This is a genomic window from Methanohalophilus mahii DSM 5219 (genome assembly GCF_000025865.1).
Taxonomy (GTDB): Archaea; Halobacteriota; Methanosarcinia; order Methanosarcinales; family Methanosarcinaceae; genus Methanohalophilus; species Methanohalophilus mahii.
The window spans coordinates 1,899,195-2,012,424 of record NC_014002.1; the positions used below are offsets into that span (position 1 = coordinate 1,899,195).

Genomic DNA, 113,230 nt, shown 5'->3' on the forward strand with positions numbered 1-113,230 from the left:
ACCACGCATTGAGGATTTTTGTCGCAGGGATGGGTTGCAGTGGTGTCCAGTATGGTATGGCACTTGATAATGAAACCAAAGAAGATGATGTTACTGTCACCGACAAGGAAATAAAAATCGTGATGGCAAATGACATCAATGAAGAACTTTCCGAAGCCACAGTCGACTTCATAGAAACCCCTCAAGGCAATGGATTTGTCATCGACAATCCCAGTGAGATGAGTGGGTGCGGTTCATGCGGCGGCAGTTGCCACTAAGTTATATATAACTGCAAGTAATAGGACATCATCCTTTAAAGGAGATATGATATATGATTCCAGGAATGGGCGGCAAGGGTATGAACCCAAAAAAGATGAAACAGATGATGAAACAGATGGGAATTAGTGTAGATGAAATTTCCGATGTGGAGCAGGTAATCATCCGTACCCCTGACAAAGATATTGTATTTAATGACGCAAACGTAAGCATCATGAATGCACAGGGAGTCGACACATATCAGGTCGTCGGCACTCCTGAGGAAGTAGCAAGGGAAGTTGAAATCCCCGAGGATGATGTCAGGCTTGTCACCGAACAGACAGGTGTGTCTGAAGAAAAAGCAAAAGAAGCTCTCAAAAATGCCAACGGCGACCTTGCCGAAGCGATTATGCAACTGTCTTCCTGAAAAAGGAGGGCAGCATTCCTATTTTAAGATTTTTCAAGCTCTTTTTCCTTAAGGATCATATGATACTCCCCTATGGAGTATTGAGAATAAAAAGCTCTTTTTACAACTTCACTCAGGGAAGGATGTATATCCATCGAATGTACGAGCGGATGAGTCTGGGGACCATCCACATACATCAAAGGAATTACCTGATGTATAAGTACCGACGACTGGGGCCCTATAATGTGGATTCCAAGGATTTGTTGAGAATTGTCTTCAATAATCACTTTCACGAAATAATCATGCAGATCCATGGCAAGGCCTTTACCTGTATTTTCAAATTCCTCAAAACCAATCGAAATACTTTCTTCACCGAAAGCTTCGATTGCTTCTGCTTCACTTAACCCCGCACCTGCTATCTCGGGCCAGGAAAATACAGCATGAGGTGCGGCATGATAATTCACCTTTATGTCCTGTCTGAGAATAGCATTCTGGAATACAACAGTCGATTCATAGTTTCCGACATGTTTGAAAAGCTGCTGTCCATTACAGTCCCCGAAAGCCCAGACATTCTTGCAGGTTGTTTCAAGCTTTTCATTAACCCTTATCCAGCCTTTTTCATCGGTAACAATATCCCCTTTCTCAGGATGGAGAATATCGGAATTGGAGGCCCTGCCTGTAGCCAGCAGGATTTGTTCAGCTTCAATGCTGATCTCATCGCCTTCATTATTTATCGCAGTAACCTTTTTCATTCCATTATTTTGTCCTACACTGACAACCCTGTAGCCAGTATGGATATCTAAATATTGTTCCATCTTCCTTCTTGCAAGAATGGATATTTCGGGCTCTTCCTGCTGCAGAACCCGCGGACCACTGCCAATAACAGTGACCCTGCAGCCCATGGCAGAAAAGAAATGTCCGTATTCAGCTGCTATGTAGCCAGCTCCCACGATTACAAGACTTTCAGGGAGAGATTCCATATTCAACACTTCATCACTTGTAAGGTATGTAACACTATCCAGCCCATCAATAGGAGGGACGAAGGGCTTTGAACCTGTGCAGAGAAAAATCATTGGGGCTTTGAGAGTTTCAGCCCCTACCTTCAGGGTATACGGTGCAATAAATTGGGCAACACCATGATAATAATCCAGTACATCATCGGATTCCAGGCCTTCACGTATCATAGCAATGTCTGAGTGAATGGCATTTCTCATCCTGTCCATTATAGATTTGAAATCAATATCTTCAATTTTTGCAGAGATACCAAACTTCTGTGCTGACTTTATTTCACGTACAAGTTCAGCCGGATACAAAAGCATCTTTGAAGGAATGCACCCCCTTGTTAAACATATACCACCTGGTTCATCTTTATCCACAACAGCAATTTTCATTTCCGGATTTTGCTGGAGGATGGACCCTACATAATTCATACCCGAGCCAGTACCTACGATAATCAAGTCATATTCTATCATATTATACCCCATCCAGAGATTATATCCAATAACAATTATAGATAATGGTTAAAGTTACATGATAAAACCTACTGGATAAGCAACAGATCCCGCTGCATTACTGTAAGGAGCCTGGCTCCGGGATCCAATGCATTTTACAGTGAGTTTTTCAAAGAAGCGATATCGATATAAAGATGTATATCAGCGAAATATTTAGCGATAAAAATACAGAAAATGTTGCAAACAACGAGTTGCCAATCCCTGCCAGAGCCATATAATTTCTGATGGTTCCAAATTTAAATGGCATGTGATCAGTCCAATATGCTGTTTATTTTTGTCCTGACAAGTATCTTTAGTTCTTTGAGATTGTTCAGTTTATTCATTTCCTCAGTAGATATAAAGAGCTCAAGGTCATTTTCCGTTTCGATATACCCACATGGGAAGGATGCTTCGATATTTCCATAGTTTTCAACAAATTCATCCCTGTGAAGGAACCGGACCGGAATGCCTAGCTGTTCGATAAAAACCTTCCATTCATCTTTCATACCGGTGCTGCCATAGGTGATTGCACACAATTTACAGCCATAACTTGCAGGTGAAACTATTTTATGGACATAATCTTTCATCTCATTCAATAAGCCACTATCTGCGTTATAAACAAAAACAATTGATGATATCTTCACGAAACTACCCCCGCCGTAGTAGAAAGATAGGTCTATATCCAATATATCCCATTTATACCTTTTATCCATTCAACTTTGGCTTGGCATAAAATTTGAGACATAATATCGATTTCTCTAACAGATTAATAATTGCAGGACAGATATTAAAAAAGTGTGTATTGAGAAAAGGTAAGTATCAATAAGTTGAGTCAGCAGCGATGTATAGTTCCCAAAGGCTCTCGCACTTTAGTACCGTATACAACGCTGGCAGGCTTATCTTCTGTGTTCGGGATGGGTACAGGAGTTACCCTGCCGCTATGGCCGCTGTACTCAACTTATATGAGATGGAATTGATGAAAGCCAAGGCCCGGATTCGAACCGGGATGGAATCGCTCTGCAGGCGATTGCGTAGCCGCTCCGCCACCTTGGCACATGGGTCATGTGCGAAGCGTGATTCTATGACGCAACCGTCATAAACTTTGCGTTTCATCGGACCGTGTATTTTGTTATGATTACATACCTGATTTCGCCTGGAATAAGCAATTGGAAGCGGCACGGATTATTAGTAACCGCGGACTTAACACCTCGTTTCCTTAGTGCTTACATCCCGATCCTATTAAACCGGTCTTTTACCGGTATCCTTACAGTGGTCTCTTTTCAGGTTGGATTTCGAGCTTAGATGCTTTCAGCTCTTATTCTTTGGCGCGTAGCTGCTCGGCACTGCCTTGTCAGACAACCGATCGACCAGAGACGCCGTTGCCCTGTTCCTCTCGTACTAAGAGCAACTTACCTTCAGACCACATACACCTCTAGTAGATAGTAACCGACCTGTCTCACGACGGTCTAAACCCAGCTCACGATCTCCTTTAATAGGCGAACAACCTCACCCTTGGCCGCTGCTGCACGGCCAGGATGGAAAGAACCGACATCGAGGTAGCAAGCTGCCGGGTCGATATGTGCTCTTGCCGGCAACGACACAATTATCCCCGGGGTAACTTTTCTGTCAGCTTTAGCCCGCATCAAGCAGGACATAAAGGTTCGCTAGAACCGACTTTCGTCTCGCGATCCATTGCTATGCTAAATCGCGTCAGGCTGACTTATGCTCTTGCACTCTTCAGCAGGTTTCCGACCCACTTGAGTCAACCATTGCGCGCCCTTGATATCTTTTCAAGGGCGTCCCGCCCCAGGCAAACTGCCCACCTATCGGGGTCCTCCTTTTCGGAGTTAGGGTCGCGACTTCAGAAGGGTAGTGTCCCATTGTTGGCTCCACCCATGCTGGCGCACGGGCTTCGATGCCTCCTACCTACACTGTACATCCGAAATCACAACCCAACGACAGGCTGCAGTAAAGCTCCACGGGGTCTTCACTTCCCCCTAGAGGTCTCTAGACTTTGCACTAGAATGTAAGCTTCACCGGATTCTGGCTAGGGACAGTAGAGCTCTCATTGATCCATTCATGCGAGTCGCCAATTAAGCGACAAGGTACTACGCTACCTTAAGAGGGTCATAGTTACCCCCGCCGTTTACGGGCCCTTCTTTCCGTTGGACCGAAGTTTCAGGTACCCGCACTGGGCAGGATTCAGAGATCGTACTAGCCCTTTCGGGTTTGCGATCTCCTATGTTGGTATTAGACAGTTAGAGCTCCCTGGTCACTGCGACCTGCCATCTTCATGGCAGGCACTCCTTCTCCCGAAGTTACGGAGCCAATTTGCCGAATTCCCTTAGCCAGATTAATTCCGACACGCCTTAGCCTTTTCAGCTAGGGGCACCAGTGTCAGATCTTGGTACGGTCGTTTAGCTTCCTTTTCACGGGTCCCGGGGTGCAGTTGACTTTCGCAATAACATATTCGCCCGCTTCTCGCCATTACGGCTCTCCACGGGTTTCGATGCTTAGACAGCGCGACAACGCTGCTCAACCTGCCCTGAGACGTTGGTTTTAATGCTAAACGGTACAGGAATATTAACCTGTTTCCCTTTTGGCGTACTCGAATTACGGTACGTCTTAGGACCGACTAACCCTCGGCTGACGATCATTGCCGAGGAAACCTGGCCCCTTCGGCGGTCAGGATTCTCACCTGACTATGCTGCTACTATTACCAGGATTTTCGTTTCCGTACGGTCCACAGGACTTCACAACCCTGCTTCTGCCCGAACGCAACGCCTTCCTACAAGATTACCTTTCGGTACTCCGTGGTATCGGTGGTCGACTTGAGCCCCGTCCATTTTCGGGGCCCCAGACCTCGACTGGTGGGCTGTTACGCACTCTTTAAAGGGTAGCTGCTTCTAAGCTAACCTTCCAGCTGTTTAGGGCCTGGGACACCCTTTATCTTTAACACTTAGTCGACACTTAGGGACCTTAACCACGGGCTGGGTTCTCTCCCTTACGGACTACAAGCTTACCCCAGTAGCCCGGACTCCAACTTTCTTAGACGACGGTAGTTTTGGAGTTTGACAGGGGAGCGAGGGATTTCTCCCCCGGGATCCCCAATCAGTGCTCTACACCACCGACTATCTCCGGTTAGGTCATGCTACGACATGTTTTGGAAGGAACCAGCTGATGCCGGGTTTGATTAGCCTTTCACTCCAAGACGCAGGTCACACGAACGATTTGCAGGTCAGTACCGCTTGCGGTCCTCCACGTAGCTTTCGCCACGCTTCAACCTGCCCACGCCTAGATCACCCGGCTTCGGGTCGTATTCCAATGACTCCACGCACTTGTATACGCCGCATCTTGCCCGAAGGCTGCATGCTTGTTGCTTTCGCTTCGGCTCCCCTCTCGGTTAGCCTTCGCCATTGAAATACACTCCCTGGCCCGTTCTTCAAAACGTAAGATATGACATCGGCAACGAAACTCGTACACCAGCCTCGCGACTGTTTCCTTCATTTCGCAGATCCTTTCATGCCATATCGTTCCATAACCAACAGGTTTCAGGCACTTTGAACCTCCCTTTTTGGGGTACTTTTCAGTTTTCGGTCACCCTACTAGTTCACTATCGGTCTCAAGAGATATTTAGTTTTGGAAGTTGATGCCTCCCGGGTTCCCGCGCGATATCCAACGCACGGTACTCTGGAACAATTCCAGATCCGTTCACTTAGTCCTACGTGACTATCACACTCTATGGTTTGACGTTCCAGTCAAATTCGGGGTCAGTGAGAAAGGATCCTTGGAAAAGTCCTACCACACCACATTTCCCTTCTGTTTCCAGAGGGATTCGGTTTGAACTGTGCCGTGTTCACTCGCCGTTACTAGCGGCATCTCTTCGATTTCTTTTCCGGTTCCTACTAAGATGTTTCAATTCGGAACGTTCCCGATCATTACTGATCGACCATTTAAGGTCAAGAGGTCTCATTAGGAGATCCTCGGTTCATAGGCTTCATGCGCCTAGCCGAGGCATATCGCAGCTTGACACGTCCTTCATCGGTCCTTGAGCCGAGCCATTCACCTGCTGGCATAAATGCCATTATCCGTTTGCTTACTCCAGTAAGCGTCAGGTATGCAACTTATACACGATCTCATCGTGCTCTCCTTGGTCAGAAAGAGCACATCCATCCTTCCCGGGCAAAATTACTTGCCTGGTGCATTAAATATGGACTTGCTGGGATTCGAACCCAGGGCCTCTGCCTTGCAAAGGCAGCGATCTTCCAACTGATCTACAAGCCCTTGGTTTCCCAACGTTGTTGGATTATATGATATAATATAATTGCAATGACAGTTTTTCGGTTTCTGATCGAAAGTTTTTTTGCTTAGGAGGTGATCCAGCCGCAGATTCCCCTACGGCTACCTTGTTACGACTTAACCCCCCTTGCGAAATTTAGGTTCGAACGCAGCACTAAGTCCGCGCCCTCACCCATACCTCACTCGGGTGGTTTGACGGGCGGTGTGTGCAAGGAGCAGGGACGTATTCACCGCGCTATATTGAAACGCGATTACTACGGATTCCAGCTTCATGAGGGCGGGTTTCAGCCCTCAATTCGAACTACGGCTGGGTTTATGAGATTACCGTCACTTTTCAGTGTAGGAGCCCATTGTCCCAACCATTGTAGCCCGCGTGTAGCCCGGGAGATTCGGGGCATACTGACCTACCGTAGCCCGCACCTTCCTCCGATTTAGCATCGGCGGTCCCCACAGAGTACCCATCATCCCGAAGGATATGCTGGCAACAGTGGGCACGGGTCTCGCTCGTTGCCTGACTTAACAGGATGCTTCACAGTACGAACTGACGACGGCCATGCACCTCCTCTCAGCGATTCAGGTAAAGTCTTTAGCTTGACCTACATATTGCTGTCGCCCCCGGTGAGTTGTCCGGCGTTGAGTCCAATTAAACCGCAGGCTCCACCCGTTGTAGTGCTCCCCCGCCAATTCCTTTAAGTTTCAGCCTTGCGGCCGTACTTCCCAGGTGGCTCGCTTCACGGCTTCCCTGCGGCACCTGAAACGGTCGCACCATTCCAGACACCTAGCGAGCATCGTTTACGGCTGGGACTACCCGGGTATCTAATCCGGTTCGTGCCCCCAGCTTTCGTCCCTCACCGTCGGACCCGTTCTGGTAAGACGCCTTCGCCACTGGTGGTCCCACAGGGATTACAAGATTTCACTCCTACCCCTGTAGTACCTCTTACCTCTCCCGGTCCCAAGTCTAACAGTATCCCCCGGAAGCCTAACAGTTGAGCTGTCAGATTTCCCGGAAGACTGATTAAACCGGCTACGGACCCTTTAGACCCAATAATAGTGATTACCACTCGGGCCGCCGGTGTTACCGCGGCGGCTGGCACCGGTCTTGCCCGGCCCTTGCTATCACATGCTATTTACACATGTGGACAGCCAGCATTGTATGCTGGCACTCGGTGTCCCCTTATCGCGGTTTCCCGCAGTGTAAAGGTTTCGCGCCTGCTGCGCCCCGTAGGGCCTGGATTAATGTCTCAGAATCCATCTCCGGGCTCTTGCTCTCACAACCCGTACCCGTCGTTGGCTAGTAGGTACTCTAGACCCACTACAACCTGATAGGCCGCAGACCCATCCTTAGGCGACGGATCTTTAAATCACAAAGCATTCCAGCATATGTGATCTATTCAGAATTATCCCCAGTTTCCCGGGGTTATGCTGAACCCAAGGGCAGATTGTCCACGTGTTACTGAGCAGTCCGCTATGTTCACGAAGAACATTTAACTAGCATGGCTTAGTCGAACACCGATAGCAGTAACCTCTGGCAGGATCAACCAGAATTATGTTAAATTTCTAGCACACCTTTGAAGGTTAAAGGAAATTGTTGGCAGGGTACCTGTTAAACAACATGGATGCTGATTAAAGGCCCTGCACAGTGAATTCTTAATAACTAACGATCAGAATTCACCGAACTGCCATTGCGTGTGTCAGACAGAATTGTTATCTCCTGTCTCCATTTGATTAATGTGAAGGTGATTATGTTTCCACGCGCGTTATGCGCGGGAACTCATGGATATTGCTTTTGGTATATAAACCTTGTTATCCGACAGAGCCGGAACAACTCACACGATAAACCAGCATGGGTTTATGCATGAAACAGGTCATCGAAAGCAGCCTAAAGATACCACCATAATATATATAGATTTCGTGACAAGGCATCTCACATGGATTCCCGAAATCCAAACATAAATGACACGCAAATATAAATACTAGAAAAGCAAAGTAATTTGCGGGAATTATCATGTATGCGAAGAATCAACTGAGGGATCGCTTTTTACAGCGCTGAATCGATTAGAAATAAAGAAATAACCATTTTTGATACTACTCTTCGCGATGGGGAACAAACCCCTGGTGTATCCCTGACCACAAAACAAAAGCTCAATATTGCAACTCAGCTTGACAAACTTGGAGTGGATACGATTGAAGCAGGTTTTCCAATTGCATCCGAAGGAGACAAGGAATCGGTTAAATCCATAGCCGAGGCAGGCCTTACTTCAGAGATCTGTGGTCTTGCCCGGGTGCTTACAAAAGATATCGACGCCTGTATAGATGCGGGAGTGGACATGGTACACACCTTCGTCTCCACATCGGACATCCAGAGGGAACATACCATACGCAAAAGTCGTGAAGAAGTACAACAAATGGCCACCCAGGCCGTGGGATACGTAAAAGACCACGGACTGAGATGTATGTTTTCTGCCATGGATGCCACACGAACCGATCTCGATTATCTGGTAGCAATCTACAGGGCAGCAGAAGAAGCCGGTTGTGATATCATCAATGTACCGGATACCGTGGGTGTTATGTCCCCGTCGGGCATGTACAATATGATAAGTGATCTTCGCCAGCAGATCAGTATACCCATAGATACACACTGTCACAACGACTTCGGGCTTGCTGTGTCAAACAGCCTGATGGCAATCGAAGCGGGCGCCAACCAGGCACAGGTGACGATTAATGGACTTGGTGAAAGAGCCGGCAATGCAGATCTGGCAGAAACGGTCATGAGTCTCAAATCCATATACGGTGCCAGCCTGAATATCAATACAGAATATATAGTTGAAACCGCCCGAATGGTTGAACGTTATACAGCTGTTCCTATTACAGCCCATCGTCCGGTAGTTGGCGAGAATGCGTTTGCGCATGAATCGGGAATCCATACCCACGGCGTCCTCGAGAATTCTGACACATTCGAACCGGGCATAATGACCCCGGAGATGGTAGGACACACGCGCCGTATCGTGCTAGGCAAACATGCCGGCAAACATGCAGTACGCAGATCCCTTGAAACTGCCAATCTTAACCCAAATGATGAACAACTCAATCACATCATAGAAAAGGTCAAAACAATAGCAGACAAGGGCAAGCGTCTTACAGATGCTGACCTGTACGCGATCGCCTGTGCAGTGATGCACAAACCAATGGGCAAGCCCGCAATCGACCTCAAAGAGCTGTCTGTAATGACGGGAAATGTCACAACACCTACAGCCGTTGTGAAAGCACTGGTTAACGATGAAGAAAAGATTCTTTCAAACATCGGAATCGGTCCCGTTGATGCAGCACTCAAGGCGGTAACCGGTATAATCGGGGAACACGCCACCATAAGCATCCACGACTTCCGCATTGAAGCAATAACCGGAGGTTCAGATGCCGTTGCAGAAGTGATAGTAGGCGTACAGGATGAAAACGGACGGATCGTATCCGCACGTTCTGCAAGTGCAGATATTGTATATGCATCCGTCGAAGCACTCGTAACCGCTATTAACATGCTCCTCCAGAAATGAGGGCCATGTTGTGAAGATAACTTTTATGTTATCTTCCTCATATTTTAGAACTGATGTGGATGTACCAGCCAGACCCCACATAAACTATTTTTTTAGAAATTAACAAAAAACTAGGAAATAAATATGCTTTAATCTATATTTGAAATCAGGATTGATAGATTTACAAGTTCTTACTTTCTAAAAAGAATGAAAAATAAGTAATTCAATAATTAATAGATTATTGAATGGAAATTGCCTGTTTCTTTGATAATAAATCGAGCCAAAATATTCCGGCTGATTATTTCAAATATGGTACTTAAACATTTAACGCAGCTCCTATTTGTTTAAGTGGCATCACATACGGAATATCAAAAAGTGTATGTACATGAGCTTCCACTCCATATACATTTGCGATATTATCAATTGTCATAACCGATGAAGGGTCACCAGCAGCTACAATCTTCCCGTCCTTTAACATCAATATTCTATCTGAATATTTGGAAGCAAGATTTAGATCATGGACTACCATCAAAGCTGTAACGTTCCTTTTTTTGACAAGCTTTTTCACATTTTCCATTACATCCAGCTGATGCCAGATATCAAGATCGCTGGTTGGTTCATCAAGCAGAATTACACCTGTATCCTGTGCCAGTGCCCGGGCTATCAATATTTTTTGCTGTTGACCTCCGCTTAGCTCATCAAAGTTGCGTAAAGCCAGATCCTCCAGACCCATTTCTTCAAGGACCTGCCATACTTTTTCTGTATCATTTTTACTATTAAACCACCCAAGATGAGGACGCCTGCCCATTAGTACAGTTTCAAAAACTGTGGTCGGAAATACTCTCTTTGAATTCTGGGGCACATAAGCAAGGTTTCGGGCAACTTCCATACGTTCCATCTTCTGAAGGTTGCATTCATCAAGATGAATGTCCCCGCTGTTTGGAACAAGGATCTTATTCATACACTTAAGTAATGTCGATTTACCCGCTCCATTGGGCCCCACGATACTTACAAAACTTGAACTGTCAAAATCTACTGAAACATTTTCCAGTATTTTTGTACTGGAATAACTAAAACAGATATCCTTTACGTTTATGTTTACCATATTACCAGAACTCTTTCCTTTTTCTTTTAAGTATTAGATACATGAAGAACGGTACTCCCAGTAAGGAAGTCATTATGCCCGTCGGTATCATAGTCGGCCTCAATATATTCATCCCTGTAGCATCCGCTGATATGAGTACAAGAGCCCCCACTAAACCAGAAGCCGGGAATAGATATTTGTGATCCGATCCTATTACCATCCGTGCCATATGGGGAGCAACCAGGCCTATGAAGGCAATGGTTCCTGTAAAACAAACAATGGTTGCAATCAGTAAGCTGGCAACAAGCATACTGAACATCCGAACCCTATTTGCTTCAATTCCCAGACTCTTTGCATTTTCATCTCCTATTGCCATAATATTGAGATCATTTGCCTTCATGTAAAGCAAAGGCGTACATATTACAAAAACAACAAGCAGAAGTAAAAAATTGTTCCAGGAAAAGGCAGAAAGGTCTCCCATCCCCCAGCTTACCATAACCCTAAGTTGTTCATCCGTAGCAAAATATCTGAACAAGTCGCTAAGGGAACCGAATAGATAATTTATTGCAATTCCTGCAAGAATAAGAGTTTCAGATGTCGCTCCTTTAAAACTTGCCAGAGCAATTATAAAAAGAGCGCAAAGCATGGCGAAAAGAAAGGCATTGCCCACGAGCAGATAGGGGCCACCTATTACTCCTACACCTACTACTGCAGCAACCGCCACTCCAAAGTTTGCCCCAGCGGAAATACCCAGTGTAAATGGACTTGCAAGTGGATTTTTCAGAACAGCCTGCATCACACATCCGCATATTCCCAATCCAAAACCGGCCATTATGCCTGCAACAATGCGGGGCAGACGTATATTCCATACCACCTGTGAAGGTAGTCCTTCAGTTGCAAAATTACCCGGAAATAAGCTGGACAAAAGAATTTTATAAACATCGGGCACAGAAATATCAAGAGGACCGATAGTTACTATAAACGCTCCAATCAAACCCAGCAGGATTATCATAATTGCCATAAAAAGCATTTTTCTGCCAATATAATGCTGATAATCTGCACGTGATTGTGATTCTGGTTTATTTTGTGGATTTTCTTTTGCATCCACTCTGGTATCATCTGATCCTTTTTTAAACGGATTTTTCATATTGTTCACCAGTACAATAAAAGGGCATACAAACAACCAGGAGGATGAATTGTATTGTATACCCAAAAACAAATCATTTTGTCACAGCTTGTTCAATACACTTCTTTCAGGAAAGGCTGGTATTCAGCAAACTCTGTGAAAAGACCATCAATACCGAGAATCTGTTCATATATCTCGTTGCCTTCATTTTCCATGTCGATATGACTGAACTTCTCTGGATGCAATCGTTTTGCCATATACATCATATTCAACAGACTTCTATCCAGAGGCCTGCCTCTGCAATATGGATAGATGCAATCATAGACCTGCTCATTCTCCACAGCTGGAATTTCACCAAGTTCTGGCGTCTCCATTACAAAATCAGATCCGCTGGGCTCGCCTAAAGCCGAAGTAGAAGACCAGGCAACAAAAATAACATCCGGCTCCCAGGCAATAATCTGCTCTGGTGGCACATTGATTTTGTCACCTGTGCAATCTTTTGCAACATTGATTCCACCGGCAATGGTCAGTGGCTCATAAACAGCCTCCGTACGTGTGAAATCCCTGCCTTCAACAGAGTCATAGAAACCTTTTTTTGCACCCCTGGGTGCGAAATAGACGATTGGTTTTTCATTTTCATCCATCTCTGAAGTTACAGAGTCGATCATATCAACCTTTGAGCGGACAAAATTCTCCAGCTCATCAGCTCGCTCTTGTTTATCCAGTACTTCACCCATCAACTGGATATGGTCATAAGTTTCTTCAAATGTAAACCCTGTACCTGCATCCACACAGGGGGAACCCACTTTTTCTTCAATTGTATCACCTCTATTGTACCAGGGCGCGTCAAAAATCACGTCGGGTTGGAGAAGGGCCATTGTCTCATAATCAATTTCCCTGCGGGTATTTGTTTCAGGGAAATCATCAAGCTGTCCGCCTCCATATATCTGTAGGGATTTCCATGCATCTGTGGCAACCTTTTCACCGTTTGAATCCCGCGGAAGGATACATCCATCTCGTGTACATTCATCGGTTGCAACCATTTTATCAAGCTCACCAAGGGCAATTACAATTCTGGAATTATCAGGATTGGTTGTAATAATCCGTTCCACAGGCCTGTGGAAAGTAACCTGCCTGTCATGTGTATCAGTAACTGTTTTCGGTTTACCTTCCCAGAAAGTCAATATATATGAAGCATCCCCGACATCATCGAGAGTATAGGAACTCTCTTCAAGCATGTAGTCACAAACTGCATCTGAAACTTCCTTTTCTGTAAGTAAACCATCACCATTATCACATGGTAGAGCTGTAGCTGCAGAAGCTGTAGGTATTATTGATATGATTAAAGCAAGCAGTAATATTCCAATACACAATGTAAATTTAGGTTTCATTCCTGATCACCTCCTGAATTACGTTTTCCAAAAACAAATAAACCAGCAACAAGTGACATTAAAGTAAGAAAAGTGCCAAAACCGGGTGTTTGTGAAGCGGTACTTTCAGTACCAGATGAAGGACCTGAACTTTGCGTGTTTGCCGCTGCATAGGGATCTGTGACCGGAGTCCATCGTTCCTTTCCTTCATTAAGTTCCTGAGTCTGGAACAACATGTCAACCCAGTATCCTTCAAACCCGTCTGAATCCCCTTCAGATGATATTACATTATAGACGATTTCATTTTCATCAATTACATTGAAGGCGATTTTTCCAGCACCCCTGTCAACTTTAAAGTATTCAGCGTCTGAAATATCCTCGTCGTTATTCGGGAATGTAAAACCCGGTGGTATAGTTTCCACAACACCTGCTACGAAAGGTTTTTCTCCCGTAATATCCAGCTTGATTTCAGTTAGCTCTCCGGCTGAAATCGTTTCAGGAACATGACGTTCAACATCCGTTACTTCACCGTCTGCAGCAAGGCAGACAGGTGATGATAATAAACCAATAGCTAGTAACAGAATTGCACATATCGTGATCTTTTTAATATTCATTTAAATACACCTCATAAATACACTTTATCTGGATTTTTGTTCTTCTGTTTGCAACTGCCACCAGAGTTTTACCCTCGTAGTGTGCCCACTTTCCACAAGACGGTCGCCCTGCTTTTCGAGTACTTCTTCCAGATAATTCCTGATTATCTCTTCCTGCTGTTGATTCTCAATTGTGTAGCGGGATTTGAAGAAATCAACCGCTTCATCCATTGAAGAAAAGGAATTGTCATACTCAAGGGAAAACACATGCATATCCGGGTATATTCCCATGTTGTAGAGCACATTGTAGAGAACATCGCATCTCGGGGAAGGTATGTATTCCCCACCATAAAGCAGAGGCCAGAGTTTACGGGAATGAGAATCCCAGGGAGTCTCACCTGCAAACCAGTAAAGACATACATACTTTGAAGATGCGGCCTGCATTTTCTCGATTGCCTCCCTTATATCCGGCATCCCCAATGAAAAAGAAGCAATAACAATATCATGAGGACCTTTCAGGTCATTATTAACGTCCAGGTCTTCCCAGCGTTTTTTGACACAGGAGATATTATCCAAACCGTACTGATCGATATTCTCCTGCAAAATTTCCAGCATCCCTTTGCCCGGCTCAACTGCAGTCACATGGGATACCCTCTCTGCAAGAGGAATTGCCAGACTTCCAGGACCTGCACCTATATCCAGAACACTGTAATCCGGGTCAAGAGGTAATTCATTCAGGGTCTTATCCACACGTGCTTTATTATTCCGGGACCTTTCCCAGAAATGTTCGGCATTTTCTCTGCTGTCCCATAGATTTGCACAATCACCACGTCTATTATGGTCATTCTTCTGGTTGGCCTGCATCATTTCGTTCCAAATATCATTCCAATCTAAATTATTCAATGGCAAAGCGAGACCTCCATTCAGTTAATCCTTCTTCTCAAAATGAAAAGAGATGCCACAAGACCTGAAATTGCTGTAATGGAAACAAAACCTGGAACAGCTGCATGGGTTTTTTTACTCTCTAGATCCGTCTGCTTTTCTTTACTTTCTTCAGAGGCGTCTGCAAAAGGTGTATCCATGTCATTATCAGTGCCTTGCGAAGGCTTTGAAGATGAGGATGAAGGTGACTGTTCAACAGTAGTCACGTTCTCCTCTGACACATCTTCATTGTCAGTATTATCCACATTTTCAGATTGTGTACTTGCATCTTCAGCGGTTTCGAAAACTACATTCATTGCAGGGTAGAAAAGATAGCCACCGTCTGATCCCTTGCCAGATTTGGATGTCCGGATGTACCAATCATCGGTAAAATATGCCTTCTCATTCATTTCAAGAGTTATTTCTTCATGATTGGACATATTGATCCAGTTTTCTGAAATTTCCCTGCATTTTAGCAACCCAACCTTGTCTCCTTCTTCAATCGTTGAGACGTTGTCTTTGTCTATCAACCACGTATATTTGAATATAGCAAAACATTCTGAGGAGCAGCGGAAGGTTTCATCTATATAGGTAACAAAATAAACAGCATCTTCAAGATCGGCAAAATCGTCTTTTACAACGAAAGACCTATCATCATCTGTGCCATCGAGTTTAATGACAGTAGAATCAAGTTCCTTTCCATCTTTGTAAAGAAGAACAAATGCTTTGTCCCCTTCAACATCCAGCTGGAACAATTCCAAACTGTAACCTTTTCCCAGGTCCCAGACTTCACCTTCTTTGAGTTTCTTTTCCGAGCCTCCACCCTGCTCTGTGACAAGAGAGGCCATTTTGCTGGCTTTATCGTCGACAGCGACATATTTATTCCCGAACCAGGGAATCACAGAATATGTGCTTACCTCAGTAGCATCTGTTTTAGCGCTGAGCTTGAACTTCTTGCTGTAGGTATGACTACTGTAGAGGAGTTCTTTTTTGTCGATTACATTATTGGTTGGTGCTGCACCTATACCCGGATTTGTACCATCCGAATCTTGGTAGTACAAAATCTCAGTATTGGAACCAGCTTCATTTAAGCCGAAGTAGAGAGCACTCCAGTTGGTACCATCCCAGGCGATGGAAGATACATTTCCACTATCCAGAATGTTGCCACCTATCTCCACAGATTCAGCCGAAGATATAGTGACAAAACATGTCAGAGATAAACATAAAATGAATACTATGCTTATTTTTTTTATTATTTCCAGTTGCATCATTCAATTCTCCCAAGGTTATATTTCAACAATATTATAACTTAATTAATGCTACTATTTGATTATTTATTCTTTTTTTATGCTACTAATGAATCAAAAAATAATACAAAAAGAGACATATTTATAATTTTGTATTAACGCTGCTAACTGCTATAGATTATTAGATAGATTATAGAAATGAGCTTGGAAGAAAAAGAAATGTTAATTTACAGCTTTAACCCTTTATATTTTGTTTTTTTGCTAACTAGATCTGGATATATTGAGATTATCAAATTAAGCCACAAATCATCAGATACTAATATTTGATATTCTCATATGACACTGCGGGCATCTCATCAAAATATAGTTATAGATGGCATACCAAAAATGAAGGGTATGTTACCTTATTTTATTGATTCACACTGCCATCTTGATTTTTCCAAGTTCAACAAGGATCGTGAAGAGGTCATCCTCCGTGCAAAAGAGGCCGGGGCCTGTGAAATGATCAACTCGGGTATTGATCTGAAAACCAACTTTTCAACCCTTGAACTGGCCAAAACCCATGACTGCATCCACCCAACAATAGGGTTAAGCCCCATGCTCGCCACCAATCCCGATGAAGGCAGGGTACTGGAAGTCCTATCCCAGCTTGATGAGTATGCCCCCGGGGCTATCGGCATTGGAGAAGCAGGGATGGACTATTATCACTGCACCGATGAAACTTTACGTAAAAAACAGAGAGAAATATTTAAACAGGTCATCACGATTGCAGAGAGCCATACAAAAACGCTGGTTATACATGGCAGGGATGCCGAGGATGAAGCACTTGAAATGGCAGGGCATCTGGACAGGGTGATCTTTCATTGTTATGGAGGATCACTTGAAACAATGAAAAAAATAACTGATGCCGGCCACTACATATCCATACCTACCCTGGTCTGCTTCTCCAGCCATCACAAAGAGATCGCTGCCACAGTACCTGAAGAATTCATGTTGATAGAAACAGACAGCCCCTACCTTTCCCCCCGTAAAGGACGCAATGAACCCGCATACCTGACCGATTCAATAAACACAATCGCAGAAATAAAGGACATTGAACCTGCCGAAGTGGCAGAAATTACACGGAAAAACACCTATACCGCATTCAAAATCTAAAGGGATCTACATGAAAGTTATACAATGCAATGCAACCACCAATGATGCAAACTCCTACCTTATAAATGACAGCATCCTCATCGATACCGGACTGAATGGAGAAAGACTTGCCCGGGAAATTGAAAGTCATATAGACCTCAATAAACTGGAACTGATAATCCTGACCCACTGCCACTATGACCATACAGCAGCTGTGCCCCTGCTTGTGGAACTCAGTGGTGCAAAGGTCGGCATCCACCGGGCAGATGAGACCATGCTTGCAGATGATACGGGTAGCGTATCAACATTCTTTGGGCAGAAAGCACCTGCCATCGAGCCGGATATTCTCTATGAAGACGGAGATATGATCAAATTAGACGAAATCCAAGCCCTTCAGGTAATCCACACACCCGGCCATACTCCGGGAGGCATATGCCTCTACGAACCTTTTTCCAAAAGCCTGTTCTCGGGGGACACAGTCTTTTCATCCGGCGGATTTGGACGCACGGATTTTGAAGGCGGCTCAGCCAGACAGCTCACAGAATCCATAGAAAAACTGGCAGAAATAGATGTAGAAACCCTCTATCCCGGCCATGGCCCGGTGGTAAAAAGTGATGCCAACCGCCAGATACAGCTTTCAATGCGTGCATCCCGAACCATATGGTGATCCAGAACAATGAAACACGATAAAAAAACATCAAACCCCCTCCCCATGTCAAAAAAAGAAATGCAGCAGAGAGGGTGGGATACCCTTGACATTATCATAGTGACAGGCGATGCATACGTTGATCATCCATCCTTCGGGGCTGCCCTGATAGGCCGCCTGCTTGAAGCCAGAGGGTTTAGAGTAGGGATAATAGCCCAGCCGGCCCACGATAAACCGGAAGAATTTAAGGAACTTGGAAAACCGGAACTTTTCTTTGCCGCAACCGCCGGCAACATGGACTCAATGGTATCCAACTATACACCATCCCTCAAGCCACGTAAACGTGATATGTATTCTCCTGGAGGCACCCCCGGTATGCGACCTGACAGGGCGACCATTGTATATTCCAATCGTATACATCAGGCATACCCGGATACCCCGATTGTAATCGCAGGTGTGGAAGCTTCCCTGCGCAGACTGGCACAATATGATTTCCAGTCAGGAAAGGTAAGGAAATCAATTCTTGCAGATGCCCCGGCAGACCTCCTGATATATGGGATGGGTGAAACCCAGACAGAAGAAATCGCACGCAGATTACAGGCAGGAGAAGACATCAAACAAATAAAGGACCTTCCCGGTACCGTCTGGAAAACCCCCGTGAAGACCTGGAAAGAAGAACTTAAAGGCATGGATTATATCGAACTGGAATCCTACGCAACGGTTTCAGAAGAAAAGGAAGCCTTTGCCAGAAATTACAAAACCCTCTGGCAGCAGCAAAACCCGGGAAGAGGAAAAATACTTGTCCAGCCCCACCCCAAAACTATCATTGTCCAGAATCCGCCGGCAAAACCTCTTGAAACCCAAAATCTGGATGAGGTTTATGAATTACCTTACACCAGACAAAAACACCCTTCTTACAAAGAGGACATCCCTGCTATTGAGCCGGTGCGCTTCTCCCTCACTACCCACAGGGGTTGCTTTGGCGCCTGCTCTTTCTGCGCCATCGCCCATCATCAGGGCCGCATGGTTAATTCCAGGAGTATTGAATCACTCTTAAGAGAGGCAAAAACCCTCACCAAAATGAAAGATTTCAAGGGAAATATCAATGGAGTGGGCGGGCCCACCGCGAATATGTATTCAATGGAATGCCCACAATGGAAAAGCAAGGGGGTATGCACCGACAAGTTTTGCCTCTATCCTGAAGTCTGCCCGTCAATGAATACTGACCACAGCAAAAACATGGAGCTACTAAACCGTCTGGAACAAATTCCAGGTGTGAAGAAAGTTTTCATAACCTACGGTGTGCGCTACGATCTTGCCCTGACCCAACCTGAGTATCTGGAAATGATATGTAGAAAACATATCAGTGGAAGACTTGCAGTGGCACCGGAGCATTATTCAAAAAAGGTCACCGACAGTATGAGAAAACCCGGCAGGGATGTTTTTGAAAAGTTTGTGGAAATGTATTCAGCAATCAACAAGAAACTGGGCAAAGAGCAATACCTCCAGACATATCTCATGTCCGGCCATCCGGGTTGCGGACTTAAAGAGATGATCGAAACTGCCGAATACATACGTGATAATAAACTGTATAGTGAGCAGGTCCAGGATTTCACACCAACCCCCATGACAGCATCCACCTGCATGTATCATACCGGAATTGACCCTTTCACTGGTAAAAATATAGAAGTTGCCACTTCCCGAAGGGACAAGAAGATCCAGCGCACGATCCTCCATTACAGAGACAAACGAAATCGCAAATATATTCTTGAAGCTTTAAAAAAGGCAGACCGGATGGATCTTGTGGGTAACAGCTGGAAATGCCTGATTTCCGGTAAAAACGGCATGTGGGAATCCAAGAAAAAATGAACATTTTCAAAGAGATTTTATATAACTATATGTATATATGCTATGTATATATATGTACTCTGAAGGAGATAATTCATGCTTCAAAAGAAGCAATTAGAAATACTGATGGTAGATGGCAGGCCCGAAGATACCGATATTATTGAGAAGATGTTTCAGGCAGAATATACCATAACAAAGGCAAATTCGGGAATTGACAGCTTAAAGATAATGGAAAAAACAACTCCTGACGTGATATTGCTGGATATTAACCTCAATGATATCAGTGGCCATGAAATCTGCAGGATCATCAAGCAACGTCAGGATACACGTGCCATTCCCCTGATCATCATATCAGGCATAAACGACAGGGAAGAAAAAATCAGGGCCTTCAATAATGGTGCGGATGATTTTGTCCTGAAACCGGTTGATGAGTTCATACTCAAAAGCCGTATTGAAACCCTGCTAAAAGTAAAAAGGTTGCAGGAGCAGATCCGCCAGGAAAGGGATCTGGCACTCAAGTACATAGATACGGCAGGTTCCATAATGATAATCCTGGACCGGCATATGAATATCAAACTTGCAAACCAAAAAACTGCAAAGGTGCTGGGATATGAGGGCTCCGTACTCGTGGGTAAAAACTGGATTGACAGTTTTGTTCCTGCAGAGGAAAAAATAAAGGTCAAGAAGCAATTCAAAAGACTAATCGAAGATGAAAGGGGCATACCCGAATACCTGGAAAATCATATTATAAACCGCAAAGGAGAAAAGAGGTTAATTCGCTGGCGCCAGACCGTTTTGAGGAATGATGAGGGAGAAGTTGGAGAAATAGTGGTTGCCGGTGAAGATGTTACAGCCCAGAAAGAAACTGAAGAGCAACTCAAAAAGGCCCATGAAGAACTAAAAACTATTGATCAGGTCAAAAAAGAATTCATTGCCAATACCAGTCATGAACTTCGCACTCCCATGATATCCCTCAAAGGCTTCAGCGACCTTCTCAACAAAGAAAGGCTCGGAGAACTTGGCCCAGAACAGAAAAAAGCCATGGAATCAATATCCCGCAATTCAATATTTCTTCACAGACTCATTGAATCATTGTTTTATGCAAATGATACAACCAGAAAGAACATACGCTATTCCTTTAGCTCCCTAGATATAAACAAATTTTTAAAAGAAATACTACAGGACATTTCCATTCAAATCAGGGAAAAAAGAATCACTACAGATACCTGTTTTGATGACAAAAATTATGAAATTTCTGGTAGCTATAATTACCTCAGACGAGTATTCCTCCACTTGCTGGATAATGCCATCAGGTTTTGCCCGGCAGATTCCACAATATCCATCAAAACCCTGAAAAGGTGCGAAAATATCGATATATATATCGAATATGTGCCTGAATTGCCAGACACAATCGAAGACAACAAATCCCCTCTTGAAAGCGTGGATAGAGCAGGCATACGTATGTGTCAGGAAATCATTGAAACACACAAAGGGGGGATGAAAATAACAGAAACCGAAAGCCTCACGCAAATTTTCGTGAAACTCCCCACACTTCAAAATTAACACATGGCCTTTTCAAGTAGCTCAATAATATCTATGAGCTCACGGTCTTCTGCAGCCATCTCAAGATTTGAGCGGCACAGGGGACAGGAAGTTACGAGTAATTCGGCCTTTTCTGGAACCTCATCCATTCTTTTGGAAGCGAGGGACTGGGAAAGGTCTGAGAAACTTCTCCTCACACCACCTCCGCCACCACAGCAGCGTGCATTTTCATGGTGCGTGTCCATTTCCTCAAGATTGCAGATACGCCTGATAACATTGCGTGGTGCTTCGTATATACCATGTGCCCTGCCTATATGACAGGGGTCGTGATAGGATACGGAAATATCAAGTTTTCGGATATCAAGTTCATCGAGTTTTTTCTCTAAAAATTCGGATACATGAAGTACCTCAAACTCATCGGGATAATCCTTTTTCAGGGTAGTGTAGCAACCAGCACATCCCGTGATTATGGTTTTTGCCCCGCTTTTTTTTATCTGCTCCAGGTTGTGCCCGATCAATTCGGAGGCATCAGAGCCTGTGCGAAGCAGAGGAGACCCGCAGCATACCTCATCCTCCAAAACACCCACACCTAATTTCTTGAGGATGTCAAAAGTTTTGCGTGCAACTTCCGGATACCTGTATGCAGTCATACAACCTGCAAAATAAACATATTCGCATTTATCAGGCAGTTCTTCTTTCTGCGCCGGTTCAAGCCAGTGCAGGCGTTGCCGGGATTCGCGCAGGGGATTGCCCCATTCAACAGTGTCATTTTTGAGTTTTTCCTGGGCCTTGCTGGCTCCGACCTTGCGCACAACAGCTGCACGTGCATTTTCAACTACATCCGGCGGTGTTGCCCCCGAAGGACACATTTGCTCACATATACCGCAGGTTGTACAGGTATCCAGGGAAAAACGGAAACTGTCATCAATATCCGAATCATCATCGATTTGCTGGGCGATGAGCATTCGGCCCCGTGCATTGGTGGATTCCCAGCCATATTCATTGAAAACGGGACAATAAGCCCTGCAGGTTCCACAGTGCACACATTTCAGGATAGACCTGCGATGTTCATCATTCATTTATCCACCCCCAATTTGCCGGGATTGAGGATTCCTTTGGGATCAAGGGCTTTCTTGATGAGGGACATTACCGGCAGGGACGTAGGATGCTCAAGTTCCATGTAGTTTGCGCGTGCACCACCAATACCGTGTTCTGCGGAGACCGTCCCCCCTAGTTCTATTGCCTTGCGGTAGATAAGGTCAGCAGCCCTGTGGAGCTTTTCCCATTCTTCCTCACTGAGCATATCTATACTCATACCGGTATGCAGATTGCCATCTCCTATATGGCCATATATCATAATCGGAATTCCTACTTCATCGGATATCCTGTGTACATTCTTGATCATTTCGGGTATCTCTTTTATCGGTACACCTATATCTTCCCCTACGTACACCCGATTGCGCAGGGGGTCCAGCCGACTGATTGCCGCTCCCACGATACGCCGGGCAGCCCAAATGCGGTCACTCTCTTCCTCGTCCCGTGCCGCACGTATGTCATCTGCAATCCCTTCACATACCTTTTTCACCATTTCTGAAGCCTCGGAGACTTCCCCCTGAGAACCGTCCACTTCAACCATAAGAATAGCACCTGCATCAGGGATATCAAGACTCGGATCATAGGATTTCAGGGTACGGATCGTGGTACTGTCCAGTATTTCACAGGCTGATGGAATTGTACCCGAGGAAAGGATACGCACAACTGCAGCCCCCGCTTTTTCCGCACTATCAAAGGAGAGAAGGATTACCAGTCTGGTGCGGGGCAGGGGATGAATTCTCAAAACCGCCTCGGTAATTATACCCAAAGTTCCTTCAGAACCTACCATCAGGGATGTCAGGTCATAACCTGAAGCCATTTTTAGTGTTCTTGAACCGGTCCTGATGATGCTGCCATCCGCCAGAACTACTTCAAGGTCCAGCACATAACGTTTTGTAGTCCCATATTTCACGGAACGCATTCCGCTGCCATTGTTTGCTATAAGGCCCGCCAGAGTACACATAGCAGTACTTCCCGGGTCGGGAGGGAAGAAAAACCCGTGGGGTTTCAGGGTTTCGTTTAGCCTGGAATGCACAACCCCGGGACCGATGGTTACCTGCAGATTATCAATGTCTATATCGAGAATCTCATCCATACCGCTCATGTCCAGCACAATTCCACCACATACCGGGACTGCGCCACCTGCAAGCCCACTGGCAGCACCCCGGGCCACCACAGGCATTTCTATTTCAGAAGCAAGTTTTACTAGCTTGCTCACCTGTTCTGAATTATGTGGACGTACCACATATTCAGGACGACCCTTTACCTGGGATGCATCCGAAGAATAGCAACAGATGTCTGAGGCCGAATTACTTACGTTTTTATCGCCGACTATCTCCTTCAGCCTGTTAAGAAGCATATACGTTCAACCTGTAATGTATTGATCAATATTATGTGATTGAGTAGAAAACGTTTACATCTATATAGTTCTATTCTATGCCATGACCAGATACTTTGAAGTCCACCAGCGAGACGGGGCTGCAAGAAAGGGAAGCCTCTATCTCAACAAAACGATCCCTACACCAACGGTAATTGACACTTCTTCCCTCAAACCAGAGGCTGAAGGAGATATAATATATCCAGGCAATCAGTGGCATTTCGGGAATGGAAAAACGGCAACACAAGCCACCCTGGGATTAAGGGATCGTGTGGGGAAAGATAAACTCATAATTATGCCTTCCTGCACATATTCACCCATGATAACAGGGGAAGTAACCTGTGAAAAGATAGATGTGCCAGCTGAGGAGGGACCCACTGGAATAGCTTATTCTGAAAGAGACCCGGAAACTACACGGGACCTCTATGTGGCAGACGGCATCGGCTGTCATGAAGGCAACCCTCGCAGGCTGCTGACAGCCCTCATCGATATAAGGAAGAACATTGCACCGGACTCGGCCCTGTATGCACCGAATATCGCCTTGCCTGAAAATGTTGCCATGCTGATTTACCTGGGAGTGGACATCCTGGATACGACAAGGGCAACTATCGCGGCCTTTGAAGATAAATATATGACACCGGTCGGTTTCATCCATCTGGACAGACTAACAGAATTGCCCTGCTGCTGTGCCCATTGCAGCGGCATGAGTGCAAAAGAAGTAAAGGATATGGATAAAAAGCAACGCGCCCGCCTAATTGAAAAACATAATATCGCCACCCTTGAGACAGAAGTAGCCCTTGTCAGGCAACGGATACGCAGTGCCTCTCTCAGGGAATACGTGGAAGGAAGATGCCGTCATGACCCCGCCCTTGTGGCAATGCTGCGTTTGAGTGATGCAGAATACGATTTCCTCGAAGAGAGAACAGCCCTATTCAAACCCGCAGCCCTGCTTGCAACAACCTCTGAATCCCTGACAAGGCCGGAAGTTGTACGCTTTGCCCGACGAGTACAGCAGCGATACACACCACCAGAAAAAGATGTCCTGCTACTTTTACCCTGTTCGGCCCGCAAACCTTACTCTATTTCCATGACCCATTCCAGATTCCGCAAGGCACTTGGCAAAAACCTCAAACTTGTGCAGGAAGTCATAATTACCTCACCTCTGGGAATAGTACCCCGGGAACTGGAAGTCACATACCCTGCCGCACATTATGACACCACAGTAACCGGTTATTGGGATGCAGAGGAACACAGATGGGTAGAGGAATGTCTGGAGGACTTCCTTCTAAAACATCCTTACAAACATATTGTAGCACATGTGGAAGACGAATATCGCAGTATATGTGAGAACGTATCCAATAAACTCGGATTGGACATAACTTACACATCCGACGGAAATGTGACCTCCTCAACCTCCCTGCACAAACTGGAAGATACGATGAAAGAATTGTGTGACGGGCTCAGCTACAGAGGAGATTACAGACGGGACATGCTAAAAGCCATTGCAGATTACCAGTTTGGTGCAGGTTCCGGTGAGACCCTGCTACCCTCTGATTCAAAAATTAAAGCCCCTTTCCCTCGCTACCAGGCATTCCTGAATAAGGAACAACTAATAACCCTCATTCCCGAAAATGGTACAATAGCCCTGACAATTGAAGGAGCTAAAAGAATCATTGAAACAGGAAATTATGTTGTAAATATCGATAATTTCGTGCCACGGGGTTCAATACTGGCTCCGGGGGTCATAGATGCAGATGAGCGGATTCGCCCCAATGACGAAGTATTCATATGCGGAGATAAAGCATTCTGTGTCGGACGTGCTGCAATGAGCGGCCCCGAGATGATACATTCAAACCGGGGCATTGCCGTGGATGTGAGGCACGTCAAAAAATTGTAAAGGCCCGGGAGGGGAACATTGCTGTTTAGAAGATTCGAAGGAAGGGACTTTGCCGAGGTGCTACAGATTGAAATGGAGGCATTCGAAGACCATGATCCCTACACCTACATGAATTTCTATGAAATGAATCCGGAAGGTTTTATTGTTGCTGAAAGCGGAAAAACCATTACAGGTTTTGTAATGGGATACCGCAGCAGTGAACAGGAAGGGAGGATATTTTCCCTTGCTGTTAAAAAAGAATTCCAGAGAAAGGGAATCGGTCAGGCATTATTAAAGGTAATACAGAGACATTTCCGCAACCGGAATGTAAAATATGTGCGCCTAGAAGTACGTGCCAGCAATAAAAGCGCCCAGCGTCTTTATAATCGCATGGGATTTATTGACTGCTGGTATGAACCTGGTTATTACATAGATGGAGAATCCGGAATAATTATGAAGAAATATCTATATCCCGCAGGTTTGCATGAAGATTTAATGGCAGATGATTGGTCTGCCATATCTTAATTTTCATTCAGTTACTATGTGAAACCCCATTTCCTGATCTCTCGGCAAACTCCTGCATCCTGATAGAGGTCCTGCTTACACTGGAGATCTCATCTTCTGAAATGATGGATGCCAGGTGATTACCGAGGATAAAGATTGCATGCTTATGTTCTGCTTTGCTTCGATGGATGTGAACCGGACTTATGGAGAGGGAATTATAATCCTCAAAATCATGTTCTACACCCTGGTCTTCCAGATACCTTTTGATTTGGGCCATCAAAGTATGCAACTGGATCAGTTCATCTTTGTGCATTGTAACAACCTGTATTATATCAATTTAAAGCAGCATAGACTCAGAAATAGAATCTAAATGAGTTAGATAAAACCATTCCCTACGGAAAAGGACTGCTTTGTTATATTATATATTATTTTCTATTTAATTACAACTAATAATGATTAACAATACCGGATCCAAAGATATTGTATCCGGCTTCGTAAAGGAAAGCGTCTAAAAATATTACTTAAATGGTTTTAAAAGAATGCTTTTCCTAAAAGCATTGCCACAAGTGCAGTAAATGGTATAAAAAGGTTGTCATGGCGGGAAATAGAACATTCCGTGATCATACCGGCCACACTACCAACAACAGCCAGCATTCCAACAAAATAAAATCCTACTATAGAAGATAGGATTATTCCGCCGGTAGTGCCCTCCACTGTCTTGCATGAGCCAGGCAGCTTCAATCTCCCCAGATGACCAATCAGCGGAGCTACTCCATCACCCAGAGCCAGAACTACCATGGAAGCATAACATATGCCTTCGTCTACAAAATAACTCAGACCCAGAAGTATAAAGAAAGAGAGGATGTAAAACAGAGGGTCCAGTGCGAACACTTCCTTCTCCCTGCTCCTCCATAAAAGACCATACACATACCTTTTATTTTCAGCCGGTTTGATAGCTTCCATAATGAGAAAAATAAGTGTTGCACTCGCAAGTGCCAGTGCAGCATATTCCCTTCCATAAATATCCGCAACAAAAGGAACCGCCACTCCCGACATATGCACTATTTTACGTAAAGGAAGCGCCTTATTGCCACACAATGAATGATTGTTGAAAGCTGCCATAGTCGGGAATCGGCAGGTAAGTGGATATATTTTGCTATTGGAAATGCGATATAACCATAAAGGATGTTACAAATTGTTATTTCAGATGAAATATGGGACAAATATACCGTTCAAGGATGAGATTATTATATGATTATCTAGTATTATTAGCACAATTCTGGATACAAGATGCCATCTCATCCAGTGATTTGATTTGCCGGTGATAGAATGGAAGGAAAAGTATGGAAATTCGGAGATGACGTGGATACTGACGCGGTTATCCCGGGAAGATTTCTGGTCCTAAACACCCCTGAAGAGCTTGCAGCGCATGCATTCGAAGGAGTAAGACCGGATTTTGCAGAAAGTGTAAAGGAAAATGACATAATCGTTGCTGGAAGCAATTTTGGCTGCGGATCATCCAGAGAACATGCACCCCTGGCATTAAAAGGGACAAAGATTGGATGCGTTATTGCAAAATCCTTTGCAAGAATCTTTTTCAGGAACGCAATCAACATCGGTGTACCATTACTGGAATGTGCTGATACCGACAGCATAGATGAGAATGATAAACTTAAAGTGGATATTTCCACCGGTGTAATCGAGAACCTGTCCAAAGGAGAAAAATATCAGGCAACCCCTCTCCCTGATTTTGTAAGGGAGATTGTAAACGCCGGTGGACTGATAGAATACACACGAAAGATAATCGATTAACCTGATAATACGGAGATAATTAACAATGACCCAATATAAAGTACCTGTAATTCCCGGAGATGGTATCGGCCCGGAAATCGTAGCAGAGGGAATGAAAGTTATAGATGCCGCAGGAGAGAAATTCGGATTCGATGTGGACTGGATTGAGTATCCGCACGGTGCTGACCATTACCTTGAAACCGGGGAGCTGATAAGCGAGGACACACTCAAGGAACTCTCCAACTATTCAGCCATATACCTGGGTTCTATAGGAGACCCCAGGGTTGCCCCGGGTGTACTCGAGAAAGGCATCCTGCTTGCTGCACGTTTTTATTTTGACCAGTACGTTAACCTGCGTCCAATAAAACTTCTCGAGGGAGTATGGACTCCTTTAAAGGATAAAACCCCGAAAGATATTGATTTTACAGTGGTAAGGGAAAACACTGAAGATTTCTATATAGGAATCGGTGGAAGATCCAAGAAGGGTACCAGCAAGGAAATGCTTGAGGTCTCACGTTCCCTGTACTCCGCAAAATTTGACCTTGACATCGAAACCGACAGTGAGGAGATTGCCTACCAGATAGGAATGATCTCCAAGGAGGGTACCAGAAGGGTTATCGAGTATGCCTTTGATCTTGCAGAAAAGCGTGACAAGCATGTGGCTTCAGTGGATAAGGCAAATGTGCTCTCCGATATATATGGATTCTGGAGAGAAGAATTCGAAGACGTGGCTGCCACCCACCCCGATGTAGAAACAGATTTCAACTATGTTGATGCTATTACCATGTGGTTTGTCAAAAATCCAGACTGGTTTGATGTAGTTGTAACCCCCAACATGTTCGGGGACATAATCACCGATCTGGGCGCAATGATACAGGGAGGACTGGGACTTGCACCCGGCGGAAACATCAATCCCGAAGGAACCAGTATGTTCGAACCAATCCACGGTTCTGCACCCAAGTACAAGGGACAGAACAAGGTCAACCCTATCGCCACAATATGGGCCGGTTCCATGCTGATAGACCAGCTCGGAGAAACCGAAGCTGGTGCAAGTATTGTTTCTGCCATTGAACAGAACATAATAGAAAACAATGTCAAAACCTATGATATGGGAGGCAGCTCTAAAACCTCCGATGTGGGAGATGATATTGCCAGAATAATACTTGAAGAATAAGTGAAATTAAAGGGAGGTTTGCTAATGGGGTAATGCATACCTCCCTTATTCAGGCACCTGACCAACAGGTGCAGAACGTAAGTTCACAAATGAGAAGGGTACACATATGCATAACACTAAATCTGTTTGTCCGGAATGCAAGAAAATCATTGAAGCTACCGTATTTGAAAATAATGGCAGAGTATTGATGGGAAAAGAATGTCCAGAGCATGGGAAATTCGAAGAAGTCTACTGGTCGGATGCCAACCTGTATCGAAAATTCCAGAAATACCAACATGAAGGAACCGGAGTTTCAAACCCGCTGACTTCAGGTGATGCGGGTTGCCCATTGAGTTGCGGACTTTGCCCGTCCCATAAAACAACAACCCTTCTTGCAAACATCGATGTTACAAACCGCTGTAACCTCAATTGTCCCATCTGTTTTGCCAATGCAAAAACCCGGGGCTTCATTTATGAACCCAGTTTCCAGCAGATAGAAGATATGCTAAAGATCCTGAGAGAAGAAAAACCAACCCCCTGTGCGGCAATACAATTCTCAGGAGGAGAACCAACTGTCCGAGATGACCTGCCCGCCATGATCCAGAAGGCAAAAGAACTGGGGTTTGTCCAGATCCAGATTGCTACAAACGGTGTCAGAATTGCAAAAGATATTGCATTTGCCCGAAAACTGAAAAATGCGGGATTGCATACAATATATCTCTCCTTTGATGGGGTCAAGGAAGAAACTTACCAAAAGATACGTAATTTCAATGCCCTGCCCATAAAAAAAAAGGCAATCGATAATTGCCGTGAAGCAGGTATTCAAAGTATCGTTCTCGTACCCACCCTCGTCAAAGGGGAAAACGACGATCAACTTGCCGAAATCATTCGGTTTGCCACCGATAAGCTGGACGTGGTGAAAGGAATCAACTTCCAGCCTGTGGCGTTCACCGGCAGAATTGACAGGCAAAGCAGGGAAAAACAGAGATTTACCATCCCTGACCTGATAAAAGGACTTGCAGATCAAACTTACGGGGAAGTGCCCGAAAAGGCCTGGTACCCAATACCCTTTGTGGTGCCCATCTCGCGTTTTATAGAAGGGATACAGGGAAAATACCTCCCCGAATTCACAGTCCATCCGCACTGTGGAGCCGCAACATACCTTTTTGTGGAGAAAGACAGAATCATACCGATTACGGATTTCCTTGATGTTGAAGGATTCATCGAATTGCTTGATAATGCCACAAAAGACCTCAACGGTACAAAAACCAGGAATCTGATCAACCTCGCCAGGGTAGTTCGGGAAATTCCAAAACTGGTAGATCAGGAAAAGGCCCCTAAATCAATCAATGTTACAAAAATGCTGATTAACATAATAAAAGAAGGTGAAAAGGAAGTTGCCAGCCAATTTCACCGGAAATCGCTTTTTGTTGGAGCAATGCATTTCCAGGATCTCTATAATTTTGACCTGGAAAGAGTTTGCCGCTGTGGCATCCATTATGCCACACCAGATGGAAGGATAATTCCTTTCTGTAGTTACAATACATTCCACAGGGATGAGGTGGAAGGACAATTCCTGAAACCCTACAATTTAAATGCAAAATGAAAACAGATTATCTCACAGGGTTTTCATTGTTCCATAATCCATTATCGTTGAAACGGGCCTTGTAGTTACATCAATACCGTATTCTTCAACAACAGCCAGGGCATTTACTCCTGCAGAAACAACAATTCCCGACAGACCAACATCTACAGGTGCTCCCAGCACATTACCCGATTCGTTATCCATCGCAAGCAACCCGCCTATATCAGATTCATGCAATTGCTGGAAAAGAAGGCTGGCATCTCCAACAGCAGATTGCGGAATACTACGCATATTAGCCAGTATGGTACCGGAACCCGACTGGAGCAAACCTGTTACCGATGTGGATTGGCGCATCAAAAAAATCTTAATTGGGTCTATAGATGTACCCCTGTACGAAATCAGGTCTTTAAATACCACGGGTTCATTGTTTTCCACAGAAAGAATACCCCCGAAGTTCGGTTTTACCGGAATTCCATGCCGCAGGAGAATTCCATCAAAAGTAATACTGCAAACTGTCGCAATCCCCACTTTTCCCGCTGGAACAAATATATCCTCCGAATCTTCTTCAAAAACTCCCACTCTGGGACTTATTGAGTAATCAACTGCACCTCGCATCAAGCCGGCAGTTTTTTCAAAATCATCCTTGTCCACATAGGATACGTTTACAATCACATTCCCTTGCTTTTTTACCGGATCATAATCTGTGCGATAGATCAGGTCCTCAATTCTTGTGATTACAAAATCAAGCCTGTCACCAATGAGGGCCTCTTCCAGTTCATCCTTACCTTTTAACGTGATGGAGCGACCTGTATAGCCGTGTTTTTCGGTAAAGCCACGCTCGTCCAGTATCCTGAGGTGATAGCGTACAGCCCGTTCACCAAGATTGTAACCCCTGTTGCGTAATTCGTCGGCAATGATACGGGCACCTACAGGCCTGTCACTTTCATTGATAATACGCATGATTTCGATAAGTTTTCTTTCGATCTGGGGGTCAGTCATAGGAATCCTCCGTTTTTATGGACATTCTATTTAGCATATTTGCAACATGTAAATTGTGATGTTATAGACTTCCAGTCCTAATAATATATATAATCAGACCCATCCCGAAAATCCCGGCAGCAAGGAAACCAAGCAGACCAAATAACGGAACTCCCCACACCTGGGGTTCCATACCGGTTTGTATAACCAGGGAAGAACCAACTATAATGGCAGAAATGATAAGACTGAAAGCAAGCCGGTTGGAGGCAACACTTATTTCCGCAAGGAGACGGTCGGTGCCTTCATGTTCAAATTTAAGATTCAGGTAGCCTTTTTCGGCAACCTCGAGAATGTGTGAAAGCTGCAAGGGGGCACGACTGAGAAGCCTGCTTACATACCAGAGATTCTTTGAACTGTTTTTGGCCATATTACGCGGAGAAAAGCGTTTTTTCATGAATTTACGTGCATAGGGCTCGGCGACCTCAGTTACATTGAAATTCGGGACCATTTGCATAGCAAACCCACTTACAGTCATTACTCCTTTAAAGAGCAGGGCAACATTCGGAGGTACCTGTATCTGATGCTTACGCAAAAGGGACAGCATTTCAGAGGAGACTTCTGTGGCATCCACCTGATCTAACGTGCGCCCGTAATACTTGAAAAGGAAATGGTCATAATCCGCTTTGAAGGACCTCACATCCAGTTTTTCGTCCGCCACTCCTAGGTCACGCATAACCTCTATGTATTGGGTACTATCCCCGTTTGTTATGGCTATTAGGGCATCTATCAAAAGCCCACGCATATCTTCGGACAGATGACCTGACATCCCGAAATCCAGCAGGGCGATTCTGCCGTCTTCCAGGGCAAATATGTTACCCGAATGGAGATCAGCATGGAAAAAACCATGTTCAAAAACCTGTTTCATGAATGCTTCAGAAACATTTGTGGCAAGTTTTTCCCGATCCAGATTCTCATTTGCCAGCTTTTCAAATTTGTTACATTTTACCCCTTCAATGTATTCCAGGGTCAGGATGCGATCGCTGCTGTAATCATTGTATACCTGGGGAATTACAATAACAGGATCATTTTCAAAGTTGGTCAGGAAGTGTTCGATGTTCCTTGCTTCCTGCGTGTAGTCCATTTCGGAATGAATGGACCTTGATAATTCATCTACAACGGCTACCGGATTGTAGAGTTTTATTTCCTCGATGTGCTCCTGGGCAAACCCGGCAAGACTGTACATGATATCCAGGTCCGCCTCAATGATGCGGCGAATACCCGGCCTCTGTATCTTTACAACCACATCTTCCCCGCTATGGAGGCGTGCTTTATGGACCTGCCCTATAGATGCAGCTGCAATCGGTTTTTCATCAAACGCGGAAAACAGTTCAGGTATATCACTGCCAAGTTCGGTCTTGAGTACTGCTTTTACATCTTCAAAGGGAAAGGGAGGGACATCATTCTGAAGTTTTGTAAATTCCTGTGCGTACTTAAGGGGTATCAGGTCTTCCCGCATGCTGAGTAACTGGCCGAATTTGACATAGGTGGGGCCCAGTTCTTCAAGAACCTTACGTGCCCTTTCCGGACGGGTATCAGTTTCCTGCTCCCTTCCAAACCGACCCTTGACACGACTACGAACAGAACCCTTTGACCAGAGGCCCATTTTATCCACAAAATAACCAAATCCGTTCGATACGAGTACATCTATGATGCGCCCGTATCGCTTGACCATTGAATATCTGTGAGAAATACCCGGTACCATGGTATCAAAAAAGAGATATTAGAGATGAATGGTATCAGGACCACTCATCATTTTTTTCATGCTTGCCTTTTTCTCCAGAGGGTGCATCCTCTCCCAGAGATTTTGCAAGCATTTTTTCAAGCCGGTCTATTTTTTCTTCCAGGTTCTTTACATGTTCCTGGGTTGCAACATCAGATTTATTGACAGCTTCCTTGACCCGGGAAGACATCTTTTCCTCCATCTCTTCCTGCTGCTTCCTCTTGGTTTCAATCAAGTCCGTCACGAACTTTTTACCCTCTTCCCTGTTGATTTCCCCACTCTCAACAAGCTCCTTCACATATTCATTGATCTTCTCTTCGGTCAGGGCATACAAACCCACGGTAAAAAGCCCAAATTTTTTCATATAATATACAGGATCGTACATTTTATTAAACCTCCAGAAGTATATTGTGTTTCACTATATATAAACGAAATGAAAATAGGCAGAAGAAAGAATTAGCACACAAGTTGAAAACTGTATCAGCATAAAAAATCAGATTACTTTGAAAGCAGCCCATCAATGCCCTTTCCAATGTAGGTTACACCGGTCGATTCTATGAAGTTATCACATACATCCCGGGCATTCCCTTCTTCAATCACCGAACCTCCGGATACCAAAGCTGCCCTGTGGGCCACTTCTTTCACAAAATCCATGTGATGGCTGACAAAAACTATGGTAGTGCCAAACCTGCTATTTATTTCCTTGAGTGAATTGGTAACATCCCTCAGAGTAATCGGGTCAAGGTCTCCAAAAGGTTCATCCAGCATGAGTATGTCCGGAGATGTGGCAAGAGATACTGCAATATAAGATCTCACATGTTCTCCACCACTTATCTGTGCAGGTTTTTTTCCAAGTATTTCAGGAGAAAGATTCAGAGCATTAAATACAGGTTCTGCATATTTGGCCACATCAAGGTCCGGCCAGGCGGGGAATAATTCAAGGTAGACCTGTGGTGTCAGGCCCATTTTTGAAAGGGATTGTTCTTTTTCTGCCTCTGCCATATCTGGCAACTGATAAATCGTATCCAGCATCTTTTCAGAAATACCCATCTCCTCTGCTTTTTGACGGGCGTGTTCTACCGCACCCTGTCTTTTTAGCCTGAGTTTAAAGGCGATATGTTGTCCTATTGTAGAATGAGGGGACAACGTAAATTCCTGATGCATTATACTCATTCTGCGGCGCATTTCCATTCTTTGGGGGCTGAAACGGGAAATATCAACCCAGTTATCCTCAAGGGAATAAAGGACCCTTCCACTTTGGGGTTCAAGCAGGCCGGCAAGCATCCGTAACAGGGTTGTCTTGCCACTTCCGGAAGGACCTATCAAACCCAGTATCTCACCCCTGTTAACAGAAAGAGAGATATCCTTCAGGTCCAAAACTTCCCCTACCCTCCAGAGAGAATAACGCTTGGCAATATTTTCTGCCCTGACACAAACCTCTTCTGAAAAAGTACCCAGAGGTTTTTTTTCAGCCATTCCATGAAGGAACTTATCCAGAACTTCGCCGCAACTACCCGATGCCACAATTTTTCCTTCATCAATGTAGAGCATATCATCGGCAAGGTAACTCAATATTTCCGGAAGATGGGATACTACCAGAATAGGAATGTTGAGTTTTTCTTTCAGAAGGAGAATTATGTCCAGTATTTGCTGTTTGGAATCCGGCCCTGCCATTGTGACAGGCTCATCCAGCAGCAGCACAGATGGACGGGATGCAAGCTGGCGGGCAAGAATCAGACGTTGTTTTTCTCCTCCACTCAATGCTCCAGAGAAATGCAGGGCTTTTTCCTTCAAACCGACAATACCCAGATAGGCCATTGCCTCCTCGTACATTTCGTCATAAAGAGGATGATCGTTTTCCGGGAGGGCTTCGTAACCCTGCCTTGCATAATAAAGCCTGCGGATTATATTTTCAACTGCTTTACCGGACCAGAGGCTGAAATTGCGCTGAAGGTGAAGGGCACTATTACACATCAAAAAACGCTGACCGGCTTGTCCCATATCCGAATCTATAGCCGTACCGTCAATCTCAATAGTTCCACTGTCAAAGGTTTCAATTCCACGTAAAATTTCAAGCACGGTAGATTTACCGCTACCGCTTTTGCCTGTAATGCCAAGTATTTTGCCATTCTGTACGGTAAAACTGATATCCTTAAGTACCTGTTTTTTCCCGCAGGGAGAATCGTAAATTTTTGAAATACCTTTTACTTTAAGCATTTCCCCTCCTCTTTAAGGGAAATCCATTTTTAATTTTTGATCGCTGAAACGAATTCAGCAATCTTTGCGCGGACATCGCCAGCATCTTCCACAGCGGTACCTGTCACGATCATATCCGCTCCTGCCTTTGCACAGGCAGCTGCAGCATTATGATCACGGATACCTCCACCTACTATCAAATGTCCTTTATCAATAGCATGTTTCACAGCACCCACCATTTCAACTGGAACCGGTTCATCTGCACCCGAACCTGCCTCGAGATAAATATAGCGCATCCCGAAATATGTTCCTGCAAGAGCATAGGCTGCAGCAAGCTCCGGTTTTGTGCGGGGCAGCAAACGTGCATCCCCTACCCATCCAACCGTACCGCCTGGTTCCACGATCAGATAGGCCATTGGGATCGGTTCAATACCGAACTTGCGTACAAGAGGGGCACCCATCGCCTGGTTGGTAACAATATAGTTGATATCCCTGGAATTAAGCAGGCTCATGAAAAAAATAGCATCGGCGTATGAACTCACGCCTGCAGAATCGCCGGGGAAAAGAATCGTAGGCACATTGATTTGTTCTTTCATCAGCTGAAGGGTCAGGTCAAGAACCTGGCCCACCGCTCCGGTGGAGCCCCCAATCATTATCGCATCAGTGCCTCCCTCAACGGCAGCTTTTGCAATTTCTACCGCTCTTTCAGGTTTTTGGGAGGCGGGGTCTATAAGTGTCAGATGGACACAACCGTCCCTCTTCACGATGTCATTGAGGTATTCTTCCACCTGCATCAGACAGATCAGCCTCTCTTTACTTCCTTGGATTTTACACGGAGATTTTTGTAACCACACTTTCTGCACTTAACAGCCCTTACAGCGTTACGGGCATTGCAATTCATGCAGATCTTCTTGTTAAGTATACGTTCCTCAGCTTCGGGGAATCTTGCCATATTCTCACCTTTGTAATAATTGTAATTAAATTAATAGTATCGGGCTGGCTAGATAGCCCTCAAAACATATAATTGTTTTGGGGCGAATCATCGATAATTCTTATCGATTTCCTCCAGCATCATCTCACGTACTGAGCGGGCATCCGCACGGCCACGTGTTTTCTTCATTACCTGGCCCACAAGGAAGTTCAGGGATTTTTCCTTACCTGCGAAATAATCCTCCAGAGCCTCGGGGTTTTCTTTTAAAACTTCCTCTACGGCCTGGTCGACCACATCTCCTTCTACCTTCAGCAGGCCCTTCTCCTTCACAATGCCCATCGGGCAACCGCCTTCATCAAGGATATTGCGTATGATCTCCACAGCTCCCTTTTCGGTAATCTTACCACCGACTACCAGCTCAATGATCTTTACCATATCTTCAACGGTAAAGGAAGCTATGGTGAGGTCACGGTAATTAAGCTCTCCCTTAAGGACATCGGAAACCCATACAGCTGCTGCGGCAGGGTCTACCTGTGAGGCAACCTCTTCATAGAAATCCGCCACCCTGATGTCAGATGTCAGCGCCTTGGCATGGGTATCCACCATCCTGTAGTCTGAAATGAACCTGCTGCGCCTGGCATCAGGCAGTTCGGGAAGGGTTTCAAGGATACCGTCGACCCAGCTTCCGACCCTCATAGGTACCAGATCGGGTTCGGGGAAATAACGATAATCGTGCTCTTCTTCTTTGGTCCTCATGGAAATAGTGACCCCACGGGCCTCGTCAAAGTGACGTGTTTCCATAACAACCTCTTCTCCCCGGCGTTTGATATTCTTCTGGCGCATGATCTCATAGAGCAAAGCCCGTTCGGCACCTTTGTGGGAAGAGATGTTCTTAACCTCGGTACGGTCACCGCCACCTATGGAAATATTCGCATCCACCCTCATCGAACCTTCCAGGGTACTGTCGAAGACATCCAGATACTCAAGGATGTTACGCAGTTTGTCCAGGAAACGTCTGGCTTCCCGGGGACTGCGCATATCCGGTTCGGAAACTATCTCAATCAAGGCCATACCCGAACGGTTGTAATCAATCAGTGTACCCTTTGACCTGTCAATAGAACCCATATGCATAAGTCTGCCTGGATCTTCTTCCATATGGGCACGCCTGATCCGAACGACATGTTCACCATCCTCACCTTCAATTACCACCCTGCCGTCACTGACAATCGGATAATCATACTGGGTAGTCTGGAAACCTTTTGGAAGATCGGGATAGTAGTAATTCTTACGATGGAACTGGGTTTGTTCCACAATCTCACAGTTTAAGGCCAGTCCGATCCTGATAGCATACTCCACAGCCCTTTTGTTCAGCACCGGTAGACAACCGGGAAGGCCCATACATACCGGACATACATGAGTATTGGGTTCTGAAGTATGATAATCCGTGGAACAACCACATAATAACTTGGTAGCAAGTTTGTTGAGCTGGACATGTATCTCCAGGCCTACCATGACACCATCGGGGTTTTCGTATACCATTTATACCACCTCTCCGGCCAGTTTGGTATGATGATCGGTATTTTTCTCAAAGGCGTTGGCTGCTTTGAGAATAGTAGCTTCATCAAAGTATTTCCCGATTACCTGCAGTCCTACAGGCAGACCTTCGGAAAAGCCACATGGAACTGATATGGAAGGTACCCCTGCAAGATTGATCGGGACAGTGTTGACATCCGAAAGATACAGGGAAAGGGGATCATCCATTTTTTCCCCTATCTTAAAGGCAGGAGTGGGCATTGTGGGTGCCATTAATACATCCACATCCTCAAAGGCTCTTTCAAAATCCTGTTTTACAAGGGTGCGTACCTTGAGGGCCTTTAGATAATATTTGTCGTGATAGCCCGCAGAAAGAGCATAGGTTCCAATCAGGATACGCCTTTTTACCTCTGCACCAAACTTTTCCTGCCGGGTCTTTGAGGCCATCATATGCCAGTTCTCCCCCTCTGAACGAGTGCCATAGCGAGTACCGTCAAAACGGGCAAGGTTGGAGGAGGCTTCACTCATGGCTATGATATAATATGCTGCCAGTGCATAGGGTGTGTTTGGCATGGAAACTTTTGTGTACTCAGCTCCCATGTCCTCGAACTTACCAATGGCATCCCATACCAGTTTCTGTACGTTATCATCGATGCCTTCCCCGAAGTATTCTTCAGGAACTCCGATCTTTAACCCTTCCACATCGTCCTGAAGGGCATCAGTATAGCCGGCATCATGGTTGACACAAGTTGAATCCCGGTTATCATATGTACCAATAACGTCCATCAGGGTTGCGATGTCTTCCACACGGTTTGCCAGAGGTCCGATTTGTTCCAGGGAATTGGCATAGGATACAAGGCCGTATCTGGAGACTGCCCCGTAAGTAGGTTTCAGGCCCACAGTCCCACAGAATGCTGCCGGGCAGCGTACCGAACCACCTGTATCCGAACCCAGTGAAACAGGAACCTGCCCTGCAGCCACAGCAGCGGCACTGCCCCCAGAGGACCCACCGGCCACTCTTTCTGTATCCCAGGGGTTAAGAGTTGGACCATAGGTACTTGTTTCAGTGGAAGTTCCCATACCAAACTCATCCATGTTGGATTTGCCGATTATCACCGCACCTGCCTTTCGCAATCTTTCGATCACATGAGCATCATAGGGTGGCACATAACCATTCAGGATGGCAGAACTGCAGGTTGTGGGTAATCCCCTGGTAGAAATATTATCCTTGATTGCAATGGGCACACCTGCAAGAGGTCCTTCAATGTTCAGAGAGTCAGCTTTTTTAGCCTGGTCAATAGCGTCTTCTGCAACACAGGTGAAGGCGTTAATGTCACTTTTCTCTATTCTATCCAGATAGGAGGCAACAACTTCCTCGGCTGATGAGGAACCTATCTTGTTTCTTATAACAGATAAACCATCCAGCATTTTTGGCCCTCAGATGATCTTTGGAGTTTTAATGTAACCTTCCTGTACCTCTTCAGCATTTGCAAGAACATCATTCTGCTTCAGGGAACCTGTTGGCTTATCTTCCCTGAATACATTAATGACATCGGCAACGTGGTATGTAGGTTTGACATCCGAGGTATCCACCTCATCCAGCTGTCCAAAATAATCCAGCACAGTGCTTAGTTCCGATGCAAATTCAAAAGCATCCTCCTCATCGATATTGACCCTTGCAAGCCAACCGATGTGTTCTACCTGTTCCTTTGTAATCATAATATGGAGCCTCTGTAAGCGTTATATAGCGTATGTGTTACACAAAAGGTAATGCTATTAATATGTTCTTATCAGGTCTTTTTACTCCTGCGATTTACACTATACATCTGTACCTTCTTCATCCTGGCAAGATTGAGCACCCTATCCATCTCATAATCCTCCAGCGGACGGGCTTCCAGGAAACCATTTTCCACAGCTTCATTGAATATCTCATAACCAATACTGGATCTGGCAAGAACCGTGGTATAACCATCCGGCGTACCAACACCTCCAAAGCTTATATCGGAATTTTCTGCCGCCATGTCGGTACAGAACTTACATGAGGAAGACCTGTATTCATCAAATTCGGACAGAGAAAACCTGCTTATCTGACCTGCCTGTTCAAACTCGAACTTACCCTTACGGATCTTCATTGCCTCAATATCCGCAAGTCTCATACCATGGTTTTCAACAAATTCCCTGATGCCTTCGTACGAAAATGTATCCATACAGAATAGTCCCAGACGCAACACATTGGCTCTCATGAACAGATGCAAAAAACCATAGGGACTGCGCTGCATTTTGTGGACTGCATCTATATTACAACTGGGACCCACAAAAGCTATACTTCGCATACCTTGCTGAATGGCCTGCATCAATTGTTCCATTGTCATGCTGTGAGAATACATGCTACCAGAGGACTCAAGCACCTGTGCACGGTCCTCAGCAATAATTGCAACTGGTTTCCATGGTTGGTCCTTTGACTGGGTGGTTACTACCGCACAATCAATCAGACCTTCCTCCAGTCCATAAGCCAGCAATGCCGTAACAACACCTCCATCCTGCCCCTCATGCCGGTCAAGCAGGCTTTTGGCACTGTATGCAAACCTGAGTTTGCCTACAAGTTCCTCTTCTGTAGTCATAGTACGGGGGCACTGGTTATAACACACACCACAGGACGTACATGGGCCTACAATCTTGGGACGTTTATCTTCTATTGCTATGGATTCACAGGATGCAGCACATGCTCCACAAAGGGTACATATACCCGGCTTGATAACATCTTTGTTAAGTTTGCCAAAAGAAACACGTTTTTTTTCGTCAAGACTACGTTTGAGACGTATTACACTTTTCTTCATCTCATTAAATGTTTTCAGGCATTCACTTGAACAAAAATAATAAGTCTGACCATCATATTCCTTCTGGAAAGAAGTATCTTCCTCGATCTCTTTTTTACAAATCGGATCCTGCTTCATTATATCCACCGCAAAACTGTCTACAATAGAATTTGTATGCACTATTAATAAACTGATGGCAGAAAACTATAATTAATCTTATCTCCCATCATGAATACATGGATGCCCAGACCAAAGCCGAATTACTGGCAGCAGGAAGAGTGGCAATCGATGAAAAACTACTCGGACAAAACATTGTTTCAAGTGCAGGACCTGGTGCAGGGAAAGTAGGTTTCTTTTTTAATTCCGGAGGGCTCCGGGTAAAGCTTGGAGCAGATACAAAATCCCCTTTAAAAGCGATTGAAAAGGATGGAAAAATCTGTATCTACAAAGATGAGAAACTCCTTGCCTGCGGCCAAATTGAAGAAGAACTGCTCCACTGTCCCGAGCAGGCGTATATCAATATTACCGAGACCTGTATCTTTGACTGTAAATTCTGCCCGGTCCCAAAACTCAATGGCAGGGTCAAATCAGTGGAAAAAGTGCTGGACATGATAGAAAAAGCACATGATACAGGAAAGATGAAAGCCATATCCATCACTGCCGGGGTTGATGAGACAGTTGAAAAGGAAGTTGAAAGAGCTGTTGAGGTTGTCAGGAAGTGCAAAAGGTACCATGTACCCATAGGCGTTTCGGTATATCCCACAATCAATTCCAACAAACTGCTAAAAGAGGCCGGCGCAGATGAGATAAAATATAATGTCGAGACCATGGATCGCCGGCTTTACAGCGAGCTGTGTGGCGAACAGGACCTTGATTTTATACTGGACTCCCTTTCCGAAGCTGTCCGGATGTTTGGCAAGAACAGGGTTTGTTCCAATTTCATAATAGGCCTGGGAGAAAATGATGAGACTGTAATGCAGGGAATACAGGAACTTGTACAAAGAGGTGTGGTTCCTATCCTTAGACCTGCGGCAAGCCATCCCCTGAGAAAGGGAGAGGTTAATATCGAGAGACCTTCAAAGGAACGTATCCTCCAACTCACCCGTTTCCTGAGAGAAGAACTGGATCAGGCCGGACTTGATACAAGGCTTTTCAGAACAATGTGCCTGCCGTGCACAGGTTGTGACCTGGGTCCCCATAGGGACCTGGGATGAAGCCCCAGTTGACAAAAATTCGTGCATTTTGATAAAAGATGCCGCTGTGTCAAAATAAAGGAAAGTATTTATTGCAAAAGGATTCCAAGGGTGACTATGAGTCTGTTAGAAAAACTCTATAACATCAATGTGGGCTATATCATAATAGCAGGGATTGTCCTGACTGCTCTGCTCTTTAGATTCCTCCTCCAGTATGCCGAAGAAGGGAATCTGGTACTTGTTATATTGCTTGGTCTTGCTATTGCTTTTGTGGCCACATTGATTACAAGGGTCATCAAGAACCAGCGCTATTTGAAGCAACTTGAATAACATTCATTTTTTACCCAGGCCTTTCAGGATTGCCTCTTTCCAGTCTGAGGCGTTTTCCACATCATATATGTGCCTGATAATACTTTCCTTTGATTCAAGGATTGCAAGTTTATCCCTGTGTAAAATGCCCTGTTTCTCGATCTCTGCCCCTGCAATATCCTTCAACCTGATAGTTTCAATGTTGCCTTTATCCATCATGAGGAATCTGCGGTTGGTAAGTACCAAAAAACCCTTTTTTTCCTTTTCAAATTTCAGGAGGGTTTCACCCCTCAGAAAAGAAGGACGAAACAATTCAAGATTCTCTGCAAAACTTTTCGGCTCCCTGATCGAAAGGGCCAGTACCTCAGGATGTTTCTCATCGATTACTATATAAAGCGAGTTTGTAGCCTGTTTCAAACCTATAATAGAACTTGCATCTATTCTCCTGATAAGTTCTTTTTTCTTTGAGAAAAGGGTGGCAGTTATTTTTTCAAAATAGATATGTTTCTTTGTGAGTACCAGCCATATCCTGTCCCCTTCAATTGTTGCGCTATGTCTTCCAAACACTTCCTCCCCGGTTTCAAGCACGTCAACACCCCACCTCTTCCGGTGGAAACTCTCTCCTTCATCGGGACAATAATGATTAAGCATCTCAGTAAGCAGTGGGCCTTCTATCAGTTTGAGGTTGTGTTTTGCCCCTTCCTTTCTTCCTTCACCGGTAAAACTGGAAGTGGTAACAATAATTACTCCATCCACATCTTCCCTGTAGGACAGGCTGCCATATTCACGTACCTCCTTGACTCCGACAGGGCCTGAATAACGTTTGGCCTGGACAAGCCATCGGTGGGAAAGACCAAAATTGTCAATAGATATTTCGATATCTACGCCCCCGTCCCTGCTCTGTTGTGTAGAGCGGGTATTATAGCCCATTTTCTCAAAAAGATGAGCTGCCAGCCTTTCGAAATCATAAGGGTCAAGACTGAGCAGTTGATTAATTTCCCACATCAAATCATTCATCCACGGTATAGGACAGGCCGCATTCCGGACAGGAATACGTTACTGTTGTGGCAGCGTTTTTATTTTTATTCTCTATTCTATCCATCCAAGTGCCACAGGTTACACATTTCTGATCGAATATTGTGCGGTTGCTTGATTTTTCACCATCTGCTTTTGTAATGTAGACCCCTCCAGGACAGGCAATTGTTGGTTGTGCACTATTTGTGAATAACCATACAAACCTTTAAATGTATGCAATACATAGCTAATTGGTAATTGATCAGAATCACAGATATAGCTTATGAAATATCTAAATAATGCGAGGGGAAGCATGGACGAACTCGAAGAAATAAGGAAGAGGAGAATGGAAGAGATAAGGACAGATCTCGAAAAGGCCAACTGGCCTGCAGAAGCCATGATAATATCAGATGCCGATTTTGAAGACTTTGTAAGCCGCTATCCACTTGTTGTAGTGGATTGCTGGGCAGAATGGTGTGGCCCGTGCAAAAGGGTCGGACCAATAATAGATTCCCTTGCCGGGCAGATGCAAGGAGACGTTGTTTTTGGCAAACTTGATACGGACCAGAACCAGCTTACTGCGAGAAAATTCCAGATCACCGCAATCCCAACCCTTCTTGTGTTCAAAAATGGGCAACTTGCAGACCGAATGGTGGGCGCATTGCCAAAAGCAAACATACAGGAAAAACTTAAAGCATTCCTCTAAGGGGACGGATTTTATGTCACACAAACCCAGAATGGCCGAAACCCCTTCCGTTAGACTGATAGACCTGAAATCAAAATCAAAATCCTATTTCATAGTGGCCTCTGTAGAAGTGGGCAATACGACCACCAAATGCATCCTGACGGCCACAGATCTTGAAAAGGGTACAACATACCATGTGGTGAAAACCGTAAGGATGACCAGGGATGTAAGACAACCCAAACCTGGAGAAGAAGTATTCGGCAAGACGCTTACAGGAGTGGAATTAAGCCGCGAATCCGTGGCAGAACTTGTCAAGAACACGCTCCTGGAGGCTGTCAAGAAAGCCAACCTCGATATAGAAAAAGATATCCACTTCGTTGTCCGGTCCACCGGCGTGGTGGCCGGATTCGATGCACCGGAAGAAGTGGGCGAATTTATCAAAGCTCTTGCAGACGGCTGCCTTATGGCGGGTGTACCTCCCAGGAATATGACACCTCCGATGTCCCAGGAAAACATAAATCCCAGATTCCAGAAGTTCAGCAAACTCAACAAAGTTATTTTTGATGGTGCAGTTGCCAGTGTCCTTCCTCCAACCGGGGCCACAGGTGTGGAAATAGTGGCCAATGAAATGGAAGGGGAACTTGCAACCGCCGGTATTAAAGAAGGAGCGAAATGGTTGGATGTGGATTTCCGTAATCCCTGTTTATCGATGGATTTTGGAACCACCCTTGATGGACGTGTCATCAGCCCGGAAGAACCATATGCAAAGACCATTGGCAACTTCTGTGGCTATGCCGGAGCCATTCCCGATGCTATAATCCGTGGAACCCAGCTTGTGGACCTGGAACTGGGAACCGCTCTTGATATCTTTGACGAAAAGCCTCCGGGCATGATTACCATGTTCCTGAAGGGTAAGAAAATAAAGGAATATGCAGCACACTTGCTGGAAAAGATATCTATCGAAAAGGTACCTGAAAATGTCACACGTTATGGAAGTGTCCCTGTGAATCCTGCCGCAGCAGCCGAAATTGGAGTCGTGCTCATTGGATGTGATGTGGGTACCAATGGTTCAAAAATGGATGAACTAACAGAGCTGGGTGCGCAGATTTACAAAGAAGAGGGACTCAAGGTTTTGTTCGCAGTAATCGATGAGGTAATGGCAGGTATAATCTACCGCCTTGTGGAAGTGGCACAGAAAGAAGGAATTGTATTTCCTGAAACTTCCATTGGAATCACCGGCAGGGCTGGCATTTCAGGAGACAAGCCCAAACTTGTCCTTGAAAAACTGGAAACACTGGGATTGGGAGATAAAATCGAAGAAAAGGTCGTATTTGTTGATGACGGGCTTGCCAGAGGCGCAGCGGTTATGGCAAGATGTATGAACTCACTTGGAACTCCCCATAATCCCCTGGGCGGCCATACAGGCGGAAAATGCATCCTCAAGGACAGAATCAAATTGCAAAGCCAGTAATTTTATTCTTCTGAGAGGGATTTTAGAGCCTTCTCCATTGCTTTTTTATGTAACTCCGCCGAATCGTGTATTCCCCCCAGCTGCCCTCTGACAGCCCTGCAGGGATACTGCTGGATTAACAAACCTGCCTTTGCAGGGGCATCTTCTATCCTTGTACCGATCAGTTTTTCCGCCATTTTCCATGTGCTGCCACATGGTGCACCTTTCAGGACCCTGACATCAGATATATATCCGTTTTTGGTAGAGACTTCAATTTCCGGAAGACCGAATATGCTGGAATATGGTGCTGTTTCCTCCTTTTCCGGAAGAGTACAGCATATCTCATCCACCTCGATATAAATACCATATTCCGAAGATATTTTATCCATCTCTACAGGTGAGGCCCTGGACGGGCCTCCAGGTACGATCAAGGAAGACACACCAGCCTTCCCGGCCATGCGGGCAATCACAGGGGTAATATCAGGATGCAGAGAGTAAGTTATTATGGTGTCTGCATTGAATACATCCGGATTGATATCCAGCCTTTTTACAAATTCCTCCGGCTCATCCAGAAAATCGGGTAACCTGGCAGGTAGAGAGGCGGTTTTGACGGTGAAATCCGAATGTTGACGGAGCGTTTCTATCAATCGGTTGCCATATTTACCCCTGGTAATAACTCCTATAATCGTCATACACAGGAAATGGAGAATATAGTTATATTATTTACCGTTTAATATTATACAGGTGAAAATATGGATGATATAGACCAATCAAAGGTATTTTTTGTATGCAATATATGCAGCTTCGTATTTCAGGCAGACCCCAACTTCATGCCTATAAAATGTCCCCAGTGTGGCAGTGAAGACACCGTCCGTACCTGAGAGATATAGATGAAAGGAAAACTTGTCACCCTTGAAGGCATCGATGGCTCGGGCAAAACCACAATAATGGAATATCTGGAACAAAACCCCATTTATTCGGATATTATTTTTACACGCGAACCTACAAAGGACTGGATCGGCCAGGCTGTGATACGGGCAATCCATTCGGACGTTGATCCCCTTGCAGAGCTCTTACTGTTCACAGCCGATCATGCAGAACACATCCGAAATACAATCATTCCTGCAGTGCAAGCCGGCAGAGTGATAATTTCAGACAGGTACTCAGACAGCAGAATTGCCTATCAGTCATCTACCCTTAAGGACAGGTTCGATGATCCGGTGGAGTGGATCAAGCAGCTGCACAGGGGATGGAGCGTTGTGCCGGACCTTACTTTACTGCTTGATATCGATCCTGAAATCGCCGTTTCAAGATGTAACAGCCGTGATGCACAGACCAAGTTTGAAAAGGTGGATTTCCTTTCGCAGGTTCGCAACGTATTCCTGCAACTTGCAGAAGAAAATCCTCAACGATTTGTAATCATCGACGCATCACAGGGTCTGGAAAAAGTGAAAAAGGAAGTAGATAAGGCCATCAACGGACTTGGATGATCAAAGCTCATTGGAGTCGGCAAATTCAATAAGGGCCTCTCCCAGCTGTCTTGCATATTTGGGATTGAGATTAAAACGCCCTTTTTTCTGGCCTCCTCTTTCCTTTGCGATTTCCACATATTCTTTTTCATACTTTTCACTGGTTTCCAGTGAGATGGTAAGGTACCATCCCCCACCCATTTTTATTTCATGATACGCTGCTTCAACATCCTCAAATGTATCTTCATCCATAGTTATCACCTGATTTTTTATCGTAGTTGTTCTACTGGTATAACTTGCTTGTGCACTGCCGTTGCGACAAGTGCACCTGAAATCCCGGCCTTTTCAAGTTCTGCAATATCCGCCATATCCCGCACACCTCCCCCCAGCAGAAGAGGATGGTATGATATTTTTGCAATACGGGAAAGCATTTCAATATCCATCCCTGAAGAAGTGCCGACCCGGTCCAGGTCAAGATAAATTATATCTTTCAGGGGCAGTTCATTGAATATTTCTATTGCTTGATCAGGGTTTTCAGGAATATCCGATGATTTTGACAACAATTTACCATTTTTGCGATCTATGCTCACACTTATGCGGCCCGGGTATCTGGCTGCCAGATTCCTGATCACATCCATTGAAGCCGTTTCAGTGCCCAGAACCAGAGTGTTGGCAATTCGCAGCCATTTATCCGCATCCTCCTGCCTGCCTACACCAGCGTCCAACATGACATCAGATCTTGATGAAAGGGATTCCAATTCACCAATATTCTCTTTATCTTCCCCTTCCCCCTGCAGGATATTGAGGTCAGCAATATAGACTTCCCGCGGATTGAGAGTTTCAATTATACCACAGGGACTGGAGGTTTCACATACCTGACTGGACAGATGGACCGCCTGATATTTTTTCCGGTCACCTCCCCGGGCGTGGACTGCAATACCATTATATATATCTAACACAAAGACAATTCGAAACATATTTAATATGACACTTTATTCCATCCTATAAAAAAGAGGCCATTACATGAAACTGCTGGTTAGTCCTATTAATAACGAAGAAGCAATTTCCGCCCTAAAAGGCGGTGCAGATATAATCGATGTCAAAAATCCAAAGGAAGGATCGCTTGGTGCCAATTTTCCGGGAGTGATCAAGGCAGTAAAGGACGCTGTGGGGGGCCAGAAGCCCATAAGTGCAGCTCTTGGGGATTTTAACTACAAACCCGGTACCGCTGCCCTTGCTGCCTATGGTGCAGCAGCTGCAGGTGCGGATTATGTCAAAATCGGCCTGTATGATATCCAGACAGAGGAACAGGCCTATGAGATGCTTGCCGGAATCACCGAAGCTGTCAGGACAATGGACAATGTCCCGAAAGTAGTCGCATGTGCGTATTCCGATTATGCGAGGATCAATTCAATCGACCCGGCCCTCTTACCGGCAATTGGTGCAAAAGCAGGAGTTGACCTGGTCATGGTTGATACCGGGGTAAAGGACGGACGTTCCACATTCGAGTTCCTCAATGAAGCACATCTTAAGGATTTCGTTGAAAAAGCACATGCAAACGGCCTGGAAACTGCTCTGGCAGGCAGTATCAAATTCGATGATATCGAAGCAATAAAGGACATCAAGCCGGATATCCTGGGTGTCAGGGGTATCGTCTGTGGCGGGGATCGCAGTACATCCATCAAACAGGAACTTGTAGAACAGCTCCGCGCCCGCCTTAGCTAATATTTATATTGTGGTTGTTAGTCCCTGCTTGACATGTAGACAAACTTTTTTAAACAGCAGGGATGTTTTTATATTATACTTTTTCGCGGGGAGGTAACATGTTGAGACAGAGGTTTATAATGGATACCACCGGGCTTACCGATATTCAGGCCCGCCAGTCACTGGGACAGGACACCATCTGCGCAGGTATGAAAGAAATTCTGGGCCTGATAGCCGATGCCCGGCTGCATCTGCAGATCAGCTGCTATGTCCCCTTCCCTTCTGTGTACAATGAACTTCAGGAATTTGCAAATAACAATAACTGTGACCCTGAAGTAGTGGCAAAGATCGATACCTGGCTTGTCAAGAAAACCCCTGACAGGTATGAGGTACAGATCCCCTCCCGTATCTTCCATGAATATGTATCCTACATGAGGGAGAGGATCAACAAAGGCATGAATGTGGCAGAAGAAGCAATACGTGAGGCTTCCCGCGAATGTCTTATCCAGAATTCACAGGCAGAAACCAAACAAATGGTGGAAAGGGATATCGATCGCGAAGTAGTGGGTTCCGTTGTGAACAAATTCCGCAACAAATACCGTTCAGCCCTGCGTTACGGAATACTGGATAGTGCACCTGATATCGATGTGCTACTGCTGGCAAAAGAACTTGATGCAGCCGTGGTTGCCAAGGACTACGGGATTCAGAAATGGGCCGAACAACTGGGTGTGAGGTTTGTCCCTGCCGAAACATTTCCCCGGATGTTGCAGGAATATCTCAGACATACATCCCGTTAAGCACCTGCCACAAAGGCAAACAATGCCATGAACATAGCCAGTTTGAAGCGTTTGGAGGAAAGGGCCGGGTCATTTTTCAGCACTGCATAGACACCCGCTATAAAAAGAAGGTCAGCAATACCCACCAGAGGAAGGTAATATTCTCCCAGCATGGAATTCATGTAAGGGTAAGGACTGACAGCAATACCTATCAGGGCAAGAGCCGAAGCTACAAAACCTGCCTGTTTTTTCCCGATGAGAATAGGGAGAGTGGTTGCTCCTGCTTTCCTATCTCCCTCCATATCCTCGATATCCTTCACAATTTCACGTGCAATTGTCGCCAGGGTTGCAAGCAGGAATAATACCGAAAGGGCATACAATCCTTCCATCCCAAATACAGCGGCACCGAAAAGAAAAGTAGAACCTGTCAGATAACCCACGGCAGCATTGCCAAAAAAAGGGGTAGCCTTAAGATTACGGGCATACAGGACAAGCAGGAGAGAATTGAAAAGAGCTATTAAGGCACAGACCAGATTAATAAACCCGGCAATGGCTATTCCGGCAATGAAGAGGAATGCAGCAAAGAAAAGTGCCTGTTGTTTACTTACCTTTCCAGAGGGAATCGGCCTGTCTGGCCTGTTTATCGTATCAATGCCCACATCAAAATAATCATTGATTGTATTGCCGGCTCCCGTTACAAGCATTACTGCAATTCCCACAGACCCTGCCTCAAAGAATGGAAATGCCTGAAGGGGTTGCTCAAAAATGATTCTAAAGGCGATTAACACGCCGATCAAGGCGGCAAAGGCTGCCATTGCACAATTGGCAATACGCATTAATTGGAGATAAGCGTGCATTAAACCGCCAGCCTTTATGATCTTCCTGCTTCAAGCATGCGATCGAGGGCTTTTTTGGCTTGCGTCCTGACCTTCTCCCCTACCGTGACCTCGTATTCTTCCTTTTCCAGGCAGTCCAGAACAGATTCAAGATCGATGGTTTTCATATCCGGACATATAGCATATTCGGAGCAGGGGTAAAAGTGCTTATCCGGATTCTCCTTGCGCAGACGATGTAGAAGTCCGTTTTCCGTAGCGATAATGAATTCTTTTGAATCCGAGGAGGAGCAATGTCCTGTCATTCCTGTGGTACTGAATATATGATCTGCTTTTTCAAGCACTTCACGCCTGCATTCCGGATGAGCCAGAATCTCGGCGCCAGCATGGGCTTCTTTAGATGAGGCCACATCTGATTCAAGCATGTGGTTGTGGGTCGGACAGTAGCCATCCCAGAAAATTATTTCTTTACCAGTGTTTCTGGCCACATAATCCCCCAGGTTTTTGTCAGGAATGAACAGTACTTTCGAGCAATCCAGTGAGTTGACAACTTCCACCGCATTGGCGGATGTGCAGCATACATCACTTTTTGCTTTAACCTCTGCACTGCTGTTTACATAGGACACAACCATCGCATCAGGATGTTGTTTTTTGGCTTTTCTTACCTCATCTGCAGTAGCCATTGCCGCCATTGGGCAGCGTGCAAACATGTCGGGAATGAGAACTTTCTTTTCCGGACTCAGGATAGCAGCGCTTTGAGCCATGAAATCCACACCACAAAAAACAATGATGTCCGCAGGCTGCTCAACTGCCTGACGACTCAGGCCAAGTGAATCACCTACAAAATCAGCTATATCCTGTACATCGCCACGGCAGTAATTGTGGGCAAGGACCACCACATTTTTTTCCTTTTTCAGGACATTAATCCTGTCTATTATAGCCTGCTTATCCTGCATATTACCACTGCAATCCCGGGATAATGAATTCCGGGCGAATACATAGATTATATAACATATAAGTTTATGCGATTTCAGGTGCCCACATTGAATGATTGAGTCAGTTTCTTCAAGGTAGAAATTACGGAAAGAGGAGCCAGATAACTTGTTTTTGGATTTGTGGGAGAAGGCACATTTTCCACCCTTGAGGTGAATCTTCCAAACTCACCTTCAACTGCGATTTCATGGATATTTCTTGTCAGGGCAGGATTAACCACTATCCTGACCCTGGTATTATCAAATCCAATTCCTGCAAGACTGAGAGTAGCAGCCACATTCACATTTGCAGGGAATGCCTGTACCGCCTCGGTTGCAGAGCCTTCAAAAAGAACAGTTCTGCCGGTTATGGAATCAATATCAATATTATTTTCAAGAACAAAAGGGGCACCCCTCAATCCACCGGGTGGTTTTTCGGTTGTCAGGGTGACTGAATGCAGACCGGCTGCAGAAGCGGATATCAAACCATCTATTCCACAGATGGCACCAGAGGGAACGTAAATCCGACAATTTTTTTCACGTGCTATATTTTCGGTCATTTCAAGGAGTTGTGTGTCAGCAAAAGCCCCGACACTTACCACCATGACATCACATTTTGCATGCAACGCTGTGGGAACCACTTCATAAACCGCCTGCTGGGAAGCACATTCTACCACCAGGTCTACCTCCCTGACCATTTCAACAATTTCCATGATCTGAGGGTCAAAATTTTCCAGTGAACTTTTCACCCTGTTCAGGGATTCATCATGGCGGTCATATATAGCATAGAGTTCTGCTTCAATCTGGCCATTATCAATAGCCCTACATATCTCGCCACCAATGGCACCACAACCGAAAACTCCTATTTTAAGCATTAATGAGACTCCTTTATGTTCTAGAGGGGCGGCACATAAAAGTATTATCGTTACAAAGCATATTAAAAGTCCCCGAACATAAAGTAAAACTGGTGAAAAGGATGCTGAGAGGACAGATAGAGAGTTTCATCCGGGAAGACCTGGGTTATCATGATATCTCATGCCAGATGGTGCCGGACACAATTGCAGAAGCAGTGATTTTTGCAAAGCAGGATTGTGTGGTTGCCGGTGTGGAAGTTGCAGAGGCCATATTTGATTATTTTGATATCGAATATACAAGAAAGATTGCAGAAGGAGAAAAGATTCAGAATAACGGTGTGGTCTTTGAACTTAAAGGGAGAACGGTATCCCTCTTACGTGCTGAAAGGCTGGCCTTGAATTTCCTGGGACACCTGAGTGGTATCGCGACCCTTACAAGAGATTGTGTGGAAGCTGTGCATGAGTGTTCTGAAGCGGTTGTGGCTGCAACCCGTAAAACAACCCCGGGAATCCGGGAGTTCGAGAAACTGGCTGTAATTGCAGGTGGAGGTGACCCACACAGGTTCAATCTATCCGATTCCATCATGATAAAGGACAACCACAGGCATATAATGGGTCTGGAAAATGCAATCCTCAAAGCAAAGGAAATGGCAAGCTTTACCCAGAAAATAGAAGCTGAAGTTGAATCCGCAAACGATGCCCTTCTGGCTGCAAGAATGGGAGTGGACATCGTTATGCTGGACAATATGTCCCCTTCAGAAATTATATCAACCGTGGAGAAATTACGTCACGAAGGATTAAGGAATAAGGTAATCGTGGAGGTATCGGGAGGGATAAACACCGAAAACCTTGCAGAATATGCAAAAACGGGAATTGACGTAATCTCTATGGGCTCCCTGATCCATAAAGCACAATGGGCCGATCTGAGTATGGAGATGAAAGAGTCTTTTATGTCATGAATTCTGTAGCCGAGTTGAGGTTTCTTCTGTTAGTTTCACCCTGCATAGGACTTCCTTCAAATATTTCGGCCTTAGGGGTGTGTAGAGTTTGGGGAAATGTGGTCAGAAGGGAGAGAGCAAAGAACCTTTCTCCAATTCGTGGCTCTAAACCTTCCAATTCCGATCCTATTGTAGTTGATACGGACCGGGAAATGAGGAAAGTTAAGAAGGATATGGATGCTCTCGGGGCCTCCAGACCTGTCTATGTCAGGTCCAATCCACAGAATATGAAGTGGAACAGAGTGATCTGATTAGCCGAGGCTATGAAGTTTTGGCACACACTCCTTAAGTAAGTACCAAATGGAAATAAAAGGAACAATCATTTCTTGTTGTAAGAAATATCCATAACGCAAATGATTAATATATTTATTCTTGTTGATGATTAGGTATTCCATGCAGAATAAAATAAAAATTAGTTATGTTCCGAACATTTAGTAACAATACTTGTGAAATAAGATATATATTTATTGCAATTATTAAATTAATGTTATTAGTTACAAGCGGAACTCCATAAGATGCTAATAACAAAATAACCATGTTAAACACAAGAGCAATAATTTCAGAAAATAAGGTGATAATAAACCATATATTCATTAATTGATATAAGTTAATCTTCACTTCTTCTATTATTCTATCTGTTTCCACTTTAAGTTCATCACGACTGTTTGCTAATATAGTTACAGTTGAAATTGTAAAGCCTATTAATATAGATAATAAAATTATTACGCTAGGAAATAATTGATCAATATTTTTAGTCGGGATAGTAAAATCAAAATAAATAATCAAAAAGTAACCGATAGCCCCAAATATTAAAGGTAAAACTATATCCCATATTTTTTCTTCTCGGGTAGCTACAGTAAAATAATGCTCTATAGGATATGTGAATTCTAGATAGATCTTATCATACCTCATCTATAACATTAGATAAAATTTTGAACAAATGTGTTGAATTAACAAGTCCTGTATCTTCTATCAAATCTACATCAACTTTTCTGATAAAAGCATCACTATTTGTATCAATATGAATTGCCGCATCATTAAAAGATTTGCCTTCAACTCTTATCCTTGAAATTACTCCTTTTTTTCGGAGTTTGTCGAATTTCCTAACAAGGGTTTTTGAAATGCTTTCTCCACGATGGCTTTTGTATGTCATTTCTAAATCTTCTCTTGTTGAGTCTAAATCAAGTCCAGCATAACCCATTTGTTCAGAACTAATTATTTTTTTATCAACAAATATGCTTCCAGTCGTGATTCGTTTAAAATCATTTAATCTTTCTAAAAACGATTCTAGAACAAGCACATCCCATTCTAAAAAATATTGGTCTTTTTCTGGGTAAGATCTGATAAAGCTATTTAGATAACTTTGTATTTGATTTATAGTAACCCCTACCGCTCTTTTTTCAAGAGCCATAATAATTTCTTTATTGTCAGTTCTAGTTATTAGATGTGTAAGTTCTGCTTCACCTTCGTGTATATTTTTGGGATTTTCTCGTTTTAATCCAGTAGTTTCATCTACAAGGAAAGGTCTATGTCCTGTTTTAGCAGATTCAAATATAATTTCTTTTTTTTCGGAGCCGTTGCTATCTGCTAAATAATAAAATTTATTCGAAGTAGCCAGTTCCATTCTTTTATCACTGAATGATTTATTTGATATGTTAAAAAGAAGAGAATTATAATATTCAATAAGTTTTTTTCCACTTAATATATCATTATCTTTTTCGTGCCTAAATCTAACAATGTACAATCCAATACTTCTGGTACTTACACTCATGTATTAATCCCTCAACGGATAGTAAATTATATTTGCAAACTCATCTTACTAAAAATTTATTCGCCAAAACACATTTTATCAATAGTATAATTTCCATATGTTTTGTGATGTGACATTGAATTTAAGAAAACCCTGCACTATTTCCACTCGAACACAAAAATGTCCGGTGTGGCAAAAATAATCCCTCTATTTTTACTCCACAAATCGTCTGATAGTGATTTCTAAACCAATCCTTTTCCAAAATACCCAGATACCCAGCATTTGCGCTGCTGCGCAGCGCCTCTGGTTTTGATTCCGCAGTACCCTTAGGTACACGATTAAGGAGTGTGTGCCACTTCTGGCAGACACAAAAAATAACCGTTCTAGAATTAAAATAAAAATTCCAGTCGAAAAAAGGGATAAGGAAAACTTCTAGAAACTGAAAAGTTAGTAAAAATACTCACTCTTGTATAATGCTCATTCTTTAGATTCAAAATTTCAAATTGTTACAAGCACAAAATCATTCATGAAAGTCATGTTCTTCTAATTTTTTATTTATACATTGGACAAATCCATTGGCTTTAGCTATATTTATTATGTTTTTATCAGGATTTTCATTGATATAATCTTCAAGTATACTCTCAAATAATTCAAAGGCTTCTTTAATTGTATTGCAATCTACATTTTCAACATTCAGATCCTTTATATCTTCAGAATCATATTCGTTTTTGCAAGTCAAGATCGACGCTAAGATTCTGGAACAATGGAGTGTGAAGTTTTTGATTCTGTTTCTTTCATCAGCAGACTCTATTCTTTTTATACAATCTTTTACCTTTTGATGTATCAAGCAGCAATTTAAAAATGATTGTATGTTATCTTTATCAAATATTTTATTGTAAGAGGTGTCTTCTTTTATCAAAGTTGTTGGTTTAGACCTTGCTCTTGCTGGCCCAAAATTTAAAATTGCTTCTATTGCTTGGGCAGTATCTTGTATATTAAAAATCTTACTTGCTGGTTTGCCTTGATTCTTGTAATAATTTTTTCTTCTATCGTAATAATAGCCTTTATTTCCGAACAATATTTCTATATTTCGGTGTATTTCTCCTGTAGCTCTTAATAAAGTTGGAGATACAGGGTTTTGACTGTTGGTAGCAAAAATAATATTATCTATTGTCTCTTTTTGCGTACTACGAATTACTTTGACCAAAATTGACCTATGGTCATCATTTACTGCTAAATCATCAAATTTACTTATAGTATATGATGTTTGCAATCCATTCACAATTTTGACATCATCTATAAATAAAGTCTTGTGCATTAAGTTACAATCCGAACCTATTATAGTTATTCCATTATTTAACCACCAAAAATCTTGAGATGAATTATGCTCTAAGGTCTCTGCAATTTTTTGATTTACATCAGCAGTATCGCCTTGATAATGCCGTATATTACTTTCAAACAAATATTCTCTTATTTTATTCTCTTTAATGTCAACGATAAATTTATAGTAATCAGCAAGAGTAACTACCCCTAGATAACCATCTTCTTCTTGGTTTCTTCCTTGAATAGTAATCGGTGTTTCATTAAATACTAATTCTAGTTTAGTGTGTTGGGGTTTGCTGTATAATTCAATTAATTCCTTTGCACTGTATAAATTAAAATTTATATTGCCGGTATTTACCCTTTCTTTTGTTAATGCAACTATTTGATCAACTTTTAGTCGGAAACTACCATTTACATTGGTGTCTTCAGCTTTGCAAGAATAAGTAAAATTGATTGTAAATTTTGATTTTTTTCTAACCGAACGTTTCCATATATTTCTAAACAGCAGTATCTTTTCAACCAACATAGGATTAAATCTCTTTGATAATAGATTTTCTTCCAATTCTAAATCTAATATCTTTTCTAAAGAAATATACAACTTATCCAATGCATTTTCCTTAAAACTATTCTCAGTTTTTGCTTGAGAAATATAGATAATTATTTCTGTACTCTCATTAAACGTAATTTCTTCTATGTCTTCTTCGGTAAAAACACTCGTATCATTTACTAAAATAATAAATGAGTCAATACCACCATCTCCCCCACCGTCAACAATGGAATCTTCAATTTCAGAATATGATGTATCTAATTCTCTAGTTATGTATAATGACGAAAATATTTCCATTATTTCATCATATGATAGATCTAACCAGTTTTTTTCTTTAAACTCTTGAATGCATTCATTTAAAATAATTTTATTATTCATCAATATCCCTTTTAGTTTTTGTATTTCCTAATTATCATTCTTTTATAAATATTATAAACTCATCGATTATACTAAATGAAATAATATTTCCGGCTAATTGTTGATATTATTGTCACTTTTAATTGATCGAGTGAATGTAATCCTTAAAATATAAGCAATGCTTATAAAATTATTTAATTTTGGCTCTGTAGAAATCCTTATTTGAATAATTACTGAAACAGAGATTGCCCTGTCTATATTATGAATTAACAATTTGAACTTAACTTCTTTCACCTGATTTCTGTATTTTGTTGCCCTCAATTCTTCTCTATACTTCCTTTTCAAAACAGAAAACATCGTCTCTACCAGATTTCTATAATAATAGATGTTTGCATCAAATTCATCTCTCATTTTTCGACGGTATTTTCCTTTGATCTTCTTCCTTTTCTACATCTTACAGGTATGATGGCTTCTGCTTTCAATTCTTCATTGATTAGAGCATGTATCTTCTCAGAATCATATCCTTTATCCATCAGATAACAATCAGCTTTTCTCCTTTTGTGACATTGTCTAAGCAATGCCTTTGCATGTTTTGCATCATGTACAGGTTTACCTGAAATCTTAAAACCAATTACAATGAACTTCTCAACATTAACAGCTAGACTTGTTTTCAGATACGACCGTCTTTTTTTTCCTGTTCTCACAGAATAATAGTAACTACAATGTCCTCCTGTAAATCCACTTGAATCAATAGCAACCAGAGGTATTTTTTCACCATGTGAATAGAAGAGTTTCAGAGTTTGGTGAAGTAAGCTATTGAAATAAAATGAATATATTCTATTGGTAAATTTATGTAATGTTGTGAAGTGAGGTGCGTGATTTATACCAATTTTGGATTGGACTCCTTCCATTAAATCAATAAGTTGGACATACTTTCTATAATCTTCATTTATGTACTCTTTGAACAATACCAATGCCAGTAACTGGTGTTGAGTATATTTTCGTTTGGAATACTTACAACTGTAGATTGGAAGATGAGATCTTCCAGCTACAGACATAGCTGTATCGATAAAGTTAAAGTAATCGCTTGACAAAACACATTCATCCCCTTTGTGTTTTTTATGGTCAAAATCACATTGGGGACTTCTTCTTATAAAAATAATAATGTATTAGTGGAAGTTAGAGGAAAGGGTTTCTACAGAGCCTTAATTTTCAGTATTTTTTAGTTTTTCTTAATGATTGTTTTGCATAAGGAGGCTTAAGTTTGTTGAAAAATATTTAAAAAAACCAAATAATTCATATAGGCCATTCAATGAATAAACAGCCCCATTCTCATCGTATAAAGCCCGTTGGTCACCCCATGATGCAATCTTTTTGTTTGAATCATGTGATTTTTGATGAGTAAAACGAGCCAAAAATTACAATGATTCATGTACGACTTGCCGAGTAATACATTATTAGTTACGACTCTGCAAGATGAGTCGGGCGATCTATGAGAATCAATAAGTCACTAATTCCATGTTCCAGGAAAAGTACGCCGTTACCTGCCCTGCAGGCTACGGCCAAGCGTAATAAATGTGTCTGAAAGGCATATTTCACATCCAGTCATCAACAAAAGTATCCATTTTTTATACAACAAGTGTAGTAACAATTACATAAAATTTGTAATTTTTAGATGTGTCTCTATTATTCACAAAAAGGTGATTGTTCTACACTTTTTTCTACCTTATTTAGTGTATGTAGTATCGTAAGAATAAATACTCATGACAGACCTCTATTATACGTGTACTTTTTTAACCCAACCTTAGCAAGGTGAAAGTGATTTTAACTCGGGCTACAGTTTTATGTCATAAACTTTATATTGGTTTCCAGTAGTGTATTTAGGCAGTATTTAGATAACAAATTATGAAAAAATCGTGGCGAGGGGAACATGGAATTCAAAAAAATGATAGTATGCCTGCTCTTGATAGCAGCCTTGTCCTCAGTGGTATTTGCGGGCCCTGCCTCTGCAAAAAGTGTTCTTTATGAAGGAGATATACAAGCCGGTGACGGGTACCAGATAAACAATCATGTAATAGATGTAGCCGATGTGTTCCCTGAAAACGAATATGCATCGTTTTATGTGTATGAGAAGGACACTGAATTGATGGACAAAGGGCTGGATATTAACGACACTTTTACCTTTGAAATCGATAATGAAGAAGTTGAAGTGAAACTTCTTGATACAAAGACAGGTACTTTACCCCGTGCCGAAATAGCCATTACAATTACCGATGATGACATTGTTAATACAAAGGGAGTTGTCGATGGAGGCCATGAAAAGGCAGAATTTTCCGGCACCCCCGTTATAGAAATTACCAAAAGTGTAAGCTCAACTACCATACAAGCAGGTGATTCAGTAACAGTTACTGTCAGGGCAGAAAACAAAGGGGATGACGATGCAACTGATCTCAGGTTTTCCAACAACCTGCCTGAAAAATTCATCCTGGAGGAAACTTTCGTAAGCCAGTCCGGCGAGATGACCTTGGACGTCGGGGAGTCACAGCAAATCTTTGTCTATCGCATCAAATCAACAGAACCTGGCACATTTACACTCAAACCTGCTACTGCAACCTTTTCCAACAATGCGGGAGTTGATTTCCCGCAGACAAGTTCCAACACTCCTACGATCACAGTGGAAGGCGAACCCGCAGCCATGGCAGATGTGGAAGTCCTGGCAGAGCTTCAGGAACCTGTTATACCCCGGGGGGAGAGTACTGAAGTAACATTACTCATAAAAAATAACGGCGAGGGGGATGCTGAAGATGTTTCGGTGAAAATCCAGCTCCCCGATGGACTTGAATATGAAAGCGGGGACAGTGATATCGAGATAATAGGTGGTACACCCACAATATACCTGCAAACCCTCGGAGTGCAGCAGGAAAAGGAATTCACATTCAACGTCAAAGCAGAGGAAATGGGAAATTATCCGGTAACAACCTCTTATTCCTACACAAGTGCTGAAGACCCTGAGTCAGAAAAAATAAACAGTGAAACAACAACAGATGCACTTGAAGTTACAGAAGGAAAATTTGATTTCCTTTTCGAGCAGCCGCTATATGTATATATCGTGCCTTTAGTCATCATTCTTGGAGCGGCAGCGTGGATATACTATCGCCGCCAACAATACCGCTTTTAAATATCATCTGGAGGAATTAATTGCTCAATATACTTATGGTCGGGAACGGACAATGTGGCAACCGTATCCTGGACTCTATAAACAAGCAGGCATTCGGCTCCAAAAGTCGCTTTGCCAAGTTCTACTCAAAACAACAGTATAAAAGTAACGTGCAAACCCTTGCCATAAATACTGCCGTAAATGACCTCAAAGAAATGAAATATACAAAGGCAAAGGACCGAATTCATATACCTCATCTGCATGGAGTTGGTGCAAACAGAAACGTGGGAAGGAAAGTTTTTGATGAAAATAAATCCCAGATTATGCGCAACCTCGATGAGAGGGGCAGTTTCGATATTGCTTTTGTTATAACTTCTGCCTCCGGGGGTACAGGGTCATCTTTTACTCCGCCCCTGATTCGGGAATTGAAGGAACAAAATGATTATCCGGTATATGCAGTAGTTGTCCTTCCCTTCAGGGAAGAAGGGACATTGTATCTGCAAAATACCGCATTTGCCCTCAAGGATATAAGGGAAAGCGGAGTTGACGGGATAATCCTTGCAGATAACCAGTACCTCAAGCAGATGGGTGGAGATATGGAATCTGCCTATGATTCCATAAATGAGATGATCGCAAAAAGGCTGATCTTCCTGCTGGATTCCCTGGACAGCGAGATGATGATGGTCACTGATCTGGGTGATTTCAAGACGGTCATGAGCGGAGGAGCAGGGATTGCAACCATTGGTTACTACGAAGCAGACGGGGAAGTGCCTATCAGAACAGCCATACAAAAGGCTGTATCCCCCAGTGGATTACTGTTCAATACTAATGTTTACGAGGAAGCAAGCAGGTCCATGATGATCATCAAGGGTGACAAGAGTTACCTGAGTATCGATGAAATCTCTACGGAAGTTGAGAAACTTTCTGATTCAGTGGGCCATGTTTTCAAAGGAATAATCGTCCGCAAAGGTGAATATCCCCGCGTACTGTCTGTCCTTACCCTTGAATCCGCTTCCGAGCTGGAAGAACTCTATCATCTTGCAGTCGATGCTATCAATACCGAAAAAGAGAAAAAGGAACGAGTCCAGGAAGACAAGGAAGTTGATAAGGCATTCTCCCAGATCGAAGGTCTGGAACCGCATTACTGATATGATGTGCAATGTTTCCAGGGAGAGACATGCCAAAAACAGACAATATAATCGAAATCCGTGGATTGGAAAAAGTCTATGGAGATGGTGTCGAGGTAAAGGCGCTTGACGGACTGGACCTTGATGTGAAAAAAGGGGAATTCCTTTCCATAGTTGGCCCTTCAGGGTCCGGAAAAAGCACCTTACTCCACATGATAGGTATTCTGGACACGCCCACAAAAGGCACTATCCTGATTGACGGCCAGGATGTCACCAGCATGGATGACCAGCAGCGATCCAGTGCACGAAACACATTGCTTGGTTTTATATTCCAGTACCATCACCTTTTACCCGACTTCACCGCACTGGAAAACGTTATGATGCCTCTTTTGATAGCCGGCAAAAAAAAGGATGAAGCCACCAGAGAAGCTGAAAAATTGCTCAATGAAGTTGGACTTAAAGACCGTCTGCACCATTTCCCGGGCCAGCTTTCCGGAGGACAAAACCAGCGTGTAGCTGTGGCAAGGGCACTTGTAAACCGGCCAAAGATCGTCATCGGAGACGAACCTACCGGGAATCTGGACAGCCGTTCCAGTGACAGGGTCTACGAACTTTTAAGAAAACTGAACCGGGAATTTGACCAGACATTCATCCTGGTGACCCATGATGAAAACATGGCCCGCAAAACCGACAGAATCGTCAGGATCGTAGATGGAAAAATTACTGAATAAGGGAATAACATGGAATACAGAGAAGGTAAGATAGGAAGAGTATTTGTCCTCAGGGTAGATGATGGTGAAGACATACTAGAAAGTATAACGGCCCTGGCAGAAGAAAAAGAGATAGAAAAAGCATTCCTTTTCATGCTGGGAGCATGCAGGACTGCAAACCTGGTCACCGGCCCACTCAAAGATATGATCCCTCCAGAGCCCCTATGGAATTCATTTGTGGACCCGCACGAAATAATCGGTATTGGCAACATAATGCTTGAGAACAAAAAACCCGTAGTCCATCTCCATACCGGTCTGGGTAGGGATGGAAAAGCCAGTATTGGATGCATGCGAAAGTACAATGAAGCCTTCATGGTAACGGAGATTCTTCTTCTTGAAATTGACGGAATGGATGCTGTGCGCAAATTTGACAGTAAAAGAGGATTTGCCCCTATCAATTTCGGGGAAAAAGAGAATTAATTACATATCTGTTTAAGCCTATTGAGAGCGTGAGATTTACATTCTATTTCAGCCGATATATCATTTTCCAGATTTCTCATGAATCTGTCAAAGGGTAATTTTAATTTATAGTAACGGCGAGGCCTGCCCCTATCTTTTGATAACTTCTGATCCCAGGACTCCACTATACCTTTTTTGCATAAGGGTTTCATGGCAACACTTACTTCTGGCTGCCTCAGGCCAGTGAGATTTTCAATCTGGCTTGATGTTAGTGAATCACCATCAATAAGGCAGGTCATAGCTAGAGCTTCTATGCGGGAGAGGTAGAGGTTTTGGAGTAGGTCTGCAATCTCCCTTTTGCTGGAATCAAGCTTTATGAAAGCAGCATCATTCATAAGGGAAGAAGGATGGCTCCATTAATATATATTTTATGAATACGTTATAGGTAGATACGTACAAAGCATTAACAACAAAGATTTCAGGGACAAGAATATTATATATACAGTAATTTCCTATTCAGTAAACAAAGTCCAAGGCGGAATTATCATGAGTTACAGGGCAGAAGAAGCAGGATACCGGATAGAAAAGATTCATGCAAGAGAGATATTGGACTCCAGGGGTAATCCCACAGTGGAGGTTGATGTGTTCACGCCAAAGGGTTTTGGCAGGGCCAGTGTCCCTTCAGGAGCTTCCACAGGAACAAACGAAGCCATTGAAATGCGGGATAAGGAGGATGAACGCTACAATGGTAAAGGTGTCCTCGATGCCGTGGACAATGTCAATACAACAATCGCCGGGGAACTGACGGGTTATGACGTGCGCAGCCAGAGGGAGATTGATGGGTTGATGATAGCCCTTGATGGAACCGACAACAAGATAACTTTCGGTGCAAATGCCATCCTGGGTGTTTCAATGGCTGTTGCCAATGCAGCTGCAGATTCCCTCAATATGCCCCTGTACAGGTACCTTGGAGGATCTAATTCCTTTGCACTCCCCGTTCCAACAATGAACGTTCTCAACGGCGGCAAGCATGCAGGCAATGGTCTTGCAATCCAGGAATTCATGATCCAGCCCAAAGGAACTGATACTTATTCAAATGCCCTGAGAATGGGAAGCGAAACCTATCATGCGCTGGGAAATGTCCTTGAGGACAAATATGGTGCTTCTGCAACCAATGTGGGATATGAGGGGGGGTATGCTCCACCCATCGACCAGACGGTCGACGCCCTGGATGCTCTGGTAAGTGGCATCGAAGAAGCGGGATATACCGAGTCCGAGGTGACCATCGGGATGGACGCAGCTGCCTCTGAGTTTTTCGATGGGCAGAACTACAATATCGACGGGACCAGCATGACCGGAGCAGAACTTACCGATTTCTACGTCGACCTGATTGACACATACCCTATAGTAATGATTGAAGACCCCTTCCATGAGGAAGCCTTTGAGGATTTCGCAAACCTCACCAATGAAGCCTGGGAGACCATCATTGTGGGGGATGACCTGTTTGTCACAAATGTTTCAAGGCTTGCCAAAGGCATCGAGATGGAAGCTGCAAATGCTCTATTACTCAAGGTAAACCAGATCGGTACTCTCTCTGAGGCTTTCGATGCTGCAAGCATGGCATTCCGCAGCGGCTATAATGTGGTGGTAAGCCACAGGTCTGCAGAAACCGAGGATGTGATGATTGCAGATATTTCAGTGGCAATCGGAGCGGACCTCATCAAGACCGGAGCTCCGGCCAGAGGGGAAAGAACTGCCAAGTACAACCAGCTTCTGCGTATTGAAGAAAACCTGGGAGATGCTGCACGTTATGTGCAGCTCTAAACCTTTATGTTCGAATTCAGGATTGCACGCAGACATATCGCTTCAAAACAGCGCAATACATTCTTTTCCGTTCTTGCTGTAGCGCTTGCCGTAGTGGTCATTGTGGTCCTGATGTCCCTAATGACCGGATTTACCGATGAACTGATAGAAAAAACAGTGGAAAACTCTCCTCATATAGTGGTGTATCCTGCAGAGGAAAAGGATGCAGGTATACATCTCTATGATTACTATAAATCTGTAATTGAAAACACACCGAAGGTTACCGCTTCCTCTGCATACCTTGAAAAACAGGCCGTGATTACATACCGGGATAATTCCGCAGGGATCAACATATTCGGGGTGGTTCCTCCGGATGAAGACAATGTGATGCACCTTAAACCCGATATTGTGAAGGGGAATTATGAAGACCTTGCCAGAAGTGGCAAAGGTATCCTTATCGGGGATGAGCTGGCCGATGACCTGGAAACAAGACCTGGGGAATGGATACAGATCAATTCCCCTCAAGCCGGCGACCTTTCGCTGAAAGTTATCGGGATTTTTGACAGTGGCACCGGCCGGGACAAAAGTGTTGCCTATGCAAGACTGGAAACCCTGCAGGATTTTTATGATGAGAAGGGAACAATTACCGCAATATCCATGCGTGTCACAGATCCCTACGATGCAGAGAAAACCGCTTTGGAAATTGAAAAAGCAACAGGTCTAAAGGCTGATAGCTGGATTGAGATCAACAGTCAACTCCTGGAGTTACTCAATACCCAGAAGGTGCTTGTGTGGATTTACTATATCCTGATCTATATTACCGCAGGGTTTGGTATTGCCAACACACTGATCAATATTGTCATGGACAAGAAAAGTGAAATAGGAATGCTCATGGCAATGGGCACTTCCAGAAAAAGCATCACAAAAATATTCCTTATAGAATCCACGATCCTGGGAGCTTTCGGCCTGATGCTGGGTCTTGTAGTGGGATATTTTACAGCTGTGGCAATCGGGTCCTACGAAATAGAATTGCCTGCCGAAATGTATCTGGGACTTACACGTATGCCCATGAAGATCGAGACAATGAATTTCCTTTATGCAGCAATTTTTGCTTTTATAATAAATATGATCGCGGGAGTGTATCCGGCAAGAAAGGCATCAAAGCTGGATCCCGTGGAAGCCATAGAAAGTATATGATTCAGAAATCAAGAAGGGAACTCTGGTTGCCGCTTTCTGGAAGTTTTTCCTTTTCAGGCTCCCTTATTTCGGCATTCATCTGACATCCGTTGTCAGAAGGTTTGGATTTTGAAAAATCAAAAAGCCCTTTTTGCCTGGAGTCATGATCCAGGGTTGCCATATTCACACCAAATACCGAAAGGATACGTTCCACCGGAGGAAGGAGCTGCTTCTGGATATAATAATCAACATCCAGGGCTATATTGTGCTGCCTGACATAGTCAGGATCTTCCGCACGGTTTACAAAAAGATCCTTGCCCGCAACTATCACAAAGGGAATTCTCTCTCCAATGGAAGGACGCATTCCTGTACGCTGTTCTATCTTCTCCACAACGGTGAGATGGGGTTGTTTGTTTTTGTAACTTGAAGGGCTCTTGGAAAAGGTCTTTGTCAGTACCAGATCATCAATAATATCAGAATCCCGGGTGACGTCCAGATTGCGCACCCTGTCCACAGTGGTTTTCACATGTTCCACTGCCTTTTCGACATTACCTTCTTTCAGTACATATTCCAGTACCCGGTTTAACATATTGGATGTCAGCTCACACCAGTCACGCCTGACGGTTTCCAATCCCTTGACCTTGATCTTATCCTTCCAGCCGCCTTCTGCAGGTTCAAACAGCCATTGTGCATAGCGTTTCTTTGCTACGAGCAGGACACGCCTGGCGGTGGCTTCGAACTCCAGTTCCATGGGATCCGGCAGGGAGGCTGTTACCAGGGAAGCAACTTTACTGCCCACCCGTGCAGATTCTTCCAAAGTCAGGTCATCAGGAGATAGTTCCCTGTTATCCCTGTCCATACAATGCACAAAAACACTGTCCGTATCCCCGTAAACAATGGAAAGGTTAACTTTTTTGTCATCAGATCCAATCTCGCCTGCTTCATCCCTGAAATAGACCTCGTCATTTCTGAGCACCACACTGCCTATCTGGCTGCATACAATCTCCTCGGTGCGGGCGATATTTTCCCTGCCAATACTTGTTACTGAGCCGGCCATTCCCAGACTGTACAGACGGGCCCGTGCATAACCGGAATAGCCATAAAAACTGTTGAGCAGGATTTTCAGGGCAAGCTGGGTGGCATCAAGGACACGGTGTTGATTTTCATCCCGGGTCTTTTTCATTATTTGCTTGGTCTCACTGCGCCTTCTCAAAAGGTCCTCGAGTACCGAGGGTACGATGCCTTTATACAGATGGGGTTTGACAAATTTATCTCCGGTTGGAGAGATTATAAGGTCATCTGTTTTTAGATTGGTATCTTCCACAACGGTAGTATAGCAGAGATTGTGGGCCATTATAATAGTGGGATAAAGTGACTTATAATCCAGCACAAGCACGTTTTCATGTAACCCCTTGTGAGGTTCAAGGACTGCCCCTCCTTTGAGGTTCTCATTCAGCTTCCTTCTTTGCTGGGAAGTGTGTTCATCGGGTTTGGATGACATGACCCTGTTCTGCTTGCCATATTCACTCAGGAGCAATTGTTCGACCATATTGGTCTGGCCACCGCTTATCACATCCTGAAGCAGGGTACCGCTGACCTGGGATACAGCTATATGCTTATCGAGCAATTTTAGTTGCATAAGCAGTTCAAGAGCAAGCTCGGAGTCGCGTCTGGCATAATTAATAAACTCGTAGAGTTTGGCACCGTCGTCCTCCCAATATTCTTCCATGTCCTGAGGAGAAACATCCAGTTTTTCCTTGCCGAGCAATTCATGGGAGACATTCCTGAGTGTATAGCGTTTCAGGCTGAATTCCTGCCTTATAAGGGGCAAAACATCTACAACGGCCCTGCCGGTGATATCAACCATTGTGCGAGTGCCTATTTTCCTGTAAGCCAGACTCCTGCCATCCCTGCCGACATCTGATATTATTCTGTGCCCATTTTTGTTGAGAATGGATACACGATCTGTTACATAGGGAATATCAAAATCATTGCTGTTGTAGCCAGTCACTACGTCGGGATCGTATTCCCTGAAGATCTCAAAAAATCTGGACAACATGGAAGCTTCATCCTGACAGGTTTCCACATCAGTGTCCACGCCATCAGCAGGCTTGGCTATCAGGACTATGGTTTCTTTGCCCTGATAGGCCGGTGCAAAGGAGATACTTATCATTATGACTGGAGAAGTTTCAGGGGTGGGCATATTGCCATCCACTGGTAAACACTCGATGTCAAAAGCCAGGTGTCTCAGAGGGGCAGGTTCCTTTCTTTCAAATTCTTCCACGTCCTCACTGCTGCAGGTTATATTACATAGAGGAAGATTCTGCAAGGGCTCCTGAGGGGTTAACCGCATCCAACCCATCCCATGCAGGTTCCTATCAATTAGAAAGCGGTTCCTGAATAGGATATCTGCCTCGTAGATCTCTTTTACAGCAGGCATGGTGGCTATATCATCCCTTATCTCAGGTACGTTACCCGGATCATGGGTAATTATCTTTAACATGCGGATGGGTGTGGTCTGGTAGCCTACCGGTTCAAACCTCTCAACCTCTTCAATGGCCTTTACCTGTTCGAACTTTTGTTTGATATCAGATGCAACCTGTTCCAGATCTGCATTACAGTTGACATAAAAGTAGGGTTCAAAGCCGGGTACCTGACAGCATATACTTTTACCTTCTGAGGAACGCCCAAACAGGCGGATTACAGGAGAATTATCCTGTCTGAAGTAGTCGGCATCTATGAGCTGGAATTCTAGCTGATCAGGTAGGTTTGTGGTCATGGTTTTCACTGTGAAAGGATGATTGATTGTGGGTATGCAGTATGAGTTTTCTTATTTATAATTTAAACCCTGTAACAGACCTGGAATATCCAAAGCCTTTGGAATTCCTATCAAACAATCATTGGTAACAAAAGAGCAAAGAAGATATTTTAAGATTTCATCGCAAAGTCACTTTTTGATCCTGCGATGGAAAACATCAACAATCGTCGAATATGATTTACTTTTCAGTTGCCTTTACACACTCTGCTTTTGTCATGGATGCAAGTATTTTAACTTCCTTTACATCCAATTCCAAGCCTCCAGCTACCCGGCTACCGTAATCGGGATCAGCTTTGAAGAACAGAGCAATCTGTGTCAGGACATAAAAAAGGTGGCGTTTCAGATTGCATTGAAACGCCGCGCTCATACACTACTAATAGTCCCCCGTGAGCTTTTAAAATATACTTTAAAACCCCTCGAAGCGTTGATGCTGCGATCAGGTGAGATCGAAGCGGTCAAGGTTCATTACCTTGTTCCACACCACTACAAAATCGTTCAGGAACTTCTCCTGGGAGTCCTCACTTCCGTAGACTTCCGCCAGGGCCCGGAGCTGGGAATTCGAACCGAAGATAAGATCGACACGGCTGCCGGTCCACTTGAGTTCTTCTGTTTTGCAATCACGACCCTCGAACACATCATCCGAGGTTGCCTTCCACTCCGTGTTCATGTCTAGCAGATTCACGAAAAAGTCATTGGTGAGCGTCTCTGGCCGTTTAGTGAAAACACCGTGCTGGGACTGTTTGAAGTTGGTATTCAAGACACGCATGCCACCCAGGAGAACGGTCATCTCAGGAGCTGTCAGTGTCAGCAGTTGCGCCCGATCCACCAGCAGTTCCTCTGCAGATACAGAGTATTTGGTTTTCTCGTAGTTACGGAACCCATCTGCTTTGGGCTCGAGTACATCGAATGCCGCAACATCGGTTTGCTCATCTGACGCATCCGTGCGTCCCGGTGTGAAGGGAACGGTCACATCGTGACCGGCATTCTTTGCCGCTTGCTCAATACCTGCACATCCACCCAGCACGATCAAATCGGCAAGTGAAACCTTCTTCCCGCCTGACTGGGCGTTATTGAATTCATTTTGGATTTTCTCAAGGATCTCAAGCACAGTAGCAAGTTGTTCAGGCTCGTTGACTTCCCAATCTTTTTGTGGCGCAAGACGGATGCGCGCCCCGTTCGCCCCACCCCGATTGTCGGAGCCACGGAATGTGGACGCCGATGCCCAGGCAGTCGATACCAGTTGAGAGACAGACAGTCCCGAGGCAAGGATCTTGCTCTTGAGATCTGCAATATCCTGTGCGTCGATCATCTCATGATCCACTACAGGAACCGGATCCTGCCAGATTAGTTCCTCTTCCGGGACCTCCGGGCCAAGATAGCGTGAGCGGGGACCCATGTCACGGTGGGTCAGCTTGAACCAGGCACGTGCAAAGGCGTCCTTGAATTCCTCGGGGTTTTCCAGATAACGTCGTACAATGGGTTCATAGATCGGGTCGAACTTCAGCGAGAGGTCCGCTGTGGTCATCATCGGCCGATGCTTCTTCGATGGGTCGTGGGCGTCAACGATCATGTCGTATTCGTCTACATCCTTGGCCAGCCATTGATTGGCACCAGCCGGACTCTTGACCAGTTCATACTCATATTTTAACAACACCCTCAGATAGCCCAGGTCAAATTTGGTAGGATTCGGTTTCCAGGCACCCTCAATGCCACTGCTGATGGTATCGCCGCCTTTACCACTACCAAAACTGCTCTTCCAGCCAAGGCCCTGCTCCTCGATGGGCGCTGCTTCGGGTTCAGGTCCCACATAGGACGCCGGGCCTGCACCATGACATTTACCGAAAGTATGCCCACCAGCGACCAATGCCACGGTTTCCTCATCGTTCATGGCCATGCGCGCGAAGGTCTCGCGGACGTCGTGGCCGGAAGCGACTGGGTCCGGATTGCCGTTTGGCCCTTCGGGGTTTACGTAGATGAGACCCATCTGCACGGCAGCAAGAGGATTTTCGAGATCCCGGTCACCGGAGTAGCGTTTGTCTTCAAGCCACACACTCTCGTTTCCCCAGTAAATATCCTTTTCCGGCTCCCATATGTCTTCGCGTCCGCCGCCGAAGCCGAAGGTCTTGAGTCCCATGGACTCAAGCGCGCAGTTGCCGGCAAGAATCATCAGGTCGGCCCAGGAGATCTTGCTGCCGTATTTTTGCTTGATCGGCCAGAGCAAACGGCGCGCCTTGTCGAGGTTCACATTGTCCGGCCAGCTGTTGAGAGGTGCAAAGCGCTGGTTGCCGGAGCCTCCGCCCCCACGGCCATCGCCCATGCGGTAGGTGCCTGCGCTGTGCCATGCCATCCTGATGAAGAGCCCTCCATAGTGACCGTAATCAGCCGGCCACCAGTCCTGCGAGTCGGTCATCAGCGCATAGAGGTCCTTTTTCAGAGCCTCCAGATCGAGTTTCTTGAACTCCTCAGCGTAGTTGAACTCTTCTCCCATCGGATTGGATTTGGAAGAATGCTGGTGCAAAATGTCAAGATTCAATTGATTCGGCCACCAATCCCGGATCAACGTGCCACCTCGAACAGTGGATCCTATTACCGGGTCCTTGCTATCTTCTTTCATGATGTTTTCTCCTCTCGTTGTTTGAATTTATGCACTGTGCTGGTATGAATATCGTGCTTCGATGCCCAACCTTCCAGTTAATGTTAGAAGGTTTATCGAAAAAACTAATAAAGCAATAGACAAAATCGATGATTGATTATACCCACACACCAACTGAGATTTTTAGTTTTGCTCTATTAATAGATTTTGGAGTACTGTAAGAAATGCTCTAAAAAGATGTCATGAATTCTATTTAATAATTGATCTCTGGATGAATGTCGAAGGTAGCCAAATGCATACGAAAATCTCAATTTAGTATTTCTACTTTTAACTAAAATTATTAAATATTTAATAAACAGAATGAAAGTAAAATTATCTATCGGAAATATATTCAATGTACTTTTATATCATTGTTTACATAGATAATTACTGCGTTAACCAGGGGAATAAATAGAGGGGAGTGTCAATGAATCCGCTGCCTAATTGTGAAAATATTGATAACTTCAATATATGGTCAGAAATCGTAAAACAATCAGTTGACAGTATAGTGGTTACTGATACCAATTCTGCAATTATCTACATGAATAAAGCGGCTGAACATCTTTTTGGATGGAGTTTTGAAGAACTGAAAGGTAGAAAAACAGATGTATTCAATGCTGAACAAATGTCAGAAGAGATTCAAAAAGAAATATATGATACTGTGGCTTCTGGTAAGATTTACAATGGGGAACTATTGAACAAAAAGAAAGATGGTACTTATTTTTACGTACAAATCAGAATATCCCCTATTTACGATAAAAAAGGAAATATAATTGCCTACATGGGTTCGCAAAGGGACATTACAAATCTAAAACAAACTGAAAAAAGATTACAACAAGAAAGGGAATTTCTGGAAAAATTAATTCAAACTTCTCCTGTAGCAATACATGGTACTGACACTAACAGTAACGTAATCATATGGAATGAATCCTCAGAAAAAATATTTGGATGGAGCCGCGAGGAGGTAATTGGCGAATTTTTGCCAACCGTTCCTGAAGAAAATATTGATGAACATCTCTCACTGCGCAATAGGGTATTGGCTGGAGAAACCATAACAGGTTATGAAGTTTGTCGATTGAGAAAGGATGGTTCATATCTTTATGGCAGTTTGTCTGTTGCTCCCATGTATGACCAGAAAGGAAATATCTTTGGCATTATGGCTAATATGGAAGATATTACTGAAAAAAAACAATATGAATATAAACTTAAGGAAGCCTTCAATCAACTGGAATCAATTCATTTTAATTTGCCAATTAGTGTATGGAGTGCCACCGTAGATGAAACTGGTGACTTTGTTGATACCTATATATCAGAAGGTGTCAATGAACTATTAGCCCTTCCTCCAAATACAATAGGAAATGATTTCAAAGCATTCTTAAATTATGTCAAACCCCACTATTTGCCAGAAATAAAGGATAAGTTTGAAGAGGGCATAAAAAATCCTGGCAAAGTTGTGTCTTTTGAGTATGAAGTCATTAATGGAAGTGGTGTGACAAGATGGTTCTTATCAAGTGGGAGAGCACAGGAAGAAAACGGTACAGTCAAGGTATATGGGTCTACGATTGACATTACCAAAAACAAGAATGCAGAAAAATCTCTCATCAACGCTAAGTTACTTGCTGAAAATGCAAATCGGGCCAAAACTGAATTTCTGGCCAATGTAAGCCATGAATTACGTACTCCACTTAATGCCATAATTGGTTTCTCTCAAATATTATCTACAAACAAATCCGGGAATTTGAATGATAAAGAGCTGAAATATGTATCAAACATCTTGAAAAGTGGCAACCATTTGCTTGAACTGATAAACAAAATTCTTGATATTTCAAAATTACAAGCAGGTAAACAAGATTTGGAAATCGAATATGTAGATTTTGCTGAAATTTGTGAGGATATAAAACCATTTATTGACCCACTTATAGCCAAGAAGAATCTTTCATTTGAATGTATTTTGGATTGTACGGATACAAACATTAAGGCCGATAAAACCAAGATGCTTCAAATAATGCATAATCTTCTGGGTAATGCAATAAAATTTACTCCTGAAAATGGGAGCATTGCTATCAATGCAAGATGTATTGGTGATAACTTCCAGGTGTCTGTAAAGGATACAGGTATCGGGATACCGGAGGCATCCCATAAAGATATTTTTCATAGTTTCAAGCAAGTAGATTCATCTGCTACAAGGAAATATGAAGGTACCGGTTTAGGGCTTGCGTTGGTGAAAGAATATATAGAGATGCATGGTGGCGATATATGGGTTGAGAGTGAAGTTGGGAAGGGTAGCACTTTCACATTCGTTATTCCTCAAAATCAATCATCATAATTGAATGGCTTCATTAGTCCAAATCACCACTAATCCTAAATTCCACATCTGAATGAAAACTACTTGAATCGGGCATAAAATGCACTACTTGAAAAGCCGTTGTTTTATTTCCGTTATCAAATCAGTCCGATTCCATAAACCAGATATACAATGCAGACATTACATTACTGGGTACAATCGACAAATTGTGATTTCAATAACAGTGTATGCGGAATACTTCTATTTAATTATCCATAGTACTAAATGGACACACAATAATCATTTTGCAGGATAACTGACATGCGCAGGCGGAAAGCGACATTCCACTCATTGGAATTGATTCATCCACGTTCTCTTAAACATCTGAACAATCAACTTCAGTCACTTGTCAAAGGCCGAGTGTGGCTTAAGATATTGTTGGGAATGTTTTTGGGAATTGTTGTAGGATTGGTTTTAGGCCCATCTACCGGATTCGTCGACCCTTCGGTTGCAATGATTATTGGTGAATGGGTTGCTATTCCTGGTTATATCTTTCTTGGTTTGTTACAGATGATTGTCGTACCTCTGGTTTTTGCTTCTATTATAAGAGGATTAGCTGCTGGAGAAGATATTGAGCAATTGAAAAAAATGGGATCGAGAACGGTTGTTTTCTTTCTCGGTACAACTTCCCTGGCCATTATAATTGGTTTGGGATTAGCCCTTTTTATAAAACCAGGCCTGTTCATCGATAATAGGATTATCCAGAATACGATGGATGACAGCACAACTTCACTTTCACCGGATAATGTTTCTGGTCCGGCTTTTTCTGATATTCCCGGTCTGGTCAGTACTGTTCTCCCCACGAATCCCCTGGGAGCAATTGTAACCGGCCAGATGTTACAGGTAGTTATATTTTCAATTATTGTAGGTATTGCTTTGGTTTCTATGAAACCGGAAAGTTCCAAGCCTCTTCTGGAATTGCTTGGCTCAATTCAGGAAGTTACAATGACAGTTGTCAAATGGAGCATGTTGTTGGCTCCTTTTGCTGTTTTTGGATTGCTTACAAAATTTACCATCAATCTGGGCATAGATACATTACTGGGAATGACCGTCTACGTGGGTACGGTCCTTGCCGGACTGCTGATTATGATGGTAATTTATCTTATCATTATTTTCCTTTTATCAAAAAAGAATCCGATAAAGTTTTTGCAGTCTATCCGCGATGTTCTCCTGCTGGCCTTTTCGACTTCCAGCTCTGCTGCTGTAATGCCTCTTTCAATAAAAACAGTGGAAGAGAAACTTAATGTACGACCCTCCGTTTCCCAATTTGTTATACCTCTGGGAGCCACCATTAATATGAATGGAACCGCCCTTTATCAGAGTATTGCTGCTGTATTCCTGTCCCAGGTATTTGGCGTGGAACTTGGTATAGGGCAACTTGCAATAATCATGGTTACTGTGGTTGGAGCATCTATCGGTACCCCTGCCACCCCGGGTGTTGGTATAGTCATCCTTGCAATGGTATTGAACAGCGTAGGTATTCCTGCAAGTGGAATTGCCCTTATACTGGGTGTGGACCGTATCCTTGATATGAGCCGTACATCGGTTAATGTGACCGGTGATATTGTAGCCTGTGCAGTTGTTGATCGCTGGATAGGGAAGGAAAAGTCGGTAGAGAAGGAATTCCAGGAAGCCAGAATCTGGGATAGGCAGAGACGTATAGAAGGGGAAGATGTAATTGTGAATTCACATTGAAGCATTGCACACTATCATTTGGTAGTTGGCACTGTTGCAGTTAAAACATCGTTCTCATTTATCGAACACCTTAATTCTCCTTTTAAGGATCTGAACCATCACTCGATATAATTTCTGATATCAACAGATATTACAACTCTCTTACTCCCAAGTATCTCCATAACAGTGTACCATGGCCCGCCAACCAAAGCAATAATATAAAAAGACCCCCAAAAAATGTGTATCAGAGATCTCATAAGGGAATTAATATGATCAAAAGGGATATTGTTCTGGGAAGACTGGATGAGCTGCTTCCGGAATTGAAAAAAAACTACAAAGTAAAGGAAATAGGCCTTTTTGGGTCGGTGGCGAGGAATGAATACAAAACCGGCAGCGATATTGACTTCCTTGTTGAGTTTGAAAAAGGTGCGGATCTTTTTGATCTCGCAGCTCTTGGAATTTTTCTTGAAGACGAGTTCGAGTCAAAGGTAGATATCATTTCGAAACGTGCCGTAAGGGATGAATTGAAGAGCAGGATTTTTTCAGAAGTGGTTTATGCGCATGCATGAGGTGGTTTTCATGCGTGAGTACAGATTGTTTTTAGCTGACATTGTTGAAGCGATTGATGAGATAGAAGATTTCACTTCAGGAATGGACTTCACTGAATTTCTCAACGATAGGAAAACCCAGAAGGCAGTTGTGAAGAATATCGAAATCATTGGTGAAGCCGCTAAGAATGTGCCGGATGAGATAAAGGCAAGTTATCCTGACATTCCGTGGCGGGTGATTGTCGGTATGCGGGACCGCTTAGCTCATGGTTATTTCGGCATTGATTATGTGATTGTGTGGGATGTTGTTGGCAATCGTCTGATTGGTTTAAGGGATTCTATCCGGGCAATTCTGGTTGAGATAGATTGAACGGGAAATACTTAACCCGTCCTATCGGGAATCAGGTGTTAAATTCAAAACTTTATCGCTATGCTCTACCATAATTCATTGGGATTGCACGGCTGCGATTACCCACATTGACCCATAAGTTAGCATTTGGATTATCTCTATCAAGATGGATAGCCAACAAGGAAGCCTGATCGGGTGGACTGAAAATCAATCTAACTCTACTCATCCCCGTATTTCCATTAACAACTGCAACAGCGCCATATTTATTAAAAATTATATGCTTAATTTGGTCCACCGAATTTATCATTTTCTTAACATCATCTTCAGTAAACAGCTCTTCTGGGAGTTTCGAGGGATTTTTCACTTTTGGTTTAATCCACTTTGTTATGTATGGATATTCGCCGCCGTTCAGCCATCTATAAAATCTCTTAACTGCTATCAGATAACCATATTTTGTTCAATCTGCCAAATCAGATCTCGCAACAATCCCCACAATATATTCAATATCTTCTTTTGTTGCACTATCCAATTCAAAATCGGCCCATTCAGCAACAGCATTCATTTGACTCAGGTACTTTAGGACTCTGGCCTTTGACAGACCTTCAACAAAAAGGAATTTCTCAAAACGCAGGATAAGTTTCTTGCTGTTTTCACTATATGCAGCATTTTCTATCTTTATTTCTGCCGCAGTAAGCTTTCTGTCATAGTTGTAAAGTGCCATGTATACACCTTCCACTTCTTACTAAAAAAATGTCATTTGAGCAAAGTGAAAGTGTTAGGCACTAAACTATGAAATTTATGCCCGGAGCGTGACTCGAACACGCGGCCTCCAGATGTCTCAGGAGACATGGGAGCACCCAATCGTTTACCCTATGAGTCTGGCGCCCCAACCAACTAGGCTATCCGGGCCTGGTAGCACATACAGAAGGTAAAAGTGGTATTAAAAAGTATCGATTAAAATAACGTTGCACTGCAAGAAATGTGTCTATCGACCATAAGTGTGATCAGTACTAAGGAAAGCTTACATCCCGATGCTTCATCTAAAAAATGATACTCTTACAAAATCGAATTAGATGACTAAACTTTTTCTCTGCCCGTCCAATTTGATATTACATAGTCCTCCTTTGTAATGCAAGTATTTCCCAAAATGTATATTAAGTTTTAAGTGTTATACCCAGAACAAAGCAGTAAAATTAATATATTGATATCCTATCCTTTCACGTGGTACTATGGGAACTCCAAAACATAAAGGTGAAATTTCTCTATCTATAGATGGAGAAAAGAAGATTCCTGCACTAGATGTGGCTAATGCAATCCAGAATCTTCAAAATATCATCTACAATCTTGGTGATTATTATTTTGAAAATCCTTACCGTGAAGGCGGAGATTTCCCCCAGGACGTGAAAAAATACTGCACATTACTTTTTACTGATATTGAGATGGGTAGCGTTCATGCCGACCTCCAGATAAGTAATGAGCAGACAGCTCTTGGAGAATGCGCAACAATCGGTGAAAGGTCTATAGTCGCTACCAGTGATCTTCTTGAAGCTCTTTCTAGAAAAGATATTTCAAAAGAAGAGTTGTACGATATTGTTAATGACCCTCATCGAGTTAACAAGCTACTCAGAGAATTTTATGCAATGTGGCCAGATGAAAATTCCAAACGTATATTATCGATAGGATTTCAGGGCAAGTCGCAAATACAACTAAATGGCTCACGAAAGAAGATTATAAAGAAACTTTTACACAAGCCTGTTGGAGAGTATGAGAAGGAAATTTTTGGATGGATATCCGGGATAAGTATTGGCCAGAGTAAGAAGATAACAGTTGAAAGTAACCAAGGGAAAATAAATTGCTACTTTGATCCTGAAATTAAAGATTGGGTGCAAGAGCACCTTGGGAAATTTGTAGTATTGCGTGGGACAATGAAACCAATTCATAAAGGAAATTTTGGATTGTTCATTGATAGTGAAGATTCGATAGAACAAACCTGTTACTACACTCTTGATAATATGTCTTCTCCGGATAGAATTATGAAATTAAAGGAACAAATTCCCATTGAATTTATGTTGGAAGATGAGCTTTTCATTGGTTCCAACGATGAACTGGGTCTTTTTGCTATGAATGCAAGAATGAAAGATGTCTTTAAAGAATTAGAAGAACAATTCTTCATTTTATATCAAGAATATGTCCTCACCGATGATGAATTATCCAAAACTGGCCAGCTGTTGAGGGGGAGACTGATTTCAATTGTGGGGGACTCTCGTGGCTTCATATAAAGCAAAAAAGATACAAAAAGCCTTGGCCAAAAAGGGTTTTGAAGAAAGACGTGAGGGCCATCACATAATTTATGTTTATTATCTGGATGGTAAAAAGACCGGTAATCGAACATTCATAAGCCACGGGAGCAAAATGGAATATAATAGCAATCTTTTGAGTAAATTGAGTAAACAAGTCAACTACCCCTCCCTGCCGGAAGGGGCTTGAATGTCAATTAAGCATTCGTCTGGGTGGCTGACAAGCACCCCTGAGATTTCAGGATATACCTGTAATCCCGTGTTTTGTGTTCAATATTCATTGCACCGATTAGGTCTGCATTATTCGCATAATCACATTTTTCACATCTAAAAGACAATCTGTTACGGTTATTCTTAGAGATATGATTGCATCGAATACAAGTTTGAGAAGTATAGGATGGGTCAACATAATGAGTGATTATGCCTACTTCTTTTGCTTTGTATTCAATGAATGTCTGCAATTGCCGGAAAGCCCAACTACTGTGGTTATGTCTTCTCTTTTTGGAAACTTTGGAAAGAGTGGAATCACGTATTCCTGTTAAATCTTCCAGACCTATTACCGATATACCTTTTTCAATTGCGAATTTCACAATTTCTTTTGAGATTGTATGGTTTACATCTCGCATAAGACGTTTCTCTTTACCTGAAATGTATTTCAACATTCGTTTTGCAGATAAAGTTCCCTTCGATTGTAAACGCTTTCGCATTGATTTATATTGGTTGCGAAGATTCTTAATTTCACCTCCAGCAAAAAAACTACATTTCCTATCGGTAGTGGAAGCAACAGCAAGATAGTTCATACCTACATCTATACCCATAAATGTAGAAGCATCTGTCAATTCTTTATCAGGAATTTCTTTCCCCACACAAAGATGAAAATAATAATTTCCATCCCTTTGTTTCACAACTTTGGATGCTTGGTATTTCCATGAGCCATCAAAATACTGTTTAGCGTAGTCATAATTCAAAATGGAATATGCTTTTCTTCCGTTGATAGTAGTTATTTTGACCGTGTCTTCATCAATCACAAAATCCCTTTTGTAAGAAAAGGTCATTGAGGATGGCGAAAATTCTACTTTTTGCCATTTTACCTTTTTCTGTTTTTTTAATGTTTTGTAACACCCTGCCACCTGTCTTGGAATGTTACAACTCATCTGGGATTTCAATTTTAATGTTTCACGAAGATATGGGTAAACTTCCTGCTGTAATTTCATCGCTGATATCGGTTTACCTTTATCAAAAACGATTTCAGAAGCATAGTTCATTCCATCAGAATATTTCTTCATAGTTTCCACTAAATCATTATCAGGATTTGCTATTTTCAAGATAACTGTTTTAGTGAGAAACATACAATAGTATGTTCACTTACTTATTATAAAAAATTACTTTTGTGAAATATCAGGCACATTCCTCCCCTACCTCACGGAAGGGGACTCCTGCTTTATGAGTTGAATATTATTCAAATAAAAAAAGAAGACGGGAAAACCTTCCCCATCAGTAACCTGTGGCCTGTGCAAAGGCAAACAGCAGGTTGGGATCGGAAGTGGTGCCCCTGACCTGGATTACCATGTTATCCGTATTCCAGACATAGGCATAGCGTGGTACGTCCTCCCCGCCTTCGGTCACATGCCAGATGATGCGTGTGGCGAAGTGGTCATTGAAGGAGTGCTCGGTGAACCTCTCTCCCTGTGCCATTGGATTGAATTCGTTTTTGTAGTCGTTGACCAGGGTCCGGGCGGCATCGGTGTCAGCACATTCGATGGCACTGATCTGCACTTCCACATCATCCCCGTTTTTGTAGATACCCTGACTGGCTGCATTGATCGTATCCTCACTGCCAACACCGTCCAGCACACTTCCAGAGTCCAGTTCACGTACTCCAATCATCTCAAACCCTGCCGGCACTTCGTCAAGTGACACTGCATCTGAAACAGACCCGATTTCAGGATTATCGATTTCTTCACCTGTACCGCCTGTGTCAGTACATCCCGACACTGCAAGCATGATCATTGAAATTGCCAGAAGCAATGCTACTATTCTCATTTTCATAAAAGATCCCTTTTCCAAAGCGGATGGATTGTAATCAAGATTAATATATTTAAAAGTAATCCGCAGCAAGCAGATCAAAAAAGAATAAAACACAAACCAAAAAAAGAAAAGAGAAGTAGAAGGGATTAATCCCTTCTATCATTCAAGTCTGCTTAGTTTCTCCTTACGAGGTAGGCAACTGCCAGAAGTCCGGCGATTGCGAAGACTGCTTCAAAGCCAGGTACTCCAGGTTCTTCGGGCTCTTCAGGCTCGACTGGTTCTTCAGGCTCAACAGGTTCTTCGGGCTCGACTGGTTCTTCAGGCTCGACTGGTTCCTCAGGCTCGGTTGGCTCAGTCTCGTTGTCCGTAGGTTCTTCGGGCTCGACTGGTTCTTCAGGCTCGACTGGTTCTTCGGCTTCGATGGTTCTCTCAGTGAAGAGATACCAGAGTGTTGCACCATCGTTTCCTTTGACCTTCAGTTCATCTGTGATATCAAGAACCTCGTCATCTGGGACATCGAGATCGTCTGCATTCTCCATACGAATTGTGTTGTCAGTAAGACTGATGACTTCAAGTTCACCGAATTCATCTTCTTCTTCGATTACCATTGCAGTATCGGAAATCTGGAAGACACCTTCGAGGATACAGAGACTGTCAACCTGTCCCTGGAACACTTCATCGATGTGAACCATTAAGGTAACAACATCTTCCTGGTCTTCAACATCTTGCTCATAGTACCAAGTCTTTTGTGACTGGTTTGAGGAATCGGTGTTGATAACCTTGTCATCTACAAATTCACCGTCTTTGGTGAGTTCAAGCCAGACCTTGTTACCATCAACATCGATCTGCTGTGGTGTGATTGCGTAACCTTCCTCAAGTTCGAGGGTTTCACCAGTTCTCATGGTGTAACTGCTGTCGTCATCCATGAGAATCTTGGAAAGTGTGCCAATATCATCATTTACTACGAAATATTCCTCGGCAAAAAATCCGAGTTTCATGTATTCATAGTCAGCAGAAGTTGTTGCGTTTGCTGTGAAGCCAAACTCAGTGGTCTGTTCCGGCACTGCTGTTGCATTGTAGATAAGATTGCCTTCATTAATTGTTGTTTCACCGGTCTCATTCATGATTGTCAGATTCTCAGATGCATCATTTGCATCAAGATCATACCAGAATCCGGCAAAGGACTGGGCATCCCATGTATTATTGTCATCTACGACTTCCCCACGAATTTCATATGTACCAGGCTCTGTGTATTCTACAAACAGATACCAGAGTGTTGCACCATCGTTTCCTTTGACCTTCAGTTCATCTGTGATATCAAGAACCTCGTCATCTGGGACATCGAGATCGTCTGCATTCTCCATACGAATTGTGTTGTCAGTAAGACTGATGACTTCAAGTTCACCGAATTCATCTTCTTTTTCGATTACCATTGCAGTATCGGAAATCTGGAAGACACCTTCGAGGATACAGAGACTGTCAACCTGTCCCTGGAACACTTCATCGATGTGAACCATTAAGGTAACAACATCTTCCTGGTCTTCAACATCTTGCTCGTAGTACCAAGTCTTTTGTGACTGGTTTGAGGAATCGGTGTTGATAACCTTGTCTTCTACAAATTCACCGTCTTTGGTGAGTTCAAGCCAGACCTTGTTACCGTCAACATCAATCTGCTGTGGTGTGATTGCGTAACCTTCCTCAAGTTCGAGGGTTTCACCAGTTCTCATGGTGTAACTGCTGTCGTCATCCATGAGAATCTTGGAAAGTGTGCCAATATCATCATTTACTACGAAATATTCCTCGGCAAAAAGTCCGAGTTTCATGTATTCATAGTCAGCAGAAGTTGTTGCGTTTGCTGTGAAGCCAAACTCAGTGGTCTGTTCCGGCACTGCTGTTGCATTGTAGATAAGATTGCCTTCATTAATTGTTGTTTCACCGGTCTCATTCATGATTGTCAGATTCTCAGATGAATCACCTTCATCAAGATCATACCAGAATCCGGCAAAGGATTGGGCATCCCATGTATTATTGTCACCTACGACTTCACCCCTGACCTCAACAGTATGACCTGCTGCGCTTGCCACGCCAGCAAATACTGTCAAGACCATAAGGGCAGCCATTAAAGTTGCTAATAGTCTTTTCATTAATTTTCCTCCGTTAGTTAATTTGTAGATATATGGTCAAGGTAAAGAGTGATTGGTAAACAATAAAACGTACATATGTACGTTAAATCAGCCTTTCATCGGTGGGCATTACGTCCATTGACGAAAGGTAACTCATCACCCTCTTAATCCCGTCATATTGGTTTGCAACCCTCTAATAAGAAAATTGCTTATTAAATCTTTTGTGGTCTCGGGGATCAAAAAACGCCTTTTTTACTGGTAAATATCGATGTATTTAACGGCATATGCCGAACAAATCTTGTCCGAATTAATAAAGGGACCGTTGAAAATACAACTGGTACTTGGCATATTGTCGACTTCAAACTTTATTGGTCGCAGTTCAACCGGGAATTGCCCTGAAAGGATCTCACCAAAATGGTCGATTTATTCGACAAAATGTATATGTGATTTCCTTGTTTATAGCGGTTTGTAACGGCAGTTCTAATTATACGGCACGTACATATAAATAAAACTACATTAATACATTTGGTATATGGAGCATTAATTTCACAACGGCTCAAATTCCAGTAGAATGAAAAATTAATATACATAAATTTATGAGGGGTACTACCCGACCTACATTAAGAAGGCGATGCTAAATGTTTGATGGCGCAGAGAATATTTCCACTGAAGACGAAGGAAACAGGGTCAAGACCGGCATTCCCGGCTTTGACGAATTGTGCGGGGGAGGCCTTGTACGTGACAGGAGTTATCTGGTATCCGGTACCTCAGGTGCCGGCAAATCCATATTCTCAACCCAGTACATCTACAACGGGATCACCCAGTACGGGGAAAACGGCATCATCGTGGCCACAGAGGAGCGCCCCGAACAGATCCGTGAGAACATGATGCGTTTTGGCTGGGACCTGCAGGCCCTGGAGGAAGAGAACAAACTCGCAATAATCGATGCCTGTTCGACAAAGATCGGAATTCCTTCCCAGGAAAAATACGTGGACGTGCGCCCCTTCGACATTCGTTCAATGATGGACCAGATCATCTCCACACAGGAAGAGATCGATGCAAAGAGAGCCCTGATAGACTCCACAACATCCATCAGTTTCTACCTGAACGAAGCCGCCCGGATACGTATCGAATTGCTCAAACTCAGCACCACCCTTGAAATAATCGGCCTGACCTCCCTGATGACCTGTGAGATCATCGATGAGAACCAGCCCTCAAGGTTTGGTGTGGAAAACTTCGTCACCGATGGTACATTCTCCCTCTACTACGACATGCACGACAACGTCCGCAGCCGCAGTATCGAGATCTACAAGATGCGGGGCTCAGACCACAGTAAAAAGGTCCACCCCTACGAAGTCACAAAAGAAGGTTTTGTGATCCATCCTCACGAAGAAGTCTACACCCACTTCTAAACCCCCTTTCTTCCTTTTATGCAAATTCAGTAACTCTTCCTGAAACCCTTCCTGAACAGCAAAGCCTTGACAATCTCCACAAAGACCATTGTCACACCTGCAAAACCCAGGGGCAACAGCCAGTCCTGCAAAGCAAGCGGCACAAGGTCAAATATAGCAGCAAGGAAAGGCACATACATAACCACAAGTGTCAGGAGCAGGGTGCTCAATATCCCCGCAAAGATCAGCCTGTTATTGAAAAAACCCGTCTCCAGCACCGACAGGTCCAGGGAGCGAAAAGCAAAGGGTATGAACAGTATCATGCTGACCACCGTGGCAAACGCGATCGTGCGGGCCCGCTCCAGGTCAGCCAGCGGATCTGCAACCAGAAAGGAAGCAAAACATGCAAGCCCCATAACACCGGCCACCAGGCCCACCAGCACAAGCTTTTTGCCTGCCAGGATTCCTTCACCCACAGGCCTGGGTTTGCGTTTCATCACTTCCTCCCGGGCAGGATCCAGCCCCAGGGCAATCGAGGGCATGATCTCCCCGAACATATTGATAAACAGGATCTGCAGGGCAAGCAGGGGTACCAGTTCATAACCCAGCAGGGAAATACCCAGCATGATCAAAATAATCTCATTGAAGTTGCGTGAGACCAGGTAACTTGTAAACTTCTCGATATTATCATATATCGTCCTGCCCCTTTTCACAGCTTCCACAATTGTCGCAAAATTATCATCCTGCAGCACCATGTCACTGGACTGGCGGGCCACATCCGTACCCTTAAGCCCCATAGCAATACCAATATCAGCCTTTTTAAGAGCAGGCGCATCATTAACGCCGTCTCCCGTCATGGCAACCACATGCCCCTCTGCCTGCAGGGCTTTAACGATCCTCAATTTCTGCTGAGGCATCACCCTGGCATACACATGGACATGTTCTGCAATCTCTGCAAAAGCAGCGTCATCCAGCTCCTCCAGTTCTTCTCCTGTGATCGCCCCGTCAGCCAGGATCCCATCCGGATCCTCAACACCATCAGGCTGCCTGGAAGGAATCCCCAGCTGCCTTGAGATCGCCAGGGCAGTCTTTACATTGTCCCCGGTGATCATTACAACCTTGATACCTGCCTCATGACACAGACCGATCGCCTCGGTCACACCTTCCCTTACAGGGTCTGCCATTGCCATAAGCCCCAGGAAAGTCAGGTTCTTTTCCAGAGATTCCTCATTCCAGTCCTCACCGACATCCTTGCAGGCAATCGCGATAACCCGGTAGGCCTGGGAAGCAAGCCCTGTATTTTCCTTCAGGATTGCACTTTTCGCATCCGCGTCAAGTTCTGTCTTTCTGCCATTTTTGAAGACATGGTCGCAGCGATCCAGCACGACCTCCACAGCCCCCTTTGTAAAGGAACGTAAATTCTCCCCCCTCCTGTAGAGCGTGGTCATCATCTTCCTGTCAGAATTGAACATGATCTCATGTATTCTCTCATAATCCCCTGAGAGGGACTCTTTACTCATACCGGCCTTTGAAGCCGCCGCCAGCAGGGCAAGTTCGGTGGGATCTCCCACAATATCCTCTTTACTCCCAGGATCCAGGGAAGCATTATTACACAGGGCAGCCCCCCTCAAAAGGACTTGCAGGGTTGAATCCTGCAGGTCGAATTCTTCCCGGGCATGCAGAAAAACACCCTCAGCTGTGTAACCCGAACCCGTCACTTCAAATGAGCTGTCAGCGGTCCATATCTTTTCAACCGTCATTTCGTTTTTGGTCAGGGTACCGGTCTTATCCGTACAGATAACCGAAGTCGAGCCCAGCGTCTCAACTGCCAGCATCTTCCTTATAATGGCATTCTTGGCCGCCATGCGCCGCATACCATAAGCCAGGGTAATCGTCAGGGTCAGGGGTAATCCTTCAGGCACCGCTGCCACGGCCAGGGCCAGGGCAATGATCAGCATCTCCTCAATGGGCGCCCCGGCGGATATACCAAGGGCAAGAGCCAGCCCCGATGCAAATAAAGCAACAATTGCCAGTTTCCTGGAAAATGCAGATATCTCCCTTTGCAGCGGTGTGTCCTGTGCCTGCGGCTGTATAAGGGAAGCGATACCTCCTAATTCCGTATCCATACCGGTAGCTGTCACCCGTGCCCTGCATTTACCCCGGACAATCTGGGTACCGGCATAGAGGGGTTCATTCTTATTCTTACTTACAGGAACACTTTCCCCGGTAAGGGCGGATTCATCCACCTTGAGTTGTTGTGTCTCAAAAATACAGGCATCCGCAGCCACCCTGTCCCCGGCTTCCAGAACCAGGATATCTCCGACAACCACCTCTCTTGTGGGGATCTGGCGCAAGGTGCCACTGCGCAGAACCGTAGTCTTTGGCCGAACAATCCCCTTGAGAGATTCCATGGCTTTTTCTGCCCGGTATTCCTGCACAAATCCCAGCAGGATAACAAACATGATCAGACCTAAAATTACCCAGAAATTCACCACTTCATCAATATACAGGGAGATCAGGGCTGCTGCTGCAAGTACCCAGATAATCACATTCTTCAGCTGGGAGAGCAATACCTTCAGGGGAGTGAACTTCTCTTTCTCTTCCAGCTCATTATACCCCTCTGTCCGAAGTTTTTCAGAAGCCTCTGAATCATCAAGTCCTGCAGAATCAGTTTGGTCTTCAGGCAATTGCCGACATCTTTCCTCTGAGATTTTCATGACACCCGTTCCCCGATTTGTTTTTAGGACATGCTGCTAAATATTTATTGCAGTCACAAACTTCCAGGCAAAGCTCAGCCTGAAGCAGAATTCTTATGCTCCTTATCCTTCTGTATGGCAAATTTAAGCACAATGGGCGAAACAAACAGTGAGACTGCAACCATAAGGACCACAGCTGAAAAAATCTCATCCCCGATTATTCCCATCTCCCTGCCAATGGAAATCACCACAAGTTCAACACCTGCCCTGGGCATAACCCCGGAGCCGAATATGAAACTTTCATGGGAATCAAAACCAATAGCTTTGGCACCCACAAAACCCCCTACGAATTTACTCAGTAACGCTAAGACCACAACCAGAATGGTGAAAGAGCCAAGGGTACTCAATGCCCCCACATCCACTGACATGCCAATATGTGCAAAGAAGATAGGTACAAGAATACCATATGCCAATCCGGAAACCTTACTCTGGACATCCTCTATCTTAGCAATCGGTATATTGGAAAGCAGGACCCCTCCGATAAATGCCCCGATTACAGCATCCAGACCCAGGATATCTGCAAAGTAGGCAGAGAAAAGGGCAACCAGCACCACAGCAGCAAATATCGATTCTTTAGCATGCATTTTCTGTACGTAACCAAAGAGATACGGAAATACCTTATAGCCAAGTATTACCATTACAGCAATGAAGAACACAAGCTTACCTGCAAGCATCAAAAACTGCAAAATCGAAGGGAATTCACTGTACTTTCCCATTGTGACAACTACAGACAGAAGGAAAATACCTATTATGTCATCAAAAATAGCTGAGGTCAGCATCATGGAGCCGGGTTTGCTGGAAAGATAACCCATATCAAGCAATGTCTTGACCACAACTCCTATACTGGTAGGACTGAAAGCCACGGCCAGAAAGAGGCTTTCCACAAAACCAAAACCAAAAAACCTGCCCAGTGCAAAACCGGCAATAAAAGCAGCAGCTATCTGGAAAAGGGTGGCCACAATTGCCTTTTTTGAGGATGCTTTCAAATCCTCAATATGCACTTCCTTATAACCGGCAGTAAACAGCAGAAAAATTGCCCCCAGCTCCGCCACAGAAGCAATCGTCTCGGTTTCCTGCACAATAACCAGACCAAGTAATAAACCCGCAAGGACTTCCCCGAGTATACCCGGCATCCCGACTCGTTCAGAGACCTCGGACAACAATCTGGCAGATAGCAAAATAATGAGGATCTGGAATAAAAACTCCATCTGTTAGCCCCTTAAACTGTAGATTGCCTTTATAACATCCGGTTTGCATATTATGCCCGCCAGTTTATCGTTATCAACCACACAGAAACGCTCCACCTTGTGTTTTATCATTATTTCTGCTACTTCACATAGATCCATCTCAGGTGGTATGGTGACAGGATGAGGGATCATAATTCCCCTGGCAGATTCACTAAGGGATTTCACTGCCATAAGATGGGTATGATCAAGCCTGGGAGCGCGATGGGTAAGTAATAACTGCAGGATAATATTCTGATCAATTATACCCAGAAAATTACCATTTTTCTCCACCACAGGATACGTATGGAACTGGTTTTCATTAAATACTTCAAGTACCCTTTCCACAGAGTCGTCTCCCTTTATGGTAACAGGCCGGGTCTTCATTATATCTTTCACAAAGATTCGGCTGCATTTCTCATCAAGGTCTGAATATACTTCTTCTTTAGATAAACGCCCCTTATCAGGTTCCCTTTCAGAAAACACACCAATCCCAATGACAATATATTCCTTTTTCTACAAAGGCATTATCCCATATCAATTCCCATTCAGGACCGTAACATTCAGGGCTATGCCACTTCTGTCAATATATTCATTGATCCTTTTCATTGAATGGGGAATCATACCCCCGCTTGTTATTATCATACACCTTTTGCCGCACAGAGCCATCAGGATGGTGCGATCGATAACCCCGGTTGATATATCGACACATAGCGAATTTTTCTCAGCCATAAGTTTGCTCTTTTTACCCATGGCACCCACAATATCAATATTCTCTTTTTCCAGGAAATCATCAAAATCAGCCGGATCGAACCTATCCATATCGTAGATCAGGATACCCCCGGCTTTTATACCATGCCTGGTAAGTTCCACGATCGCCCAGTTACCTTCATGGATATGCAGAACACGGGCATTGACCGCTTCATAGGGACAATGCAGCGCATATTCGCCATGCAGTACACCCAGGTTCAATATGTCGCCTTCCCGGGTTTCCGGAGGCACTTCCACCCACATCAATTCCGGTGGCTTGAGGGTCTCCACAATTTCCGGCACAGTCCTGGGCTGCCTGTTGCCATGGGCAAGGCCGCGTCTTTCGATTTCTTTATAGATATCAAAGGTCACCGGCCGTTTCAGGTTGGCCTGTCGCAGCAGTTCATCATCCTGGAATACCTCATCCGGAGTGCCTTCCCCGATAACCTCCCCGTCAACCATGAAAAAAACATAATCCGCCCAGCTGTAGGCCAGATCAACATCATGGGTGGAAATGATCAGACTGGTACCCATATGATTGAGTTCATGGAGGACATCCAGAAGTTCATCAGCACCTACCGGATCCAGGCTTGCCAATGGCTCATCCAGTATGATAGCCTGGGGATCCATAGCCACAATCCCGGCTATGGCAACCCTCTTTTTCTGGCCGCCACTCAAATGATGTGGAGGTTTATCCTTAAGTCCACTCAGGCCGAAATATTCAAGCGTACCGTTTACCTTCTTTTCAATTTCTGCCTTGCTGTAGCCAAGATTGACCGGCCCAAACGCCACATCCTGATAGACAGTGGGTGCAAATACCTGATCATCGGAATTCTGGAAAACAATACCAACGTTCTTTCTTATTTCCCTCAGGGAAGCCTGGTTGTAAACCAGTTCCCTGCCATCATAAAATATCTTACCTTCAGCAGGCTTGAGGGTACCGTTGAGTAACAAAAATAAGGTAGATTTACCCGAGCCGTTTTTTCCTACAAAAGCAATCCTTTTGCCCTTCTTTAACTTTATGTCTACACCTTTAACAGCTGCAGTCCCGTCAGGATAGGAATATTTCAGTCCGCGTGTTTCAAGTATTACCATAAACTAGCCTCCAGTATACCATTAGAAACATACCATACCCCCACGATTGCAACCATGTAAATCAGACTCAATGCAACTTCTGAAAAATTCACAGGTCTTTTTTCTTCAAAAATCATCATTTTCCCGTCATAACAGCGGGAATTCATTGCCACAAACGTTTTTTCTCCCTGCTCCCAGGACCTCAAAAAAAGAGTCGAACAGAGCATGGCCATGGAGTGCAGGGATGTCCTCAGATCATGGTAACCCAGCCTTACTGTCTGGGCATGCTTGATACACCAGGCGACATCCAGAAACACAAAGATGTACCTGTACATCATCATTGACAGTTCGATGAAAGAATCAGGAAGGCGTGTCTTTTTCAGAACTGAGAAAAGCTCCACCATGGGAGTTGTCAGCGCCAGGAAGAACAGACAGGACATTCCTCCCAGGGTCCTGGAAAATACGAGGAAAGCCATTGACAATCCACCGGTATTCACACCCAGATGATAGCCCAGCACATTGAAACCAAAAAGTTCAGGACCACTGCCAAAAAAGAAGGCAATGATGATTACACTTAGCACAACGAAAAATGCAGGTCCCATCAGGAGCTTCAGGTAGAATCTCGGAGGGACCCTGCCAAAAATAAGCGTTGCCAGCGACATACAGATGGCTATAGAAAAAGGCACAAGAGGATATTCAGAAGATATACCCATAAGAATTCCAAAGCCAACCACCCCTATTTTCAGCCAGTTATTAGTATAACGCAGGGGGCTGAGCAGTGCATAATCATCAAGCATCTTGGTCATAATAAAGATTTCCGTATGTGAATTGTAGTGCGCAAAATTGATTTTTAGGTATTAATATATGTCGTCAAAAAAAAGGAAAGGAGGTAAAAGGTAAATCAGTCAGAGCGACCTTTACCCTTATAGTAACCAAAGAAGTATCCTATAATAACTGCACCAATAGCTGCCTGCAGTGCAAACAAAAGGCTTTCGGTTTCCCCACCTGGAGGCTCGAATCCCATGTTATCGACCCAGGGCTCATAACCACCCGTTACATCAGTGATTACGCCTTCGGCAGCACCGTCTGCACCCCCGAACTCAGAACCCGGGTTTGCAGCCATCCCGTAGAAGAAGGATGCCACAAAGAGTACAGCGATCACAGCAAATATGATCTCACCCTTACCAATCTTCATGCGGGAGTCCCCCTTATCTTGTTAATCGTCTCCTGTGAGACTACTTTCAGCTCCACAAGGGCATCCCCTTTGACCTGAATAATATATTTGAAGATTAATGCCGTCAGAGCCCCTTCCATAATAGCCAGTGGCACCTGAGTGGTAGCAAATACTGCTGCAAAGGCCTGGAAGGACCCCAAAAATCCGCCGGCTTGCGACGGGAATGCCAGGGCAAGTTGCGCCGATGTTAATACATAGGTAGCCCAATCCGCAAAAGCGGCTGCAATGAAGACAACTACATAGAAATTAAGATTGGCTTTCATACCTGCTTTATATATGGCATATGCAATTACAGGTCCTACGATACCCATCGAAGCCACATTTGCACCCAGGGTTGTCAATCCGCCATGTGCCAGGAATAGGGCCTGATACAACAGTACGATCACACCCATTACCGCTGTGACTGCGGGGCCAAACAGTATGGCGGCCATTCCTGTTCCCGTGGGATGCGACGAACTACCCGTTACAGAGGGTAATTTCAGGGAAGACAGGACAAATATGAACGCACCTGCCACCGCCAGTAACGGCAGGAGATCACGTCTTTCAGAGACAAGTTTGTTGAGACGGTACATACCAAACATTATAACCGGAATAGAGAATACAAACCACAATTGCCACCATGGGGATGGCAGAAATCCTTCGAATATATGCATACTATATCACTCCTGATTGCAACATTTCACAAGTAAACTTAACTAAACAACATGTTAGTTGATAGATTCCATAGAGAATTTATTGTATAAATATCTTGTTGTTTAATAAACCAAACTTGATTATAATACAAAACAAAGGCCTACCAGTTGGTTAAATTTTTTAAACAATGAAAATAAAACAAAATTGCTGGATTATTATCTGACAACCAGCAGACAGTGAAGAGCCGATTGTGCCACCGGAGGATTGTCAACTGTGCCCTCAATTATACTTTCCTCAGGATAACCCAGTTGTTCACAGACGTATATCCTGGCCTGCACTCCCATCTCTTCCAGGATTTTAGCAACTTCCACGGACCCGAAAGTGTCTGCAGGAAGCAGGAGGACATTCTTCCCCAGTTTGATTTCAGCAACAAAAGCCTCTCTTGCAGGATGGGGATTCCTGCCATGAGCCGTTATCACCGCCAGCCCGTTCATACTAGTTTTCGTCCTGGCACAGGCAACCTGCATCGAGGATATACCTGGAATTATGCTGTCCACTTCCCCGGCAAACTTGCCCAAACCCGAAAACATGGGATCCCCGGTGGAAAGCACTACCGCATCTTCGCCCAGCAGATGCAGGTTCTTGTAATCCTTTATCTTCTTTGCCTCTCCCATTATATAGGGACCAGCGAGCTCAAGGGACCGGGGAGAACCATAAACTTCAGCTGCATTTTCGATTGCCTCGATTGCCTGTTCTGTGAGCATTCCGGGCCCCACTCCCACCCCCACAACTATCATTTTTTTTCCCCGCTATCCATAAGCACAGTACCGTCACGCTCAACGATCACAATACGGGCACCCTTTGCCTTTTCCACGGTTTTTTCAAAGGCCCTGCGCAGGTGCTGTCCTTCAGGTTCCATCTCCACCATTTCGGCAACCGTAGCAAAACCCGTGCCCTCAAGTACATCCGGGTCACCCCATTTGATGATAAGCCCGGGCAGACCACAGATAATGACATCTCCTGTGGCAGCCTCGAGTGCTTCGGAAATACGGCTGCCTGCAAGTACAACCGTGTAATCGGGAAACAGCATTGTGGAATAACGAATACCTATACGGCCGGTTGTAAGGACAACTTTATCGGAACACCGGATCAGATCTCCTTTCATTTCGCCTAGATGGTCATTCCAGGGTTCTACAAAACCCGTGGTACCCAGAATGGAAATGCCTTCCTCCACACCGATGGTGGAATTTAGGGTCTGACGGGCAATTTCCTCTCCTCTGGGCAGGGATATTTCCACTTCCGCACCCTTAAGACCCAGTTGTTCAACAGCTTCAAAAACAGCCAGCTTTATCTGTTCCATGGGTTTGGGATTGATGGCAGGGTAGCCTTTTTTAGCCTGCAGGCCTCCACGTGTTACCGTGCCTATACCCTCACCAGCATTAATTATAATTGAATCTGCTTCACGGGCATTCCCTACAAACTCAAGCCCCCGGGTAATATCGGACTCATGGTCATTATTGACCTTGGTCACCATCGCATAACCCCTGTCCGTTTCCTTTACATCAATATATGCACGCAGACCCACAGGAGTAGGGATGGAAACGGTCTTGACCTGCTCTTGCAGGGAAAGCACAGCTGCTTTGGCCGCCGCAGCCGCGGTTGTCCCTGTGGTATAGCCTCTCTTGAGAACTGAACCGTCACTTAAAACTACGAGCCTTCCGTTCTTTATACCCTCCACGAGTTCCTCACGTGGCATGGCCGCCTTTTCAAGCCACTCATCGGGAATTTTGGATTTATTCACAGGATCGATCATTGTCATTTACTCCGTCTGTAAAGTTATAAAATTAGCGTCACACACCTGTACGTTTGAACAGCTTATCCAGTTCTGCTTTGCCCAGGGTTATCATTGTGGGTCTGCCGTGGGGACATGTATAGGGATTCTCGGTCTTTTCAAGCTGGTCCAGCAGGTTTTGCATCTGTTCCATATTACAGGGCGCTCCTGCCTTAATGGCACTCCTGCAGGCCATTGTCTTGCATAACATGTCTTCCATACCCTTCTTCTCCTTTACCCTTCCCTGCTCAAAGAGATCAGCCAGTAAATCATGCACAACTGAAGGGTCCTCTATCTTCCCCATCACAGTGGGAACGGTTGTTATCACATAGGTCTGTGTACCGAATTCTGACAGGGAAAATCCCAGGTTTTCCAGATAGGGTATGTATTCTTCCAGTAACACTTTTTCCCTTGTGGTCAGATCAACTGTCACAGGAGAGATCAGTTCCTGCCAGTCGTGTTTTACTCTCCTGGATAGCTGTTCATACATTATCCGTTCATGTGCAGCATGCTGGTCTATCAAGAGAAGTCCCTCATCGGTCTCAGCCACTATATAGAGGTCATTGACCTGCCCCAGGATACGTGCATCTGACACCCCCGATCCCACCCTTTCAGGGTGGGCTTTTTCTTCTGCAAAGGCCCTTTCTGAGCTTTTGAGCCTGCGCTGGGTATCTCTTGGAGGGGCACTGTAATTTGGGGTATTCTCCCTTATAACAGGAGATTCAGAAGATATGGGTTCCTTTGAATTTGGTTTTTCAGGAGATGCCAGGGATGACTGCATGGTCGTGGTGCGGGACGGTTTTACCTCGGGTACCAGTTTTTCCTGTTTCAGGGCCTGCTCAACAGCCGCAGTGATACCATCCATTATTTCATTTTCCCTGCTCAGCCTTACATAGCGCTTTGCCGGATGGACATTGACATCCACCTCCTCCAGATTGATCCTCACATTAAGTACCGCGGCAGGATAGCGACCTTTGGGCAGCATGGTATAGTATCCAAGCCTCACGGCATTACTGATAGCAGGAGACGATATATTCCTTCCATTAACGAAAAAATAATTCATCTCCCGATTGCTGCGATAATATCCCGGTTTCGAAATATATCCCCAGAGGGATAGCAGGTCATCCTTGTATTCCAGAGGTATCAGCTGTCTTGCAACATCTGCTCCCAGCACCTGTACCATCCTGTCGAATAGCTCACCTTTGCCGCAACGCAGCACCACCTTGCCTTCATTTAGCAAAGTAAAGGCAACCCCGGGGTTACCAAGCGCCTGGCGGGTCACGGTATCAGTTATATGGGAAAGTTCGGTCCTTTTGCTCTTGAGATACTTGCGCCGGGCCGGTGTATTATAGAATAGGTCCTGTACCTCTACACGTGTGCCCACCGAAGATCCGGTCTCTGTTGCCTCCCCAACCAGACCTCCTTCCACCCCAATTCTTACAGCCGAAAGGCAATCCGCGGTTCTGCTGATAAGTTCTACTCTGGAAACCGCCGCAATAGAGGAGAGTGCTTCTCCCCTGAAACCCAGGGTAATTATCCTGTGCAGGTCATCCTTGCTTTCGATCTTGCTTGTGGAATGCTTGGTAAAGGCCAGCGGGGCTTCCTCCCGCCCTATCCCGCTGCCGTCATCTATCACGGTGATGCTTTTTGATCCAGCCCCCTCTATTTCCACTCGAATATCCGATGCTCCTGCATCCAGGGAATTATCTATCAACTCCTTGACAACGGAGGCAGGTCTTTCTATAACCTCTCCTGCAGCGATCTGGTTGATTGTGGCCTCATCAAGTAAATGGATATGCTCCGGCTTTTCCATAATCAACTCTCCTTCAGTTTTTGCTGTATAGCATGCAGTCTGTTCAGGGCTTCCATTGGAGTGAGGTTATTGAGATCCAGGTCCCTTATTTCCTCTGCAACCGGATCAAAATCTTTCTCATCACCTTTTTCCGGATCTACCAGCAAAAGCTGGGTATATTTGGCACCACTCCTGCGTTTTCTGGAACCTTCACTTTCCCTGCTGATCACACTCTCACTTTCAATATCTTCCAGGATCGACTGCGCCCTTTTGGTCACCTTATGAGGAACACCTGCAAGCCTGGCCACATGGATACCGTAACTTTTGTCAGTTGCACCGGGCACGATCTTGCGCAAAAATACCAGATCATCCCCGTCCTCCTTGACCGCTATATGATAATTCTTAACCCTCTTGAGCGATTCGGCAATTTCGGTCAGCTGGTGATAATGGGTAGCAAAAAGGGAACGTACTCCCTGGCGACCCTTGTTATGGATATACTCCACAACGGCCTTGGCTATACTGTAACCATCATAGGTACTGGTCCCCCTGCCGATCTCATCCAGAAGCACCAGGCTTTTCGCAGTGGAATTATTCAGGATATTGGCAAGTTCCACCATCTCCACCATGAAGGTACTCTGCCCGCTTGCCAGGTCATCAAAGGCCCCCACCCGGGTGAATATCCTGTCCACTATACCCACCGATGCATGGGAAGCGGGTACAAAGGATCCCGCCTGGGCCATTATGACTATCAGGGCAACCTGTCTCATATAGGTGGATTTACCAGCCATATTGGGGCCCGTGATCAGAAGGAACTGCTCATCAGAACAATCCATTTCCACGTCATTGGGAATGAATCCTCCATCTACCGAATTTTCCACAACAGGATGCCTGCCTTGGCGTATCAGTATCCTGCAGTCATCGGTAATGGAAGGACGCACATAATTATTGTTCACCGCAACCTCTGCAAGGGAAGCCAACACGTCCAGCTCTCCCAGCAGGACTGCCATCTCCTGCAACTGTTTCGAATGATTTGCTACCACCGATATAACTTCATTGAACAGTTCATATTCCAGTGCCACCCTTTTCTCATCTGCAGACAGGATTTTGCCTTCCCAGTCCTTGAGCTGTGGGGTGTAGAAACGCTCGGCATTGGTCATTGTCTGTTTGCGGATGTAATCATCAGGCACCTGGGAAATATTGGGCTTGGTAACCTCCAGATAATAACCTATCACCTTGTTGTAGCCTACCTTGAGGGATTTGATCCCGGTCCTGTCCCTCTCCTTCTGCTGGAATGAGGCAATCCAGGATTTGGCATTACTGGAAATTTCCTTCAGTTCATCCAGTTCCTCACTATAGCCGGGTTTGATCAGCCCGCCCTCCCGCACGGACAGAGGAGGCTCCTCCACGATAGCCCGCTCGATCAGGTCAGTGAGAGTATCTATTTCCCTGAAATCCTTCATTCCCTGCACTATCCGGGCAAGCATTGCCTTATGTTCCCCCTCCAGGGTTTCTAGCAGCGATGGTATCGCCTGGAGGGATTTTTTGAGGGCTACAAGGTCCCTGGCATTGGAGTTGCCATAAACCACCCTGCCCACAAGTCTCTCCACATCCTTTACATAGGAAAGATGGGAGCGCACATCAAATCTCAACAGGGTGTTATCGGACAATTCTTCCACGGCATCCAGCCGCTTATTTATATGGGAGACATTAAGCAGGGGTTTGAGGATCCATTTCTGAAGCAGACGGCTGCCCATTGGCGTTTTGGTCTCATCCAGTACCTGGAGAATAGTTGTATCCCTTCCCTCTCCCCTGACATTTTTCACAACCTCCAGATTACGCAGCGTAATTGAATCCAGTATCATGAATTCGGAGGAGGAATAGGTATGGAGGAACTGAACATGATTTAATTCACGCATCTGGGTTTCCAGGGCATATTCCAGGGCACAGCTGGCTGCCATTTTTGCAAAGGGAAGCCCGGCACAACCCATACCTTCCAGGGTGGAGACACCCAGATGCTCGCATAGATGTCTGTCCGCATAGGCCGGGTCCGTGGAAGCAGCATCAAATTCAGTTGTGGAGAGTTTCAACTCTGCCAACCTGCTTTGTAATTCCTCATTTTCCATTAATTGGGGAAGGACAATACATTCTGCAGGCCGCATTCGTGCCACCTCTCCCGCAATCCCGTCAAAGGGAGGTTGATCGTTGATCTGGGTAGTCAGGAATTCTCCTGTGGATACATCCAAAAAAGCCACGCCAAAATCCTTATCCCTGCCGGCAATCGCCATCAGGTAGTTGTTTGATGGATCAGAAAGCATGGAGGAATCGATAACTGTCCCGGGGGTGACCACACGCACCACTCCCCGTTTGACAACCCCTTTCGCGTTTTTGGGGTCTTCAAGCTGTTCACATACCGCGACCTTGTAGCCTTTCCTGACCAGTCTGGGCAGGTAATTATCCACCGCATGATAGGGAATTCCAGCCAGGGGCATTTTTTCCCCGTCCTTTCCCTTACCCCGGGTGGTGAGAGTTATGTCAAGTTCCTGTGCGATGGTCTTTGCATCCTCCCCGAAGGATTCATAGAAATCCCCCATACGGAAGAATATCAGGGAATCGGGATGTTGCTCCTTGGCAGCATAATACTGTTGCATCGCAGGTGTAATCTTGCTCATTGGTAATCTATCCGGCAAATGTGTAATTCTTGGTCTATTACACTATAAGCCTCTTTTTCATAAGGTTTATTGACAGCAGGAAAACCAGCAGGGTTGCTCCAAGCATCCAGGCAATGTTCAACAGCAGGGAAGCCTCTATTATACCGCTCATCAGTGACCTGACAACAATCACTATATGTGCCAGCGGCAGGATTGCCAGAGCGATGGTTTGTACCGTCTCCGGGAGCAGGGATAGCGGGAAAAAGGTACCGCTGAACAGGAACATGGGTGTAATCAGCAGGATAGAAGGGTAGGTCAGGGAATTGATATTGGGAGTGATTGCCGTAAAGCACATGGCAATACAGGAAAACATCAATCCTGCAAGAAAGGCAAAAGGGATTACCAGCAGGGAATGCGGATAGACAGCCAGACCAAAAATTGTCAGGATGGGCAGGATGATACTGGCATTGATCACACCCCGCGTTGCTCCCCAGAGCAGTTCCCCGGCTATGACTTCATCTATGTTCAGGGGAGTTGCAATAATGGCATCAAAGGTTTTCTGGTAATACATTCGCACATAGGAGCCAAAGGTACATTCATAAAACCCGGCAAACATCATGGAAACCGATATCAGTGCGGGGGCAATGAACTTTGTATAGGGTACACCTTCGATTTCATTGATATAATTGCCCAGTCCAAATCCCAGGGCAAACAGGTACAGGATGGGTTCCACAAGGGGTGGGAGGAAGTTCACTGTCAAAGTGGTCATGAACACATCCCTGTTGCGCATCCAGACTTTCAGGACACGCGGGGTAATATCCGGCAGGGCAAAATACGACATCATTCCCGCAACTTCCTCCCTGTAAGTTTAAGGAACACATCCTCCAGTGTTGCAGCCCTGGCGGTAATCTTACCCAGCCTGCATTCATTAAAAAGATGCTCAGTAATGCCGTGAGGATCATTGGTATATATCTGGACCATATCCCCTGCCTGTTCATACCATGCATTGCTGCCCTCAAGACAGGCTATTACTTCAGGGGTATTTTCAGCTTCTACTATATCCGTACCGATATACTCCTTTATAATCGATGACGGACTGCCTTCCACAAGAATATTGCCATAATCCATTATAACCAGCCTGTCACACAGCTGGGCGGCCTCTTCCAGATAGTGGGTAGTCATTACAATGGTAACTCCCTGTCTTTTTAGACTGCGCAGTTTTTCCCACATCACATGCCTGGACTGGGGGTCCAGGCCCACTGTGGGTTCATCCAGGATCAGTAACCGGGGTTCATTCACAAGCGCCCTGGCAAGAATAAGGCGCCGTTTCATACCACCGGAGAGAAGATCGGTCATAGTATCCCTTTTTTCATTGAGCTGCACAAAATCCAGCAATTCATTAATCGTTTTTTCAGCTTTTCTTTTGGGTATATCAAAATATCGGGAATAGACATAGAGATTCTTGTAAACGGAAAAATCGATGTCCAGATTGTTTTCCTGAGGTACAACTCCCATTAAATTTTTAATTTTACGCTGGTCACGTGTTACATCCATATCGAAAACTTTGAGACTGCCTCTGGTGGGAGGAGATACACATTGTATTATACGCATTGCAGTAGTCTTGCCGGCTCCGTTGGGTCCCAGAAAACCGAACAGTTCACCTTTGTTTACCTCAAAGCTTACATCATCAACAGCCACAAATTTTCCGAATGTTTTGTGTAAATTTCTTGCAACAATTACAGGTTCAATAGGCCATCACCACATCATCCATGATCAACTGAAATAAGATTTATTAATATTTCATTTTTTCCAGAAAGCAGAAGTTAGCATTACCATCACTGTAAATACTTCCAATCTGCCAATCCACATATTCAACACAAGCAGTAATTTACCCAAAAAAGGTAACAAGTTATAATTTGCCATCGGTCCAAAAAGATTGAAAGCCGGTCCAATATTACCCAGCGTTGCTATGGATGCACTCAGTGAACTGAACACATCCATTCCCATCATCGAAAGCAAACCCGAACTTATGAAAAAAAGGATAAAATAAATTATAACAAACGATATAATAGATTGCATTACATCATCAGGTACTGCTTTTCCATTGAAACGAATAATACGCACAGCTTTGGGGTGAATTGCCTTGAAAAGCTCCCTGTTTGCATACCTTAAAAGAAGAAGGGTACGCACTATCTTAATTCCGCCCCCGGTTGAGCCGGCACATCCGCCAAAAAACATCACTATAAATAAAAGCATCCTGCCTGAATCTGCCCATTGGTTAAAATCAACAGTTGCATACCCGGTAGTTGTTAAAATAGATAGTACCTGAAATACAGAATACCTGAAAGACGTATCCAGACCATAGATATGGTCTTTGAAAAGAAGAAGGGTAAGACTTAAAGTTGCAATTGCAACAATCAATGTATAAAATTTGAATTCGTCATCTCTTACAAGACTGTTTTTATCCACATAGAACATTCTGTAATGCAGTGCAAAATTTGCACCTGCAACGAACATAAAGAAACAAATTATACCTTCCACAACCGGACTATTAAAAGCAGCTATACTATCTGCGTAAGGTGAAAAACCACCACATGCCATGGTAGTAAAAGTATGAGTTACAGCATCATACAGGTTTAGACCAGCAAGATAGAGTGCTACACATTCCACAACTGAAATAGCTACATATACCATCCAGAGGATTTTTGCGGTCTCTCTAATGCGAGGACGTAATTTGTCCTCCTGGGGGCCGGGCACTTCAGCCCTGAACATTTGCCGGCCTGCAATACCCAATTTGGGCAGTATGGCTATAAACAGCATAATTATACCCATTCCACCAAGCCACTGGGTCATAGACCTCCAGAATAAAAGGCCTCTACTATGGCTCTCAATATCCACCATCACCGTAGCTCCGGTTGTAGTAAAGCCGGACATGGATTCAAAAAAAGCATTGATCGGGGTCATTCCTTCAAGAATAAAGGGTATTGCACCGAACATTGCTGCTGCCAGCCATCCAAAGGCAACGATCATGAAGCCTTCCTTAAGGTCCCAGTCTTCTTTTGAAGGCTCTATCCTGAAAGCAAATATAGTGCCTGCCATCGTTGTTATCGTAAAAGCTATAGCGAATGTCTGAGGGGATTCACCATAATACATACCTACAAAAAGGGGTATGAGCATCAATAATCCAAGAAGCCATAGTAAAGTACCCAGAACACCTATCACAATTTTGAATTTCATGCAAACACCTTACTTGGACAATTTTTCTACCTCTAAAAACACAGAAGATATAGAAAATAAAAGGATATGATTCTTCTTTTACTTTGTAATTTCGAGGGAACAATAGTTGAGTTCTTATTAATAACCATATTTACAAGTCAATCTTCCGGAACCTTCACATCTTTGAAAACTTATCATTTATTTGTAACTTTTATAATACTTTTATTTATTTGTCCATAAAATCAACATACAAAATAAATCCACAGATCTACCATTACATATTACTCATATTAATCTTTGTTAATTTAACATCCTCCCTATGTGGGTTGGAATTTTATAAAGGATTAATATAAAGAAAATAGAATTATTTAATATTTGAAAAAAGAACTAATGTATGGTGGGACCGCGGAGATTTGAACTCCAGTCGCAAGACCCCCAGCCTTGCAGGATGGACCAGGCTACCCTACGGTCCCACGGGGATTGGTCCTAATAGGAACTTTCCCTATATCACTTTTTCTGCCGGGCCGCCCATTCGGTATAGGCTTTTGTGATCTGGGCACCTTCCATGAAAACACATCCATGCAACTGGGCATAAGTTTTTGCGTCTTCTTTTGAAAGGGCTTTGCCGTTGGTATCATCCAGCATTTCACAGACTACCATGACAGGGGTTATACCGGCCATCTCTGCAAGAGCAACCGAAAGCTCGGTCTGGCCCCGGCGGTTTTCCACAAGCCCTTCAGCTGCCCGTAGCAATGCAACATGCCCCGGAGCCCGGAACTCGTCTCCAAATACAACGGCTTCACCGTTCCTACCTTTTTCAGAGATTTCAGCCAGTTTGTTGATGGTCAGGGCCCGGTCGTTATCCGGGATACCGGTACGGGTGTTCCTGTGATTGACCCAGATGGAAAATGAGGAACGACTATCATATGCCAGATCACCGGCCTGCTCCACGGTATTACCAATTGCAGGCCATCTGCCTGCCCCTTCTGCCAGCAAATCTGCCATGAAAGGCAGACCCAACGTCGTACAGACCTCATCGGCCAGGGCAGTACAGATCAGCCCCCCCCCATCGCGACGCATCCAGCGCACATCATCAGGAGTAATAGCTGAGGCCGCAATAACAAAATCCGTCTCGCCTTCCCGGCTGTCCGAATCAAATATAAATACCATTTCTCCCCGCTCAACTGCCTCAACACCCTTTTTCACTTCGGGATCTGAAATTTTTAAATTGTCCATACTAAATGCCTCCAATCAATAATCAACGGTAACCTCAACCTCATCTCCGTCCTTCAAATCAAGCTCATCACGCAATTTAACAGGGGAGATTATCTCCAGCAGATCAGCCGGATAATGGGTCCTGTCGGGAACCACAACTGCTGCCTCAAACCCCTCAACTTTCACACAGAAACAATGACATGCACCGAAAGTACGCTCCCCATTTGTGAAACCGGAGATCGGGATCACAGCACTTTCTGCAAGCTTATCCCTGAACTTCAGGCTAAGGTCATCAAGATGCACATTGAGAGTTCCGGGGTAAGGAGCAAAACCGAGTTTGTCCCCGAATTGCCTCTGATAGCCTTCCTGGCCGATATAGTAGTGACCTTCACCAAGCCCGCTTACAATAGACCCCCGCAGCTGAATCGACTTTTTTTCAACGGTTTCGGTGAATATATGCCTGTAATCCTCGTATTCCTTTTTCAGCAATTGCCGACCCTTTTCCAACAGCGCCACTTCCTGTCCACCAGGCACAATACGCCTCTCAATATAACCTTCATCTTCCAGGGATTTGAGAATCCTAGCCGAAGTCTTGGAGCTGGTCGCCATGTATTCGGCAAACTCAGCTGAGGATAGTTTAACCGGATTATTCAGCCCGCCCAGAAGGCCCAGTTCTTTCAGTGCTGGAATTAGATGCATGCGAAATACTCCATCTCAAAATTGAGACGTATCTCATATCTGGCTGATCGTTAATAAATGTTCGGCTTGCAACAGAGTAAATTATAACCAGCGGGAAACACATGAGAAATTAGGGAGAGGAATGTCCGGAGGTTAGCCATGAAAAAATACAACCCATATGAGAACAGGCCCTCTCATGCAGGCTGGAGAAGAGACCTGTACGATATAATCTTCGGGGCAGATACACCTCCTGGAAAGGCCTTCGATATAGCACTTATATTTGCTATCCTGGGAAGTGTTGTCATTGTAATGCTGGACAGCGTGCATTCCATAGCATCTGTTCACCACCATAGCCTCTACATGCTGGAATGGGATTTCACCATTCTGTTCACCATCGAATATATCCTGCGACTTATTTGTGTCAGGGACAAAAAAAGATATGCGACCAGCTTTTTTGGTGTGATAGATTTACTGGCAGTACTGCCTACCTACCTGACAGTAATCCTGCCCGGCGGTCAATATCTCCTTGTTATACGTATACTGAGACTGTTGCGGATATTCAGGGTACTTAAACTCGTGCAGTACCTCTCTGAAGCCGATCTGCTGATAAGGGCACTGCGGGAGAGTCAGCGCAAAATCATAGTTTTCCTGTTCACGGTTTTGAATCTGGTCGTGATTCTGGGTTCTGTTATGTATGTGGTTGAAAGTTCCAATCCCCAGTTCACCAGTATTCCCCAGAGTATTTTCTGGGCAATCGTTACCATAACAACGGTAGGTTATGGGGATATTGTACCCACAACATTTCTGGGAAAGACCATCGCTTCACTGGTAATGATAATCGGTTATTCTATCATCGCTATACCTACAGGGATAATCACACAATCGATAATCCGGGTTTCCAGTGAGGATGATAAAACAAAAATCGTAAAACAGACGAAAGGAAATATGTTTTCAAAAAAATGTCCGGGTTGTGCCTTTCAGGGACATGATCTGGATGCTGACTACTGTAAACGTTGCGGGGAAAGACTTGAGGAGGAATAAAATGGAACATGGAGAAAATAATGGACATTCGCATCATGCAATGATGCTGGAAGATTTTAAGAAACGTTTTTTCGTATCACTGGTTCTTACAATACCAATCCTATTTTTGTCACCGATAATCAGACAGGCATTGGAAAGTATAGGAGTGAGCCTACCGACAATTGAAGGTGCCTCTTATCTGCTTTTTGCCTTTTCCACACTGATCTTCTTCTATGGTGGCAAACCCTTCCTCACAGGGCTGGTCAGTGAACTCAGATCCCGCCAGCCCGGCATGATGACATTGATTGCCGTTGCCATCAGCGTGGCCTACATATACAGCAGCCTGGTGGTATTCGGGCTGGCAGGCAAGTTCTTTTTCTGGGAACTGGCAACCCTTATCGACATCATGCTCCTGGGCCACTGGATCGAGATGAGATCTGTAATGGGAGCCTCCATGGCTCTTGAGGAACTGGCAAAACTCATGCCCTCAAAAGCTCACCGTCTGGGAAAAGATGGTGAGGTAGAGGATGTAGCCCTCAGGGATTTGCAAAAGGGGGACAGATTACTGGTCAAACCCGGAGAAAAGATCCCCGCAGACGGTAGTATCGTGAAGGGACAATCCTCGGTCAATGAAGCAATGCTTTCCGGGGAAACCACTCCGGTATCCAAAGAAAAGGATGATGAGGTTATCGGTGGTTCCATCAACGGGGAAGGCTCCCTGGAGATCATAATCGAAAAAACCGGTTCCGATTCCTTCCTCTCCCAGGTAATTGAACTTGTAAAACAGGCCCGGGAAAGTCGCTCCCGTGCACAGGACCTGGCCAACCGGGCTGCCCTGTGGCTGACCATCATAGCCTTAAGTGCAGGTGCGATAACATTGTTTGCCTGGGCTAACCTGGCTGGTTACGATTTTGCCTTTTCCCTGGAAAGAGCGGTTACCGTAATGGTAATCACATGTCCCCATGCCCTTGGCCTGGCAATTCCCCTTGTGATTGCAGTATCCTCTGCATTGGCTGCCAACAACGGGCTGCTTATCAAGGACAGGGCAGCGTTTGAAAAGGCACATGAGGTAGATGCGGTGGTTTTTGACAAGACCGGCACCCTGACTGAAGGAAAGTTCGGGGTCACCGATATAATTGCCTTTGAGAATGTATCAGAAGAAGAAATCCTGAAACTGGCTGCTTCGGTAGAAGCCGAATCGGAACATTCCATAGCCCGGGGTATTGTGGAATCGGCAAAGGAAAAATATCCTATTGAGAATTTTAACAGTATCCCGGGTAAGGGCGCCTTTGCTACAGTTAAAGGTAAGCAAATCACAGTTGCAAGTGGATCCTATATAGCTGACCAGAGGTTAGAACCTGACGCAGCTGAAACCGAGGGGTTAACAGCTCAGGGTAAAACTGTTGTTTTCGTGGTTGAGGAGGATAGGCTAATTGGTGCCATAGCCCTTGCAGACATTATACGTCCTGAATCAAAACAGGCTATTGCAACCCTTAAAGAGCGGGGCATACGTTGTATGATGCTTACAGGGGATAATGATAATGTAGCCCGCTGGGTAGCGGAAAACATAGGCCTTGACGAATACTTTGCCGAAGTGCTCCCACAGGAAAAAGAAGGGAAGATCAAGGAAATCCAGGAGCGCAGACTGCGTGTAGCAATGACAGGTGATGGTGTGAATGATGCACCAGCCCTGGCCCGCGCAGACCTGGGTGTGGCCATAGGGGCAGGAACGGATGTGGCTGTGGAAACAGCGGATATTGTGCTGGTACGCAGCAATCCCCTTGATATAATAACTGTCCTGGACCTCTCGGCAAAAACCTACGGGAAGATGAAGCAGAACCTGTTCTGGGCCACAGGTTACAATGCCATTGCCATCCCCCTTGCAGCAGGGGTGCTGGCCGGACAGGGAATCCTGCTGTCCCCGGCTGTAGGGGCGGTACTTATGTCGCTGAGTACGGTTATAGTTGCAGTCAACGCAAAATTCCTCACCCTTGAATGAGACAAAAAGCAATGTCGAAGATTATTTGTACTGCAAACAGTATCTCCCTTGTATCCTTAATTAAAGAGCAGGTGTCATTATGGAAATTAACGGAGTAGAAATCGAAGATACTTTTGCAGAAGCATTCCCGATAAAGATCGGAAGAGTACTGATCACAGCCGTGAACGAAAAATGGGCAAGGGTAGCTGCACAGGAAGCTACAGGTTTTGGTACCTCTGTCATCATGTGTCCCGCAGAAGGCGGTATCGAAAGGGTTGCCAGTCCGGATGAAACCCCCGACGGAAGACCTGGTGTGTACATCCAGATCTGCACCTTCGGCTACAAGTCCCTGGAAGAACAGCTCCTGGAAAGACTGGGTCAGTGCGTATTGACCGCTCCCACAACAGCAATGTTCAATGGTCTTCCGGATGCTGAAAAACAGTTTGACACCGGTTTCAAGCTCAAATTCTTCGCAGATGGTACCGAATCCGAAACCGAAGTCGGTGGCAGGAAGGCATATAAGATCCCAATGATGGAAGGCGACTTCATCACCGAGCACTCCATGGGTGGAGTAAAAGGTGTGGCAGGCGGCAATTTCTTCATTTTCGGAGACTGCCAGATGAGTGCCCTCAATGCTGCAGAAGCAGCAGTTGAAGCCATAGAGAAGGTAGAAGGCTCCATTACACCATTCCCCGGTGGTATCGTGGCCAGCGGCTCCAAACCAGGTGCCAACAAGTACACTTTCCTCAAAGCAACAGCAAACGAAAAGTTCTGCCCCTCCATCAGGGACCAGATTGAGGATACCCAGATCCCAGAAGGTGTGGGAGCAGTTTACGAGATCGTTATCAATGGTGTCAGCGAGGAAGCAATCTCCAGCGCAATGTCAGCCGGTATAAAGGCATCCGTAAAAGTTCCGGGTATCAAGAAGATTTCTGCAGGCAACTACGGCGGAAACCTTGGCCCCTACAAATTCAATCTTCATGACCTCGTATGATACGGGTTCCTCTTTTTTCTTTTTTCGGATTCGGTAATGATGCTTGAAAATGAACCCTCTGAGCGTATCGATTCGCGTGCATTGAAATCTTGGTTTGTAAGCGGACTCTTGATAGGTATTATCCTCTTTTCAATTCCAGCAGCATACATTTTTCTGATAGGTCCTGCGTGGGATTTGCCACGAGAGTGGGGCTGGATAGGCATAGCACTGGTGACAGTATTCACATTATGGTCGGCAATAATTGCACCCCAACTCAGGATACGTTTCTGGCGCTATGAAATAAGAGAAAATGAAGTCGACATTCAGAATGGAATTTTCATTATCAGAAGAACTCTTATTCCCATGGTCAGGATTCAGCATGTTGATACTGAACATGGTCCTGTGATGAGATTTTTCGGGCTGGCAACATTAAGGATCTCTACAGCTGCTACAGACCACTACATTCCCGCTTTATCAAGGGAAAAAGCTGCAGAGCTCATGGGAGAAATAGCAGCTCTTGCAAGAGTAAGTGATGAAGATGTCTGAATATAAACGCCAGCATCCATTCATGATTATTCTGGAGACGGTCAAAAGCATAATATATGCAATACCACCAGTGTTCTTCTTTGCATTATCAACAAGGAATGAATTGAGTAGTGTGGATATTCCTTTTCTGGCTGCTATTGCTTTGATCGCAACCCTTACCTATTCTACAGCAAAATGGTATCTTTTCACCTATCAGTATGAAAACGGCTACCTGCACATAAGAAAGGGATTGTTGTTTAAAAAGGAAAGATCAATCAAGAGGGAAAGAGTCCAGACAGTTAATGTAATCACAAATTTTATACAAAAACTCCTGGGGATCACAAGTTTACATGTCAAAACAGCCGGCAGTACAGAAGCAGAACTGTCCCTCACTGCTATAACCCTGCAGGAAAGCCAGAACATAAAGACCTATTTAGAAAACCATGCAACAGACAGGTCCAGCAAAAATCATACAGAGGAATCAGAAACCAGGAACGCCAATGTAAATACTTACAATGTCCCACTATGGAACCTGCTTCTGGCAGGAGCCACTTCAGGAAGGTTCATGTTGCTTTTTTCTCTTATAGCAGCTGCATTATCCCAGCTTTATCCATATATTCCTGAAAGATATCTAGGGCTTGTTCTTGAGCAGGTAATTTCCCAGAACAATGTCAATATCAGTCTACTTCTGATACTAATATTTGGATTATTGCTGCTTTCGTGGATCATATCAACCCTGGTCTTTGCAATCCAATACGCCAATTTCACCCTACAACGCCAGGAAGATGACATCCGGATATCTTACGGCCTTATTGAACAAAAGGAATACAACCTGAATATGAAACGAATTCAGGCCCTGTCTGTAAAGAAGAGTTTGTTGCGACAGCCTTTCAGCCTGTGTTCCATCTATGCAGAGGTTGCCGGAGGCAGCTCTGAAAAACAGGATTATGTGACTACATTATATCCCCTGCTGCATGCAAGACAACTGTCAAAATTCATGGACAATATGTTCCCCGAATACAGTATCCCTGAAGATATGCATCCCCTGCCATTAAGATCAAGGAAACGCTACATTATACGTTTAGTAGTTCCGGTTCTTGTGATTGTTTTATTGCTCCAGCTGGTTCCCTACGGATGGGTATCCTTGCTGGTCCTGCCCCCTGCCTTCTTATTGGGACTTTCCCGTTACAATACAGGAGGAACTGCTATTCTGGAAGAACAATTAACGCTCAGATTCCGGAATATCCATCGCTATCAGGTATTCGTATTGAGGGACCATATCCAGACTATGCAGATAAGTTCCAACCCTTTCCAGCGCATGAGTGACCTGGACACAATCAGGATTTCCGTATTGTCATCAAGAGGCGGAAACCGGTTTACAATCGCTGATGTTGACAGAGAGGAAAGTGGGAAAATCTGGAACTGGTTTTCCCGCAACTAAGTTTTCTATGTTTCTTAAAGGCCCAGCAGGGATAATCCAGACGATAGGGAATTGCGTATCAATTCCAGCGGATCCACTCCTGTGACCTGTATCATAACCCAGGCTCCCAGGAATGTACCGACCACACTTCCGATATTTGCCAGGGCTGCCACCAGAACTACTTTGAAAAACTTATTCTTACGTGCCTCTGCAAAGGATTCTGTATTCATCATAGCTTTGAAATCGTCGGTCGTGGGATGGCGCTGTTTTGCCTCCACAAGACCTGCAAACCAGCCGGCTGCCATCATTGGATTCAAGGAAGTCAGCCAAGCCACACCAAAGGATGTTGCTATCGAATAGGGATGTCCCCCGGCAATGGTTGCTCCCAGGGCACTCAGGGTACCGTTTATGATAAACCACCAGCCAAAGGCGATCAACAGGAGTTTAATGGAAGTCCCTGAAAGGATCAGTAAAAGAAAGGTAGCAAGTGCCAGGGCTACGATCGCGATACCGAAGACTTTCATCAAACTAAAACGCTTTTTGGGAAGGGTTACCAGCGATGATAACGGAGGTATTGTTTTGGGGTTGGAGAGATATTTCTCGATACCACTCCTGTGACCCGCACCCACAACAGCCACTATGTTCTTGCCGCCACCTGCAGCCGTTCTTACCAGACTGCCTGCAATGTAGGCATCCCTCTCATCAATCAGTACTTCTGCAGCACTGGGGGATGTATGACGTAATTCCTCGATCAGGACTGTAACTGTATCCTGTTCGGTGATATTATCTATATCGATATCATCTCCGCCTCCAATTCCCAAGGCCGCGGCTATAAGGGTTCCTACCATTTTTGTTTTTTCTATCAAACCCATTTTTCCCCAGAAACGCTGGAGGGTTACCTGGATATCCCGGTCCACAAGGGCAACATCAGCCCCTATTTCCTCTGCTGCTTCAATCGCAGCTAACATTTCAGCGCCTGGCTGTACACCCATATCCTTCCCTATCCTTTTCTGGACATGGGCAAGCAGCATATGGACAAGGAAAAAATAGACCTTGCCCTCTGCAAGCAGCTCCTTAACAGATATATCCGAGGTTTGGGTCTTACCCTTAAGGGCATCATAGCGACCCTTGCACAGTTCAACCGCAACGACATCAGGTTGCTGGTTGTGAATTGTCTCCTTTACTTCACGGATACTTTTTTCCGAAACATGGGCCGTTCCCACCAGGCTTATCCTGGAAGGAGCAGGAGCCACATTTTCAGAAGTGGAATCTGTTGAAAAATCGTGTTGCCGAACTTCTGAAGAGCTGGTGGCGCTTTCATAGTTATAGCTCATGGTGTCCTGCCGGGAGTCGGTAATATACGGGTCACTGACCATTAAAATCCCTGTTTTACTCACTTAGAAGTGTCATTGTATGCATAAGGTCTGTTCTTGAAAGGATACCGATGATCTCTCCATCTTCCATTACCACAAGGCGGCCCACGTTATTATTGTTCAGGACCTTGAAGGCTTCCGCTGCATTATCGCCAGGTGAGATCGTAACCACATCCCTTGTCATCACATCGGAAACTAGGGTACTTATCCTGTCCAGTTGCGTTACCTTATGTACGTCCGTAAACGTAACAATGCCTTTTAAAACATTGTGCTGGATTACGGGATAACCCATGTGTTTATGGTCAAACATGAATTGTACGAGCTCTTCCAGGTTCATCTCAGGAGAAACTGAAATAACATCACTGCTCATCACATCCTTTACCTTGACATTTTCAAGGGTACGGGTAACAGCAGTGGAACGTTCTTCTCCAGAGGCTCCCATATAAACAAATACCGCAATCAACAAAAGCCAGGGATTCCAGGGATTGGAAAGAATACCCAAAAGTGCCAGCAGAAAAGCAAAAAATTTACCGACATTCGCTGCGTTACGGGTTGCCTGTATATAATTCATATGGCGGGCAAAAAATGCACGCAAGATCCGGCCACCATCCATGGGGAAGGCAGGAATCAAGTTGAATGCCCCCAACACAATATTGATGGAAGCAAGGATATACACAAGACGATAAGGTATAGTGGTAGAATAACCTGCAACCATCATATCTATCACTAAATTTAATCCAAACAGGATACCTCCAATCAAAAAACTTACAAATGGTCCTGCAAAAGCCATTTTTGCTTCCTGGGCGGGTTCACGGGGCATCTCTTCCATGGAAGATACACCGCCTATCAAGAAAAGAGTGATGTTATTTATCTCAACCCCATATTTTTTTGCAAAATATGAATGGCCCAGCTCATGCAAGAGTACACATGTAAAAAGCAGAATCGTTAGCATGAGGGACAGGCCGTAACCTAATATGGCAGGCTGGACATCTGCAAACCCAACGGGTTCAGGTACACTTGAAAAAACAAATGCAAAGAGAAACAGTACAATAAGAAAAGAAATATGAATCAATATGGGAATACCCATTAAAGTACCGATTTTGAAAGAAGTTTTCATAACTGAACCTTTTAAAGTTCCTATTATTTAGTTATTTAGTTCCACTGACATACTCCCACACCTAAAGTCCATGGGTTATGTGGTTGACTGATTTCAAGTCATTGCCACTTCAGGGGTATCAGTACTCCCTTCCAGTACATTACTTTCACAACGCTTGGTTTTAAAATATATACCCTGTCGACCTATTAGAAAATAGTCACGGATTCGATGGGCACACGCCTTTACAAGTTTCAAGGCTAGGTGCCATCGATCATCCCCTCAACCGTGATACAAAACACCCTTTTATTTTTTTATTTTAAGACCTGTTTACAACAGTATCTAAATTCGCAAGAAACATATCTATAATCTCATTATCCAGATGAGGCATTATAACCAATCTTAATGCCTGCGGATTTCTCGTAAGAGAAACGCGCCACCCAAAATCCTCGTAAAGTCTGCTTTGGATTTCAGTTGGTGACTCCACATCCAGTGCCACGATATTCATCACCGGTTCTATCACCGGCTGGATTCCTATATTCCTGGCTCCTGCAACAAGCCTGTCAGTCATATCCATACATCGTTGTACGATGGTACCATAACCTTTTCTTCCAAGATGACGCATGACTGCGTAGGTGGATACCACAGCTGCTCCGCTACGGGTACCTGTCAGGGAATACTGACTGCTTATAGTAAGATAAGGTGTCTTTACCGCCAGATTATCAAGATCAAGACTGTGGCGGAAAAGCAATCCTCCTGAAGGAATGGTACTTAGACCCATTTTGTGAGGATCTATTGTGACAGAAGATACACCTGCAATTTCAAAATCAAATTTATATTTATTTTTAAGGAAAGGCAGTACAAAGCCGCCGAAAGCCGCATCTACGTGGAAAGGTAAACCATTTTCAATAGCTATGTCAGAAAGGGTTTCAAGAGGATCTACCTGTCCAAACTCGGTAGTACCGGCTATACCTACCAATCCTACCGTATTGGTATCTATAAGGGAATTAACTGCATCCGTATCCACCTGCAAATTATCAGAAAGAGTCGCTCTGCGTATATCTATACCTGAAAGGTCACCAACCTTATCAAAGGAAAAATGAGCTGAATCAGGAACAACAATGTTAGGATGTATAATAGATCTATTACGATTACGCATAGCTCTTACGGCCTGAATATTTGATTCAGTGCCTCCTGTACTGATATAACCACAGGCATAAGGAAGATGTAACATGGCACCCAGCATCTCCATGACCTGTTCTTCCAGTTCAAATGTTCCCTGAAAAAGACCTGGGTCTCCCATATTAGCCTCGATGAAAGTGCAATGGGCATGCTATGCTATTTCATGTGGATAGGTACACATGGAACTCAAAACTTTCCTGTAATCACTATCCCTGTTTTTCTGTTGAGATAATTCCTTTAGAACTGAATCTCTTGCGATACCATTGCTATACATGGGAATCTTTTTCCTAGAAGAGCTTTTTAATTATAATCGTTTTGAGTTATATTTCATTTTCAGATTTACTTTGCAATTGCGGGAATTCCTGGAGGGGGACCCCATGGTTTCTATTGGAAACAGAGTTTAGTTTGAAAAAAGGGATTTTTGTAAAACAAAGTTTTATATACTAAAACCTCTCTACTTACACTGCTATATTTTTTCAGCATATTAAAATATGTATTTCATATTTTTTCCTTCACTCCAGTTGAAATCATAGGGTCTCTCTCCTTTATAAACTTTCCAAGCGAAACGAAGGGGTCTACCTTTTTTTGTTCCTTTACACATTCTTAAACTAAGTATAGATATTGTTATAAATTTTAATAGTGCAGTTGAAATAAAGGGGTCTTTACC

The 113,230-nt window shown here is 44.3% G+C and carries 98 protein-coding genes, 4 tRNA genes, 3 rRNA genes and 2 pseudogenes (1 of these 107 running past the window's edge); 40 read left to right on the forward strand and 67 right to left on the reverse strand.

What is annotated here, in order from left to right; genetic code table 11:
- Window positions 1-257 carry the 3' portion of a HesB/IscA family protein gene (locus MMAH_RS09655; protein ID WP_013038371.1) on the forward strand. Its footprint begins 67 nt before the window's first position, so the window shows 257 of its 324 coding nt (coding positions 68-324); its start codon lies off the left edge, out of view; its stop codon occupies window positions 255-257.
- A gap of 53 nt (window positions 258-310) precedes the next feature.
- Window positions 311-661: a nascent polypeptide-associated complex protein gene (locus tag MMAH_RS09660; RefSeq protein ID WP_013038372.1), complete on the forward strand. Its 351-nt coding sequence runs from the start codon at window positions 311-313 to the stop codon at window positions 659-661.
- A gap of 23 nt (window positions 662-684) precedes the next feature.
- On the opposite strand, the gene MMAH_RS09665 is transcribed toward MMAH_RS09660, so the two are convergent.
- From MMAH_RS09665 to MMAH_RS09695, 7 genes are all read right to left on the reverse strand, one after another.
- The gene (locus MMAH_RS09665; RefSeq protein WP_048902197.1) at window positions 685-2,112 is read right to left on the reverse strand and encodes a dihydrolipoyl dehydrogenase; all 1,428 of its coding nucleotides are present in this window, start codon (window positions 2,110-2,112) and stop codon (window positions 685-687) included.
- Between the two features lie 290 nt (window positions 2,113-2,402).
- Window positions 2,403-2,774, reverse strand: coding sequence for a hypothetical protein (locus tag MMAH_RS09670; RefSeq protein WP_245526227.1), 372 nt, complete (start codon window positions 2,772-2,774; stop codon window positions 2,403-2,405).
- A 186-nt stretch (window positions 2,775-2,960) separates the two neighbouring features.
- Window positions 2,961-3,082: ribosomal RNA gene (rrf, locus tag MMAH_RS09675) — 5S ribosomal RNA — on the reverse strand.
- Window positions 3,083-3,111: 29 nt separating this feature from the next.
- Window positions 3,112-3,183, reverse strand: a tRNA-Cys gene (locus MMAH_RS09680).
- A gap of 114 nt (window positions 3,184-3,297) precedes the next feature.
- Window positions 3,298-6,220, reverse strand: a 23S ribosomal RNA gene (locus MMAH_RS09685).
- Window positions 6,221-6,341: 121 nt separating this feature from the next.
- Window positions 6,342-6,414, reverse strand: a tRNA-Ala gene (locus MMAH_RS09690).
- 85 nt (window positions 6,415-6,499) lie between these two features.
- Window positions 6,500-7,974: ribosomal RNA gene (locus tag MMAH_RS09695) — 16S ribosomal RNA — on the reverse strand.
- The 16S, 23S and 5S rRNA genes sit together here with 2 tRNA genes alongside, the layout of an rRNA operon.
- Before the next feature lie 509 nt (window positions 7,975-8,483).
- On the opposite strand from MMAH_RS09695, the gene MMAH_RS09700 reads away from it, so the two are divergent.
- Complete coding sequence (locus MMAH_RS09700) at window positions 8,484-9,977, forward strand: 2-isopropylmalate synthase (protein WP_083774856.1); 1,494 nt, start codon at window positions 8,484-8,486, stop codon at window positions 9,975-9,977.
- A 295-nt stretch (window positions 9,978-10,272) separates the two neighbouring features.
- On the opposite strand, the gene MMAH_RS09705 is transcribed toward MMAH_RS09700, so the two are convergent.
- From MMAH_RS09705 to MMAH_RS09730, 6 genes are all read right to left on the reverse strand, one after another.
- Window positions 10,273-11,061, reverse strand: a complete 789-nt coding sequence (locus MMAH_RS09705) for an ABC transporter ATP-binding protein (protein WP_013038376.1) — start codon at window positions 11,059-11,061, stop codon at window positions 10,273-10,275.
- A 1-nt stretch (window position 11,062) separates the two neighbouring features.
- A complete protein-coding gene (locus MMAH_RS09710) occupies window positions 11,063-12,187 on the reverse strand; it encodes a FecCD family ABC transporter permease (RefSeq protein WP_013038377.1) in 1,125 nt (374 codons plus the stop codon).
- Between the two features lie 92 nt (window positions 12,188-12,279).
- Window positions 12,280-13,557 carry an ABC transporter substrate-binding protein gene (locus MMAH_RS09715; protein WP_013038378.1) on the reverse strand — a complete coding sequence of 426 codons (1,278 nt, stop codon included), beginning with the start codon at window positions 13,555-13,557 and terminating at the stop codon, window positions 12,280-12,282.
- Window positions 13,554-14,150 carry a hypothetical protein gene (locus tag MMAH_RS09720; RefSeq protein ID WP_013038379.1) on the reverse strand — a complete coding sequence of 199 codons (597 nt, stop codon included), beginning with the start codon at window positions 14,148-14,150 and terminating at the stop codon, window positions 13,554-13,556. The genes MMAH_RS09715 and MMAH_RS09720 overlap by 4 nt, the downstream gene beginning before the upstream one ends.
- Before the next feature lie 24 nt (window positions 14,151-14,174).
- Window positions 14,175-15,038: a class I SAM-dependent methyltransferase gene (locus MMAH_RS09725; protein ID WP_013038380.1), complete on the reverse strand. Its 864-nt coding sequence runs from the start codon at window positions 15,036-15,038 to the stop codon at window positions 14,175-14,177.
- 14 nt (window positions 15,039-15,052) lie between these two features.
- Window positions 15,053-16,321, reverse strand: coding sequence for an S-layer protein domain-containing protein (locus MMAH_RS09730; protein ID WP_013038381.1), 1,269 nt, complete (start codon window positions 16,319-16,321; stop codon window positions 15,053-15,055).
- Between the two features lie 312 nt (window positions 16,322-16,633).
- On the opposite strand from MMAH_RS09730, the gene MMAH_RS09735 reads away from it, so the two are divergent.
- From MMAH_RS09735 to MMAH_RS09750, 4 genes are all read left to right on the forward strand, one after another.
- A complete protein-coding gene (locus MMAH_RS09735) occupies window positions 16,634-17,452 on the forward strand; it encodes a TatD family hydrolase (RefSeq protein WP_013038382.1) in 819 nt (272 codons plus the stop codon).
- A gap of 10 nt (window positions 17,453-17,462) precedes the next feature.
- Window positions 17,463-18,098 carry an MBL fold metallo-hydrolase gene (locus MMAH_RS09740; protein WP_013038383.1) on the forward strand — a complete coding sequence of 212 codons (636 nt, stop codon included), beginning with the start codon at window positions 17,463-17,465 and terminating at the stop codon, window positions 18,096-18,098.
- Window positions 18,099-18,107: 9 nt separating this feature from the next.
- The gene (locus MMAH_RS09745) at window positions 18,108-19,946 is read left to right on the forward strand and encodes a YgiQ family radical SAM protein (protein WP_013038384.1); all 1,839 of its coding nucleotides are present in this window, start codon (window positions 18,108-18,110) and stop codon (window positions 19,944-19,946) included.
- A gap of 75 nt (window positions 19,947-20,021) precedes the next feature.
- On the forward strand, window positions 20,022-21,488 hold the full coding sequence (locus tag MMAH_RS09750) for a response regulator (protein WP_013038385.1): 1,467 nt from the start codon (window positions 20,022-20,024) through the stop codon (window positions 21,486-21,488).
- On the opposite strand, the gene MMAH_RS09755 is transcribed toward MMAH_RS09750, so the two are convergent.
- Window positions 21,485-22,546, reverse strand: coding sequence for a (Fe-S)-binding protein (locus MMAH_RS09755; protein ID WP_013038386.1), 1,062 nt, complete (start codon window positions 22,544-22,546; stop codon window positions 21,485-21,487). The two genes, MMAH_RS09750 and MMAH_RS09755, sit on opposite strands and share 4 nt — an antisense overlap.
- Window positions 22,543-23,919 carry an FAD-binding oxidoreductase gene (locus MMAH_RS09760; protein ID WP_013038387.1) on the reverse strand — a complete coding sequence of 459 codons (1,377 nt, stop codon included), beginning with the start codon at window positions 23,917-23,919 and terminating at the stop codon, window positions 22,543-22,545. Before MMAH_RS09760 ends, MMAH_RS09755 begins: the two co-directional genes overlap by 4 nt.
- Before the next feature lie 82 nt (window positions 23,920-24,001).
- On the opposite strand from MMAH_RS09760, the gene arcS reads away from it, so the two are divergent.
- Window positions 24,002-25,834, forward strand: a complete 1,833-nt coding sequence (gene arcS, locus MMAH_RS09765; RefSeq protein WP_013038388.1) for an archaeosine synthase subunit alpha — start codon at window positions 24,002-24,004, stop codon at window positions 25,832-25,834.
- Window positions 25,835-25,852: 18 nt separating this feature from the next.
- A complete protein-coding gene (gene rimI / locus MMAH_RS09770) occupies window positions 25,853-26,338 on the forward strand; it encodes a ribosomal protein S18-alanine N-acetyltransferase (RefSeq protein WP_013038389.1) in 486 nt (161 codons plus the stop codon).
- Between the two features lie 7 nt (window positions 26,339-26,345).
- Here rimI and MMAH_RS09775 read toward each other — a convergent pair whose 3' ends face one another.
- Both MMAH_RS09775 and MMAH_RS09780 read right to left on the reverse strand, forming a co-directional pair.
- Entirely contained in the window at window positions 26,346-26,630 is a 285-nt protein-coding gene (locus MMAH_RS09775; RefSeq protein WP_013038390.1) for a UPF0058 family protein, read from the reverse strand.
- Between the two features lie 218 nt (window positions 26,631-26,848).
- Window positions 26,849-27,439: a diacylglycerol/polyprenol kinase family protein gene (locus MMAH_RS09780; protein WP_013038391.1), complete on the reverse strand. Its 591-nt coding sequence runs from the start codon at window positions 27,437-27,439 to the stop codon at window positions 26,849-26,851.
- A gap of 207 nt (window positions 27,440-27,646) precedes the next feature.
- Between MMAH_RS09780 and MMAH_RS09785 the strand changes: the two genes are divergently transcribed.
- From MMAH_RS09785 to tes, 3 genes are all read left to right on the forward strand, one after another.
- On the forward strand, window positions 27,647-28,129 hold the full coding sequence (locus MMAH_RS09785; protein ID WP_013038392.1) for a 3-isopropylmalate dehydratase small subunit: 483 nt from the start codon (window positions 27,647-27,649) through the stop codon (window positions 28,127-28,129).
- A 25-nt stretch (window positions 28,130-28,154) separates the two neighbouring features.
- The gene (locus MMAH_RS09790; protein WP_013038393.1) at window positions 28,155-29,282 is read left to right on the forward strand and encodes an isocitrate/isopropylmalate dehydrogenase family protein; all 1,128 of its coding nucleotides are present in this window, start codon (window positions 28,155-28,157) and stop codon (window positions 29,280-29,282) included.
- Between the two features lie 106 nt (window positions 29,283-29,388).
- Window positions 29,389-30,867 (forward strand): tetraether lipid synthase Tes, encoded by a 1,479-nt coding sequence (tes, locus tag MMAH_RS09795; RefSeq protein ID WP_013038394.1) that lies wholly within the window; start codon window positions 29,389-29,391, stop codon window positions 30,865-30,867.
- Window positions 30,868-30,879: 12 nt separating this feature from the next.
- Here the strand turns inward: tes and MMAH_RS09800 are convergent, their stop codons facing one another.
- The 10 genes from MMAH_RS09800 to MMAH_RS09845 form a co-directional block, all read right to left on the reverse strand.
- Window positions 30,880-31,845, reverse strand: a complete 966-nt coding sequence (locus MMAH_RS09800; protein ID WP_013038395.1) for a DUF128 domain-containing protein — start codon at window positions 31,843-31,845, stop codon at window positions 30,880-30,882.
- 61 nt (window positions 31,846-31,906) lie between these two features.
- The gene (locus tag MMAH_RS09805) at window positions 31,907-33,556 is read right to left on the reverse strand and encodes an ABC1 kinase family protein (RefSeq protein WP_245526228.1); all 1,650 of its coding nucleotides are present in this window, start codon (window positions 33,554-33,556) and stop codon (window positions 31,907-31,909) included.
- 64 nt (window positions 33,557-33,620) lie between these two features.
- On the reverse strand, window positions 33,621-33,989 hold the full coding sequence (locus tag MMAH_RS09810; protein ID WP_013038397.1) for a phasin family protein: 369 nt from the start codon (window positions 33,987-33,989) through the stop codon (window positions 33,621-33,623).
- Window positions 33,990-34,102: 113 nt separating this feature from the next.
- The gene (locus tag MMAH_RS09815) at window positions 34,103-35,821 is read right to left on the reverse strand and encodes an ABC transporter ATP-binding protein (protein ID WP_013038398.1); all 1,719 of its coding nucleotides are present in this window, start codon (window positions 35,819-35,821) and stop codon (window positions 34,103-34,105) included.
- Between the two features lie 29 nt (window positions 35,822-35,850).
- Window positions 35,851-36,594, reverse strand: coding sequence for a geranylgeranylglyceryl/heptaprenylglyceryl phosphate synthase (locus tag MMAH_RS09820; protein WP_013038399.1), 744 nt, complete (start codon window positions 36,592-36,594; stop codon window positions 35,851-35,853).
- Between the two features lie 8 nt (window positions 36,595-36,602).
- Window positions 36,603-36,752, reverse strand: coding sequence for a 50S ribosomal protein L40e (locus MMAH_RS09825; RefSeq protein ID WP_013038400.1), 150 nt, complete (start codon window positions 36,750-36,752; stop codon window positions 36,603-36,605).
- Between the two features lie 87 nt (window positions 36,753-36,839).
- Window positions 36,840-38,270, reverse strand: coding sequence for an Asp-tRNA(Asn)/Glu-tRNA(Gln) amidotransferase subunit GatB (gene gatB / locus MMAH_RS09830; RefSeq protein ID WP_013038401.1), 1,431 nt, complete (start codon window positions 38,268-38,270; stop codon window positions 36,840-36,842).
- On the reverse strand, window positions 38,271-39,692 hold the full coding sequence (gene gatA / locus MMAH_RS09835) for an Asp-tRNA(Asn)/Glu-tRNA(Gln) amidotransferase subunit GatA (protein WP_013038402.1): 1,422 nt from the start codon (window positions 39,690-39,692) through the stop codon (window positions 38,271-38,273). It abuts the gene before it with no gap.
- 9 nt (window positions 39,693-39,701) lie between these two features.
- Window positions 39,702-39,983 carry an Asp-tRNA(Asn)/Glu-tRNA(Gln) amidotransferase subunit GatC gene (gatC, locus tag MMAH_RS09840; protein WP_013038403.1) on the reverse strand — a complete coding sequence of 94 codons (282 nt, stop codon included), beginning with the start codon at window positions 39,981-39,983 and terminating at the stop codon, window positions 39,702-39,704.
- A 71-nt stretch (window positions 39,984-40,054) separates the two neighbouring features.
- Window positions 40,055-41,218, reverse strand: coding sequence for a Coenzyme F420 hydrogenase/dehydrogenase, beta subunit C-terminal domain (locus tag MMAH_RS09845; RefSeq protein WP_013038404.1), 1,164 nt, complete (start codon window positions 41,216-41,218; stop codon window positions 40,055-40,057).
- Window positions 41,219-41,316: 98 nt separating this feature from the next.
- Between MMAH_RS09845 and MMAH_RS09850 the strand changes: the two genes are divergently transcribed.
- Both MMAH_RS09850 and MMAH_RS09855 read left to right on the forward strand, forming a co-directional pair.
- Complete coding sequence (locus MMAH_RS09850) at window positions 41,317-42,294, forward strand: radical SAM protein (RefSeq protein WP_013038405.1); 978 nt, start codon at window positions 41,317-41,319, stop codon at window positions 42,292-42,294.
- A 96-nt stretch (window positions 42,295-42,390) separates the two neighbouring features.
- Window positions 42,391-42,603: a hypothetical protein gene (locus tag MMAH_RS09855; protein WP_013038406.1), complete on the forward strand. Its 213-nt coding sequence runs from the start codon at window positions 42,391-42,393 to the stop codon at window positions 42,601-42,603.
- A 3-nt stretch (window positions 42,604-42,606) separates the two neighbouring features.
- On the opposite strand, the gene MMAH_RS09860 is transcribed toward MMAH_RS09855, so the two are convergent.
- Window positions 42,607-43,587, reverse strand: a complete 981-nt coding sequence (locus MMAH_RS09860; protein WP_013038407.1) for a restriction endonuclease — start codon at window positions 43,585-43,587, stop codon at window positions 42,607-42,609.
- Between the two features lie 322 nt (window positions 43,588-43,909).
- Here MMAH_RS09860 and trxA point away from each other — a divergent pair, with 322 nt between their 5' ends.
- Both trxA and MMAH_RS09870 read left to right on the forward strand, forming a co-directional pair.
- Window positions 43,910-44,302: a thioredoxin gene (gene trxA, locus MMAH_RS09865; RefSeq protein WP_013038408.1), complete on the forward strand. Its 393-nt coding sequence runs from the start codon at window positions 43,910-43,912 to the stop codon at window positions 44,300-44,302.
- Window positions 44,303-44,315: 13 nt separating this feature from the next.
- On the forward strand, window positions 44,316-45,752 hold the full coding sequence (locus tag MMAH_RS09870; protein ID WP_013038409.1) for a methanogenesis marker 14 protein: 1,437 nt from the start codon (window positions 44,316-44,318) through the stop codon (window positions 45,750-45,752).
- Window positions 45,753-45,754: 2 nt separating this feature from the next.
- Here the strand turns inward: MMAH_RS09870 and MMAH_RS09875 are convergent, their stop codons facing one another.
- On the reverse strand, window positions 45,755-46,423 hold the full coding sequence (locus MMAH_RS09875) for a DUF166 domain-containing protein (protein WP_013038410.1): 669 nt from the start codon (window positions 46,421-46,423) through the stop codon (window positions 45,755-45,757).
- Between the two features lie 60 nt (window positions 46,424-46,483).
- Here MMAH_RS09875 and MMAH_RS10800 point away from each other — a divergent pair, with 60 nt between their 5' ends.
- Together MMAH_RS10800 and tmk are read left to right on the forward strand one after the other, a co-directional pair.
- Window positions 46,484-46,612 (forward strand): hypothetical protein, encoded by a 129-nt coding sequence (locus MMAH_RS10800; protein ID WP_281033889.1) that lies wholly within the window; start codon window positions 46,484-46,486, stop codon window positions 46,610-46,612.
- 9 nt (window positions 46,613-46,621) lie between these two features.
- Complete coding sequence (tmk, locus tag MMAH_RS09880; RefSeq protein ID WP_013038411.1) at window positions 46,622-47,221, forward strand: dTMP kinase; 600 nt, start codon at window positions 46,622-46,624, stop codon at window positions 47,219-47,221.
- On the opposite strand, the gene MMAH_RS09885 is transcribed toward tmk, so the two are convergent.
- Complete coding sequence (locus MMAH_RS09885) at window positions 47,222-47,452, reverse strand: hypothetical protein (RefSeq protein WP_013038412.1); 231 nt, start codon at window positions 47,450-47,452, stop codon at window positions 47,222-47,224. It abuts the gene before it with no gap.
- A gap of 17 nt (window positions 47,453-47,469) precedes the next feature.
- Window positions 47,470-48,159 carry a HisA/HisF-related TIM barrel protein gene (locus tag MMAH_RS09890; RefSeq protein ID WP_342626784.1) on the reverse strand — a complete coding sequence of 230 codons (690 nt, stop codon included), beginning with the start codon at window positions 48,157-48,159 and terminating at the stop codon, window positions 47,470-47,472.
- A gap of 64 nt (window positions 48,160-48,223) precedes the next feature.
- Here MMAH_RS09890 and MMAH_RS09895 point away from each other — a divergent pair, with 64 nt between their 5' ends.
- Together MMAH_RS09895 and MMAH_RS09900 are read left to right on the forward strand one after the other, a co-directional pair.
- Entirely contained in the window at window positions 48,224-48,925 is a 702-nt protein-coding gene (locus tag MMAH_RS09895) for a (5-formylfuran-3-yl)methyl phosphate synthase (protein ID WP_013038414.1), read from the forward strand.
- 98 nt (window positions 48,926-49,023) lie between these two features.
- The gene (locus MMAH_RS09900) at window positions 49,024-49,701 is read left to right on the forward strand and encodes an RNA ligase partner protein (RefSeq protein ID WP_048902200.1); all 678 of its coding nucleotides are present in this window, start codon (window positions 49,024-49,026) and stop codon (window positions 49,699-49,701) included.
- Here the strand turns inward: MMAH_RS09900 and MMAH_RS09905 are convergent.
- The 3 genes from MMAH_RS09905 to MMAH_RS09915 form a co-directional block, all read right to left on the reverse strand.
- The gene (locus MMAH_RS09905) at window positions 49,698-50,555 is read right to left on the reverse strand and encodes a geranylgeranylglycerol-phosphate geranylgeranyltransferase (RefSeq protein WP_048902201.1); all 858 of its coding nucleotides are present in this window, start codon (window positions 50,553-50,555) and stop codon (window positions 49,698-49,700) included. The genes MMAH_RS09900 and MMAH_RS09905 overlap by 4 nt on opposite strands.
- The gene (nadA, locus tag MMAH_RS09910) at window positions 50,552-51,469 is read right to left on the reverse strand and encodes a quinolinate synthase NadA (protein WP_013038417.1); all 918 of its coding nucleotides are present in this window, start codon (window positions 51,467-51,469) and stop codon (window positions 50,552-50,554) included. The genes MMAH_RS09905 and nadA overlap by 4 nt, the downstream gene beginning before the upstream one ends.
- Before the next feature lie 74 nt (window positions 51,470-51,543).
- Window positions 51,544-52,359: an aspartate dehydrogenase gene (locus MMAH_RS09915; protein WP_013038418.1), complete on the reverse strand. Its 816-nt coding sequence runs from the start codon at window positions 52,357-52,359 to the stop codon at window positions 51,544-51,546.
- A gap of 101 nt (window positions 52,360-52,460) precedes the next feature.
- Between MMAH_RS09915 and nadC the strand changes: the two genes are divergently transcribed.
- Both nadC and MMAH_RS09925 read left to right on the forward strand, forming a co-directional pair.
- Window positions 52,461-53,297, forward strand: a complete 837-nt coding sequence (gene nadC, locus MMAH_RS09920) for a carboxylating nicotinate-nucleotide diphosphorylase (RefSeq protein ID WP_013038419.1) — start codon at window positions 52,461-52,463, stop codon at window positions 53,295-53,297.
- A gap of 98 nt (window positions 53,298-53,395) precedes the next feature.
- Entirely contained in the window at window positions 53,396-53,587 is a 192-nt protein-coding gene (locus MMAH_RS09925; RefSeq protein WP_157198734.1) for a hypothetical protein, read from the forward strand.
- Between the two features lie 115 nt (window positions 53,588-53,702).
- Here the strand turns inward: MMAH_RS09925 and MMAH_RS09930 are convergent, their stop codons facing one another.
- From MMAH_RS09930 to MMAH_RS09945, 4 genes and pseudogenes are all read right to left on the reverse strand, one after another.
- Window positions 53,703-54,248: a hypothetical protein gene (locus MMAH_RS09930; protein ID WP_013038421.1), complete on the reverse strand. Its 546-nt coding sequence runs from the start codon at window positions 54,246-54,248 to the stop codon at window positions 53,703-53,705.
- Window positions 54,238-55,107, reverse strand: a complete 870-nt coding sequence (locus MMAH_RS09935) for a hypothetical protein (RefSeq protein ID WP_013038422.1) — start codon at window positions 55,105-55,107, stop codon at window positions 54,238-54,240. The genes MMAH_RS09930 and MMAH_RS09935 overlap by 11 nt, the downstream gene beginning before the upstream one ends.
- A gap of 499 nt (window positions 55,108-55,606) precedes the next feature.
- The gene (locus tag MMAH_RS09940) at window positions 55,607-57,334 is read right to left on the reverse strand and encodes an AIPR family protein (protein WP_013038423.1); all 1,728 of its coding nucleotides are present in this window, start codon (window positions 57,332-57,334) and stop codon (window positions 55,607-55,609) included.
- Between the two features lie 93 nt (window positions 57,335-57,427).
- Window positions 57,428-58,371, reverse strand: a pseudogene (locus MMAH_RS09945) (IS5 family transposase).
- 872 nt (window positions 58,372-59,243) lie between these two features.
- Here MMAH_RS09945 and MMAH_RS09950 point away from each other — a divergent pair.
- The 4 genes from MMAH_RS09950 to MMAH_RS09965 are packed head-to-tail and all read left to right on the forward strand — an operon-like array spanning window position 59,244 to window position 62,787.
- A complete protein-coding gene (locus MMAH_RS09950) occupies window positions 59,244-60,491 on the forward strand; it encodes a COG1361 S-layer family protein (protein ID WP_013038424.1) in 1,248 nt (415 codons plus the stop codon).
- Window positions 60,492-60,511: 20 nt separating this feature from the next.
- Window positions 60,512-61,618: an FtsZ/tubulin family protein gene (locus tag MMAH_RS09955; protein ID WP_013038425.1), complete on the forward strand. Its 1,107-nt coding sequence runs from the start codon at window positions 60,512-60,514 to the stop codon at window positions 61,616-61,618.
- 29 nt (window positions 61,619-61,647) lie between these two features.
- Window positions 61,648-62,328: an ABC transporter ATP-binding protein gene (locus MMAH_RS09960; RefSeq protein WP_013038426.1), complete on the forward strand. Its 681-nt coding sequence runs from the start codon at window positions 61,648-61,650 to the stop codon at window positions 62,326-62,328.
- A 9-nt stretch (window positions 62,329-62,337) separates the two neighbouring features.
- Window positions 62,338-62,787, forward strand: coding sequence for a PPC domain-containing DNA-binding protein (locus MMAH_RS09965; protein WP_013038427.1), 450 nt, complete (start codon window positions 62,338-62,340; stop codon window positions 62,785-62,787).
- Here the strand turns inward: MMAH_RS09965 and MMAH_RS09970 are convergent.
- Window positions 62,784-63,161, reverse strand: a complete 378-nt coding sequence (locus MMAH_RS09970; RefSeq protein WP_013038428.1) for a transcriptional regulator — start codon at window positions 63,159-63,161, stop codon at window positions 62,784-62,786. The genes MMAH_RS09965 and MMAH_RS09970 overlap by 4 nt on opposite strands.
- Before the next feature lie 151 nt (window positions 63,162-63,312).
- On the opposite strand from MMAH_RS09970, the gene eno reads away from it, so the two are divergent.
- Entirely contained in the window at window positions 63,313-64,590 is a 1,278-nt protein-coding gene (gene eno, locus MMAH_RS09975; protein WP_013038429.1) for a phosphopyruvate hydratase, read from the forward strand.
- Between the two features lie 6 nt (window positions 64,591-64,596).
- The gene (locus MMAH_RS09980) at window positions 64,597-65,766 is read left to right on the forward strand and encodes an ABC transporter permease (RefSeq protein ID WP_013038430.1); all 1,170 of its coding nucleotides are present in this window, start codon (window positions 64,597-64,599) and stop codon (window positions 65,764-65,766) included.
- Window position 65,767: 1 nt separating this feature from the next.
- Here MMAH_RS09980 and MMAH_RS09985 read toward each other — a convergent pair whose 3' ends face one another.
- The 3 genes from MMAH_RS09985 to katG all read right to left on the reverse strand — a co-directional run bounded on the left by MMAH_RS09985 (window position 65,768) and on the right by katG (window position 71,177).
- Window positions 65,768-68,524 carry a DNA-directed DNA polymerase gene (locus MMAH_RS09985; protein WP_013038431.1) on the reverse strand — a complete coding sequence of 919 codons (2,757 nt, stop codon included), beginning with the start codon at window positions 68,522-68,524 and terminating at the stop codon, window positions 65,768-65,770.
- Window positions 68,525-68,741: 217 nt separating this feature from the next.
- Window positions 68,742-68,930 (reverse strand): hypothetical protein, encoded by a 189-nt coding sequence (locus tag MMAH_RS09990; RefSeq protein WP_048902202.1) that lies wholly within the window; start codon window positions 68,928-68,930, stop codon window positions 68,742-68,744.
- Between the two features lie 69 nt (window positions 68,931-68,999).
- Complete coding sequence (gene katG / locus MMAH_RS09995; RefSeq protein ID WP_013038432.1) at window positions 69,000-71,177, reverse strand: catalase/peroxidase HPI; 2,178 nt, start codon at window positions 71,175-71,177, stop codon at window positions 69,000-69,002.
- Window positions 71,178-71,622: 445 nt separating this feature from the next.
- On the opposite strand from katG, the gene MMAH_RS10240 reads away from it, so the two are divergent.
- The 4 genes from MMAH_RS10240 (at window position 71,623) to MMAH_RS10015 (ending at window position 76,131) form a co-directional block, all read left to right on the forward strand.
- Complete coding sequence (locus MMAH_RS10240; RefSeq protein WP_013038433.1) at window positions 71,623-73,521, forward strand: sensor histidine kinase; 1,899 nt, start codon at window positions 71,623-71,625, stop codon at window positions 73,519-73,521.
- A gap of 279 nt (window positions 73,522-73,800) precedes the next feature.
- On the forward strand, window positions 73,801-75,234 hold the full coding sequence (locus MMAH_RS10005) for a dicarboxylate/amino acid:cation symporter (protein WP_013038434.1): 1,434 nt from the start codon (window positions 73,801-73,803) through the stop codon (window positions 75,232-75,234).
- Between the two features lie 248 nt (window positions 75,235-75,482).
- Window positions 75,483-75,782 carry a nucleotidyltransferase family protein gene (locus MMAH_RS10010; RefSeq protein WP_013038435.1) on the forward strand — a complete coding sequence of 100 codons (300 nt, stop codon included), beginning with the start codon at window positions 75,483-75,485 and terminating at the stop codon, window positions 75,780-75,782.
- A 10-nt stretch (window positions 75,783-75,792) separates the two neighbouring features.
- The gene (locus MMAH_RS10015; protein WP_013038436.1) at window positions 75,793-76,131 is read left to right on the forward strand and encodes a HepT-like ribonuclease domain-containing protein; all 339 of its coding nucleotides are present in this window, start codon (window positions 75,793-75,795) and stop codon (window positions 76,129-76,131) included.
- Between the two features lie 436 nt (window positions 76,132-76,567).
- Here the strand turns inward: MMAH_RS10015 and MMAH_RS10025 are convergent, their stop codons facing one another.
- The gene (locus tag MMAH_RS10025) at window positions 76,568-76,831 is read right to left on the reverse strand and encodes a hypothetical protein (protein WP_013038437.1); all 264 of its coding nucleotides are present in this window, start codon (window positions 76,829-76,831) and stop codon (window positions 76,568-76,570) included.
- Between the two features lie 78 nt (window positions 76,832-76,909).
- Window positions 76,910-77,019 (reverse strand) — tRNA-Met (locus tag MMAH_RS10030).
- A gap of 320 nt (window positions 77,020-77,339) precedes the next feature.
- Between MMAH_RS10030 and MMAH_RS10035 the strand changes: the two genes are divergently transcribed.
- Together MMAH_RS10035 and MMAH_RS10040 are read left to right on the forward strand one after the other, a co-directional pair.
- Entirely contained in the window at window positions 77,340-78,389 is a 1,050-nt protein-coding gene (locus MMAH_RS10035; RefSeq protein ID WP_013038438.1) for a hypothetical protein, read from the forward strand.
- Window positions 78,376-78,597: a type II toxin-antitoxin system HicA family toxin gene (locus MMAH_RS10040; RefSeq protein WP_013038439.1), complete on the forward strand. Its 222-nt coding sequence runs from the start codon at window positions 78,376-78,378 to the stop codon at window positions 78,595-78,597. Before MMAH_RS10035 ends, MMAH_RS10040 begins: the two co-directional genes overlap by 14 nt.
- 7 nt (window positions 78,598-78,604) lie before the next feature.
- Here MMAH_RS10040 and MMAH_RS10045 read toward each other — a convergent pair whose 3' ends face one another.
- The 3 genes from MMAH_RS10045 to MMAH_RS10055 all read right to left on the reverse strand — a co-directional run bounded on the left by MMAH_RS10045 (window position 78,605) and on the right by MMAH_RS10055 (window position 82,579).
- On the reverse strand, window positions 78,605-79,756 hold the full coding sequence (locus MMAH_RS10045) for an RNA-guided endonuclease InsQ/TnpB family protein (RefSeq protein WP_013038440.1): 1,152 nt from the start codon (window positions 79,754-79,756) through the stop codon (window positions 78,605-78,607).
- 145 nt (window positions 79,757-79,901) lie between these two features.
- Window positions 79,902-80,456, reverse strand: a complete 555-nt coding sequence (locus MMAH_RS10050; protein ID WP_013038441.1) for a hypothetical protein — start codon at window positions 80,454-80,456, stop codon at window positions 79,902-79,904.
- Window positions 80,457-80,608: 152 nt separating this feature from the next.
- A complete protein-coding gene (locus MMAH_RS10055) occupies window positions 80,609-82,579 on the reverse strand; it encodes an S-layer protein domain-containing protein (RefSeq protein ID WP_013038442.1) in 1,971 nt (656 codons plus the stop codon).
- Window positions 82,580-83,196: 617 nt separating this feature from the next.
- Here MMAH_RS10055 and MMAH_RS10060 point away from each other — a divergent pair.
- A complete protein-coding gene (locus MMAH_RS10060) occupies window positions 83,197-83,970 on the forward strand; it encodes an ATPase domain-containing protein (RefSeq protein ID WP_013038443.1) in 774 nt (257 codons plus the stop codon).
- Between the two features lie 26 nt (window positions 83,971-83,996).
- Here the strand turns inward: MMAH_RS10060 and MMAH_RS10065 are convergent, their stop codons facing one another.
- The 17 genes from MMAH_RS10065 to MMAH_RS10145 form a co-directional block, all read right to left on the reverse strand.
- Entirely contained in the window at window positions 83,997-86,666 is a 2,670-nt protein-coding gene (locus MMAH_RS10065) for a cation-translocating P-type ATPase (protein ID WP_013038444.1), read from the reverse strand.
- A gap of 74 nt (window positions 86,667-86,740) precedes the next feature.
- Entirely contained in the window at window positions 86,741-87,913 is a 1,173-nt protein-coding gene (locus MMAH_RS10070; protein ID WP_013038445.1) for a cation:proton antiporter, read from the reverse strand.
- Between the two features lie 3 nt (window positions 87,914-87,916).
- A complete protein-coding gene (locus MMAH_RS10075) occupies window positions 87,917-88,414 on the reverse strand; it encodes a CBS domain-containing protein (RefSeq protein WP_013038446.1) in 498 nt (165 codons plus the stop codon).
- Between the two features lie 51 nt (window positions 88,415-88,465).
- Window positions 88,466-89,773: an energy-coupling factor ABC transporter ATP-binding protein gene (locus MMAH_RS10080; RefSeq protein ID WP_013038447.1), complete on the reverse strand. Its 1,308-nt coding sequence runs from the start codon at window positions 89,771-89,773 to the stop codon at window positions 88,466-88,468.
- Window positions 89,767-90,558 (reverse strand): cobalt ECF transporter T component CbiQ, encoded by a 792-nt coding sequence (cbiQ, locus tag MMAH_RS10085; RefSeq protein WP_013038448.1) that lies wholly within the window; start codon window positions 90,556-90,558, stop codon window positions 89,767-89,769. Before cbiQ ends, MMAH_RS10080 begins: the two co-directional genes overlap by 7 nt.
- A gap of 95 nt (window positions 90,559-90,653) precedes the next feature.
- Window positions 90,654-90,947 carry an energy-coupling factor ABC transporter substrate-binding protein gene (locus tag MMAH_RS10090; RefSeq protein ID WP_013038449.1) on the reverse strand — a complete coding sequence of 98 codons (294 nt, stop codon included), beginning with the start codon at window positions 90,945-90,947 and terminating at the stop codon, window positions 90,654-90,656.
- Window positions 90,944-91,639, reverse strand: a complete 696-nt coding sequence (locus MMAH_RS10095; protein WP_013038450.1) for an energy-coupling factor ABC transporter permease — start codon at window positions 91,637-91,639, stop codon at window positions 90,944-90,946. The genes MMAH_RS10090 and MMAH_RS10095 overlap by 4 nt, the downstream gene beginning before the upstream one ends.
- Window positions 91,640-91,834: 195 nt before the next feature.
- A complete protein-coding gene (locus MMAH_RS10100) occupies window positions 91,835-92,416 on the reverse strand; it encodes a cobalt-precorrin-7 (C(5))-methyltransferase (RefSeq protein WP_013038451.1) in 582 nt (193 codons plus the stop codon).
- Window positions 92,413-93,432, reverse strand: coding sequence for a cobalt-precorrin-5B (C(1))-methyltransferase (locus MMAH_RS10105; RefSeq protein WP_013038452.1), 1,020 nt, complete (start codon window positions 93,430-93,432; stop codon window positions 92,413-92,415). The genes MMAH_RS10100 and MMAH_RS10105 overlap by 4 nt, the downstream gene beginning before the upstream one ends.
- Window positions 93,433-93,469: 37 nt before the next feature.
- Window positions 93,470-95,263 carry a DNA mismatch repair endonuclease MutL gene (gene mutL, locus MMAH_RS10110; protein ID WP_013038453.1) on the reverse strand — a complete coding sequence of 598 codons (1,794 nt, stop codon included), beginning with the start codon at window positions 95,261-95,263 and terminating at the stop codon, window positions 93,470-93,472.
- A gap of 2 nt (window positions 95,264-95,265) precedes the next feature.
- Window positions 95,266-97,911, reverse strand: coding sequence for a DNA mismatch repair protein MutS (mutS, locus tag MMAH_RS10115; RefSeq protein ID WP_013038454.1), 2,646 nt, complete (start codon window positions 97,909-97,911; stop codon window positions 95,266-95,268).
- A gap of 37 nt (window positions 97,912-97,948) precedes the next feature.
- Window positions 97,949-98,734, reverse strand: coding sequence for an ABC transporter permease (locus MMAH_RS10120; RefSeq protein WP_013038455.1), 786 nt, complete (start codon window positions 98,732-98,734; stop codon window positions 97,949-97,951).
- Window positions 98,731-99,588 (reverse strand): ABC transporter ATP-binding protein, encoded by an 858-nt coding sequence (locus MMAH_RS10125; RefSeq protein ID WP_013038456.1) that lies wholly within the window; start codon window positions 99,586-99,588, stop codon window positions 98,731-98,733. Before MMAH_RS10125 ends, MMAH_RS10120 begins: the two co-directional genes overlap by 4 nt.
- A gap of 102 nt (window positions 99,589-99,690) precedes the next feature.
- On the reverse strand, window positions 99,691-101,127 hold the full coding sequence (locus MMAH_RS10130) for a TrkH family potassium uptake protein (RefSeq protein WP_013038457.1): 1,437 nt from the start codon (window positions 101,125-101,127) through the stop codon (window positions 99,691-99,693).
- A 374-nt stretch (window positions 101,128-101,501) separates the two neighbouring features.
- Window positions 101,502-101,579, reverse strand: a tRNA-Pro gene (locus MMAH_RS10135).
- Between the two features lie 34 nt (window positions 101,580-101,613).
- The gene (gene ribB, locus MMAH_RS10140) at window positions 101,614-102,342 is read right to left on the reverse strand and encodes a 3,4-dihydroxy-2-butanone-4-phosphate synthase (RefSeq protein ID WP_013038458.1); all 729 of its coding nucleotides are present in this window, start codon (window positions 102,340-102,342) and stop codon (window positions 101,614-101,616) included.
- A 15-nt stretch (window positions 102,343-102,357) separates the two neighbouring features.
- Complete coding sequence (locus tag MMAH_RS10145; protein WP_013038459.1) at window positions 102,358-103,020, reverse strand: winged helix-turn-helix domain-containing protein/riboflavin kinase; 663 nt, start codon at window positions 103,018-103,020, stop codon at window positions 102,358-102,360.
- 138 nt (window positions 103,021-103,158) lie between these two features.
- Between MMAH_RS10145 and MMAH_RS10150 the strand changes: the two genes are divergently transcribed.
- The 5 genes from MMAH_RS10150 to MMAH_RS10170 all read left to right on the forward strand — a co-directional run bounded on the left by MMAH_RS10150 (window position 103,159) and on the right by MMAH_RS10170 (window position 108,936).
- The gene (locus MMAH_RS10150) at window positions 103,159-104,040 is read left to right on the forward strand and encodes an ion transporter (RefSeq protein WP_013038460.1); all 882 of its coding nucleotides are present in this window, start codon (window positions 103,159-103,161) and stop codon (window positions 104,038-104,040) included.
- Between the two features lies 1 nt (window position 104,041).
- Entirely contained in the window at window positions 104,042-106,018 is a 1,977-nt protein-coding gene (locus tag MMAH_RS10155) for a copper-translocating P-type ATPase (RefSeq protein ID WP_013038461.1), read from the forward strand.
- Between the two features lie 79 nt (window positions 106,019-106,097).
- Complete coding sequence (fhcD, locus tag MMAH_RS10160; RefSeq protein ID WP_013038462.1) at window positions 106,098-106,991, forward strand: formylmethanofuran--tetrahydromethanopterin N-formyltransferase; 894 nt, start codon at window positions 106,098-106,100, stop codon at window positions 106,989-106,991.
- A gap of 36 nt (window positions 106,992-107,027) precedes the next feature.
- Window positions 107,028-107,516, forward strand: a complete 489-nt coding sequence (locus MMAH_RS10165) for a PH domain-containing protein (RefSeq protein WP_013038463.1) — start codon at window positions 107,028-107,030, stop codon at window positions 107,514-107,516.
- Window positions 107,503-108,936 carry a PH domain-containing protein gene (locus tag MMAH_RS10170; protein WP_013038464.1) on the forward strand — a complete coding sequence of 478 codons (1,434 nt, stop codon included), beginning with the start codon at window positions 107,503-107,505 and terminating at the stop codon, window positions 108,934-108,936. The genes MMAH_RS10165 and MMAH_RS10170 overlap by 14 nt, the downstream gene beginning before the upstream one ends.
- A gap of 14 nt (window positions 108,937-108,950) precedes the next feature.
- Here MMAH_RS10170 and MMAH_RS10175 read toward each other — a convergent pair whose 3' ends face one another.
- The 3 genes and pseudogenes from MMAH_RS10175 to mfnA all read right to left on the reverse strand — a co-directional run.
- Window positions 108,951-110,291, reverse strand: a complete 1,341-nt coding sequence (locus MMAH_RS10175; RefSeq protein ID WP_013038465.1) for a TraB/GumN family protein — start codon at window positions 110,289-110,291, stop codon at window positions 108,951-108,953.
- 13 nt (window positions 110,292-110,304) lie between these two features.
- Window positions 110,305-111,405 (reverse strand): CBS domain-containing protein, encoded by a 1,101-nt coding sequence (locus MMAH_RS10180; RefSeq protein ID WP_013038466.1) that lies wholly within the window; start codon window positions 111,403-111,405, stop codon window positions 110,305-110,307.
- 295 nt (window positions 111,406-111,700) lie between these two features.
- Window positions 111,701-112,699, reverse strand: a pseudogene (gene mfnA / locus MMAH_RS10185) (tyrosine decarboxylase MfnA); the annotation flags it as partial.
- Between the last annotated feature and the right edge of the window lie 531 nt (window positions 112,700-113,230).

Bases quoted from the DNA above. Each gene is read 5' to 3' on its own strand.
- MMAH_RS09660 (WP_013038372.1), top strand. From the start codon at position 311: ATGATTCCAGGAATGGGCGGCAAGGGTATGAACCCAAAAAAGATGAAA.
- MMAH_RS09665 (WP_048902197.1), bottom strand. From the start codon at position 2,112: ATGATAGAATATGACTTGATTATCGTAGGTACTGGCTCGGGTATGAAT.
- MMAH_RS09705 (WP_013038376.1), bottom strand. From the start codon at position 11,061: ATGGTAAACATAAACGTAAAGGATATCTGTTTTAGTTATTCCAGTACA.
- MMAH_RS09710 (WP_013038377.1), bottom strand. From the start codon at position 12,187: ATGAAAAATCCGTTTAAAAAAGGATCAGATGATACCAGAGTGGATGCA.
- MMAH_RS09715 (WP_013038378.1), bottom strand. From the start codon at position 13,557: ATGAAACCTAAATTTACATTGTGTATTGGAATATTACTGCTTGCTTTA.
- MMAH_RS09720 (WP_013038379.1), bottom strand. From the start codon at position 14,150: ATGAATATTAAAAAGATCACGATATGTGCAATTCTGTTACTAGCTATT.
- MMAH_RS09730 (WP_013038381.1), bottom strand. From the start codon at position 16,321: ATGATGCAACTGGAAATAATAAAAAAAATAAGCATAGTATTCATTTTA.
- MMAH_RS09735 (WP_013038382.1), top strand. From the start codon at position 16,634: ATGACACTGCGGGCATCTCATCAAAATATAGTTATAGATGGCATACCA.
- MMAH_RS09740 (WP_013038383.1), top strand. From the start codon at position 17,463: ATGAAAGTTATACAATGCAATGCAACCACCAATGATGCAAACTCCTAC.
- MMAH_RS09745 (WP_013038384.1), top strand. From the start codon at position 18,108: ATGAAACACGATAAAAAAACATCAAACCCCCTCCCCATGTCAAAAAAA.
- MMAH_RS09750 (WP_013038385.1), top strand. From the start codon at position 20,022: ATGCTTCAAAAGAAGCAATTAGAAATACTGATGGTAGATGGCAGGCCC.
- MMAH_RS09755 (WP_013038386.1), bottom strand. From the start codon at position 22,546: ATGAATGATGAACATCGCAGGTCTATCCTGAAATGTGTGCACTGTGGA.
- MMAH_RS09760 (WP_013038387.1), bottom strand. From the start codon at position 23,919: ATGCTTCTTAACAGGCTGAAGGAGATAGTCGGCGATAAAAACGTAAGT.
- arcS (WP_013038388.1), top strand. From the start codon at position 24,002: ATGACCAGATACTTTGAAGTCCACCAGCGAGACGGGGCTGCAAGAAAG.
- MMAH_RS09775 (WP_013038390.1), bottom strand. From the start codon at position 26,630: ATGCACAAAGATGAACTGATCCAGTTGCATACTTTGATGGCCCAAATC.
- MMAH_RS09780 (WP_013038391.1), bottom strand. From the start codon at position 27,439: ATGGCAGCTTTCAACAATCATTCATTGTGTGGCAATAAGGCGCTTCCT.
- MMAH_RS09785 (WP_013038392.1), top strand. From the start codon at position 27,647: ATGGAAGGAAAAGTATGGAAATTCGGAGATGACGTGGATACTGACGCG.
- MMAH_RS09790 (WP_013038393.1), top strand. From the start codon at position 28,155: ATGACCCAATATAAAGTACCTGTAATTCCCGGAGATGGTATCGGCCCG.
- tes (WP_013038394.1), top strand. From the start codon at position 29,389: ATGCATAACACTAAATCTGTTTGTCCGGAATGCAAGAAAATCATTGAA.
- MMAH_RS09800 (WP_013038395.1), bottom strand. From the start codon at position 31,845: ATGACTGACCCCCAGATCGAAAGAAAACTTATCGAAATCATGCGTATT.
- MMAH_RS09805 (WP_245526228.1), bottom strand. From the start codon at position 33,556: ATGGTCAAGCGATACGGGCGCATCATAGATGTACTCGTATCGAACGGA.
- MMAH_RS09810 (WP_013038397.1), bottom strand. From the start codon at position 33,989: ATGTACGATCCTGTATATTATATGAAAAAATTTGGGCTTTTTACCGTG.
- MMAH_RS09815 (WP_013038398.1), bottom strand. From the start codon at position 35,821: ATGCTTAAAGTAAAAGGTATTTCAAAAATTTACGATTCTCCCTGCGGG.
- MMAH_RS09820 (WP_013038399.1), bottom strand. From the start codon at position 36,594: ATGCAGGTGGAAGAATACCTCAATGACATCGTGAAGAGGGACGGTTGT.
- MMAH_RS09825 (WP_013038400.1), bottom strand. From the start codon at position 36,752: ATGGCAAGATTCCCCGAAGCTGAGGAACGTATACTTAACAAGAAGATC.
- gatB (WP_013038401.1), bottom strand. From the start codon at position 38,270: ATGGTATACGAAAACCCCGATGGTGTCATGGTAGGCCTGGAGATACAT.
- gatA (WP_013038402.1), bottom strand. From the start codon at position 39,692: ATGCTGGATGGTTTATCTGTTATAAGAAACAAGATAGGTTCCTCATCA.
- gatC (WP_013038403.1), bottom strand. From the start codon at position 39,983: ATGATTACAAAGGAACAGGTAGAACACATCGGTTGGCTTGCAAGGGTC.
- MMAH_RS09845 (WP_013038404.1), bottom strand. From the start codon at position 41,218: ATGAAGCAGGATCCGATTTGTAAAAAAGAGATCGAGGAAGATACTTCT.
- MMAH_RS09850 (WP_013038405.1), top strand. From the start codon at position 41,317: ATGGATGCCCAGACCAAAGCCGAATTACTGGCAGCAGGAAGAGTGGCA.
- MMAH_RS09855 (WP_013038406.1), top strand. From the start codon at position 42,391: ATGAGTCTGTTAGAAAAACTCTATAACATCAATGTGGGCTATATCATA.
- MMAH_RS09860 (WP_013038407.1), bottom strand. From the start codon at position 43,587: ATGTGGGAAATTAATCAACTGCTCAGTCTTGACCCTTATGATTTCGAA.
- trxA (WP_013038408.1), top strand. From the start codon at position 43,910: ATGGACGAACTCGAAGAAATAAGGAAGAGGAGAATGGAAGAGATAAGG.
- MMAH_RS09870 (WP_013038409.1), top strand. From the start codon at position 44,316: ATGTCACACAAACCCAGAATGGCCGAAACCCCTTCCGTTAGACTGATA.
- MMAH_RS09875 (WP_013038410.1), bottom strand. From the start codon at position 46,423: ATGACGATTATAGGAGTTATTACCAGGGGTAAATATGGCAACCGATTG.
- MMAH_RS10800 (WP_281033889.1), top strand. From the start codon at position 46,484: ATGGATGATATAGACCAATCAAAGGTATTTTTTGTATGCAATATATGC.
- tmk (WP_013038411.1), top strand. From the start codon at position 46,622: ATGAAAGGAAAACTTGTCACCCTTGAAGGCATCGATGGCTCGGGCAAA.
- MMAH_RS09885 (WP_013038412.1), bottom strand. From the start codon at position 47,452: ATGGATGAAGATACATTTGAGGATGTTGAAGCAGCGTATCATGAAATA.
- MMAH_RS09895 (WP_013038414.1), top strand. From the start codon at position 48,224: ATGAAACTGCTGGTTAGTCCTATTAATAACGAAGAAGCAATTTCCGCC.
- MMAH_RS09900 (WP_048902200.1), top strand. From the start codon at position 49,024: ATGTTGAGACAGAGGTTTATAATGGATACCACCGGGCTTACCGATATT.
- nadA (WP_013038417.1), bottom strand. From the start codon at position 51,469: ATGCAGGATAAGCAGGCTATAATAGACAGGATTAATGTCCTGAAAAAG.
- MMAH_RS09915 (WP_013038418.1), bottom strand. From the start codon at position 52,359: ATGCTTAAAATAGGAGTTTTCGGTTGTGGTGCCATTGGTGGCGAGATA.
- nadC (WP_013038419.1), top strand. From the start codon at position 52,461: ATGCTGAGAGGACAGATAGAGAGTTTCATCCGGGAAGACCTGGGTTAT.
- MMAH_RS09930 (WP_013038421.1), bottom strand. From the start codon at position 54,248: ATGAGGTATGATAAGATCTATCTAGAATTCACATATCCTATAGAGCAT.
- MMAH_RS09935 (WP_013038422.1), bottom strand. From the start codon at position 55,107: ATGAGTGTAAGTACCAGAAGTATTGGATTGTACATTGTTAGATTTAGG.
- MMAH_RS09940 (WP_013038423.1), bottom strand. From the start codon at position 57,334: ATGAATAATAAAATTATTTTAAATGAATGCATTCAAGAGTTTAAAGAA.
- MMAH_RS09950 (WP_013038424.1), top strand. From the start codon at position 59,244: ATGGAATTCAAAAAAATGATAGTATGCCTGCTCTTGATAGCAGCCTTG.
- MMAH_RS09960 (WP_013038426.1), top strand. From the start codon at position 61,648: ATGCCAAAAACAGACAATATAATCGAAATCCGTGGATTGGAAAAAGTC.
- MMAH_RS09965 (WP_013038427.1), top strand. From the start codon at position 62,338: ATGGAATACAGAGAAGGTAAGATAGGAAGAGTATTTGTCCTCAGGGTA.
- MMAH_RS09970 (WP_013038428.1), bottom strand. From the start codon at position 63,161: ATGAATGATGCTGCTTTCATAAAGCTTGATTCCAGCAAAAGGGAGATT.
- eno (WP_013038429.1), top strand. From the start codon at position 63,313: ATGAGTTACAGGGCAGAAGAAGCAGGATACCGGATAGAAAAGATTCAT.
- MMAH_RS09980 (WP_013038430.1), top strand. From the start codon at position 64,597: ATGTTCGAATTCAGGATTGCACGCAGACATATCGCTTCAAAACAGCGC.
- MMAH_RS09985 (WP_013038431.1), bottom strand. From the start codon at position 68,524: ATGACCACAAACCTACCTGATCAGCTAGAATTCCAGCTCATAGATGCC.
- MMAH_RS09990 (WP_048902202.1), bottom strand. From the start codon at position 68,930: ATGAGCGCGGCGTTTCAATGCAATCTGAAACGCCACCTTTTTTATGTC.
- katG (WP_013038432.1), bottom strand. From the start codon at position 71,177: ATGAAAGAAGATAGCAAGGACCCGGTAATAGGATCCACTGTTCGAGGT.
- MMAH_RS10240 (WP_013038433.1), top strand. From the start codon at position 71,623: ATGAATCCGCTGCCTAATTGTGAAAATATTGATAACTTCAATATATGG.
- MMAH_RS10005 (WP_013038434.1), top strand. From the start codon at position 73,801: ATGCGCAGGCGGAAAGCGACATTCCACTCATTGGAATTGATTCATCCA.
- MMAH_RS10010 (WP_013038435.1), top strand. From the start codon at position 75,483: ATGATCAAAAGGGATATTGTTCTGGGAAGACTGGATGAGCTGCTTCCG.
- MMAH_RS10015 (WP_013038436.1), top strand. From the start codon at position 75,793: ATGCGTGAGTACAGATTGTTTTTAGCTGACATTGTTGAAGCGATTGAT.
- MMAH_RS10025 (WP_013038437.1), bottom strand. From the start codon at position 76,831: ATGGCACTTTACAACTATGACAGAAAGCTTACTGCGGCAGAAATAAAG.
- MMAH_RS10035 (WP_013038438.1), top strand. From the start codon at position 77,340: ATGGGAACTCCAAAACATAAAGGTGAAATTTCTCTATCTATAGATGGA.
- MMAH_RS10045 (WP_013038440.1), bottom strand. From the start codon at position 79,756: ATGTTTCTCACTAAAACAGTTATCTTGAAAATAGCAAATCCTGATAAT.
- MMAH_RS10050 (WP_013038441.1), bottom strand. From the start codon at position 80,456: ATGAAAATGAGAATAGTAGCATTGCTTCTGGCAATTTCAATGATCATG.
- MMAH_RS10055 (WP_013038442.1), bottom strand. From the start codon at position 82,579: ATGAAAAGACTATTAGCAACTTTAATGGCTGCCCTTATGGTCTTGACA.
- MMAH_RS10060 (WP_013038443.1), top strand. From the start codon at position 83,197: ATGTTTGATGGCGCAGAGAATATTTCCACTGAAGACGAAGGAAACAGG.
- MMAH_RS10065 (WP_013038444.1), bottom strand. From the start codon at position 86,666: ATGAAAATCTCAGAGGAAAGATGTCGGCAATTGCCTGAAGACCAAACT.
- MMAH_RS10070 (WP_013038445.1), bottom strand. From the start codon at position 87,913: ATGGAGTTTTTATTCCAGATCCTCATTATTTTGCTATCTGCCAGATTG.
- MMAH_RS10080 (WP_013038447.1), bottom strand. From the start codon at position 89,773: ATGGTAATACTTGAAACACGCGGACTGAAATATTCCTATCCTGACGGG.
- cbiQ (WP_013038448.1), bottom strand. From the start codon at position 90,558: ATGACCAAGATGCTTGATGATTATGCACTGCTCAGCCCCCTGCGTTAT.
- MMAH_RS10090 (WP_013038449.1), bottom strand. From the start codon at position 90,947: ATGAAGATTGGTAAGGGTGAGATCATATTTGCTGTGATCGCTGTACTC.
- MMAH_RS10095 (WP_013038450.1), bottom strand. From the start codon at position 91,639: ATGCATATATTCGAAGGATTTCTGCCATCCCCATGGTGGCAATTGTGG.
- MMAH_RS10100 (WP_013038451.1), bottom strand. From the start codon at position 92,416: ATGATAGTTGTGGGGGTGGGAGTGGGGCCCGGAATGCTCACAGAACAG.
- MMAH_RS10105 (WP_013038452.1), bottom strand. From the start codon at position 93,432: ATGATCGATCCTGTGAATAAATCCAAAATTCCCGATGAGTGGCTTGAA.
- mutL (WP_013038453.1), bottom strand. From the start codon at position 95,263: ATGGAAAAGCCGGAGCATATCCATTTACTTGATGAGGCCACAATCAAC.
- mutS (WP_013038454.1), bottom strand. From the start codon at position 97,911: ATGAGCAAGATTACACCTGCGATGCAACAGTATTATGCTGCCAAGGAG.
- MMAH_RS10120 (WP_013038455.1), bottom strand. From the start codon at position 98,734: ATGATGTCGTATTTTGCCCTGCCGGATATTACCCCGCGTGTCCTGAAA.
- MMAH_RS10130 (WP_013038457.1), bottom strand. From the start codon at position 101,127: ATGAAATTCAAAATTGTGATAGGTGTTCTGGGTACTTTACTATGGCTT.
- ribB (WP_013038458.1), bottom strand. From the start codon at position 102,342: ATGGACAATTTAAAAATTTCAGATCCCGAAGTGAAAAAGGGTGTTGAG.
- MMAH_RS10145 (WP_013038459.1), bottom strand. From the start codon at position 103,020: ATGCATCTAATTCCAGCACTGAAAGAACTGGGCCTTCTGGGCGGGCTG.
- MMAH_RS10150 (WP_013038460.1), top strand. From the start codon at position 103,159: ATGAAAAAATACAACCCATATGAGAACAGGCCCTCTCATGCAGGCTGG.
- MMAH_RS10155 (WP_013038461.1), top strand. From the start codon at position 104,042: ATGGAACATGGAGAAAATAATGGACATTCGCATCATGCAATGATGCTG.
- fhcD (WP_013038462.1), top strand. From the start codon at position 106,098: ATGGAAATTAACGGAGTAGAAATCGAAGATACTTTTGCAGAAGCATTC.
- MMAH_RS10165 (WP_013038463.1), top strand. From the start codon at position 107,028: ATGATGCTTGAAAATGAACCCTCTGAGCGTATCGATTCGCGTGCATTG.
- MMAH_RS10170 (WP_013038464.1), top strand. From the start codon at position 107,503: ATGAAGATGTCTGAATATAAACGCCAGCATCCATTCATGATTATTCTG.
- MMAH_RS10175 (WP_013038465.1), bottom strand. From the start codon at position 110,291: ATGGTCAGTGACCCGTATATTACCGACTCCCGGCAGGACACCATGAGC.
- MMAH_RS10180 (WP_013038466.1), bottom strand. From the start codon at position 111,405: ATGAAAACTTCTTTCAAAATCGGTACTTTAATGGGTATTCCCATATTG.